This is a genomic window from Ruegeria sp. AF5, from assembly GCF_056541905.1.
Genome location: NZ_JBQFYZ010000003.1, coordinates 113,371 through 226,290 on the forward strand (window position 1 = coordinate 113,371; position 112,920 = coordinate 226,290).

108 protein-coding genes, 4 tRNA genes and 1 pseudogene (2 of these 113 cut by a window edge) are annotated in these 112,920 nt (G+C 56.3%); 59 read left to right on the plus strand and 54 right to left on the minus strand.

The genetic code is table 11. The features are described 5' to 3' along the window. The 5 genes from ACR0DS_RS06755 to miaA form a co-directional block, all read right to left on the minus strand. Positions 1-827, minus strand: partial view of an ABC transporter ATP-binding protein gene (locus tag ACR0DS_RS06755; protein WP_267363907.1) — the start only. The gene continues 1,261 nt to the left of window position 1, outside the view; 827 of the gene's 2,088 nt are visible here — the first part of the coding sequence; the start codon lies at positions 825-827; the stop codon falls past the left edge of the window. A gap of 93 nt (positions 828-920) precedes the next feature. Then, positions 921-2,384 carry an ABC transporter permease gene (locus ACR0DS_RS06760; RefSeq protein WP_209504114.1) on the minus strand — a complete coding sequence of 488 codons (1,464 nt, stop codon included), beginning with the start codon at positions 2,382-2,384 and terminating at the stop codon, positions 921-923. A gap of 13 nt (positions 2,385-2,397) precedes the next feature. Then, a complete protein-coding gene (locus ACR0DS_RS06765; protein ID WP_209504113.1) occupies positions 2,398-3,444 on the minus strand; it encodes an ABC transporter permease in 1,047 nt (348 codons plus the stop codon). A gap of 123 nt (positions 3,445-3,567) precedes the next feature. Continuing rightward, entirely contained in the window at positions 3,568-5,238 is a 1,671-nt protein-coding gene (locus tag ACR0DS_RS06770) for an ABC transporter substrate-binding protein (RefSeq protein WP_480558556.1), read from the minus strand. Positions 5,239-5,590: 352 nt separating this feature from the next. After that, a complete protein-coding gene (miaA, locus tag ACR0DS_RS06775) occupies positions 5,591-6,484 on the minus strand; it encodes a tRNA (adenosine(37)-N6)-dimethylallyltransferase MiaA (RefSeq protein ID WP_480558554.1) in 894 nt (297 codons plus the stop codon). A gap of 97 nt (positions 6,485-6,581) precedes the next feature. Between miaA and pyrH the strand changes: the two genes are divergently transcribed. The 11 genes from pyrH to ACR0DS_RS06830 all read left to right on the plus strand — a co-directional run bounded on the left by pyrH (position 6,582) and on the right by ACR0DS_RS06830 (position 18,594). Further along, positions 6,582-7,334: a UMP kinase gene (gene pyrH / locus ACR0DS_RS06780; protein WP_209504110.1), complete on the plus strand. Its 753-nt coding sequence runs from the start codon at positions 6,582-6,584 to the stop codon at positions 7,332-7,334. Between the two features lie 262 nt (positions 7,335-7,596). Next, positions 7,597-8,823 (plus strand): aminotransferase class V-fold PLP-dependent enzyme, encoded by a 1,227-nt coding sequence (locus ACR0DS_RS06785; protein WP_480558552.1) that lies wholly within the window; start codon positions 7,597-7,599, stop codon positions 8,821-8,823. A gap of 48 nt (positions 8,824-8,871) precedes the next feature. Continuing rightward, a complete protein-coding gene (locus tag ACR0DS_RS06790) occupies positions 8,872-10,296 on the plus strand; it encodes a cryptochrome/photolyase family protein (protein ID WP_480558673.1) in 1,425 nt (474 codons plus the stop codon). 69 nt (positions 10,297-10,365) lie between these two features. After that, complete coding sequence (locus ACR0DS_RS06795) at positions 10,366-11,577, plus strand: class I SAM-dependent methyltransferase (protein ID WP_480558550.1); 1,212 nt, start codon at positions 10,366-10,368, stop codon at positions 11,575-11,577. Positions 11,578-11,588: 11 nt separating this feature from the next. Beyond that, a complete protein-coding gene (locus ACR0DS_RS06800; RefSeq protein ID WP_480558548.1) occupies positions 11,589-12,029 on the plus strand; it encodes a TrgA family protein in 441 nt (146 codons plus the stop codon). A gap of 36 nt (positions 12,030-12,065) precedes the next feature. Next, positions 12,066-13,172, plus strand: coding sequence for an NUDIX domain-containing protein (locus ACR0DS_RS06805; protein WP_480492810.1), 1,107 nt, complete (start codon positions 12,066-12,068; stop codon positions 13,170-13,172). Between the two features lie 68 nt (positions 13,173-13,240). Further along, positions 13,241-14,275: a cysteine synthase A gene (locus ACR0DS_RS06810; RefSeq protein ID WP_480537719.1), complete on the plus strand. Its 1,035-nt coding sequence runs from the start codon at positions 13,241-13,243 to the stop codon at positions 14,273-14,275. After that, entirely contained in the window at positions 14,275-16,701 is a 2,427-nt protein-coding gene (locus tag ACR0DS_RS06815; RefSeq protein ID WP_480481201.1) for a DUF3772 domain-containing protein, read from the plus strand. The genes ACR0DS_RS06810 and ACR0DS_RS06815 overlap by 1 nt, the downstream gene beginning before the upstream one ends. A gap of 143 nt (positions 16,702-16,844) precedes the next feature. Continuing rightward, a tRNA-Ser gene (locus ACR0DS_RS06820) sits at positions 16,845-16,934 on the plus strand. A 236-nt stretch (positions 16,935-17,170) separates the two neighbouring features. Further along, positions 17,171-17,539, plus strand: a complete 369-nt coding sequence (locus ACR0DS_RS06825; protein WP_209596705.1) for a group I truncated hemoglobin — start codon at positions 17,171-17,173, stop codon at positions 17,537-17,539. Next, positions 17,536-18,594 (plus strand): adenylate/guanylate cyclase domain-containing protein, encoded by a 1,059-nt coding sequence (locus ACR0DS_RS06830; RefSeq protein WP_209504102.1) that lies wholly within the window; start codon positions 17,536-17,538, stop codon positions 18,592-18,594. The genes ACR0DS_RS06825 and ACR0DS_RS06830 overlap by 4 nt, the downstream gene beginning before the upstream one ends. Positions 18,595-18,600: 6 nt before the next feature. Here the strand turns inward: ACR0DS_RS06830 and ACR0DS_RS06835 are convergent, their stop codons facing one another. From ACR0DS_RS06835 to guaA, 9 genes are all read right to left on the minus strand, one after another. Next, on the minus strand, positions 18,601-19,215 hold the full coding sequence (locus tag ACR0DS_RS06835; RefSeq protein WP_209504101.1) for a TetR/AcrR family transcriptional regulator: 615 nt from the start codon (positions 19,213-19,215) through the stop codon (positions 18,601-18,603). A 113-nt stretch (positions 19,216-19,328) separates the two neighbouring features. Continuing rightward, positions 19,329-20,198: a polyphosphate kinase 2 gene (ppk2, locus tag ACR0DS_RS06840; RefSeq protein ID WP_480485818.1), complete on the minus strand. Its 870-nt coding sequence runs from the start codon at positions 20,196-20,198 to the stop codon at positions 19,329-19,331. A gap of 49 nt (positions 20,199-20,247) precedes the next feature. Beyond that, positions 20,248-21,201 (minus strand): alpha/beta fold hydrolase, encoded by a 954-nt coding sequence (locus ACR0DS_RS06845; RefSeq protein WP_480558546.1) that lies wholly within the window; start codon positions 21,199-21,201, stop codon positions 20,248-20,250. Next, on the minus strand, positions 21,191-22,108 hold the full coding sequence (gene metA, locus ACR0DS_RS06850; protein ID WP_480481193.1) for a homoserine O-acetyltransferase MetA: 918 nt from the start codon (positions 22,106-22,108) through the stop codon (positions 21,191-21,193). The genes ACR0DS_RS06845 and metA overlap by 11 nt, the downstream gene beginning before the upstream one ends. Positions 22,109-22,144: 36 nt before the next feature. After that, the gene (locus tag ACR0DS_RS06855) at positions 22,145-23,017 is read right to left on the minus strand and encodes an ATPase (protein ID WP_480472449.1); all 873 of its coding nucleotides are present in this window, start codon (positions 23,015-23,017) and stop codon (positions 22,145-22,147) included. A 46-nt stretch (positions 23,018-23,063) separates the two neighbouring features. Continuing rightward, entirely contained in the window at positions 23,064-23,960 is an 897-nt protein-coding gene (locus ACR0DS_RS06860) for a DMT family transporter (protein ID WP_480472451.1), read from the minus strand. 99 nt (positions 23,961-24,059) lie between these two features. Continuing rightward, positions 24,060-25,223 carry an OmpP1/FadL family transporter gene (locus ACR0DS_RS06865; RefSeq protein ID WP_480481189.1) on the minus strand — a complete coding sequence of 388 codons (1,164 nt, stop codon included), beginning with the start codon at positions 25,221-25,223 and terminating at the stop codon, positions 24,060-24,062. Positions 25,224-25,346: 123 nt separating this feature from the next. Beyond that, entirely contained in the window at positions 25,347-26,252 is a 906-nt protein-coding gene (locus tag ACR0DS_RS06870; RefSeq protein WP_480558544.1) for a DMT family transporter, read from the minus strand. Between the two features lie 211 nt (positions 26,253-26,463). After that, positions 26,464-28,023, minus strand: a complete 1,560-nt coding sequence (guaA, locus tag ACR0DS_RS06875; RefSeq protein WP_480558542.1) for a glutamine-hydrolyzing GMP synthase — start codon at positions 28,021-28,023, stop codon at positions 26,464-26,466. Between the two features lie 306 nt (positions 28,024-28,329). Here guaA and ACR0DS_RS06880 point away from each other — a divergent pair, with 306 nt between their 5' ends. Continuing rightward, positions 28,330-29,874, plus strand: a complete 1,545-nt coding sequence (locus tag ACR0DS_RS06880) for a trimethylamine methyltransferase family protein (protein WP_480481183.1) — start codon at positions 28,330-28,332, stop codon at positions 29,872-29,874. Here the strand turns inward: ACR0DS_RS06880 and ACR0DS_RS06885 are convergent, their stop codons facing one another. After that, the gene (locus ACR0DS_RS06885; protein WP_480481181.1) at positions 29,875-30,174 is read right to left on the minus strand and encodes a DUF6477 family protein; all 300 of its coding nucleotides are present in this window, start codon (positions 30,172-30,174) and stop codon (positions 29,875-29,877) included. Positions 30,175-30,415: 241 nt separating this feature from the next. Between ACR0DS_RS06885 and ACR0DS_RS06890 the strand changes: the two genes are divergently transcribed. After that, positions 30,416-31,498: a DUF6456 domain-containing protein gene (locus ACR0DS_RS06890; RefSeq protein WP_480481179.1), complete on the plus strand. Its 1,083-nt coding sequence runs from the start codon at positions 30,416-30,418 to the stop codon at positions 31,496-31,498. 50 nt (positions 31,499-31,548) lie between these two features. On the opposite strand, the gene ACR0DS_RS06895 is transcribed toward ACR0DS_RS06890, so the two are convergent. Then, positions 31,549-32,097 (minus strand): redoxin family protein, encoded by a 549-nt coding sequence (locus ACR0DS_RS06895; protein ID WP_480558540.1) that lies wholly within the window; start codon positions 32,095-32,097, stop codon positions 31,549-31,551. 261 nt (positions 32,098-32,358) lie between these two features. On the opposite strand from ACR0DS_RS06895, the gene lipA reads away from it, so the two are divergent. Both lipA and ACR0DS_RS06905 read left to right on the plus strand, forming a co-directional pair. After that, positions 32,359-33,309 carry a lipoyl synthase gene (gene lipA, locus ACR0DS_RS06900; RefSeq protein WP_480481175.1) on the plus strand — a complete coding sequence of 317 codons (951 nt, stop codon included), beginning with the start codon at positions 32,359-32,361 and terminating at the stop codon, positions 33,307-33,309. Continuing rightward, the gene (locus ACR0DS_RS06905; RefSeq protein ID WP_480481173.1) at positions 33,306-34,457 is read left to right on the plus strand and encodes an amidohydrolase; all 1,152 of its coding nucleotides are present in this window, start codon (positions 33,306-33,308) and stop codon (positions 34,455-34,457) included. The genes lipA and ACR0DS_RS06905 overlap by 4 nt, the downstream gene beginning before the upstream one ends. 11 nt (positions 34,458-34,468) lie before the next feature. Here ACR0DS_RS06905 and ACR0DS_RS06910 read toward each other — a convergent pair whose 3' ends face one another. Beyond that, a complete protein-coding gene (locus tag ACR0DS_RS06910; protein ID WP_480616716.1) occupies positions 34,469-34,825 on the minus strand; it encodes a hypothetical protein in 357 nt (118 codons plus the stop codon). Between the two features lie 120 nt (positions 34,826-34,945). Continuing rightward, positions 34,946-35,488: a hypoxanthine phosphoribosyltransferase gene (gene hpt, locus ACR0DS_RS06915; protein ID WP_267365856.1), complete on the minus strand. Its 543-nt coding sequence runs from the start codon at positions 35,486-35,488 to the stop codon at positions 34,946-34,948. Between the two features lie 72 nt (positions 35,489-35,560). Here hpt and ACR0DS_RS06920 point away from each other — a divergent pair, with 72 nt between their 5' ends. Together ACR0DS_RS06920 and ACR0DS_RS06925 are read left to right on the plus strand one after the other, a co-directional pair. After that, positions 35,561-36,007 (plus strand): type II toxin-antitoxin system RatA family toxin, encoded by a 447-nt coding sequence (locus ACR0DS_RS06920; protein ID WP_480558536.1) that lies wholly within the window; start codon positions 35,561-35,563, stop codon positions 36,005-36,007. Positions 36,008-36,044: 37 nt separating this feature from the next. Then, entirely contained in the window at positions 36,045-37,337 is a 1,293-nt protein-coding gene (locus ACR0DS_RS06925; protein WP_480558534.1) for an MmgE/PrpD family protein, read from the plus strand. On the opposite strand, the gene pyrC is transcribed toward ACR0DS_RS06925, so the two are convergent. Continuing rightward, on the minus strand, positions 37,334-38,371 hold the full coding sequence (pyrC, locus tag ACR0DS_RS06930) for a dihydroorotase (RefSeq protein ID WP_480558532.1): 1,038 nt from the start codon (positions 38,369-38,371) through the stop codon (positions 37,334-37,336). The two genes, ACR0DS_RS06925 and pyrC, sit on opposite strands and share 4 nt — an antisense overlap. A 163-nt stretch (positions 38,372-38,534) precedes the next feature. Between pyrC and ACR0DS_RS06935 the strand changes: the two genes are divergently transcribed. Together ACR0DS_RS06935 and ACR0DS_RS06940 are read left to right on the plus strand one after the other, a co-directional pair. Next, positions 38,535-39,443 carry an AAA family ATPase gene (locus ACR0DS_RS06935; RefSeq protein WP_480558531.1) on the plus strand — a complete coding sequence of 303 codons (909 nt, stop codon included), beginning with the start codon at positions 38,535-38,537 and terminating at the stop codon, positions 39,441-39,443. Between the two features lie 58 nt (positions 39,444-39,501). Then, a complete protein-coding gene (locus tag ACR0DS_RS06940; RefSeq protein WP_480537740.1) occupies positions 39,502-40,761 on the plus strand; it encodes a vWA domain-containing protein in 1,260 nt (419 codons plus the stop codon). Positions 40,762-40,765: 4 nt separating this feature from the next. On the opposite strand, the gene ACR0DS_RS06945 is transcribed toward ACR0DS_RS06940, so the two are convergent. Beyond that, positions 40,766-41,272 (minus strand): hypothetical protein, encoded by a 507-nt coding sequence (locus ACR0DS_RS06945; protein WP_480481159.1) that lies wholly within the window; start codon positions 41,270-41,272, stop codon positions 40,766-40,768. A gap of 224 nt (positions 41,273-41,496) precedes the next feature. Between ACR0DS_RS06945 and ACR0DS_RS06950 the strand changes: the two genes are divergently transcribed. Both ACR0DS_RS06950 and ACR0DS_RS06955 read left to right on the plus strand, forming a co-directional pair. Next, entirely contained in the window at positions 41,497-42,465 is a 969-nt protein-coding gene (locus ACR0DS_RS06950; RefSeq protein ID WP_480558529.1) for an XdhC family protein, read from the plus strand. Then, entirely contained in the window at positions 42,462-43,463 is a 1,002-nt protein-coding gene (locus ACR0DS_RS06955; protein ID WP_480558527.1) for a molybdopterin-binding protein, read from the plus strand. The genes ACR0DS_RS06950 and ACR0DS_RS06955 overlap by 4 nt, the downstream gene beginning before the upstream one ends. A gap of 43 nt (positions 43,464-43,506) precedes the next feature. Here ACR0DS_RS06955 and ACR0DS_RS06960 read toward each other — a convergent pair whose 3' ends face one another. Continuing rightward, positions 43,507-44,406, minus strand: coding sequence for a MurR/RpiR family transcriptional regulator (locus ACR0DS_RS06960; RefSeq protein ID WP_480558525.1), 900 nt, complete (start codon positions 44,404-44,406; stop codon positions 43,507-43,509). An 86-nt stretch (positions 44,407-44,492) separates the two neighbouring features. On the opposite strand from ACR0DS_RS06960, the gene ACR0DS_RS06965 reads away from it, so the two are divergent. The 3 genes from ACR0DS_RS06965 (at position 44,493) to ACR0DS_RS06975 (ending at position 47,045) form a co-directional block, all read left to right on the plus strand. Then, positions 44,493-45,266: a beta-keto acid cleavage family enzyme gene (locus tag ACR0DS_RS06965; RefSeq protein ID WP_480537750.1), complete on the plus strand. Its 774-nt coding sequence runs from the start codon at positions 44,493-44,495 to the stop codon at positions 45,264-45,266. Next, on the plus strand, positions 45,263-46,579 hold the full coding sequence (locus ACR0DS_RS06970; RefSeq protein ID WP_480481149.1) for an aspartate aminotransferase family protein: 1,317 nt from the start codon (positions 45,263-45,265) through the stop codon (positions 46,577-46,579). Before ACR0DS_RS06965 ends, ACR0DS_RS06970 begins: the two co-directional genes overlap by 4 nt. Positions 46,580-46,655: 76 nt before the next feature. Further along, positions 46,656-47,045 (plus strand): hypothetical protein, encoded by a 390-nt coding sequence (locus ACR0DS_RS06975; RefSeq protein WP_480558523.1) that lies wholly within the window; start codon positions 46,656-46,658, stop codon positions 47,043-47,045. A 57-nt stretch (positions 47,046-47,102) separates the two neighbouring features. Here ACR0DS_RS06975 and infC read toward each other — a convergent pair whose 3' ends face one another. From infC to cobA, 7 genes and pseudogenes are all read right to left on the minus strand, one after another. Then, complete coding sequence (gene infC, locus ACR0DS_RS06980; RefSeq protein ID WP_480492811.1) at positions 47,103-47,693, minus strand: translation initiation factor IF-3; 591 nt, start codon at positions 47,691-47,693, stop codon at positions 47,103-47,105. A gap of 116 nt (positions 47,694-47,809) precedes the next feature. After that, the gene (locus ACR0DS_RS06985; RefSeq protein WP_209504075.1) at positions 47,810-48,643 is read right to left on the minus strand and encodes a ferredoxin--NADP reductase; all 834 of its coding nucleotides are present in this window, start codon (positions 48,641-48,643) and stop codon (positions 47,810-47,812) included. A 108-nt stretch (positions 48,644-48,751) separates the two neighbouring features. Further along, the gene (locus tag ACR0DS_RS06990) at positions 48,752-49,159 is read right to left on the minus strand and encodes a DUF934 domain-containing protein (RefSeq protein WP_480558521.1); all 408 of its coding nucleotides are present in this window, start codon (positions 49,157-49,159) and stop codon (positions 48,752-48,754) included. Next, on the minus strand, positions 49,156-49,917 hold the full coding sequence (locus ACR0DS_RS06995) for a phosphoadenylyl-sulfate reductase (RefSeq protein ID WP_480558519.1): 762 nt from the start codon (positions 49,915-49,917) through the stop codon (positions 49,156-49,158). The genes ACR0DS_RS06990 and ACR0DS_RS06995 overlap by 4 nt, the downstream gene beginning before the upstream one ends. Beyond that, on the minus strand, positions 49,907-51,571 hold the full coding sequence (locus ACR0DS_RS07000) for a nitrite/sulfite reductase (RefSeq protein WP_480558517.1): 1,665 nt from the start codon (positions 51,569-51,571) through the stop codon (positions 49,907-49,909). The genes ACR0DS_RS06995 and ACR0DS_RS07000 overlap by 11 nt, the downstream gene beginning before the upstream one ends. A 65-nt stretch (positions 51,572-51,636) precedes the next feature. Beyond that, complete coding sequence (locus tag ACR0DS_RS07005; RefSeq protein WP_480485783.1) at positions 51,637-51,951, minus strand: DUF2849 domain-containing protein; 315 nt, start codon at positions 51,949-51,951, stop codon at positions 51,637-51,639. Continuing rightward, positions 51,951-52,697 (minus strand): annotated as a pseudogene (gene cobA / locus ACR0DS_RS07010) (uroporphyrinogen-III C-methyltransferase); the annotation flags it as partial. The gene ACR0DS_RS07005 and the pseudogene cobA, both read right to left, overlap by 1 nt. A 174-nt stretch (positions 52,698-52,871) precedes the next feature. Here cobA and ACR0DS_RS07015 point away from each other — a divergent pair. Next, positions 52,872-53,354 (plus strand): Lrp/AsnC family transcriptional regulator, encoded by a 483-nt coding sequence (locus ACR0DS_RS07015; RefSeq protein ID WP_267365581.1) that lies wholly within the window; start codon positions 52,872-52,874, stop codon positions 53,352-53,354. Between the two features lie 45 nt (positions 53,355-53,399). Here the strand turns inward: ACR0DS_RS07015 and ACR0DS_RS07020 are convergent, their stop codons facing one another. Further along, positions 53,400-54,581 carry a cytochrome P450 gene (locus tag ACR0DS_RS07020; RefSeq protein WP_480558515.1) on the minus strand — a complete coding sequence of 394 codons (1,182 nt, stop codon included), beginning with the start codon at positions 54,579-54,581 and terminating at the stop codon, positions 53,400-53,402. A gap of 46 nt (positions 54,582-54,627) precedes the next feature. On the opposite strand from ACR0DS_RS07020, the gene ACR0DS_RS07025 reads away from it, so the two are divergent. The 7 genes from ACR0DS_RS07025 to ACR0DS_RS07055 all read left to right on the plus strand — a co-directional run bounded on the left by ACR0DS_RS07025 (position 54,628) and on the right by ACR0DS_RS07055 (position 62,022). Then, the gene (locus ACR0DS_RS07025; RefSeq protein ID WP_480558513.1) at positions 54,628-56,361 is read left to right on the plus strand and encodes a sensor histidine kinase; all 1,734 of its coding nucleotides are present in this window, start codon (positions 54,628-54,630) and stop codon (positions 56,359-56,361) included. Next, positions 56,358-57,587, plus strand: coding sequence for a sigma-54-dependent transcriptional regulator (locus ACR0DS_RS07030; protein ID WP_480558511.1), 1,230 nt, complete (start codon positions 56,358-56,360; stop codon positions 57,585-57,587). The genes ACR0DS_RS07025 and ACR0DS_RS07030 overlap by 4 nt, the downstream gene beginning before the upstream one ends. 286 nt (positions 57,588-57,873) lie before the next feature. After that, positions 57,874-58,875 carry a DctP family TRAP transporter solute-binding subunit gene (locus ACR0DS_RS07035; RefSeq protein ID WP_480558509.1) on the plus strand — a complete coding sequence of 334 codons (1,002 nt, stop codon included), beginning with the start codon at positions 57,874-57,876 and terminating at the stop codon, positions 58,873-58,875. Positions 58,876-58,991: 116 nt separating this feature from the next. Beyond that, the gene (locus ACR0DS_RS07040; protein WP_480558507.1) at positions 58,992-59,669 is read left to right on the plus strand and encodes a TRAP transporter small permease; all 678 of its coding nucleotides are present in this window, start codon (positions 58,992-58,994) and stop codon (positions 59,667-59,669) included. Beyond that, positions 59,669-61,045 carry a TRAP transporter large permease gene (locus ACR0DS_RS07045; protein WP_480505350.1) on the plus strand — a complete coding sequence of 459 codons (1,377 nt, stop codon included), beginning with the start codon at positions 59,669-59,671 and terminating at the stop codon, positions 61,043-61,045. The genes ACR0DS_RS07040 and ACR0DS_RS07045 overlap by 1 nt, the downstream gene beginning before the upstream one ends. A gap of 153 nt (positions 61,046-61,198) precedes the next feature. After that, positions 61,199-61,510, plus strand: coding sequence for a DMT family transporter (locus ACR0DS_RS07050; protein WP_480481130.1), 312 nt, complete (start codon positions 61,199-61,201; stop codon positions 61,508-61,510). After that, on the plus strand, positions 61,507-62,022 hold the full coding sequence (locus tag ACR0DS_RS07055; RefSeq protein WP_480481129.1) for a nucleoside deaminase: 516 nt from the start codon (positions 61,507-61,509) through the stop codon (positions 62,020-62,022). The genes ACR0DS_RS07050 and ACR0DS_RS07055 overlap by 4 nt, the downstream gene beginning before the upstream one ends. Before the next feature lie 9 nt (positions 62,023-62,031). Here the strand turns inward: ACR0DS_RS07055 and tpiA are convergent, their stop codons facing one another. Both tpiA and ACR0DS_RS07065 read right to left on the minus strand, forming a co-directional pair. Further along, a complete protein-coding gene (tpiA, locus tag ACR0DS_RS07060) occupies positions 62,032-62,781 on the minus strand; it encodes a triose-phosphate isomerase (RefSeq protein ID WP_480481128.1) in 750 nt (249 codons plus the stop codon). A 149-nt stretch (positions 62,782-62,930) separates the two neighbouring features. Beyond that, complete coding sequence (locus ACR0DS_RS07065) at positions 62,931-63,296, minus strand: HesB/IscA family protein (protein WP_480481127.1); 366 nt, start codon at positions 63,294-63,296, stop codon at positions 62,931-62,933. Between the two features lie 217 nt (positions 63,297-63,513). Here ACR0DS_RS07065 and ACR0DS_RS07070 point away from each other — a divergent pair, with 217 nt between their 5' ends. Further along, the gene (locus ACR0DS_RS07070) at positions 63,514-63,855 is read left to right on the plus strand and encodes a hypothetical protein (RefSeq protein WP_480537771.1); all 342 of its coding nucleotides are present in this window, start codon (positions 63,514-63,516) and stop codon (positions 63,853-63,855) included. Positions 63,856-64,088: 233 nt separating this feature from the next. Here ACR0DS_RS07070 and ACR0DS_RS07075 read toward each other — a convergent pair whose 3' ends face one another. From ACR0DS_RS07075 to ACR0DS_RS07085, 3 genes are all read right to left on the minus strand, one after another. After that, on the minus strand, positions 64,089-64,451 hold the full coding sequence (locus ACR0DS_RS07075; protein ID WP_209504059.1) for an SUF system Fe-S cluster assembly protein: 363 nt from the start codon (positions 64,449-64,451) through the stop codon (positions 64,089-64,091). Positions 64,452-64,545: 94 nt separating this feature from the next. Continuing rightward, on the minus strand, positions 64,546-64,824 hold the full coding sequence (locus ACR0DS_RS07080) for an NfeD family protein (RefSeq protein ID WP_267364499.1): 279 nt from the start codon (positions 64,822-64,824) through the stop codon (positions 64,546-64,548). After that, the gene (locus ACR0DS_RS07085) at positions 64,824-65,714 is read right to left on the minus strand and encodes an SPFH domain-containing protein (protein ID WP_480472533.1); all 891 of its coding nucleotides are present in this window, start codon (positions 65,712-65,714) and stop codon (positions 64,824-64,826) included. The genes ACR0DS_RS07080 and ACR0DS_RS07085 overlap by 1 nt, the downstream gene beginning before the upstream one ends. Positions 65,715-65,889: 175 nt before the next feature. On the opposite strand from ACR0DS_RS07085, the gene ACR0DS_RS07090 reads away from it, so the two are divergent. The 3 genes from ACR0DS_RS07090 to lon all read left to right on the plus strand — a co-directional run bounded on the left by ACR0DS_RS07090 (position 65,890) and on the right by lon (position 70,683). Further along, entirely contained in the window at positions 65,890-66,801 is a 912-nt protein-coding gene (locus ACR0DS_RS07090) for a nucleoside hydrolase (RefSeq protein ID WP_480537774.1), read from the plus strand. Positions 66,802-66,864: 63 nt separating this feature from the next. Further along, complete coding sequence (tgt, locus tag ACR0DS_RS07095; RefSeq protein WP_480558505.1) at positions 66,865-67,995, plus strand: tRNA guanosine(34) transglycosylase Tgt; 1,131 nt, start codon at positions 66,865-66,867, stop codon at positions 67,993-67,995. A gap of 279 nt (positions 67,996-68,274) precedes the next feature. Then, complete coding sequence (lon, locus tag ACR0DS_RS07100) at positions 68,275-70,683, plus strand: endopeptidase La (RefSeq protein WP_480537778.1); 2,409 nt, start codon at positions 68,275-68,277, stop codon at positions 70,681-70,683. Between the two features lie 138 nt (positions 70,684-70,821). Here lon and ACR0DS_RS07105 read toward each other — a convergent pair. After that, positions 70,822-70,896, minus strand: a tRNA-Val gene (locus ACR0DS_RS07105). A gap of 181 nt (positions 70,897-71,077) precedes the next feature. Here ACR0DS_RS07105 and ACR0DS_RS07110 point away from each other — a divergent pair. The 3 genes from ACR0DS_RS07110 to uvrA all read left to right on the plus strand — a co-directional run bounded on the left by ACR0DS_RS07110 (position 71,078) and on the right by uvrA (position 74,312). Beyond that, positions 71,078-71,154, plus strand: a tRNA-Asp gene (locus ACR0DS_RS07110). A 45-nt stretch (positions 71,155-71,199) separates the two neighbouring features. Beyond that, positions 71,200-71,276: transfer RNA gene (locus tag ACR0DS_RS07115), tRNA-Asp, on the plus strand. Between the two features lie 177 nt (positions 71,277-71,453). Continuing rightward, a complete protein-coding gene (uvrA, locus tag ACR0DS_RS07120) occupies positions 71,454-74,312 on the plus strand; it encodes an excinuclease ABC subunit UvrA (RefSeq protein WP_480558503.1) in 2,859 nt (952 codons plus the stop codon). A gap of 16 nt (positions 74,313-74,328) precedes the next feature. Here the strand turns inward: uvrA and ACR0DS_RS07125 are convergent, their stop codons facing one another. From ACR0DS_RS07125 to ACR0DS_RS07145, 5 genes are all read right to left on the minus strand, one after another. After that, positions 74,329-74,652, minus strand: a complete 324-nt coding sequence (locus tag ACR0DS_RS07125) for a hypothetical protein (protein WP_209504052.1) — start codon at positions 74,650-74,652, stop codon at positions 74,329-74,331. A 108-nt stretch (positions 74,653-74,760) separates the two neighbouring features. Continuing rightward, positions 74,761-75,633, minus strand: coding sequence for a 3-hydroxyisobutyrate dehydrogenase (mmsB, locus tag ACR0DS_RS07130; protein WP_480558501.1), 873 nt, complete (start codon positions 75,631-75,633; stop codon positions 74,761-74,763). A 3-nt stretch (positions 75,634-75,636) separates the two neighbouring features. Next, positions 75,637-76,677 carry a 3-hydroxyisobutyryl-CoA hydrolase gene (locus ACR0DS_RS07135; protein ID WP_480558499.1) on the minus strand — a complete coding sequence of 347 codons (1,041 nt, stop codon included), beginning with the start codon at positions 76,675-76,677 and terminating at the stop codon, positions 75,637-75,639. Between the two features lie 7 nt (positions 76,678-76,684). Next, entirely contained in the window at positions 76,685-77,827 is a 1,143-nt protein-coding gene (locus ACR0DS_RS07140) for an acyl-CoA dehydrogenase family protein (protein WP_480558497.1), read from the minus strand. Between the two features lie 110 nt (positions 77,828-77,937). Then, positions 77,938-79,053 (minus strand): carboxylate-amine ligase, encoded by a 1,116-nt coding sequence (locus ACR0DS_RS07145; RefSeq protein ID WP_480558495.1) that lies wholly within the window; start codon positions 79,051-79,053, stop codon positions 77,938-77,940. A gap of 137 nt (positions 79,054-79,190) precedes the next feature. On the opposite strand from ACR0DS_RS07145, the gene ACR0DS_RS07150 reads away from it, so the two are divergent. Beyond that, a complete protein-coding gene (locus tag ACR0DS_RS07150) occupies positions 79,191-80,042 on the plus strand; it encodes a class I SAM-dependent methyltransferase (RefSeq protein WP_480545613.1) in 852 nt (283 codons plus the stop codon). Between the two features lie 71 nt (positions 80,043-80,113). After that, a complete protein-coding gene (locus ACR0DS_RS07155) occupies positions 80,114-80,590 on the plus strand; it encodes a fasciclin domain-containing protein (RefSeq protein WP_480485754.1) in 477 nt (158 codons plus the stop codon). A 68-nt stretch (positions 80,591-80,658) separates the two neighbouring features. Here the strand turns inward: ACR0DS_RS07155 and ACR0DS_RS07160 are convergent, their stop codons facing one another. Beyond that, positions 80,659-81,204 carry a L,D-transpeptidase gene (locus tag ACR0DS_RS07160; RefSeq protein ID WP_480486475.1) on the minus strand — a complete coding sequence of 182 codons (546 nt, stop codon included), beginning with the start codon at positions 81,202-81,204 and terminating at the stop codon, positions 80,659-80,661. A gap of 239 nt (positions 81,205-81,443) precedes the next feature. After that, positions 81,444-82,943: a CoA-acylating methylmalonate-semialdehyde dehydrogenase gene (locus tag ACR0DS_RS07165; RefSeq protein ID WP_209596112.1), complete on the minus strand. Its 1,500-nt coding sequence runs from the start codon at positions 82,941-82,943 to the stop codon at positions 81,444-81,446. A 125-nt stretch (positions 82,944-83,068) separates the two neighbouring features. On the opposite strand from ACR0DS_RS07165, the gene ACR0DS_RS07170 reads away from it, so the two are divergent. The 3 genes from ACR0DS_RS07170 to coaD all read left to right on the plus strand — a co-directional run bounded on the left by ACR0DS_RS07170 (position 83,069) and on the right by coaD (position 85,025). Further along, positions 83,069-83,950 carry a LysR family transcriptional regulator gene (locus ACR0DS_RS07170; protein ID WP_480476727.1) on the plus strand — a complete coding sequence of 294 codons (882 nt, stop codon included), beginning with the start codon at positions 83,069-83,071 and terminating at the stop codon, positions 83,948-83,950. A gap of 60 nt (positions 83,951-84,010) precedes the next feature. After that, on the plus strand, positions 84,011-84,448 hold the full coding sequence (locus ACR0DS_RS07175) for a CBS domain-containing protein (protein ID WP_267363439.1): 438 nt from the start codon (positions 84,011-84,013) through the stop codon (positions 84,446-84,448). A gap of 85 nt (positions 84,449-84,533) precedes the next feature. Continuing rightward, a complete protein-coding gene (gene coaD, locus ACR0DS_RS07180) occupies positions 84,534-85,025 on the plus strand; it encodes a pantetheine-phosphate adenylyltransferase (RefSeq protein ID WP_480505324.1) in 492 nt (163 codons plus the stop codon). On the opposite strand, the gene gap (ACR0DS_RS07185) is transcribed toward coaD, so the two are convergent. The 3 genes from gap (ACR0DS_RS07185) to gap (ACR0DS_RS07195) form a co-directional block, all read right to left on the minus strand. Next, complete coding sequence (gene gap, locus ACR0DS_RS07185) at positions 85,017-86,021, minus strand: type I glyceraldehyde-3-phosphate dehydrogenase (protein ID WP_480558493.1); 1,005 nt, start codon at positions 86,019-86,021, stop codon at positions 85,017-85,019. The two genes, coaD and gap (ACR0DS_RS07185), sit on opposite strands and share 9 nt — an antisense overlap. Before the next feature lie 82 nt (positions 86,022-86,103). Further along, complete coding sequence (locus ACR0DS_RS07190) at positions 86,104-86,247, minus strand: hypothetical protein (protein ID WP_209596120.1); 144 nt, start codon at positions 86,245-86,247, stop codon at positions 86,104-86,106. 71 nt (positions 86,248-86,318) lie between these two features. Beyond that, positions 86,319-87,320, minus strand: a complete 1,002-nt coding sequence (gap, locus tag ACR0DS_RS07195) for a type I glyceraldehyde-3-phosphate dehydrogenase (RefSeq protein ID WP_267363431.1) — start codon at positions 87,318-87,320, stop codon at positions 86,319-86,321. Positions 87,321-87,501: 181 nt separating this feature from the next. Here gap (ACR0DS_RS07195) and ACR0DS_RS07200 point away from each other — a divergent pair, with 181 nt between their 5' ends. After that, on the plus strand, positions 87,502-88,461 hold the full coding sequence (locus ACR0DS_RS07200; protein WP_480537784.1) for a DUF808 domain-containing protein: 960 nt from the start codon (positions 87,502-87,504) through the stop codon (positions 88,459-88,461). A 57-nt stretch (positions 88,462-88,518) separates the two neighbouring features. On the opposite strand, the gene tkt is transcribed toward ACR0DS_RS07200, so the two are convergent. Continuing rightward, on the minus strand, positions 88,519-90,543 hold the full coding sequence (gene tkt / locus ACR0DS_RS07205) for a transketolase (RefSeq protein ID WP_480485748.1): 2,025 nt from the start codon (positions 90,541-90,543) through the stop codon (positions 88,519-88,521). Positions 90,544-90,779: 236 nt separating this feature from the next. On the opposite strand from tkt, the gene ACR0DS_RS07210 reads away from it, so the two are divergent. From ACR0DS_RS07210 to ACR0DS_RS07220, 3 genes are read left to right on the plus strand one after another with little or no spacing between them, the layout of a single operon-like run. Continuing rightward, positions 90,780-91,523, plus strand: coding sequence for a hypothetical protein (locus tag ACR0DS_RS07210; protein WP_480505317.1), 744 nt, complete (start codon positions 90,780-90,782; stop codon positions 91,521-91,523). Further along, positions 91,523-91,918, plus strand: coding sequence for a cell division protein ZapA (locus ACR0DS_RS07215; RefSeq protein ID WP_209504034.1), 396 nt, complete (start codon positions 91,523-91,525; stop codon positions 91,916-91,918). The genes ACR0DS_RS07210 and ACR0DS_RS07215 overlap by 1 nt, the downstream gene beginning before the upstream one ends. Beyond that, complete coding sequence (locus ACR0DS_RS07220; protein WP_480558491.1) at positions 91,915-92,262, plus strand: MliC family protein; 348 nt, start codon at positions 91,915-91,917, stop codon at positions 92,260-92,262. The genes ACR0DS_RS07215 and ACR0DS_RS07220 overlap by 4 nt, the downstream gene beginning before the upstream one ends. Positions 92,263-92,268: 6 nt before the next feature. On the opposite strand, the gene grxD is transcribed toward ACR0DS_RS07220, so the two are convergent. From grxD to ACR0DS_RS07250, 6 genes are all read right to left on the minus strand, one after another. Continuing rightward, positions 92,269-92,631: a Grx4 family monothiol glutaredoxin gene (gene grxD / locus ACR0DS_RS07225; protein ID WP_480558489.1), complete on the minus strand. Its 363-nt coding sequence runs from the start codon at positions 92,629-92,631 to the stop codon at positions 92,269-92,271. After that, positions 92,618-92,908: a hypothetical protein gene (locus ACR0DS_RS07230; RefSeq protein ID WP_480558487.1), complete on the minus strand. Its 291-nt coding sequence runs from the start codon at positions 92,906-92,908 to the stop codon at positions 92,618-92,620. The genes grxD and ACR0DS_RS07230 overlap by 14 nt, the downstream gene beginning before the upstream one ends. Positions 92,909-93,143: 235 nt before the next feature. Continuing rightward, the gene (locus ACR0DS_RS07235) at positions 93,144-93,380 is read right to left on the minus strand and encodes a BolA/IbaG family iron-sulfur metabolism protein (RefSeq protein ID WP_209504030.1); all 237 of its coding nucleotides are present in this window, start codon (positions 93,378-93,380) and stop codon (positions 93,144-93,146) included. A 135-nt stretch (positions 93,381-93,515) separates the two neighbouring features. Next, positions 93,516-95,675, minus strand: a complete 2,160-nt coding sequence (purL, locus tag ACR0DS_RS07240) for a phosphoribosylformylglycinamidine synthase subunit PurL (RefSeq protein WP_480558485.1) — start codon at positions 95,673-95,675, stop codon at positions 93,516-93,518. Positions 95,676-95,855: 180 nt separating this feature from the next. Beyond that, positions 95,856-98,102 carry a mechanosensitive ion channel family protein gene (locus ACR0DS_RS07245; protein ID WP_480558483.1) on the minus strand — a complete coding sequence of 749 codons (2,247 nt, stop codon included), beginning with the start codon at positions 98,100-98,102 and terminating at the stop codon, positions 95,856-95,858. Between the two features lie 269 nt (positions 98,103-98,371). Beyond that, positions 98,372-99,280, minus strand: coding sequence for a LysR family transcriptional regulator (locus ACR0DS_RS07250; RefSeq protein ID WP_480481095.1), 909 nt, complete (start codon positions 99,278-99,280; stop codon positions 98,372-98,374). Positions 99,281-99,449: 169 nt separating this feature from the next. On the opposite strand from ACR0DS_RS07250, the gene ACR0DS_RS07255 reads away from it, so the two are divergent. From ACR0DS_RS07255 to ACR0DS_RS07300, 10 genes are all read left to right on the plus strand, one after another. Then, on the plus strand, positions 99,450-102,869 hold the full coding sequence (locus ACR0DS_RS07255) for an indolepyruvate ferredoxin oxidoreductase family protein (protein WP_480558481.1): 3,420 nt from the start codon (positions 99,450-99,452) through the stop codon (positions 102,867-102,869). 78 nt (positions 102,870-102,947) lie between these two features. Continuing rightward, positions 102,948-103,826 carry a lysophospholipid acyltransferase family protein gene (locus tag ACR0DS_RS07260; RefSeq protein WP_480558479.1) on the plus strand — a complete coding sequence of 293 codons (879 nt, stop codon included), beginning with the start codon at positions 102,948-102,950 and terminating at the stop codon, positions 103,824-103,826. Positions 103,827-103,834: 8 nt separating this feature from the next. Next, entirely contained in the window at positions 103,835-104,644 is an 810-nt protein-coding gene (gene murI, locus ACR0DS_RS07265) for a glutamate racemase (RefSeq protein ID WP_209596136.1), read from the plus strand. Positions 104,645-104,738: 94 nt separating this feature from the next. Beyond that, a complete protein-coding gene (gene argC, locus ACR0DS_RS07270; protein ID WP_480558477.1) occupies positions 104,739-105,767 on the plus strand; it encodes an N-acetyl-gamma-glutamyl-phosphate reductase in 1,029 nt (342 codons plus the stop codon). Positions 105,768-105,774: 7 nt separating this feature from the next. Beyond that, on the plus strand, positions 105,775-106,221 hold the full coding sequence (gene ccmE, locus ACR0DS_RS07275; RefSeq protein WP_209504023.1) for a cytochrome c maturation protein CcmE: 447 nt from the start codon (positions 105,775-105,777) through the stop codon (positions 106,219-106,221). 116 nt (positions 106,222-106,337) lie between these two features. Then, complete coding sequence (locus ACR0DS_RS07280; protein ID WP_480558475.1) at positions 106,338-106,949, plus strand: holin-associated N-acetylmuramidase; 612 nt, start codon at positions 106,338-106,340, stop codon at positions 106,947-106,949. Further along, the gene (locus tag ACR0DS_RS07285) at positions 106,940-107,518 is read left to right on the plus strand and encodes a holin family protein (RefSeq protein ID WP_480537800.1); all 579 of its coding nucleotides are present in this window, start codon (positions 106,940-106,942) and stop codon (positions 107,516-107,518) included. Before ACR0DS_RS07280 ends, ACR0DS_RS07285 begins: the two co-directional genes overlap by 10 nt. Positions 107,519-107,593: 75 nt before the next feature. Further along, on the plus strand, positions 107,594-109,558 hold the full coding sequence (locus ACR0DS_RS07290; protein ID WP_480537802.1) for a heme lyase CcmF/NrfE family subunit: 1,965 nt from the start codon (positions 107,594-107,596) through the stop codon (positions 109,556-109,558). Then, complete coding sequence (locus ACR0DS_RS07295) at positions 109,555-110,010, plus strand: cytochrome c-type biogenesis protein (protein WP_480481083.1); 456 nt, start codon at positions 109,555-109,557, stop codon at positions 110,008-110,010. The genes ACR0DS_RS07290 and ACR0DS_RS07295 overlap by 4 nt, the downstream gene beginning before the upstream one ends. Before the next feature lie 76 nt (positions 110,011-110,086). Then, a complete protein-coding gene (locus tag ACR0DS_RS07300; protein ID WP_480485732.1) occupies positions 110,087-110,863 on the plus strand; it encodes an enoyl-CoA hydratase-related protein in 777 nt (258 codons plus the stop codon). A gap of 6 nt (positions 110,864-110,869) precedes the next feature. On the opposite strand, the gene bmt is transcribed toward ACR0DS_RS07300, so the two are convergent. After that, positions 110,870-111,883, minus strand: coding sequence for a betaine--homocysteine S-methyltransferase (bmt, locus tag ACR0DS_RS07305; RefSeq protein ID WP_267364607.1), 1,014 nt, complete (start codon positions 111,881-111,883; stop codon positions 110,870-110,872). Positions 111,884-112,007: 124 nt separating this feature from the next. Next, the gene (locus tag ACR0DS_RS07310) at positions 112,008-112,328 is read right to left on the minus strand and encodes a DUF1476 domain-containing protein (RefSeq protein ID WP_267364605.1); all 321 of its coding nucleotides are present in this window, start codon (positions 112,326-112,328) and stop codon (positions 112,008-112,010) included. Between the two features lie 186 nt (positions 112,329-112,514). Here ACR0DS_RS07310 and purC point away from each other — a divergent pair, with 186 nt between their 5' ends. Continuing rightward, on the plus strand, positions 112,515-112,920 hold the 5' portion of the coding sequence (purC, locus tag ACR0DS_RS07315; protein WP_209504015.1) for a phosphoribosylaminoimidazolesuccinocarboxamide synthase. The gene runs 350 nt beyond the window's last position; only the first 406 of its 756 coding nucleotides appear in the window; its start codon is at positions 112,515-112,517; its stop codon lies beyond the right edge, outside the window.

Below are 112,920 nucleotides of genomic sequence, written 5' to 3' on the forward strand. Positions count from 1 at the left end.
GGACGCGAATTCTTGTCGGCCCCCGGCAGCGGGATCGACCGGAACAGGGCCTGCGTGTAAGGATGCTGCATCTCGTCAAACACATCCTTGATCGAGCCGCGCTCGACCGCCTCACCCGAATACATCACGCAAAGCCGGTCACAGGTTTCCAGAACCAGCCCGAGGTTGTGCGAAATGAACAGCATCGAGGTGCCGTATTTCTTGCCCAGATCCTTCACCAGCTCGACCACGGCAGCCTCAACCGTCACGTCAAGTGCCGTTGTTGGTTCGTCAAGGATCAGCAGCGCCGGTTTCGACATCAAGGCCATCGCGATCACGATGCGCTGCTGTTGACCGCCTGACAGCTGGTGCGGGAACGAGTTGAGCATTCGCTCGGGGTCCGGCAAGCGCACATCGGTGACAACTTCCAGCGCGCGCGAATACGCTTCTTCCGCGCTGACGCCCTCGTGAATCATGGGCACTTCCATCAGCTGCTTACCGATCTTCATTGCCGGGTTCAGTGAGGCCATCGGCTCCTGATAGATCATCGCGATCTCATTGCCGCGTATGTCGCGCAATTCGTCTGAACTCATTTCCGCCAGATCACGACCCTTGAACTTGATCGTACCACCAACGATGCGACCGTTTTTGCCAAGGTCCTGCATGACACCCAGCGCCACCGTGGATTTGCCGCAACCGGATTCACCGACCAGACCAACAGCTTCACCGGGTTGCACACTGACAGAGAAATCCATCACGGCCGGAATTTCCCGCAGGCGGGTAAAGAAGGAAATCGACAGCTTGTCGATCTCAAGGATCGGGCCGTCATAATCCGCCATCTTGCTCATCTTGTATCTCCTCGCCAGATCGAGGGGATCCTCTTCATCTGGCTAAAAATATCTCGGGGGGTCCGGGGGGCTGGCCCCCCGGTCGCTTTCACATCAGTCTTTCAGACTTTCTTCGCGCAACCCGTCGGCCAGCAGGTTCAGACCCAGAACCAGCGTCAACAAGGCCAGCGCGGGTGGCAGAGCAGGGTGCAGGTAGATCGACAAAAGCTTGCGCCCCTCGTTGATCGTCGAACCCCAGTCAGGGCTTTCAGGTGGCAGGCCCAGACCAAAGAAACCTAAGGTTCCCAGTAGGATGGTGGTATAGCCAATACGCAGACAGAAATCGACGATCAGCGGGCCGCGCGCGTTGGGTAGGATTTCCCACAACATGATGTACCACGGACCTTCGCCACGGGTTTGTGCTGCCGCCACGTAGTCCCGTGTTTTGATGTCCAGCGCCAGTCCGCGTACGATGCGGAACACGGTCGGCGAATTCACAAAGACCACCGAGACAAAGACCACCAGAATACCGCCTGGAATATCGAACAGATCCAGATAGGTCGGCAGCCCCCAGATACGATAGGCGTCGGTATTGATGATGTAGCCACCGGTCGAAATCAGAGACAGGTAGAACCAACCCGCTACCCCCAAAACTCCGATCAGCAGCGGTGTTCGGAAGTTCGGTCTGGTATAGTAGCGTGAGTTCAGCAGCACACCTAGGAAGATGATCGGGAATACGAACAAGACGGCCGCCATATAGTTCGGTACACCGGTCGCAACGATCTCGGGCGTGACCAGCAGATAGAACAGCAGGATCACCGGGAAGGCCAGGATCAGGTTCGCAAGGAACGACAGCAAAGTATCCAGCCGACCACCATAATAGCCTGCCGGAAGACCCAGCGTGATGCCAACCATGAAGGCAAACATCGTGGCAAGCGGGGCGATCTGAACAACAATCCATGCCCCTTTGACCATGCGGCTGAACACATCGCGCGCCAGATTGTCGCCACCCAGCAGATACCAGGCGTATTGACCGTCCTCCAGATTTGAAAGTGGCGTACCTGGCACTTTGTTCTTCATGCCCGAAACCTGCGACAGCGGGTCATGCGTGACGATCAAATCCATCGCGCCGAATACTCCGGTGAAAACCCAGAACATTACAAGGCCAAAGCCGATCATGCCGATGGGACTGTCAAACAGTTTGCCGTAGAGGCCAAGCTTGCGTTTGAAAGCGATCGACATGGCATAAAGGATGATCAACGACACCCATACGGGCAAAAACTGCTGGGACATGGCGCCAATAATCCCGGCGCTTGTGCCCATTAGTACGCCCAGTACGATATAGGCGAGCGCGATTCCGACACTGGCCAAGAAACTGTAGCGCAGTGCAAGTTGTATCAGTGTCCGCAGGCCCGAGCTTGAGCTCAACGTACCGTCCGGGTTCACCGTCATCTGGTCTTCGGGCAGCACGATGCTGGCCAGCATCCAGACGGCAATTGACAAGACCATTAGCGCAAGGCCAAGGGCAAAAAGCGGGTTCAGGAAGGCGATAGAGCCGGTCCAGGTAAGTGGTTCCATGATCTAACCCTCCTTAAGAAATGCGGATGCGCGGGTTGAGGTAGACATAGCCGATATCCGAAATCAGCTGGGTCACCAGCACCACAAAGACCGACACGACCGAAATCGCCAGCAACAGCTGAATGTCGTTATTGCCTGCGGCCTGAACCAGCGCCCAGCCGAAGCCCTTGTAGTTGAACAGGGTCTCGACGATCACTACACCATTCAGCAGCCAGGGGAACTGCAGCATGATGACGGTGAACGGTGCGATCAGCGCGTTACGCAACGCGTGCTTCATGACGATATTCGGGAACGAGACACCCTTAAGGCGCGCGGTGCGGATATATTGCGCCGTCATCACTTCGGTCATCGAGGCGCGGGTCATCCGTGCAATATAGCCCATCCCATAAAGCGCAATGGTCAGGACCGGCAGGAAGAAGTTCTCAAAGGTCGGGTTCTCCATCGCTTGCGTGGCCGTGCCTTTGAACCACTTCAAACCAACTGCGGATGAGGTGAAGATCGCGATAAAGATCACGCCCGAGACATATTCCGGCGTCGCCGTCGTTGTGATGGCGAAGGTCGATAACGTCCTGTCAGTGGCAGATCCTTCTTTCATTCCTGCCAAAACACCAAGGATCAACGCGGACGGAACCATCAGCAACATGACCCAGAGCATCAGACGACCAGTCAGAGCCAACCGGTTCCCAACAACGGTGGAAACCTCTTCCTTGAAGACAGTCGAATAGCCCCAATACCCTTGCAGGATTCCGCAGAAATTCGGAGATTCTTCGGCGGTTTTGCCCGGCAGAATGCATCTTCCCTGAACGGTTCCGTCTTCATTCGTGTACCGATAAGAGGGCAGGACACCCAGCCATTCGCCGTATTTTATCGGAGTGGATTGGAGGTAACCATTTTTGCTCAGGTAGCTCTCAACCTGTTCATCCGACATCCGAAAGTTGCCCTGCGTTTTCGCCAGTTTCTCGAGGTTCGGATAGAGGTTGGTTAAGAAGAAAACCAGGAAAGTCAGACACAATGCCGTCAACAGCATGATGCCAACGCGCCTTAGAATGAAAAGTCCCATATTTGCCCCTGTGGGTCGGCTAGCGCGGGTTTCATGGAACGCCACGCTTAGCTGTTATTATTTGTTCGTCGCATTCAGGACGAAGAGGCCGCGCCGGGGTGGCGCGGCCTTTTGCTTTTTCGCTCAGGACGTGAAGCCGAACTTATAAAGCTGCGGCAGGTCAGCGATATGCTTTTCAACACCTACCAAATTGTCGCGGTGATGGCGCATCGCTGTCCGCCAATAAGGCTGGATCGTGACACCTTCGTCGATCATGATCCCCTGCAGTTTGGCCATCACTTCACGACGTTTGTCGACATCTGCGATCGAGTTCGCCTCGGCCAGCAACGCATCAAACTCTGCATTTGCAAAACCGGATTCGTTCCACGCGACTCCCGATTTATAGGCTAGTGCCAGAACCTGAGTGCCCAATGGGCGGTGGTTCCAGTTCGTCGACGAGAAGGCGTATTTCGTCCAGTCGTTCCAGAAGGTCGACCCCGGCAGAACTGTATGCTTGGCCTTGATGCCCGCGTCGTTCAGCTGCGCTACAACCGCGGCCGTGGTGTTACGGCGCCAGTCATCGTCGATTGATTGCACTTCGTGCTCAAAATCACCCATACCCGCTTCGTCCATCAGGGCTTTCGCCCCGGCAGGATCATACGGGATACGAGTCACGGCCGAGTCATGTTCAGGGTGCATCGGCCCGACGTGGCAGTTGTCTGCTGGAATGCCGTAGCCCGACATGCCCAGCTCCAGACACACCTCGTTGTCGACCGCCATGGCCAAAGCCTGACGAACGCGCTTGTCGCCGTAGATCTTGTTGCCGTTTTCGTCTTCGGCCAACTGGTTCGGGCGGATAACGATGGTGAAGCCTGACGGGATTTCCGAGCGCACAAGCCCAATGCCATCAAAGATGTCGACGAATTCGCCAACAGATTCCCAGTTCATGTCGATCTCTTCGGCCTCATAAGCCGCAAGGAATGCAGCCGGGTCAGTGCCGTAGTCAATGAACTCGATGCGGTCGATATAGCCGCCTTTGCCAGCCTCATATCCCCACCAGTCGAAGCCTTCGTTGCGCACCAGCACGCCTTTAACGCCAACTTCATGGCTGTCAGGCAGCATGAAGCCCGTGCCGACGGGGTTTGAAAGCATGTCGTTCGCATCGAAGCTGCTATGAACGATTGCGGCGGGATAGTCCGCCATACCCGGGATGATCGTGATGTCAGGCGCGTTGCACTTCAGTTTGACAGTATGGGAGTCAACCACAGTGATTGCACCGTCCGCAGCTTGCTGAGTGCTTTCGTCGATAAGCGACGCCATACGCGATGCCATCGAGTTGCCTTCCAGACCAGCGTCACACCATCCTGCAATGTTACGGGCCACGTCTTCGGCTGTGAAATCGTCGCCGTTGTTCCACTTTACGCCCTTACGAACGTTCAATGTGTATTCGGTGGCGTCGGCGTTGGCTTCCCAGCTTTCCAGCAGCATTGGCTTGAACGAGCCGTCGTTGTTGTATTCAACCAGGTACTCCAGCCAGCCTGCTGTGAAAGTGGCAATTTGCGTCCAGTCATAGGTTCGCGGATCTTTGAGCGCGCGCACTTCCATCTGGTAGCGGATGGTACCACCGCGCTGCGGCTCTTGTGCCGCCGCAGGCGATTGCAGACCGATCAAACCATAGGCCGTCGGTACCGCGACACCCAGCGCCGTCGCGCGGACCAGAAATTCCCGGCGGCTAAGCTTGCCGTCACGGTATTCCTGCGCGTGCATCTCGGCCGCCCAGTGCACCTTGTCGTTGGTGATTGCCGTATTGGTCATAAATGTCTCCCTGTGACATTGATTTTGTTGATTTGTTCTTGTTCTAAGCGACGCGGGCTTGTCCGGTCGAAAGAAAGAAGGATTCCGGTTTTTGGACTCTGTGCATCCCCATGCCGCCATTCGGCACCAGAAATCACTCAACGTCAACGTTCGGAATCGACATAAAATGCACAAAAGCGACGTTCCCGCAGTGTTGATATTTCAGTACGGATTTTGTCATGTGGCGCCCCGCAAGAAGAAACCCTTGCGGAGATTCTGCGTCAAATCACTGATAACAGACGAAAAACCAGTTAGTTTCCGTTGATCTGTTTGCTTTCGGTGTCATATCCTGTGGAATGAACAACTCCAGATATCACTTTGAGAAATCAACGTGATTCCATGTTTTCATTCTTGCCCGAAACCACGTGCGTTGACGTTTGGCAAATTGCCGGGTCGAGATTGTGGCCCGTTCACGGGCCTGATCCAAAGTCAGTGTTCCATCCAGATAGGCCATAAGCTCTGGCACACCAATGGCTTTGCAGGCGGGAAGAGCGGGGTCGAAACGATCCCGCATGGCGCGTACTTCGTCGATTGCGCCCAGCTCCAGCATCTGATCAAAACGGCGTTCAATCCGATCCAGAAGCCACGTTTTGTCGACGTCAAAAACGATAGGAACCGCATCATCCAGCCGTAAAATTGGCGGTGGCGTATCGGCCTGCCAAGATAACAGGCTGCGACCAGTGGCGCGCTGCACTTCCCAAGCGCGCTGCACGCGCGCGCGGTTCTGCATATCCAGGCCAGACAGTGTCTGTTCGTCGACCCCGGCGACCAGCTCGGCAACGGTCAGCAAGTCTGCTTCGGCCCGCACCTGCGCTGGGGTCGCAGGAATTTCGGCCATGCCTTCGGTCAGGGCCGTGAAATACAATCCTGTCCCGCCGACGATGATTGGCCGCTGGCCCCCGGTCAGCTGTGGCACCACTTCGCGCAGCCAGTGACCGGCTGAATATTCCTGATCATAGGCGATGTGACCATAGAGCAGATGCGGCGCGCGTGTTTCTTCTTCGACAGATGGTCGGGCCGAGATCACTCGCCAGCAGTCATAGACCTGACTTGCGTCTGCATTGACGATGACGCCGCCATGCCGCTCGGCGATCTCCAGCGCCAGTGCCGATTTCCCGGATGCCGTCGGCCCTGCAATCAGGACAGGTTTGTCGTCGGGAATAGGGGGCAATTGCTGAAATATCGCGTCTGTTGATCGCTGGGTCATATGCGGCTGCCTCAATCCTCACCAACCGCATTGAACCTGCGGAGCTTTTGCTTCATTTTGCGCCGGAAATTAACCCCGTGCCAGCCCGGAGCGCAACATGAGCCTTTCCCCGTCTTCTGAAACTGCCGAAACCCCGAAAACCACATACAAACGTGTCATGTTGAAAATTTCAGGAGAGGCATTGATGGGGGATCAGGGCTTTGGCCTGCACCCGCCAACCGTTCAGCGCATCGCGCAAGAGGTGAAATCGGTTCACGATCTGGGCGTTGAGATCTGCATGGTTATTGGTGGCGGAAACATTTTCCGGGGCCTGAGTGGATCTGCTCAGGGTATGGAGCGGACCACAGCAGACTATATGGGGATGTTGGCCACGGTGATGAACGCACTGGGTATGCAATCTGCCCTGGAAGAAATTGGGGTGTTCACCCGGGTCATTTCGGCCATTCGCATGGATGAAGTGTGCGAGCCTTATATCCGCCGCCGCGCCGTACGGCACCTTGAAAAGAAAAGGGTTTGCATCTTTGCGGCCGGTACCGGCAACCCGTATTTCACCACCGACACCGCGGCGACCTTGCGCGCCAATGAAATGGCGTGTGAGGCGATTTTCATGGGCAAGAACGGTGTCGACGGCGTTTACGACAAGGATCCCAAACAACATGCCGACGCGGTGCGTTATGACACGGTCACCTATGACGACGTTCTAGCCAAGCGGTTGCGGGTCATGGATGCGTCAGCCATCGCGCTGGCGCGTGACAACAACCTGCCTCTGATCGTCTTTGGTCTGGATGAGCCCGGTGGTTTCCGTGGAATTCTTGCAGGCGAGGGGACATATACCAAAGTTCAGGGTTGAGGCCCGAACGAGACCTGCCCCAGAGTGTTAGAAATTCAGCCCCGGCAACCCCGCCGGGCTTTTTCTTTTGCTTCAGCTTGACGGTCGCGGATGGTGCTGTCTAAGTAGCGTTGTCCTTCCGAAGTGAAGGGCTGCCCGGTGTTTCGTCAGCCCATGGCGCAAGCACAGGCTGGGCTGGAAGACCTGCCATGATTTCTGAGATGTCCGGAAACATGAGCGGGCATCTTGTTGATATGACAGCACAACTAAGGAGCAATGAGGCATGAGCTCTCTGGATATCGATTTCGTTCGGGCACAGTTTCCGGCTTTTTCCGAACCCAGCCTGAAAGGACAGGCGTTTTTTGAGAATGCGGGCGGGTCATATACCTGCAAGCCGGTGATCGACCGGTTGACGCGGTTCTATACGCAGCGAAAGGTTCAGCCCTACGCCCCTTATGAGGCCAGCCGTCTTGCAGGTGCCGAGATGGATGAGGCACGCGTGCGCATGGCCGCCATCCTGGGTGTTGAAACCGATGAGCTGAGCTTTGGCCCTTCGACGACACAGAATACCTATGTTTTGGCACAGGCGTTCAGGCAATGGATGAAACCTGGCGAGGCGATTGTCGTGACCAATCAGGATCACGAGGCAAATTCGGGCCCATGGCGTCGTCTGGCCGAGGCAGGGATTGAAGTGCGGGAGTGGCAGATCGATCCTGAAACCGGATCACTGAACCCGCAGGATCTGGAAAATATGCTGGACGAAAAAGTGCGTCTGGTCTGTTTCCCGCATTGTTCCAATGTCGTTGGAGAGATTAACCCGGTCACCGAGATCACTGCGATTGCCCACGCGGCTGGTGCATTTGTCTGCGTGGACGGCGTATCTTACGCCCCGCATGGGTTTCCGAATGTTGGCGATTTGGGGCCGGATATCTATCTGTTTTCAGCCTATAAAACTTTTGGCCCGCATCAAGGCTGCATGGTCATTCGCCGAACACTGGGAGAGTTGCTGCCCAACCAAGCGCACTACTTCAACGCCGACGTTCTTTACAAGCGCTTTACCCCGGCAGGCCCGGATCATGCTCAGATTGCGGCAAGTGCAGGTATGGCCGATTACGTCGAGCTCCTGTGCACGCATCACGGTGGGCCTGACGCCGGCGCAGCAGAGCAGGGTGCCTTTGCCCATGACCTGATGCGCGCGCATGAGGTGTCCTTACTTCAACCGGTTCTGGATGCGGTTAAGGACCGCAACGCGGTACGTCTGATCGGCACTTCAGATGCCACCCGGCGTGCGCCGACGGTAGCGCTGTCGCTGAACCGTCCCGCTGAGTCAGTTGCAGCAGAACTGGCGCAATACGATGTTATGGCGGGGGGAGGCGACTTTTATGCTGTGCGCCCATTGCAAGCGATGGGCGTGGATCCGGCACAGGGCGTTTTGCGGGTCAGCTTTACGCATTATACCTCGCAGCAGGAGATTGATCAGCTTTTGGAGGCGCTTGAACGCGTTTTGTGATCCACTCTGCTTGGGGCTTCGTAGAACGAAGAAAACCTCAGGGTGGATATGGAAAACGAGCGGTCTCCTATCATCTTATGGTTCCGACGGGATCTGCGCCTGTCGGACCATCCGGCATTGACTGCTGCTGTTGCAAGCGGCCGTCCGATCATACCAGTCTTTGTTCATGACCCTCTTGTGCAACACCTTGGCGCGGCCCCGAAATGGCGGTTGGGGCTGGGTCTGGAGGTCTTTTGCGACGCTCTGACGAGGCTTGGTAGCCGTCTGATCCTGCGGCGTGGCGATGCGCTTGAGCAATTGCGGACACTTGTCAAAGAGACGGGCGCAAAGGCTGTCTATTGGTCGCGGGCCTATGATCCAGCGTCGATCAGACGCGATACACAGATCAAAACGGCGCTGACCGAACTGGGTGTAAGCGCAAAGTCCTTTCCTGGTCATTTGCTTTTTGAGCCCTGGACGGTCGCAACAAAGCAGGGCCAGCCGTTTCGTGTCTACACTCCTATGTGGCGCGCGGTTCAGCGGCGGGACGTGCCAGCGCCGGATGCGTTGGTGTCACGCTTGGCGGGGCCTGCAACCTGGCCTTCCAGTGATAAACTGAGTACCTGGCAAATGGGTGCGGACATGTACCGAGGCGCTGCAATCGTGCGCCCCTATGTCCAACCCGGAGAGAAGGCCGCCCGCGATCGACTTGAGCACTTTCTCGACCAGGTCCCCCGTTATTCCAATGACCGTGACCGGTTGGATCTGGACGGAACATCAAACCTGTCAGAATACCTTTCATTGGGCGAGATCGGGCCACGTACTGTCTGGCACAGGGTTCAACAGGCTGCGATGACGGGAACCCCCGGCGCCGAGGCATTTCTGCGGCAGTTGGTCTGGCGTGAGTTTGCCTATCACCTGATGTATCACTCACCGCATCTGCTGACTGATAACTGGAAAGCGGAATGGGATGATTTCCCGTGGAATATCGATCCGCACCACCCTGAAGTTGCCGCCTGGAGGCAGGCCCGAACCGGAATTCCTGTCGTCGATGCTGGCCTGCGGCAGATGTATGTGACAGGCCGTATGCATAACCGGGCCCGGATGATTGTTGCCAGTTACCTGACCAAACATCTGATGACACACTGGAAAATCGGGATGAACTGGTTCGAGGATTGCCTGATTGACTGGGACCCAGCCTGTAACGCCATGGGCTGGCAGTGGGTTGCGGGATCAGGCCCCGATGCGTCGCCCTTCTTTCGTATATTCAACCCCGAAACGCAGGCCGAAAAGTTTGATCCGCAAGGGTCTTACCTGCGGCGCTGGATCGCCGAAGGCCAGACGAAACCCAGTGACGTTGCACTTTCCTATTTCGCTGCGGTTCCCGGGTCATGGAACCTGTGTCCGCAGGCGGATTATCCCGAACCTGTCGTGAAACTGGCGGATGGACGAAACCGCGCCTTACGTGCGTATGAAAGCCGAATATCTCACTAAGGAACTGAAAACTTGCCAGAAACAGAATCGCGGCCTAGCCTGAGACCTGTGCCGCAGAGGGGAGAGCGGATGGTGCTGACGACGACAGAGGGGCAGTCGGATCTGCCCAGGTATTTCGCCCAGGTCTTCAAGATGCTGACCAGAATGGAGTCGGGGCGACTAGACATAACATTGCCAGATGGTCGCATCTTTCGCGCAGAGGGACCCAAGGCAGGGCCTGTTGCTCAGATCGATATCCACGACGGAGATGTTTTTGCCCGTCTGATCCGCGAAGGCGAGCTGGGGTTTTCTGATGCGTATCTTGAGGGGGGCTGGAGCACGCCTGATCTGCGCTCATTTATGGATCTTGTCCATCTGGGGTCCGAGACCGTCTATGACGGGTTTACTGGGAAGTTCCTTGTTCAGGCCTATGAACGGCTGCGGTTCTGGCTTCATCGCAATAACCGGACGCAGGCGAAAAAGAATATCTCGTACCACTATGATCTGGGCAATGACTTCTACGGTTTGTGGCTGGATGACACGATGACTTATTCCAGCGCCATTTTTGAGACCGGGCAAGAAAGTCTTGAGAAGGCACAAACTGCGAAATACGCCAGCCTTGTCGATGAAATGGGGGCCAAACCCGGCGACCACATACTGGAAATCGGATGCGGTTGGGGCGGTTTTGCCGAATATGCCGCGAAAGAGCGGGGCCTGCATGTAACCGGCCTCACGATCAGTGAGGAACAGTTTAAATATGCGAAAGAACGCATAGAAAAAGCAGGACTTTCCGATCAAGTGACCTTCAAGTTGAAGGACTATCGCGACGAGCGTGGACAATATGATGGCATAGCCTCAATCGAGATGTTCGAGGCGGTGGGCGAAAAATACTGGCCGGTTTATTTTGAAACCGTTCGGGAGAGGCTGAAGCCAGGGGCGCAAGCGACCTTGCAAATCATAACCGTAGGTGACCACCGCTGGGATTATTACAAGAACGGTGTTGATTTCATTCAGAAATACATCTTTCCGGGTGGAATGCTTCCGTCGCCTGCGATCTTGCGGCAGCAGATCAATCAGGCGGGTTTGAATGTGGTGAAGTCGAAAGAATTCGGCAAAAGCTACGATCTGACACTGCGGAGATGGTATGAAACGTTCAACGCAAAATGGGAACAGATCGCAGATCTGGGGTTTGATGAGCGTTTTCGCCGCATGTGGAATTATTATTTAACTGCCTGTGGCGCAGCCTTTGACACGCGCAATTGCGATGTGACACAGATCACCGTAGCAAAGCAAGTTAACTGACGGACCGTAACATGCCCACTGCCTCGCGTCTTGTAGCCGCCGTTTGTCTCATCGTGCTGGCATTCATTGTCTCAGGAATGATTATCGAAAACGGTGAAGAAGGTAAGGATTACGGGTACTTTACCCTGGTTAACATGGGCCTTGGTGCAGCTTGCGGGTGGGGCATCATGGGTAAGCGGGCTGGGCGCGGCTGGATCTCTGGGATCAACAATGGGCTGACTGGTGTCGCCTCGCTGATTTTCTGGGCGCTGTTCGTGCAGGGCTGTTATGAAATGTTCCGGCTTGCCATGCGCAATCGTTACGGTGGCCCGTTCGAGGCCATACTGGCCATTTTCAAAATCGGGATTGAGTACGGTAAGCTGCTGATTTATCCGGAAATCCTGATTGCATTCCTGATTGGTGCCGTTGTCTCGGGGCTGGCAACAGAACAGGCCAACCGTTCGTGGCGCTGATCCGTTTCCTTACAAGAGAGATCGAATTTGTCTGATTTGTTTTTTTATGGAACGCTGCGGCACTTGCCGTTGTTGGAACGCGTTCTTGGTCATCCTCTGAGCGAAAGCAAAGCACGGCCCGCCCGACTTCGAGGTCATGCTGTCCATTCTGTCCAGGGGCAGGATTTCCCGATGATCCTGGAAACGGAAGGCGCCAGTGCCGAAGGGTTGCTCGTGCAGGACTTGTCGCCTGAGGATCTGGCCAGGCTGGATTATTACGAAGGGTCTTTCGACTATGATCTGAAGCCTTTGAAAGTCGAATTAGAAGACGGGACCGAGGCCGAAGCGCAGGTCTTTTTTCCGGCACCCGATGCATGGAGACCGGGTGATTTGTGGTCGCTTCAGAACTGGGCGGACAGATTGGGCGAACTCACAACGCTCGCGGCTGAGGAAGAGATGGCCTATTTCGGGAAGGTCGCCCCCCGGGTCATGGCCCGCAGTATTCGCGCCACTCAAACGCGTGCCTGGTCGAAGATTATGGCCGGGCAGCGGCGAACCGGTGATCCGCGGGACATTGCAAATGACGTGATCGTGCATCGCCATGACCGGGTGTATCTCGATTATTTCGGGATGGAGGAAATCGATCTGCAACACCGGCGGCATGACGGCAGCATGGGTCCGGTGCTGCGCCGTGGAAGCTTGTTGCAGGGCAGTGCGGTCGGCGTTCTGCCCTATGATCCGGTCCGTGATACCGTTTTGATCGTGGAACAGTTCAGACCGCCGGTTTTCCTGAACAACGATCCGGAACCCTGGCTTTGGGAAGCGGTGGCCGGGATGATTGATCCGGGCGAGACACCCGAACAGGCCGCGCATCGCGAGGCGATGGAGGAGGCGGGTATTCGTTTTGACAGGCTGGAATATGCCGGCGGGGCCTATACCTCGAGCGGATCTTCCACCGGGTTCATGTATCTTTATGTTGGTCTGGGTGAGTTGACACACACCACAATCACTGGCGGCCTGGACACAGAAGGTGAAGACATCCGCAGTCAAATCTTACCGTTCGACGAATTCATAGACATGACGGATCGCCATGTTTTTAAGGATCTACAATTGGTGTCTCTGGCTTATTGGCTGGCCCGCCATCGGGACAGATTGCGCGGGTGACTATCCCGCTTGTGGTCGCGGCGGTGCGGCTGTAAATCTTCGATGGTACAAAACGACAAGGGGCCATCATGCGCATTGCACGAGATCTTGCTGACGCAGTAGGAAAAACACCGCTGATCCGGCTGCGCCGCATCAGTGAAGAAACTGGTTGCGAAATTCTCGGCAAAGCCGAATTCATGAACCCCGGTCAATCGGTCAAGGACCGTGCTGCACTCTATATTATCCGTGATGCCATTGCGCGGGGCGATTTGAAGCCCGGCGGCACCATTGTGGAAGGCACCGCAGGCAATACCGGTATTGGCCTGGCGCTGGTGGGTGCGTCAATGGGGTTCAAGACCGTGATTGTGATCCCGGAAACCCAGTCGGAAGAAAAGAAAGACATGCTGCGGCTGGCAGGTGCACAACTGGTTCAAGTTCCGGCCGCACCTTATCGCAACCCCAACAATTTCGTGCATTATTCCCGCCGTCTGGCCGAGGAATTGGCGCTGACGGAACCTAATGGGGCGATCTGGGCCAACCAGTTTGACAACGTGGCGAACCGTCAGGCCCATGTTGAAACCACAGGGCCCGAAATCTGGGAACAAACAGAAGGTAAGGTCGACGGGTTTATCTGTGCTGTCGGGTCGGGCGGTACGTTGGCCGGGGTTGCCGAAGCGTTGCAGCCCAAGGGTGTGAAAATCGGTCTGGTCGATCCTATGGGTGCGGGTCTCTACTCTTACTACACCACCGGTGAAATCGCGATGGAGGGAGGATCGATTGCCGAAGGTATCGGACAGGTTCGGATAACAAAGAACCTGGAAGGGTTCACGCCGGATCATTCCTATCAGATCACTGACACCGAGGCGTTGCCCTATATCTTTGACCTGCTCCGTGACGAGGGGCTGGTCATGGGCGGGTCAACCGCGATCAACATGGCGGGCGCCGTGCGTCTGGCCAAAGAAATGGGGCCGGGCCACACGATTGTGACTGTCCTTTGCGACTATGGCACGCGGTATCAGTCCAAGCTGTTCAACCCGGATTTCCTGCGCGAGAAAGAATTGCCGGTGCCGGATTGGATGACTGAAGCACCGCGCAGCATTCCCGGCGTTTTCGAGGACGTGTGATGCCGAGGCAGGTTCGCCTGTTTCTGACACTGGTATTCCTGTGTCTTGTCGGGCTCGCAGGCGGTGCTGTCGCGCAGCTGACCGACAGGCAAAGTGAGTATTACCGGGGCTGGATAAAAACGGCTGACCGTGCCGAGTCCGTGATTGAAGCGAACCGTGCGTCAAACGCTGCGTTTGAGAATTTACGTTCTGAAATAAACGGTTACCGAGAGGACTTTAACAAGGCACGCAGCGCCAACACAGACCGTATCGCAACGCTGGAAAGCCAGATCAAGGCGCTTGGTCCAAAACCCGAAGGGGACGCGGCCGAACCTGAAGACATCGCTAAATTGCGAACTCATCTTAATGAGCAGCTCAACAGTTTGCGGGTGCCGCGCATCATTTCCGAAGAAGCTTATACCCGCGCAAATGGATTGATCAGTGAAATCGATCGGATCATCCGGACGCGGCAGACAAAACAATTCTTTGAGCGCGGGCCGTCACCGATCAACCCCGTATATTGGGGACCTGCTTGGCAAGACGTAAAAGAGGCGCTTCAGAGCCTGACAAATGAAACAATTACCAACCTGCGTTCGGACGTAGTGAAAGAACGTATCCGTGATCGTGGCTTGGGAATCTTGTTTCTGGTGATCCTGGCCGCGGTTTTACTGATCTTCGGCAAACGTTGGTCCGAACGGGGCGGCGACTATCTGAGGTTGCTGGGCGGAGCGGGCACTGGTGTTTGGTCCTTCATCATTTCTCTGTTGCGGATTCTGTTGCCATGGATCGGTGTCGTTGCCGCCATCGCCGCAATCAGTCTTTCGGGTATTCCGGGTCTGCGAGGCAGTTTGTTGCTGGAAAAAATCCCCTACTGGGCGGCAATTGCCTTCTTCTACGACTGGATTGGCCGACAGATTTACGTGATTGGCGCTTCACAAGGATTCAAGCGCCTGTCTGCTGCTCGGATTACCGAATTGCGGATATACATTGATCTGTTGGCTTTGATGTTGATCCTGCACGAACTGGCGCTTCTGTTTCAGCAGATCGAAAACGTCTCGGATGCGACTCGTGCGGTGATCAGCTTTCCCGTGATTGTTGGAACGGCATTGCTTTTGCTCCGCGTGCGGCAGATCAGAACGAACGACCGCCTGCTGGACCAGACGGCGTCTACCCGGGCCGCCGGATTCAGCCAGTTGTTGGAATTCCTGCGCAAGGCCATGTTCCTGCTGGGGATCGCAACACCCGTACTGGCACTGGCCGGCTATACCAATGCGGCCGAAGCGATCGTGTTTCCGGCGGTAAAAACGCTGGTTCTGATTGCCGCTCTGGCGATTTTCCAACGGTTCGTCAGTCAGATATACGGATGGATCACAGGGCAGGGCGACGCTGCGCGCGACTCTCTTTTTTCGGTCCTGGTGGGCTTTGCACTCGCCATCGTCGCGCTGCCTGTTCTGGCGATATACTGGGGCGCGCGCGAAACGGACCTGCTTGAGGTGTGGTCACGTCTGCTGCTTGGCTTTGACATCGGCGGTGTCATGATCTCGCCCAGCAATTTCCTGACATTTATCGCTGTTTTCGCAATCGGATATACGCTGACACGGTTGTTGCAAAGCGGGTTGCGCAACTCGCTGTTGCCCAAAACCAGCATCGATCCGGGCGGGCAGAATGCGATTGTCGCTGGCTCTGGGTATATCGGGATCTTTCTGGCTGCGTTGGCAGCGATCATGGTCGCGGGGTTTGATCTGTCGTCGCTGGCAATTGTCGCTGGTGCACTGTCTGTCGGTATTGGCTTTGGCCTGCAAACGATTGTGTCTAATTTCGTGTCCGGCATCATCCTTCTGGTCGAACGGCCGATCTCCAAGGGTGACTGGATAGATGTGAACGGGATGATGGGCTACGTGCGTGACATCTCCGTCCGATCGACCCGGATCGAGACGTTCGACAGAACGGATGTGATCATTCCAAACTCGGACCTGATCAGCGGCGTCGTCACCAACTACACACGTGGCAATACCATCGGTAGGGTGATTGTACCGGTCGGTGTCGCCTACGGAACAGATACACGGCTGGTCGAGACCATTCTGGGCGAGGTCGCAAACAACCACCCGATGGTTCTGGCCAACCCGGCGCCCAGTGTAGTGTTTCAGGGATTTGGAGCGGATGCGTTGGATTTCGAGATCAGAGCGATCCTACGGGATGTGAACTGGGTTTTATCCGTCAAATCCGACATGAACCACGAGATCAATCGGCGCTTTCTGGAAGCGGGTATCGAGGTGCCGTTTGCACAGCGTGATATCTGGTTGCGCAATCCCGAAGCTTTGCAGACCTCGAACAAGGTTAAAGAGGCAGGCCTTGCGCCCAAACAGAACACAACCGATTCAACGGCAGGAAAGCCAGTTGAACTGACAGAATCTGATCTGGACCCTGACGCGGGCGATGAAATCTGACGACCAGTCCGACAGCTGAAAGGTCGCGTTTCTGGTCGCTTGACGCTCTGGGTAGACTACCGGATTTAATTGATCCTTTCCGGTGATTTCACCGATTTGGGGCCTTGCAAATCTCATGACATTGGTCCAAACATCGCCGGCACGGAGAGGTGGCCGAGTGGTCGAAGGCGCACGCCTGGAAAGTGTGTAGGCGGGGAACCGTCTCCAGGGTTCGAATCCCTGTCTCTCCGCCATTACCCCCTTAGACAGAAACCCAAACCAGCCCCGGCGTCTTGGCTGTGTACAATTTGGTTTCGTGTACCACGCCGGGTCTTCGAAAGCGCAGGATTTTAAATCCCGGACACTTTTGCTTTTCCTAAAATGAACGCGCGTTAAGCCGGAAAACGAAAAAAATACCATAAACATTAACAAAAATGTCCATTTGATATAGAATTACAGTGTTTTTGTTCGGTAACTCTTGGGTTTTCGTGTGGCGCAAACGCTTTATGATAAATACGGTGGCTTCAAAACAATCAGCCGTGTCGTGATGACCTTCTATGAAATGGCGTTGGATTCGGATGACATCGGCCATTATTTTGAAGATATTGATATGCCGCGGTTGATTGATCATCAGACGAAGTTTGTATCGTCCCTGATTGGCGGACCGGCGTCATTCAGTGATGACAGGATCGAAGCCGTACACAGGCATCTGAGTATTTCACACGACGAATTTGATGTGATGGCTGAGCTGTTTGGCGAAGCGCTGAGCGTGCATGGTATGTCCGATCAGGATATCAAAACCGCGCTGGCTGCAATTGAAGGGAAGCGTTCAATTATCGTCGCCCGAAACGCGGCATGAGCATTCATGCAATAAACGAACAGCTGTTACGCGCCATCGGTGTCGGCATTGCCGTGGTGCGCGCCTCGGATCTTCAGTTCGTTTTTCATAACGGGCCGTTTTCGGAGTGGTTTGGAACCCCCGAGAACGGCAGTACTCTTACGGACATTCTTCCCGCCCTTGATCCCAAAGAATTGGAAGACGTCAAGCAATCGGGCTTGAGATATTCGGTTGAATTGCAAATCAAGCCGAAGCGGCGGACCTTGATCTTTGCAGTCGCAGTTTCGTTGGCCAAAGGGCTGTCCGAGCAGGTTCTGATTGTCGAATGCCAGAACATCACGCGCATTCGCGAGCTGGAAAGCATGATCGACAGCTATTCCACCATGGTCGAACGCAACACGCGAGAGCTGGAGCGCGAGAAAGAGCGGGTTGAACGGCTGCTTCTGAACTTGATGCCACGGGCCGTTTATGAAGAGTTCAAAACCTTCGGTGTTGTCACTCCGCAGCTCTACAAGCAGGTGTCTGTTGTTATGCTGGACTTTGTGGGATTCACTGATTTCGCGGCCAAGACCGACCCGACAGTGACCCTGAGCGAGTTGAACGACATTTTCACAGCGTTTGACAGGATCGTTGAGCAATTCGGGTGTGAAAGGATCAAAACAATAGGTGACGCATATCTTGCGGTCTCAGGCATGCCTGACCCGACACCCGATCACGCGACGGCAGTGGCCCATTGCGCGGTACGTTTCCTGCGTTATCTCGAACGCCGGAACGAAAGCCACCCGCACAAATGGCAGGCCCGGATCGGTTTGGGCATGGGGGCCGCGGTCGGGTCTGTGGTGGGTATTCAGAAATACGTCTACGACGTTTTCGGTCCGGCGGTAAATATCGCGTCCCGACTGCAAATTTTCGCCAATCCTATGAAAATCGTTGCGCCGGAAGAGATGAAATACGCCCTGATTGACGAATTTCAGGTCTCGGACCTGGGACGTGTTGACATAAAGGGAATGGGCGAGATGAATCTGATCAACGTAACGTCCGGGCTGAGCTTACCGCAAAGCAGCCGAACTTTTTGACAGGTGTCAGTCGTCCTGCGGGATCAGACCCAGCCCTCGCAGGTAGATTCCAATGCCGCTTTCCAGCAGGTCTTCCGGGGGGAAGGGAGACGTCGCGCCGGTATTGCGCGCGTATAATTCAACCACACCATGGCTCATCGCCCAGATATGTGCGCTGAACATCGACGCGGGCGGGCGCTTTTCAGGTGGAATATGTTGTGACAGGTCGTCGGCGGCTTTTTCAAGAACCGATTTGGCCCGATTGGCGGCCATTGATAGTTCGGGGGTGCGATTCAACGAAATTCCACTTTCGAACATGGCGATGTAATGGCCGGGGTTCTTCCGCGCAAAAGCCAGATAGGCCCGCCCGGTTGCCTCGAAGGCGGCAAGGGCAGAGGGTTGGCCCTTGTCATAAGCGTATTGCATCAGGTCCGCGAACATCTCGAACCCTTGCCGTGCAGCTTCGGCGATAAGGTCTTCGCGCCCTTCAAAATGGCGATAGACAGCGGCGGGTGTTACGCCAGCGGTTTTGGCGGCTTCAGATAACGTAAAACCTGTCGGCCCCTTTTCTTCGATCAGGGACAAGGCTGCCTCGATCAGGGCTTGCTTTAGGTTTCCGTGATGATAACCGCGTTTCGACATCCCGGCCTCAGGTTCTTTGATTAGGTATTGGAAGACAAGGGGATAGACCAAATACACACGGTCGTCCAACGCTTGCCCTTGAAATCCTTGGCCGGGCAGGGTGAAAACGCAACCTAGGCGTCCCAGACATCCGGACCACCGCAGATCAGGGGATCAATGTCGCCAATGCTTTTTGCGTCCTTCTCATCATAGTCCAGCGTGTGCAGAACCGTTTGAATTGCTGCAAGACGGGCGCGTTTCTTGTCGTCCGACCGGACAATTGTCCAAGGAGATATGTCTGAATGTGACCGGGTCAGAGTTTCTGAAATCGATTGTGTGTATTCGTCCCACTTGTCCAACCCAGCCACGTCAATAGGGCTGAGTTTCCATTGCTTTAAGGGGTCGGTTTCACGGGCCAGAAAGCGGTTCAGCTGCTCAGCCCGCCCGACATTGAGCCAGAACTTGAAGAGTTTGATGCCATCATTGACCAGACCCGTTTCAAGCGGCAGAACCTGACGAAAGAACCGCTCGCGCACTTCCTGGGTGCAGAAACCAAAGACGTTCTCGACCACGCCGCGATTGTACCAGCTGCGGTCAAAGAACACGATCTCGCCAGCGGCAGGCAGGTGAGGGATGTAGCGCTGGAAGTACCATTGACTGCGTTCAGTTTCTGAGGGTTTGCTGAGCGCCACATTGCGCGCGCCGCGTGGGTTCAGGTTTTCGCGAAACCGTTTGATCGTTCCGCCCTTGCCGGCGGCATCGCGGCCTTCGAAGATGATGGCGATCCGTTGCGCCGTGTCCTTGACCCAAGACTGCATTTTGACCAGCTCGATCTGGAGCAGTTCCATCTGCTCATCATAGTCCTTGGTCTTCATCTTCTCGCTATACGGGTAGGTCGGGTTCAGGATTTCGCCTTTCTTCGAATTCTCGATCTCATCCCGCACAGCTTTGGGCGCGCTTTCCTGAAAATACTTCTCTATAGAACCTTTTTCGGTCCGGGCCATATGTCACCTCACGATAAAACCCATATCCGACTATGGATTAGAGCTTGGATTAACGCAAACCTGCACGCCGCGCTGCACGATCAATTGCGGAGGCAACCTCGGGCGCTGCGACAACCTGCGGCATGTGACCGATCCCTGGTAACGCGACCAGTTCGGCCTGCGGGATTTGCTGGATCAGACGTCGGGAATGCCACTCGAGGCCGACAGTGTCGTCGGCGGTGCCGTGAACGATTTCGGTTGGCACTGAAATCTCACCGTATTTCGGCTGCAATTGGGTTATCTCATCCAATAGATTGGCCCGTTGCTTGGCATTTGCATGCATGGAACTGCGCCGGATGGTCAGGCCGGGTCCGAAATGTTCGGCGTATCCAGCGGGGGTCGATTGAGGCGCAAATACAGTGTCCAATGCCCGTGCCACGTACCAATCGGGCACGAAGGAAGAGATCAGGGGCAGGGCGAGCGCGTTGCCGACCGTGGTAGATGCCAATTGGTTAAACCCATCCAGCGGCGTTTCCCACGGAATGGCAGCAGGTGCGATCAAAACAAGCGCCGAGAGATCCTCGGGCCTTGTGACCGCCCATGCAAGTGCCACTGAACCACCATAGCTTTGGCCCGCAACGACAGGCTTTTCCGCCCCAAGTTGGGCAGCAGCTTTTTGCAGGATATCCGCTTGCTCCGTGATCGTTTCACCGTCTGGGTTGAAACTTTCTGAAAACCCCAGGCCGGGCCGGTCAAAAACGATGACGCGGTAGTTTTCCGCCAGAATGGGTGCCAGCGCAAAGGTCATGTCGCGGGTGTTGCCGCTTGAGCCGTGAAGAAGGACAACATCCGGCCCATTCCCCATGATAACCGCATGAACGGCGATCCCGTCGACATCAAGAATCTGGCCTTCGGGTGGGAAAGCCGCTTCTGCCTGTGCTTCGTTCCGGGCGCTGCGCCACGCAGTCACAACGGCAAGGCCCAGAATGATGAGGCCAAAGGATATCAATGTTTTAGCGGCCAATTTCGCTCATATCAAAAGGCGTCGTCTGATAGATTTCGTTTATCCAGTTTCCGTAAAGAAGATGCGCGTGGCTGCGCCAACGGTTTTGAGGTGTCTTGGATGGGTCATCATCCGGATAGTAGTTGATCGGCACGTTGATGGGCGTGTCATTGGCGACGTCACGGTCATACTCCTGTTTCAGCGTGTCGCTGTCATATTCAAAATGGTTGAAGATATACAGCGCGCGATGGCTGGGATCCTCGACCAGACAAGGGCCTACATCGTCGCTGCCCAGCAGGGTCGTCAAACCCTGCGCGGCGTCGATCTCATCTTGTTTCATTTCCGTCCAGCGGCTGACTGGGATAACGCAATCGTCTGAGAACCCACGCAAAAAAGGTGATGCAGGGTTCAGGTTGCGGTGACGGAAACAGCCAAAGGCCTTGGCATCCAGCATGTGTTTTCGGACACCATGAAAATGGTTGATCATCGCCATCCCGCCCCAACAAACTCCAAAGGTTGAATGTACGTTTGTCTGAGTCCAGTCAAAGATTTCGCTGATTTCATCCCAATAGGTGACGTCACCAAATTCCAGATGCTCGATTGGCGCGCCAGTAATGATCAGGCCATCAAATTTATGGTCCTTGACCTCCTGAAAAGGCTGATAGAACTCGGACATATGCTCGGCGGCGGTGGTTTTTGTCTGGTGTTCCGTCATACGGATCAAAGACAGTTCGATCTGCAACGGGGTTGCGCCGATCAGGCGCGCAAACTGGTTTTCCGTCTGAATCTTCTTCGGCATCAGATTCAGCAACCCGATGCGCAGGGGGCGAATATCCTGACGCATTGCCTGATCCTCGGACATGACCATAACGCCCTCTTTGTTCAGGACGTCGAAAGCGGGCAGATCTGAGGGGATTTTGATGGGCATGTGTCTGACTTCGAAGAGATTAGGGAAAACTGGTAGTTAGGCGTTATTGCGTCTGGCCTCAAGGGTACGTTCGATCAACTCATCGAAATCGGCCGCATCGCGGATCTTGCCGATGTCATTGGCATCAATCGTCACGCCCCAGTTCTTTGCCATCGCCTCGTACCGGGGCTGACGATGGGCCAGGGCTTGTGCATAGGTCCAGCGGACAAAATCATCGGGGTTGACCTCGGTCTCTGCACAGCCGTGTTGATCCAGATACTCTGTCCAGGAACGGGTCAGGAAATCGGCCTGATAGGACATGGGTTTTGGGGCCTTGTCGAAACGGCGCACAAGATCGGCCGTATGACCCTCGTCACCCTTCAGCCAGATCATGAGGGTGTGCCGCGCGAGTTCGGACAAAACCTGATCCCTTGGGTCTTTGGGATCCACCCACTCGCAGATGGATCCGCCCGTATCGCAGATAAAGTGAGGATATTTGTACAGACGCTCGGCGCGGTCGATGAAGTATTCGGTGTCCAGCAGCGCATGAATTTCGGCCAAGCGAAACTGTTCCTGCCTGCGGCGGTATTCCGGCATGTCCAAGCCGCCCAGATCGGGGTTTCCCGGCTTGCCCAGATAAGCAGCAACAGGTGTCAGATTGGCGAATGAAATATTCGAACCGATATAGATCGAATCCGACAACAGCAGTTCACGCAAGAACGGAACTTTCATGGCCTCGGCCTTGGCATTGTCGGTGATGTACTCGCCCATATAGCGCGTTCCGATCCGGTAATCGATCGAGTAGTGGAACCAGTTCCCGGAATCTCTGAGGATGTTGGATACGTAGGTCTTGCCTAATCCTGACATGCCAAAGAACAGCACTTTCTTGCGGCTTGCGGTGCGCCAGTCATTGGCTGAGGTGTAGATCATTTTGCGCTGTCCTTTTTGCCCTAGCTAAATCGGGCAGCGCACGGCGTCAATTGGGCCGGGACGAACGATTCAGAACCAAAAGGCCAATCGCCAGAACGGCAAAGCCCAGAAAGGCGTTTGGGGACAGGGACTCTTCGCGCAGCAATGCGCCCAGAACAATAGCGACCGGGGGTATGACAAGCGTCACCAGCATCAGATTGCCACTGCCGGCCATTGCCAAAACCCGATAGTAAAGCAGATATGCGCCGGCCGTTGCGACTATCGCATAATACCCGATGGCCGCCCAGGTTATCGCGGGTAACGCCAAGCTGGGTATTCCATCAACTGCTAGTGTTATTGGTAATACCAGCACTGTCGAAGCCGTCAGCATACCGGCGGCGGCAATCACTGGGGAAAGGTGCGATAACGTTTGCCTCGCCCAAGCCGCGGCACATGCGTAGGAAACTGTTCCGGTCAACACTGCAATCTGAGCGGTGCTTTGCAGGCTGAAATTCAAGAAATTCTGCACTCCGATCGCGATTGAGACACCAAGAAAGCCCAAGCAGACACCCAGTAGCCGGGTCTTTGTCAATCGTTCGTCGCGAAAAAACAGTGCTGCAATCAGAACGCCGAAGATCGCAGTCGCCGCGTTCAGGATCGCCGTCAGACCCGTGTCAATGTACAGCTGCCCCCAAGCCATCAGGCTAAAGGGGATGACGTTGTTCAATAGCCCCATGACCAAAAAAGCGCCCCAGATACCGGGCGAGCGCGGCACCTTGATCCCCTTGATCCAAGTCACCAGCCACAAGACAAGCATGGCCCAGAATGTGCGATGCAAAACCGACGTCATCACGGGAAGCGTGTCCAGAGCGACCCGGATGGAAACAAAGGAGGCGCCCCAGATCAGTCCAAGCAACAAAAGCTCGGCCCAGGCGCGAAGAGAGAGGTGTTTTTGTGCATCCATACGGGCACTGTTTCATTGAAGTTAACCAACGGCGACCCGGTTCATGCGAAAAAGCCCCGCAGAAACTGCGAGGCTTTGTAGGAACATATGATACTCAGATCAGTTCAGAGCGTATGTGATCTGGAAACCAACGCTCCAGGCGCTGTTGCCTGTGAATGTACCACGTGCCGCCGGACCGGCGCCATTCGCGGTGGCATCTCCGATATCCGTGTAACGTACACCACCGGAAATTTTGGCATTCTCAAGAGAATAGGTGCCACCCAGACCGATGCTCCAGAACCCATCTGTCGGGCCGAGGTTCGACACCGGCGTACCTTGGGAAGATTCGTAGCCCAGTGTCACAGCACCAGAAAACTCTTCCGAGAACTGATAGCCCAAACCCAGAGAGTAGGTGAAGGTGGCTTCGTCATAGTCAACCAGGTTCGTGGTCGGCGGATAGTTTGGCGGGTTATACACAAGCTGTGGCCAGTCGACCCAACGGATCGAGCCAAACAACAATGTCTTGGGCGCCACACCGGTCTGGAAATCCAAGTTGATTGACTGCGGTGTTTCAATCTCACTTGTGGTGTTGAACGTTGCCACAGTCCCCGGCGGAATTGGTGGGATAGGAGGCGGATTGAGCGATTCTGTCTGCGAAAGGTCGTGGCTGATCTTGGAGTTATAAGTCAGCGATACACGTGCTGCGATTTCGGGTTTTTCCCAGGCGACACCAACAACATACCCAAAAGCGGTATCAGCGCTGGTATCCACCTGATAGCCTGCGGTAATGGGAACAGTTATCGAGGCCTTGACGCGCTGCGCGCGAATACCACCGATCGCACTGAACCCGCCATCGAATTTGTAGCGCAGCAGCGCTGTGATGGCATCTGTATCCGCTGTCGCCCTCAGGCTGTCGGTTCGACCGCCGGGAATTGGGTTGATAGACAAGGGATACGTGCTCGCGTACTGAATATCGGCACCGAAGGGCTGATCATACATGATGGCGAAATCAAGCTTTTCTGTAAGCGCCGTTTTGTACCCCAAGTGCGGTGTAAAAAAGTCGTTCGCAACTTCACCTGAATCAACGGGTTGGCCACCATTTGTGCCAAAAACGTCTGGCATCGTACCGGTCACGCTTGGGTCGGTATACCCCAACCGAAACTGAACTGCAGAGCCTTCTTCAAAGATCAGGTTGATACCCTGACCGCTGCGGTCCAGGCCGCCTGCAAAACCAGCCGTTGCTCCAACGCACAAAGCGCACGTTGCGAGTAGTGTTGTTTTCATTCTGTCCTCCCGAACTTTTTCGAGTATTTGCCTGGCGAAGAATTGAGTGAGTCCAGCGCCTACTCGTGTGTAATGCGCGATACTTTCTTTTCAGTTAGTTTAAGGTCAACTGGTGACGGTGCGTTACTTGTTGCCACTACAGTTCTGAACTGTTGCTAAACTGTTACGATTTTCGGACCAGATGTTCAGGAAAATGCCTGCAAAGATGATAGCGGCGCCGATCAGCACCCAATGGTCGATGGGCTCGTGATAGAGGATCATTCCGATCACCGCGATTGTCGGAAGGCGTGCAAAATCAAAGGGAATTACGACGGTTGCCGGGGCGATAGACAGGGCATTGGTAATGCAAAAATGCGCCAGCAAACCCGCCAACCCAACCAGAATCAAGTAGGGCGCGGTTTGCATTGTCGGAAGCACAATCTGACCGTCGATGCCAGCGGCTGTGGCCCCAAGGACCGCTTGCATTGCGGTCAGCCAGAAAACGATACACCCAATACTGGCAAATCGCGTAAGCTTCTTGGTGGTAATCGTTGTAAACGCAAAGAAAACCGCTGATGCCGCTGCTGTTATTAAGCCGGGGCTCAGGGGGGCAGCGCCTGGGCGTGTGACGATCAGAACCCCTGAAAACCCAATTAGCGCCGCAATCAACTTGAGCGGGGTCAACCGTTCGTTCAGAAACAGCGGCGAAAGCAGGATCACCCAAAGCGGTTGAGTGAACTCCAGCGCGAAAACCTGTGCCAAAGGAGCCACTGCCACGGCGTAGAACCAGAGATTTTGCCCTGTAAAGTGTAAGGTGTTTCGTAAAGCATGCAATCCCAGCCGTTCGGCTGAAACCTGCTGCCAGTTGCGCGTTAAAGTCAGGACTGTTGCAACAACAACGAACCCCACGATGCTGCGATACATCATGATTTCAAAGGTATCATGCGCAGAACTCAGCTCACGCCCTGCAACCGCCATGGATGAGAATGAGGCGATCGCACCTGTCATCCATAGACCGGCCTTCAACACGTCTTTCTGCGCATGGCTCATTTCGGGCGTCCCTCAGGTTCGTCGCGTAGCCGCGCGGCCAAAAGACCGCAAGGCCAAGAGCTTATGATAAGCAGGCTAGGTTTGCCCGGCCATTCAAACGTCGAAGGTGCACCAGATTCAAGGTCGTATAGATGACTGCCCCGAACAAAGGCTTGAACGAGAAGGACGTTTTGCAGCTCAATCAGTTAAGTTTTACGCAGACACCCACCGGTTATTCCCACTCGATGGTGCCGGGTGGTTTCGATGTGATGTCATAGGTGCACCGGTTGATGCCCTTAACCTCATTGATGATCCGCGTTGCCGTTTCGCCCAGGAACTCATGGCTGAACGGGTAGTAGTCTGCGGTCATGCCATCGACAGATGTGACGGCCCGCAGCGCACAGGCGTAGTCATAGGTGCGTCCATCACCCATGACGCCTACCGTGCGCACTGGCAAGATGGCGACAAAAGCCTGCCAGATGTCGTCATAGAGGCCGTGTTTACGGATCTGGTCGATATAGATCGCATCGGCTTCCTGCAAAATACCCAGTTTTTCACGTGTGATCTCGCCGGGGCAGCGGATTGCCAGACCGGGCCCGGGGAAGGGGTGACGCCCGATGAAACTCTGCGGAAGGCCAAGTTCACGGCCAAGCGCGCGAACCTCATCCTTGAACAGCTCTCGCAGGGGTTCGACCAGTTTCAGGCCCATCTTTTCCGGCAAGCCACCGACATTGTGGTGCGATTTGATGGTTACAGAAGGACCGCCCGAAAATGACACCGATTCGATTACATCCGGATAAAGCGTTCCCTGGGCCAGGAACTCGGCCCCTTCAATGGTATCGGCGTGTTTCTGGAACACGTCGATGAACAGTTTGCCGATGATCTTGCGTTTGGTCTCCGGGTCGCTTTGCCCTTCAAGCTCGCCAAGGAACAGTTCGGATTCGTCCGCGTGGATCAGTTGGATATTGTAGTTGTCGCGGAACATGCCGACGACTTCTGTCGCCTCGTTCTTGCGCAACAGCCCGTGGTCAACGAAGACGCAGGTCAACTGGTCTCCAATCGCCTCGTGGATCAGGATCGCCGCGACCGAGCTGTCAACGCCGCCCGACAAACCGCAGATGACCTTCTTGTCACCAACCTGCTCGCGGATCTTGCGGATCATCTCCTCGCGATAGGCCCCCATGGTCCAGTCGCCCTTGAAACCGGCCAGCTTGACGAAGTTCTCGTACAGCTTCGCGCCCTTGGGCGTGTGGTGCACCTCGGGGTGGAACTGCACGGCATAGAAATGGCGCGCTGGATCGGCTGTGATCGCAAAGGGCGCGTTAGGCGATGTGCCAAAGACCTGAAATCCCGGCGCGATTTCACTGACGTGGTCACCGTGGCTCATCCAGACCTGTTCATCCCCGTCGTCAAACCAGCCCTTCAGAATTTCCAGTTCGTCTTTTGGCGTGACAAAAGCCCGACCGAACTCGGCGGTGCCATGGCCACTTTCGACCTTGCCGCCAAGCTGGTGCATCATCACTTGCTGGCCATAACAGATGCCCAGAATCGGCACGCCGTAGTCAAAAATCTCTTGCGGAGCACGGGGCGACCCTTCGCGCGTCACACTGTCCGGCCCGCCCGAGAAGATCACGGCGCGCGGGGCCATTTCCCGCACGAAATCCATCGTGACATTCTGGTAAGGGTGAATTTCGCAATAGACATTCAGTTCGCGCAGGCGGCGGGCAATAAGCTGCGTAACCTGGCTGCCGAAGTCGATGATCAGAAGGCGGTCGTGGGATGTCTGGGTCATGTCAGCGCCTTAGGGCAAGCCTGCACATTTCGCAAGAGCGAGGTCCGATTCCGGCGCGGGATTCGATGAAGATCGCCACACAGGCCTTCGGCACTCGTGTTTCCCGCCGTTCGTGATCCGAAATAGACAGGTGCGGTAACAATTGGGCCGCACTTTCCAAAATCCGATTATCCCCAATGGCAGCCCGTTGGCGGGATTGCAGAACGGCAATGTCGCTTTTTCCCCCAACGTGCCGCAATCCCTATGCTTGCGTTCCGGCAAACCTGTATCAAACGCTCAATCTAACCAACAACACGGGATCTTCTCATGACCGAGGCAAACACCCGGCGCAGGGCGAGAGGTGGCGGTGGCGCTGCCCGCCGTGCCGAGCGGACTGCAGTTCGTATCGAGACCGCGAAATACATCGAACGCAACATTCCGAACTTCGAAATCCTCAATGAAGAGGCACTGGAGATCATCGAAAACAATGCGGAAACCGTGTTGGAAGAGATCGGTGTTAACTTTGTTGATAACCCTGCCGCTCTGGAACGCTGGCGCGACGCTGGCGCGGATATCGACGGTGAACGCGTGCGCATTCCGCGTGGCCTGGCTCGTGAGCTGATCAAAACTGCGCCCAGCGAGTTTACCCAACATGCCCGCAACCCCGAGAAATCGGTCGTAATCGGTGGTCGAAACATGGTTCTGGCCCCGGTTTACGGCCCTCCTTTCGTGCGCGATGCACAGGGCGGCCGTCGATACGCGACGATGGACGACTTCAACAAGTTCGTGAAACTCGCCTATATGTCCAAGTGGTTGCACCATTCGGGCGGTACTGTGTGTGAGCCGACCGACATTCCGGTGAACAAGCGCCATCTGGACATGTTGAAGGCGCACATGACCCTGTCGGACAAGCCTTTCATGGGTTCTGTGACCGATCCCAGCCGGGCGCAGGATTCGGTCGAAATGTGCGAAATCCTGTTCGGCAAGGAGTTCGTTCAGCAAAACACGGTGATGACGTCGCTGACCAACATCAACTCGCCGATGACATTCGACGATGTGATGATGGGCTCGCTGGAAGTCTATGCACGTAACAATCAGGCCTGCATCATCTCGCCCTTTATTGTGGGCGGCGCGATGGCGCCGGTCTCGGTAGCCGGTACTTTGACACAGGTTCTGGCCGAGGTTCTTGCCGGTGTGGCGTACAGCCAGATCGTCCGTCCCGGTGCACCCGCGATCTTTGGTGCATTCGTGACTTCGATCGACATGAATTCAGGTGCCCCGACCTTCGGAACACCAGAAGCTGCGCATATCACCTATGGCGCGGGTCAGCTGGCGCGGCGTCTGAACTTGCCCTATCGGTCCGCAGGATCGTTCTGTGGCTCGAAACTTCCGGATGCGCAGGCGGCTTATGAAACAGCGAACTCGCTGAATATGGGACTGTTGGCTGGCGTGAACTTCATGTTGCATGCCTGCGGCTGGCTGGAAGGCGGCCTGGTGGCCGACTTCGAGAAATTCGTTATGGATGCCGACCAGTTGGGTGTTTTGCATTCGCTGGCCAAGGGCGTGGCCTATGACGAAAACGCGCAGGCCATGGATGCGATCCGGGAAGTTGGCCCGGGCGGGCATTACCTAGGATGTGCCCACACGCAGGCGAACTTCAAGGAATCGTTCTGGAAGTCCGATCTGCTGGACTACAAGCCATATGAAACCTGGCAGGAAGAAGGCGCGCGTGATACGCGGGCTCTGGCCTCTGCGCGGGTTGAACACCTGCTGGCTAATTACCAGCAACCGCATATGGAACCGGATACAGCCGCAGCGCTGGAAGCCTATATCGCCGAGAAAAAGGCCTCCTTGCCGGATGCGTTCTCCTGATTACTGAAGGACCGGGGCGCGGCTGGCCTGATACAGCCGCGCCTCACCCAACAGCGCGATAAGAATGTCGAGATGCCGGACCAGAGAGTATGCGGCATCATCTTCTTTGCGCAGTTCATTTACCTCTTTTTCCATCTCCATCAGTCGCAGCAGGGCCTGACCTGAACCCGGCAATGATCCGTATCCCAGAATACGTTGCAGATGCCTGTCCCGGTTGTACTCTCTCGCTCCGAAATTGGCGGCTCTTGCCAACATGCGTGGGCGGTGAAGCGTTGAGATCATTGTCATCAGGTCCTGCATCTTATGTGTCCTGTGTCTGAGGGTTTACGGGACCATTAAATGCACAACCTAAGCGGGTGTTGCCTGCGTGACAGCCTCTCCGAACGATGGTTTCACGACTGTTTATCTTTTTGAATCAAATCTGGTTCGCGCCTTGTGAGGTTAACGAACGAGTAACGAATGGACCTCTAGTTAGATTTGGTTAACCCGCAATCCGAGGGCGAAAAGTGACATTTTGTTTTGTCGACGAGGGCAAATAATCATGGAAAACAACATGGCTTTCACCATTCCGGCATGGGTTCCAGAGGGGGCGCAAAGATACCTTGCTCATACCGAAACCGGACGCTCGATCCGCGATATCGCGAGATCGGCAGGCTGCCATGCGTCAACCATCCTCCGGCAAATCCGGCGTATCGAGATGCGCCGTGACGATCCATTGGTGGATGCTGCTTTGCAATCGCTGGCAGAAACACATTTTTCCATGTCCGATGACGCAGGCGACGCGGTCGTGATCGCGGATGAAGCTGCCCAGGAAGAAGCGTTCGAAAGAGAAGCATTGCGCATTTTGCGCCGCCTGAGTGAAACCGGTTCGGTTCTTGCCGTGGCTGAAGAAATGGACAAAGCGGTAGTCGTTCGCGACACCGGCAACGCCGGAGCGACCAGAACCGCGGTCGTCGATTGCGAGATCGCTCAGGCTCTGGCCTTAAAGGACTGGATTTCCTGCGATAACCCCGGTCGTATTTCACGGTATCGGATTTCTGCAGCTGGCCGAACGGCCCTGAGCCACCTGATTGCGAAAGCGGAAAACAAGGCGCGGGTGGGGACTGAATTTGGATTTGCCGAAGCCCAGTCGTTGTTTCAGTCTAAGACGTCGGCCGGGGCGGCTGACCGGATCAAGCGCATTCGCTATAGCGCCACGGAAAGCCCGTTGGTTGCCCTTGCACGCAGGCGTGACCGCGATGGCAAGCCTTTTCTGGATGAATCGCTTGTCAGCGCCGGAGAGCGTTTGCGCGAAGATTTCGAATTGGCGCAGATTGGCCCACAGGTTTCACAGAACTGGGACCGGTTTCTTACGGCTGGTGGCCGTGGCTGTTATGACAGTGAAAGCCACGGAGGAAAGGGGTCATCCGATGCGCGGGATCGCGTGGCGCGGGCCTTGTCTGATCTTGGCCCCGGACTAAGTGACGTTGCCCTGCGGTGTTGTTGCTATCTCGAAGGGTTGGAACTGGCGGAAAAGCGTATGGGCTGGTCTGCACGATCCGGCAAGATTGTTCTGCGGATCGCATTACAGCGGCTGAAACGCCACTATCAGGATCAGGCTGAACGCGACCGCATGATTGGCTGAAGGCACAAAAAAGGCCCGTCATAACGGGCCTTTATTCGTCTTGTTAATACTCAGGCCAGTTCGGGCTCTGCCGTCGCCTGAAGATGTTTCATCAGGTTTTCGGGCGAAGACACGCCATAGGGATCTTCGGGGCAGTTATCCATCAGGCCAGGTTCTTCGAACCAGGATTCGACAACGCCGTCGTTTACGATGGCCGCATAGCGCCATGACCGCATGCCAAAGCCCAGATTATCCTTGTCAACCAGCATACCCATTTTGCGGGTGAACTCGCCCGATCCATCCGGAATGACCTTTACGTTGGTCAGGCCCTGATCTTGCGCCCATTTGTTCATCACAAAGCTGTCGTTGACAGACATGCAGTAGATTTCATCGACGCCCCGGGCAATGAAATCGCTATACCCGTTTTCAAAGCCGGGCAGTTGATATGTCGAGCAGGTGGGCGTGAACGCACCGGGCAACGAGAACAGGATCACGCGTTTTCCTGCAAAATAGTCAGCGGTGGACTTGTCTTCCCAACGGAATGGGTTTGGTCCTTCGATTGAGTCATCACGGACACGGGTGTGAAAGGTCACGTTGGGCAGAATTGCGCCGGATTTCATGGTCAAGCTCCTGTGATTCACTTGTGATTTTGTTGTGACTTAAAACAGTTCCAAACTACCTTCAATCGACGAAACGCCGCATTTTGAACTAATAATCTCTTCTCATTAGGCATTGAAAACATGCGGTAAAACGGGAATTTGCAATCGTGCTCTTGCTTATGCACGGCGGCGTTGCATAGCGGCTATGCGCCGCTGGTGTAACACTGCGCATCTGTCTATGTTATGAGCGACAGGATTGACCCAAAGTCAGGAAAATTGCCCGTGCGAGATCTGAAGATCCCCGAACAGCGCCATCCGGAAAAAGCGCACCGCCCGGATAATGCGCAGCCCAAGAAACCGAACTGGATCAGGGTCAAGGCACCCGGCGGCAAAGGTTATGCAGATACGCGCCGGATCATGCGCGACAACAATCTGGTCACCGTCTGCGAAGAGGCAGGATGCCCCAATGTCGGCGAATGCTGGAGCCAGGGTCACGCCACCATGATGATCATGGGCGAGATTTGTACCCGTGGCTGCACATTCTGCAATATCGCTACCGGTCGCCCAGACGACCTTGACGCCTTTGAACCCGGCCGGGTGGCACATGCAGTCGAAAAACTTGGCCTGAACCATGTGGTTATCACCTCTGTCGACCGGGATGATCTGAGCGATGGAGGAGCCGAGCATTTTGCGCAGACCATCCGCGCGGTGCGGCACCGCTCTCCCAAAACCACGATCGAGATTCTGACACCCGATTTTCTGAAATGCGATGCGGATGTTCTGGAAATTGTGGTTCAGGCGAAGCCGGATGTCTTCAATCACAATCTGGAAACCGTACCGGGTTTGTACCCCGAGGTTCGCCCCGGTGCGCGGTACTTCCATTCCCTGCGTCTTTTGCAGCGGGTGAAAGAACTTGATCCGTCGATCTTTACCAAGTCTGGCATCATGGTTGGGCTTGGCGAAAACGAACAGCAGGTGCGCCAGGTCATGGATGATATGCGCGCGGCGGATATCGATTTTTTGACGATTGGCCAGTATCTGCAACCAACGCCGAAACACCACGGCGTTGATCGTTTCGTTACACCCGACGAGTTCGCGTCATACGAAAAGGCGGCATACGGCAAAGGCTTTCTGATGGTATCTGCGACACCTTTGACCCGGTCTTCTTATCACGCTGGTGACGATTTCACCCGACTGCGCGCGGCGCGTCTAGAAAAGCTACAAAAAGCGTGACACCGGATAAGATCGCGCGACTGACTCGTCTGCGCCACGAGCTGCATCAACACCCCGAACTTTCGGGACAAGAAAAGAAAACCGCGGCGCGGGTGGCTGAATTTCTGCGCGACGCTGGTGCTGACCATGTTATGACCGGAATAGGTCGGCACGGGATCGCTGCTGTTTTCGAAAGTGGCCAACCCGGTCCCACGCTGGGCATTCGCTGCGAACTGGATGGGCTGCCGATCCAGGAGTTGGCGAACCATTCCCATGTATCTCAGGTCGCGGGCAAAGGGCATTTGTGCGGCCACGACGGTCATATGACAATGGTTCTGGGCGTGGCAGACGTGTTGAATCATCAACGCCCCAAGAAGGGCCGCGTCGTATTGATTTTCCAGCCAGCCGAAGAGACCGGCCATGGTGCAATCGCTTTCCGAGCTGATCCCCAATACGCCGAGGTTGCGCCCGACCTGGTGTTGTCTTTGCACAACTTACCGGGATTGGAGTTGGGGGCGGTCGAAATTTGCAGCGGTTCTGCCAATTGCGCCTCACGCGGGATGCAGATCGTTCTGACCGGAAAGACGTCACATGCTGCCGCTCCGCAAGATGGGGTGTCACCTGCCGGTGCGCTGGCACGCCTGATGCCGGCTTTGACCGCGTTAGGCGGCGGCGGGGATCTGAATGACGATTACGCGTTGACGACCGTCACACATGCCACGTTGGGTGAGCGCACGGTCGGAGTAGCACCGGGGCGGGCCGAGCTGTGGGTGACGCTTCGCACCGTCACGGACGCGAGAATGGCGCAACTGATCACCGACGCTGAGTCGCTGGTCCGCGAAGCGGCCAAAGCCGAAGGGCTGGCGGTCGAAATCAGTTATGACGAAGTGTTTGAGGCTTGTGCCAATCACCCGGAAGCAGTTTCGATCCTGTCCAAGGCCTGCACGGAGCAGGGCGTTTCTTGCAGGTTGACCGATCAGCCACAGCGGTTTTCAGAAGATTTCGGCCAGTTTGGAAAAAGCGCGAAAACCGCCATGTTCTGGTTGGGGTCGGGGAGCGACCATCCCCAGTTGCACAACCCGGACTACGACTTCCCGGATGCGCTTATTCCGATTGGGACCGGGGTATTTTTGAAGGCCATCGAAGCTGTGTTAGGCCGCGACTGCTAGGACCGAGGCTTTCAGTTCATCAGATCGCCAACGATTCCAACAGCTTCTATTACAGTCTTCGTATCATCCGATATCGAGATTATTTCGTCGTCGACCCGAATATACCGTTGCCCCGGCTTCAGTGGCTTGAGCTTCCAGTTGTCGAGGTCGTTAATATAATCAAAACGCAGGTCGTCCGGCAATTTCTGACCTCGGGTGTATCGTTTGATTTGACCGGGCGGAACAGCTTTGCCGTTTGACTTAATGGATTTCTCTACTTTGGTTTTGTTGGCACCTTGCCCTTTGCCCTTGTTGTCTTTTGCATAAGACGCACCTGCAAGGGACACGATCGCCAAAAAGACGCCCGCTATCGCGAAAAACCGCTTCATCATCAATACTCCTGCTATTTCCTGAAAGGTAAAGCGACGAGGCGATGATAGTCCAATGATATTCTGGAAATTGAATTGTTAAACGGGTCTGAGCACGAGATCTGTAAATTGCCCGCTCAGCTATTCGTCTGTAAAGCGGACTTTGCCAATATAGGGCAGGTTGCGATTGCGTTGGGCGTAGTCAATTCCATATCCCACGACAAATTCGTCTGGAATCTCAAACCCGATCCAGTCTGATCGGAAATCCACTTCGCGGCGGCTCGGCTTGTCCAGCAGGGCAATGGATTTCAGGCGCGCGGGGTTACGGCTTTGCAGCAACTTGGTGACATGGTTCAACGTATGGCCGGTGTCAACGATATCCTCGACAACCAGCACGTCGCGCCCTTCAATTGCGCCGCGTAAGTCTTTGAGAATACGAACTTCCCGGCTGCTCTCCATCGCGTCTCCGTAAGAAGAAGCTTCAAGGAAATCCACTTCGATCGGAAGGTCAAGTTCGCGCACAAGGTCGGCGATGAATACAAAGCTGCCGCGCAGCAGACCCACGACCACCAGCTTGTCGGTGTCTTTGAACTCTGCCGAAATGTCGCGACACAGCTCCTCGATTCGAGCAGCGATGGCCTTTGCCGAGATCATCTCATCTATCACATATGCGCGGTCAGTCATCGCAGCCCCCTTGATCTTTGGCGCGCAACATACGACATGACGCGCCATTGTCACCTGCAAATACCGGACATCATGCCTATCCATTCGGAAACCCGCCACCTGCCTTATACAGCCCAGCAGATGTACGACCTGGTTGCCGACGTGGCCAAGTACCCGCAATTTCTGCCGTGGTGCGCTGCTGCCCGCATTCGCAAGACCTATGCGCTGGAAGAGGCTGAGGTGATGGAGGCGGATCTGGTCATCTCGTTCAAGGTTTTCCGGGAACGTTTTGGCAGCAAAGTAACTCTGTTTGCGGATCAAAGGAAAATCGACACCGAATACCTGGACGGCCCCTTCAAATACATGAAATCCGACTGGCAGTTCGAGGACGCGCCTGATGGGGGGTGCAACGTCTCGTTCCATGTGGACTTCGAATTCAAGAATGCCATCCTGCAAGGGATTATCGGCGTGGTATTCAACGAAGCCATGCATCGGATCGTGCGCGCGTTCGAGACGCGCGCGCAACAACTCCACAGCTAGGTCTTTACCCTTGTCAGGCGCACGCTAGACTACGCGCATGACGGAATTTACAGCATCATTGGCCGCTTTTGCGGCAGGCCCGGTTTCGACGTCGTCTCAGGCAAGAATCGTCACGTCGCTTTCTGTTCTTGACTGGGTCGCTGTGGGCCGGGCAGGCGCGCGCGAACCCGTCTCAGCCACGGTTCGCGACATGATACTGTCCGAGGGCGGAAACCCTCAGGCGCATCTCTTTGGCGGCGACTCGGCACCGCTGCGCGGTGCGGCGTTGGTCAATGGCACGGTGTCCCACGCGCTGGATTACGATGACACGCATTTCGCCCATATCGGGCATCCTTCCGTCGCCATTTTGCCCGCAGCCCTTGCTGTGGCCGAATGGGATGACCGTATTCTAGTCGACATGCTCGAAGCCGTTTTGGTGGGTATGGAAACCTCAATCCGAATTGGCTTGTGGCTGGGACGCGGCCACTATCAGGCAGGGTTTCATCAGACGGCAACATCCGGTGCCTTCGGGGCGGCAGTTGCTGTTGGCCGTTTGCTGGGGTTTAACGCAAACCAGATGCGAATGGTTCTGGGTCTGACGGCAACGCGTGCGGCGGGGCTGAAGGCGCAGTTCGGAACCATGGGCAAGCCGTATAACGCCGGACTTGCCGCCTCGGCAGGGGTCGAGACCGCCTTGCTGGTGCAGCGCGGTTTTCAGGCCAACGCCGACGCGCTGGAAGGTCCTTTTGGGTTTGGCGCAACGCATCAAGGCGCAGCAGACCAAACTGCTCTGGATGGGTTGGGCGATGAATGGCTGTTTGAAACGGTCAGCCACAAGTTTCACGCCTGTTGCCACGGTCTTCACGCCGCGCTGGAAGCTGCGCGGGAGTTGGACATAGCAGAACCCGAGGTCGCCGAGATCCAGATAAAAACGCATCCGCGCTGGATGAGTGTGTGCAATCAGCTGTCGCCGACAACCGGACTGGGAGCCAAGTTTTCCTATCGGACAGTGATCGCGATGCAGGCGCTGGGATATGATACGGCTTTGCCAGGCAGTTTCACTGACAAGGTCTGCCTCGACCCGCGTATAACGTCTTTGCGCGACCGCATCACGGTCAAGGCAGATGACAGCCTGTCAGAAACGCAGGCGCATCTGTCCCTGCTGCGTCGCGATGGTATTCGCCGCGAAGCAACGCATGATCTGCTGAACCCAATGCCGCTGTCTGACCGCGAGGATCGCGTGCGCGACAAAGCGACCAAGCTGATCGGCGCGGATGAGGCGGACACGATCTGGTCGATGCTGCGCACCGGGGGACGTGCTCGCGATTTGGCCGAACAAGTGGCGGGTTAAGCCACGCGCCAGTGCAACGGAAAGCCCGGGTCAAACACAGTGACCGGTCCATCGCCTGTGTCAATCTTTGAGGGATACGAAACGGGCTCACCCTTGGTCAGGGTGATCATCTCCTGGTTCACGGGCAAGCGATAGAAACCTGGCCCGTTGAGCGACACAAATCCTTCCAGCTTGTCCAAAGCACCTTCCCGGTCAAACATCTCGGCGACCAAAGACATAGTGTTGGTCGCTGTGAAACAACCGGCACAGCCACAAGCCATTTCCTTGTTTGCATCCGTGTGCGGGGCGCTGTCTGTACCCAGAAAAAACCGCGCATCGCCCGATGTTGCAGCGGATAGCAGGGTCAGACGGTGTTCTTCGCGCTTGGCAACGGGAAGGCAGTAGTAATGCGGTTTGATGCCACCAACCAGGATGTGGTTGCGGTTGATAATCAGGTGATGCGCCGTGATCGTTGCACCCAGATCAATCGCGTTGGCTTTGACATAATCCACACCATTGGACGTGGTGATATGTTCCATCACCACACGCAAGCCTGGTGTCGATCTGCGGATCGGATCAAGAACCCGGTCGATGAACACGGCTTCGCGGTCAAATATATCGATCTCGGGATCCGTCACCTCGCCATGTACGCACATGGGCAAGCCGATTTCGGCCATCTTCTCAAGCACCGGGCGCACTTTGTCGAAATCGCGCACACCCGAGGCAGAGTTGGTCGTAGCCCCGGCAGGGTACAGCTTGACGGCTTTGATCACACCGCTGGCATGGGCCGCTGCGACATCTGCGGCATCTGTATTTTCGGTCAGATACAGGGTCATCAGCGGCTCGAACGTCATACCGTCGGGAAGGGCCGCCAGAATGCGGTCTCGATAGGCGACAGCTTGGTCGCCACGCACAACCGGCGGCACTAGGTTCGGCATAATGATCGCACGGGCGAAATGGCGCGCGGTTTCGGGCAGAACGGCTTGTAGCATCGCGCCATCGCGCAGATGCAGGTGCCAGTCGTCGGGGCGGTGGAGCGTAAGGGTGTCGGTCATGGCCTTCCGCTAACATAGCTGTTGCGAAAGACCAACTGCGTCCGCGCAAGCCACAAAGAAAATCTTGTCAACCGACCTGAACGTCGTAGCTCTGAGAAAGGTTGAGGCCTTGACGGCCAGACGGTTGCATGACCTGTTTATCCCTAAAGCAGAAAGGGGTTCCATGACACAGCCAGTTTCCATCGATGCCGTGCAGCAGATGCTGGGTCGTCAGGGCTATGTCTGTGGTCGCGCCCTTGCGACGGTTGTGTTCCTGTCGCTGAAGCTTGGACGCCCGTTGTTTCTGGAAGGCGAGGCAGGGGTGGGAAAGACCGAGATCGCCAAGGCTCTGGCATCCGGGTTGAACCGGCGCCTGATCCGTCTGCAATGCTACGAAGGTCTGGATGCGTCTTCTGCCGTTTACGAATGGAACTTTCCGGCGCAGATGGTCGCGATCCGAACGGCCGAGGCCGCAGGTGGGGCCGACCGGGGCGCGTTGCAGGCGGAACTGTTTTCGGATGAATACCTGATCGAACGCCCCTTGTTGCAGGCAATGCGCCCGGACGAAAATGGAGCGCCGGTTCTTCTGATCGACGAACTGGACCGGACCGATGAACCGTTCGAAGCCTTTCTACTGGAAGCTCTGAGTGATTTTCAGATCACGATTCCTGAACTGGGCACTGTTGTAGCACCCGAACCACCGATTGTAATTGTCACGTCGAACCGGACCCGCGAAGTGCACGATGCCCTCAAGCGTCGCTGCCTGTATCACTGGGTTGATTATCCTGATTTCGAACGTGAGATCGAAATTCTGCATGCGCGCGCGCCTGAAGCTGCGGAAGGGCTTAGTCGCGAGGTTGTAGCCTTCGTTCAACGTTTGCGCACCGAGGATTTGTTCAAGAAACCCGGTGTGGCCGAGACCATCGACTGGGCGAAATGCCTGTTGGCGCTGGATGTGTTGAACCTCAGCCCCGAGGTGATCGGCGACACGCTGGGTGCGATCCTGAAATATCAGGACGACATTCAAAAACTTCAGGGGTCCGAGGCCAAACGCATCCTCGACGAGGCCAAGGCCACGCTCGAACCGGTCTGATGTTTCATCTTTTTCCAAATACTCCGGGGGTATGGGGGCAGAGCCCCCATAACGTCTGATGGCCGAACAACTTCCGCTGGATATCCCAGACAACCCAAAGCTGGCGCACAACATCACCCATTTTGCCCGCGCACTCAGAAAGGCTGGGCTGCCAATCGGACCCGGTCGTGTGATCGACGCAATTCGTGCGGTGCAGGCGGCAGGTTTTTCCGAGAAACAGGATTTCTATTGGACCTTACACGCCTGTTTCGTGAACCGCCCGGAACACCGCGTGGTTTTTGCGCAAGTCTTCCGAATGTACTGGCGAGATCCGCGTTACATGGAACACATGATGGCTATGATGCTTCCTGCAATTCGCGGCGTTCAGGAAGAACGCAAGGCCGATGCCGGTGAAAAGCGCGCAGCTGAGGCGCTGCTGGACGGGGTTGAGCGTGATTTGCCGGACGCTGCAGGACAAGGGGAAGACGAAACCGAGATCGAAATCGACGCAACCCAGACTGCATCGTCCGAGGAGCGGCTGCGCAATCTGGACTTCGAGCAGATGAGCACGGCCGAAATCGCGCAGGCCAAGCGCGTATTGGCGCGGATGACACTGCCAGTAAAGCCAATTGAATCACGCCGCGGGCAGACCAGCCATCTGGGGCACCGCATCGACCGTGCCCGCACCTTGCGCGCGGCCATGCGGCAAGGGGGTGAGTTGCGCGATATTGCCAGACTACAACCCAAACCGCGCTGGCCAAATCTTGTCGCACTTTGCGATATTTCCGGCTCGATGAGCCAGTACAGTCGGATCATCCTGCATTTCCTGCACACGGTATCGAACACCAAGGGAGCGGGTTGGGCCAAGGTCCATGCCTTCACATTCGGCACACGCCTGACCAACATAACGCGCCACCTGCACCAACGAGATGTAGACGCGGCACTTGCCGCCGCAGGTGCCGAGGCACAGGATTGGGAGGGCGGCACTCGTATCGGCGAGTGCCTGCATCAATTCAATCGGGACTGGTCACGCCGGGTGATGGGGCAAGGGGTGGTTGTTCTGCTGATCACCGACGGGCTCGAGCGAGGTGATCCCGAGCTCCTTAGGAAAGAGATTGAGCGTCTGCACCTGTCCTCAAAACGCCTGATCTGGCTGAATCCCTTGTTGCGTTGGGACGGGTTCGCGCCCAGGGCGCAAGGGGTTGCCGCGATGCTGCCGCATGTTGACAGTTTTCGCGCAGGGCATTCGATTGCCTCACTCGAAGACTTGGCCACAGCGATTTCACAACCCGACGATCATGGGCAGAAAGCGCGGCTGATGGCCGCGCTTTCCGACTAGCAGCTTACGACAGCTGTTCTTCATTGCACTTGCGGGCCATCTCCATGGCTTTGTAAGTGCCTGTCAGATCGACTGTGAAGGCATATGTTGTCTCAGGGAAAACGATCATGACCTTTTTCTTGGCCAGATCATCCGCGAACTGAGGGCTGTCCGACAGGACATATCCACCGGAATAGCCTTTGGTGATGTTACCTTTCATGCCGGTTGCTTCACCCAGATAGATGTTGTCGCCCAGCAGGATAGCAACTTCTTGCGTCTCGCCACGTTTGATATCGGTTTCAGCCTTGGTGAACACGCCGACATATCCCACACCGCGATCTTCGGTCAGTCCCATCTGAACGACGTTTTCCGCATCATCAACGGCCTCGATCAGGCAGGATTTCTTTTCATTGTCGATGAAGACTTTCCAGCCTTCAACCTCTCCATAGCGTTGGAATGTGTCAGCCCACGCTGCGGTTGAAGTCAAAAGACCAACTGCCGCGCCCAGTGCAAGAATACGTTTCAACTGCATGTCTCCGATCTATGAATTGTTTGGTATGCAAGCCAGACCCGATGCCGGTTGCCTGTACAGGCTAGAACTCGGGTCACAAACAATCAATGCTATGATTTGTTGAATATCTTTCAGGCCGTGGCGTTGCCTAATGGGGTCCAATATAGACCTTTTGGTAAGCTTGGTGCGCTTTTCATCCCGCAAATCCCGCTTATGTTGGTGTAATAGGTCATCCAGAGGTTCCGATGAAGCGATTCGACAACAGTCCTGAAACGGCGCTTGACTGGCACCGCAGCGGGCGCGGCGCGGCGCTCGCTACAGTTGTCGAAACCTGGGGCAGTGCGCCGCGGCGGGTGGGATCCCAATTGGTGATTGGTGGCGATGGTCGGATCGAAGGTTCCGTTTCTGGTGGATGTGTCGAAGGTGCTGTTATCGTCGAGGCGCTTGAAGCCATTGACGAAGGCGAAGCGCGTTTGCTTGAATTCGGGGTCAGTGACGACGATGCCTTTGCGGTTGGTTTGGCTTGTGGGGGGACCATACGCATTCTTGTCGAACCCATAGGACAAGTCCTGCCCGAACCTATGTTGGCGGAACTGGTTGCCGCTCGGACCGCTCGTGCACCCATTGCCTACGAAGTCAATGTCGAGACCGGGCGCAGGGCGTTGCGCCGCAACGCTTATGCCGACAGGCTGCGCATGGATCGGTCAGGGTTCGAAGAAGATGGCCAGACCTTTGTCGCAGTGCACAACCCGCCGCTAAGGTTGCTGGTCGTTGGGGCGGTTCACATTGCGCAGGCTCTGGTGCCGATGGCGCGGATTGCGGGCTACGATCCAACCATCATCGACCCACGTGACGCCTTCGCGTCCAGTGCGCGTTTTCCCGGCGAAACGATCCTGACGGATTGGCCGGATGAAGCCGTTGCGAAGCTGGGATTGGACGCGCGGACCGCGATTGTCTTGCTGACACATGACCCAAAACTTGATGATCCGGCGCTACAAGCCGCATTGGACGCCGATGTGTTCTATATTGGTGCATTAGGGTCAACACGCACCCATGCCAAGCGCATTGAGCGTATGAAAGCGGCCGGTTTCACCGATGCGCAAATCTCTGGCATTCATGGGCCCATTGGCTTGGATATCGGGGCCGCCGGTCCCTCGGAAATCGCGGTTGCGATACTGGCGCAAATCACTGCAGTTCTTCGAGGGAAATCATGAAATTTGGACCTGTGCCGGTGTCCCGGGCAGAGGGGGCCATTCTGGCGCATTCGGTTACAGCGGATGGGCGAAAGCTTCGCAAAGGGCTTGAATTGCGCTCGGAACATGTGGAGCAACTGGAAAAGGCTGGTCTAAACGAGGTCATTGTTGCCCGGTTGGATACCGGTGATTGCCATGAAGATCAGGCTGCGCGCAAGCTGGCGTCTGCGCTGGCACCTGATCCAGCTTCAGCCAACTTGCGGGTAACCGAGGCATTTACCGGGCGGGTAAACCTTTTGGCCGACGGGCCTGGGGTTGCCGTGCTTGATGTTCGTGCACTTGAATTGTTCAATCTGGTCAATCCGATGATTACCGTTGCGACCGTTCCGCAGTATCAGCAAATGGGGGCGAACGGCATGGTGGCGACCATCAAGGTCATCTCATACGCTGTGCCAGAGGCTGATGTTCGGCGCGCCGCCGGGCTGGCACAAGGGGCTGTGCGTTTGGCGCGGCCTGTTCATCGGACAGCCGGGCTTGTTGTCACGGAAATTCCCGGTGGCCCACCGAACGATAAGGGGATTGCGGCCATTCGGGGACGGGTCGACGCATTGGGAATGGAGCTTGCGCAGGTGCAGATTGTTCCGCATCGAACAGATTCCTTGACCAGCGCGATTTCTAAGGGGAAGGGCGATCTTCTGATGATATTGACGGGATCGGCCACCTCGGATCCGAACGATGTCGCACCGTCGGCCGTTCGGCAGGCCGGTGGGACGATTGATCGCTTTGGTATGCCGGTTGATCCGGGAAACCTGCTGTTTCTGGGGGACTTGCAGGGCCGACCTGTGATCGGCTTGCCAGGATGCGCCCGCTCTCCGGCGTTGAATGGGGCGGATTGGGTGCTGTCGCGTGTTGCATGCGGGATTGAAACAACAGGTGCAGATATTGCCGGAATGGGTGTTGGCGGGTTGCTGAAGGAAATCCCGACCAGACCTCAGCCGCGAGCGAAACGAAACGACTGACCGCCGCCAAGGTCCGCTATATTGCGTATGTACTATTCATATTCTAGGGTTTTCTCATCCTTGGCAACACGCCGGGCCGCCAATACGCGCCGGTGTCCTCCCGCGCCTTTTGAAACTGTTCGACCCTGTCCCGTGCAGCGTCTCCTCCTGCATCAAAGAGATGACCGAGCAGGCATTCCAGAACCGCCATCGCGCCGGAAAAGCTTGAAAACGGATGTAATGTGCGGGTGCTGACGGGCAGAACCACATCCGGGTTGACGCCGGGGGCAATCACCTCGCTATCCGAAAGCAGTACAATCTTCATAGACCGATCGCGGGCAAAGCGCATCGACTGGATCGTATCTGCGGAGTAGGGATGGACCGTGATCGCAAACAAACAATCCGCAGACGTGGCCTCGACAAGGTCATCGATGGCCGAGCCCATGTGCCGAGGTATCAGCTGTAACCCGGGATGGGCCATGCGGCCGGCGTAGTGAAAATAATAGGCCAGCGCATGGCTGGCCCTTGTGGCGGTCACATAACAGTGACGTGCAGACACCATGTATTCAACGGCACGCTTGGCCAAATTCGGCTCCATCAGACGCAGAGAGCGGGACACAACATTCATCTCATTGCGCGCGAATCTGGCCTGTGCGCCGTGGAAAGGGTCTTGTCCGGGTGATGTGGTTAGCCACCCATGACCTATCCTGTCTTCGCTGTCTGTTGTGAGGGCAAGGCGAAATGGGTGGCGGAAGGCGTCAAAACTGTCGAAACCCATACGCTGTGCCAGTCGAACAAGAACACTGGTGCTGATGCCGATCCGGTCAGCGGTCACCCGGACCGGGTTCAGGCCGAAATCACCGGGATGGTCGATGATATATTTCGCCGCGACTTGCATCTGCGCAGGCATCTCGTCGATCTCGCGCCGAATTTGGCTGGTCAAGGCTGCAAGGGTGGGTGCCATACCAAAAAGAAACATATGTTTTCTTTAGTGTAAATTGAAAACGTCATCCAGCGAATCTAACTGAAGGCAAAGACTTGGGTGGTGCTATGACATCAAAAACAACTGACAGCTTGGACAGGCCCTACATTCTGGTTGCGCCAAACGGCGCCCGGCGGAGCGCGTTGGATCATCCCGCCTTACCGCTCAGGATTGATCAGATCGTCACGTCAGCACGGGATTGTCTTGCTGCGGGTGCGGACGGGTTGCATCTGCATATTCGAGATGCAGACGGACGGCATTCACTGGACGCCGGATTGTACCGGGAAACGCTCGCGGAATTGCAGCGCGAGGTTCCAGAAATGAAGCTACAGATCACGACTGAAGCCGCCGGGCAGTTCGACGTAGCATCGCAACTGGACTGTCTGCGAAAGGTGCGACCTGAATGGGCCTCAATCTCGGTGCGTGAAATCGCCCGCGACCTTAACCTTGCACCCAGGGTCTATGCACAATGCGCGGATCAGGGCACACGGGTTCAGCACATTTTGTATGATGCAGAGGACGCACGATTACTGGACCATTGGCGCGCTCAGGGCATCGTACAGGCGAACCAGACAGACCGTTTGCTTGTTCTGGGGCGATACAGCGATGGACAGCAATCTATGCCAGCCGATCTCGAGGCTTTTCCAAAAAGCCCGGCTCGTTGGATGGTGTGCGCCTTTGGTGCGCAAGAACATGCCTGTCTGGCCGAGGCTGCACGACGCGGTGGTGACGTGCGGGTTGGGTTTGAAAACAGTCTGACGGGGCCGGATGGCAGACCTTGGGCAGATAACGCGGCTTCGGTCGCAGCATTAGTTGAATTGCTTGGAAGGGCAAAGAAATGAGTCATGTTTTCCCACGTCACACGAAATCGGACCTCCCCGTCGCAGTTGGCGGCGATGGCTGTTATCTGATTGATGCAGAGGGCAAGCGATACCTGGATTGCGGTGATGCCGCGGTATCATGTCTGGGTCATTCGAATCAGGCCGTGATCCAAGCGGTACAGCAACAGGTGGAACAGATCGCTTTTGCACATACCGGGTTCATGACATCGGAACCGGCCGAGGCTTTGGCCGAATTGTTGATCCGGCATGCACCGGGGGATCTGGACCGTGTGTATTTTGTTTCGGGCGGGTCGGAGGCGACCGAAGCGGCGATCAAACTGGCGCGCCAATATTTTCTAGAGATCGGACAACCTGAACGCCGTCACGTTATCGCGCGAAAGCAAAGCTATCACGGCAACACTTTGGGGGCTTTGTCCGCAGGGGGTAACGCATGGAGACGGGCACAATTCGCTCCGATGCTGATCGAGATGACCCATATCTCTGCCTGCTACGAATATGCTGAAAAACCGGAAGACGAGAGCAGTTTTGACTACGGCCAGCGTGTGGCGAATGAATTGGAAACTGAAATCCTGCGGCTGGGTCCCGATACGGTCATGGCATTTATGGCCGAACCAGTGGTCGGGGCCACCCTTGGCGCAGTTCCTGCGGTTGAAGGATATTTCAAGCGTATTCGCGAGATTTGCGACCACTATGGTGTGTTGCTGATCTTGGATGAGGTGATGTGCGGTATGGGCCGAACCGGTCACATGTTTGCCTGCGATCATGACGGTATCGAACCGGATATTCTTTGTATTGCCAAGGGGTTGGGGGCTGGATATCAACCAATCGGAGCCATGCTGTGCACCGGTAAAATCTATGACGCGATCCGCGATGGATCAGGGTTTTTCCAGCATGGGCACACCTATGTCGGTCATCCGGTCGCCACAGCCGCCGCATTGGCGGTGGTCCGTGAGTTGACCGAACGGGATTTACCTGCGCGTGCCGGGGTCATGGGCAACAAGCTGCAATCTGCCCTTGAGGCAGCATTCGGACAGCACCCGAACGTGGGAGATATCCGTGGTCGTGGGTTGTTCCGAGGTGTTGAACTGGTCGTTGACCGTGACACCAAGGAACCTTTTGATCCATCACGCGGCATCGCAGGTAAGGTGAAAAAGGCAGCACTGGCTGAAGGGTTGATTTGCTATCCCATGGCAGGCACGCGGGATGGCCGGAACGGCGATCACGTCCTGCTGGCGCCGCCTTTTATCATCGAAGAGGAACAGATAGGCGAACTCGTCAGCAAACTGGAACGCGCCATTTCCGCCGTGCTTTGACATTACCGTGAGCGCACTGTTCGCCCGCAGCTTATTTGTTAGTGTCGCGGGAGAAGTATCTGAAAAGGCGAAATCAATGGCGCTGGATATTTGGCGCAGTTTCCGCGCGCTTCCCCTTTGGGTGCAGATCTGGGTGGCCGTAATATTGGTGCCGGTTAATTTGGTTCCGCTTGCTTTCCTGGATCAGCCGCAGGGGATGCTCATCGCTGTTCTGGCGATTACCGGTATGGCGCTGAACATACCCATCATGGCGGTTGCGCGCGGGATGAGCGGTGCGATGGCTTTGCCGCACATTCTGTGCTGGGTTCCACTGGTTGTCATCGTAACGCTTTTGTTGTTTTCCGATGCGACCCTGAGCATTGCCTTTATCAAGTTTCTTTGGGTGCTTCTGATCGTTGACATAATTTCCTTGCTTTTCGACTTCAGAGATGCGGTCAACTGGTTACGAAACAGACGCGCGACCTGAACAAAAAAGCCCCTTCGGCAGCGAAGGGGCTTTGATCGTTTCTGTCTTTTAAGCAGATTACTTATGCGGAAGCGGGCCGATCATCATGACCATCTGACGGCCTTCCATCTTCGGCATGTTTTCGATCTTGCCGACCTCTTTGATGTCTTCGGCCACACGTTCCAGCAATTCGCGACCCAGGTTCTGGTGTGCCATTTCACGGCCACGAAAGCGCAGGGTGACTTTGACCTTGTCGCCCTTTTCCAGAAACTTAAAGACGTTCTTCATTTTGACGTCATAGTCATGCGTATCGGTGTTCGGTCGGAACTTGACCTCTTTCACTTCGATGACTTTTTGTTTTTTGCGCGCTTCGTTTTCGCGTTTTTGCGTTTCGTACTTGTACTTGCCGAAATCCATGATCTTGCAGACCGGTGGGTTCGCATTGGGCGAGATTTCGACCAGATCAAGACCTGCATCTGCGGCCATCTGCATGGCTTTGGCGGGATGAACCACCCCGACGTTTTCACCTTCGGCGCCAATCAGGCGAATTTCGGGGGCACGGATCTTATCATTGACGCGCGGGCCGGTGTCTCTCTGTGGCGGCGCGTTGTGAGGTCTGCGAGCTATGGGTTCATTCCTTTGATGATTGCAGAATTTCGAGCCCGGAATTTAAACCGGGCAGAGCCGCACTTCAAGCGGCATAAATACAGGGTAATGCGAAAAAACTTGTTTTCTGCCGGTGTTTTTCGCGTTCAGAGTGGCAAAGCCCTGAACGCAGGGTTGCTTTAGCCGACAAAGGCTTTTTCGATCACGAACTCCTTGGGTTCTGAGTTTGCACCTTCACGCAATCCAAACCCTTCGAGGATTTCCTTGATATCCAGGTTGAAAGCCAACGAACCGCAAACCATTGCACGGTCGGTTTCGGGCTTGATGCCACCGTCAATACCCAAGTCGGAAAACACGGTGCCGTCCTGAAGCAAAGTGGTGATGCGACCCATCTTTGGGCTCTCTTCCCGTGTGGTGGTCGGGTAATAGCGGATCTTGTCGGCAAATCCTTCACCGATCAGTTCGGCCAACAGTTCGTCCTGACGGATGCTGTCGATCAGCTGACGGCCATATTCCAGCTCTGCCACTTCGCGGCAGGTGTGGGTGATGATGACCTCGTCATAGTCCTCATAGGTCTGCGGTTCACGCAGCAGCGAGGCAAAAGGCGCAAAGCCGGTGCCGGTCGCAAAAAACCACAGGCGCTTGCCGGGCAGCAGGGCGTCATGCACCAATGTGCCAACCGGTTTGGGACGCAGGATAATCTGGTCACCCGGTTTGATATGTTGCAACTTCGAGGTCAGCGGGCCGTTCTGAACCTTGATCGAATAAAACTCCAGCTCTTCATCCCACGAGGGCGAGGCGATGGAATAGGCGCGCAGCAACGGCTTGCCGTTGTCACCCAGCAGACCAATCATCACAAACTCGCCCGAACGGAAACGCAGCGAGGCCGGGCGAGACACCTTGAATGAAAACAGGCTGTCGGTCCAGTGTTTGACATCGGTTACAGTTTGCGCGTCCGGCAGGACGGGGACTTTTACGGCGGTTGCTTCGCTCACGGGCTTCATCTCTGTCATCGTTTACCTGCCGGTCTGCTAAACCGACATCTCCGTTTAATCTTTGATCCAAGTCAGGAAAAGGGGACAGATTGCCCCCTTTGCGTCACAAGCTGGCGAGTGCGGGGTTCAGCCGCGCAGGCGAGCCTGATAGTTATTCTCTTTCCAGTTCGCGCGGGCTAGCCATTGATCTTCGGGTTGGCGGTCTGCCAGTTCTCCGTCGATCTCGACCTCGTCAAAGCCGCTGCGGCGCGCCATGGCGTATTGATCGGCAAGCACATGCCCTTTGGCGCGTAACCGGCCTTTGTAGCCCTTCAAGCGCAATGTGCGGGCGATGGTAAAGCCGCGACCATCTGCGAAAGAGGGGAAGTCTATCCGAACCAGCCTGGTGCCGCCCAACCGGTCATACAGTTCGTCTGGGTCAGTCTCGGAACTGACGTCCAGCGCGACCACGTCATTGGCGGCGTCATCCAGAGTGACAAAGCCGTCGGTCCAGTCATCGGGCGAAAAGCCCTCATCCGTTACGATTACGTTCATGTTTTCTCTCCGACGCGCATCATCTTGCCATCGACAAAATGGATGCCGCATTCTTCCTTGTTCTGGTCGCGCCACCGTCCGGCGCGGGGGTCTTCGCCCTCTTTGACCGGCGAGGTGCAGGGCGCACAGCCGATCGAAGGGTATCCTTTGGCCACCAGCGGGTGCCGGGGCAGGTTGTTTTCTTCCATATAGGCCCGCACATCCTCGGGTGCCCAATGCGCCAGCGGGTTGACCTTGATCCGGCCTGTTCCGTCCTCGACCTCGAAGAATTCCAGCGCGGCGCGCGTGCCTGCCTGAAACCGCTTGCGTCCGGTTATCCAGCCATCGAACCCCACCAGTGCTTTTTGCAGTGGGAACGTCTTGCGCAGGTTGCAGCACGCGTCCGTGTCGCGCAGGCGCAATGCACCGTATGGGTCTTCGCGCTCAACTTCTGCATCCTCGGCCCGGATGATGCGAATGTTGGTAAGCCCCAGACGCTCGCTCACCTCCTGCTGGTACTCCAGCGTTTCGGTGAACAGCATCTGCGTGTCCACGAAAAGAACGGGCGTTGCCTTGTTCACCACCGCCGCCATATGCAACAGCACGACGGATTCCGCGCCAAAGCTCGAGACCAAGGCAAGCTCGTCGATCTCGTCAATCGCTCCATGCATGACATCATGAGCGCTGTGGTGCCGGAACTGGGCATTCAAGCCTTCGACACGTTCAGTCAGTTCGCGTCTGTCCCGGCCCAGTTCCGTCTGGATCAGGTCAAGCGGCATTTGCGCGGGCCTCGGGGTAGAGGGCGTTTTTGAACGGCGCCATGCCCACCCGGCGATATGTTTCCAGGAATGTCTCCTCTGCGCTTGCACGCTGGTTCAGATAGGTGTCGACAATGCGCTCTACGGCAGGAACGATTTCGTCATAGGCAAAGCCCGGACCGGTGCGATCACCAATTGCCGCATTTTCGGTCGCATCGCCACCCAGAGTGATCTGGTAATTTTCCACGCCTGCGCGGTCCAGACCCAGAATGCCGATATGGCCGACATGGTGATGACCACAGGCGTTGATGCAGCCTGAGATCTTGATCTTCAGGTGGCCGATGTCATGCTCGAGCTTCAGGTCCTCGAACCGCGTTGCAATTTCCTGAGCAACCGGGATCGAACGCGCCGTCGCCAGCGCACAATAATCCATGCCGGGGCAGGCAATGATATCGCTGATCAGACCGATATTGGCGGTTGCCAGCTCGTATTCCTTCAGCTTGGCGTGAATTGCAGGCAAGTCCGATTTGTGGACATGCGGCAGGATTACGTTCTGCTCATGGCTAATGCGCAGCTCATCATAGGCGAATTCTTCGGCCAGATCGGCCATCACGCGCATTTGCTCGGCAGTTGCATCGCCCGGCGTTGCCCCATGCTTCTTGATCGAGATCGTGACGATCGCATGGTCCGCGTCTTTGTGCGGCGCAATGTTGGTATCGACCCACGAGCGGAAAACCGGATCGTTGGTATAGGCGCTTTCAAACGACGCAACCGAAGCCTGGCGGAAGGCAGGCGGTGCAAAGTGGCCCTTGATCTCTTCCAGCAGGTTCATATCCGCGCCTTTGAACTGCGGGCGGACCTTCAGGAAGCGTTCGTTGACCTTGGCGCGGATAGCGTCGATGCCATGCTCGTGCACGGTGATCTTGATACGTGCCTTGTACTTGTTGTCACGGCGACCAATCTGGTTCCAAACTGAAACGGTGGCTTCCAGATAAGCCAGCAGGTCGTCAAAGGCGACAAACTCGGACAATTCCTTGCCGATCATGGGCGTACGGCCCAGGCCACCGCCAACAATGACGCGCGCGCCAAGAACGCCGTCACGCTCAACCAGTTGCAGGCCGATGTCATGCGCCTTGATCACGGCGCGGTCGTTTTCACTGCCAGTGATGGCGATCTTGAACTTTCGTGGCATGAACTGGAATTCCGGGTGGTCGGTCGACCACTGGCGCAGCAATTCGGCGTAAGGGCGGGGATCAGCGACCTCATCTGCAGCGGCACCGGCAAAGTGGTCGGCGGTCACGTTGCGAATGGTGTTGCCCGAAGTCTGGATGGCGTGCATGCCAACCTCGGCCAGCGCGTCCAGCATATCCGGCACGTCGCTCAGCTTTGGCCAGTTGTACTGGATGTTCTGACGCGTGGTGAAATGGCCATAGCCTTTGTCCCACTTCTCGGCCAGCAGCGCCAGTTGACGCATCTGCGCACTGTTCAGCGTGCCATAGGGAATGGCGACACGCAGCATGTAGGCGTGCAGTTGCAGGTACAGCCCATTCATCAGGCGCAGCGGCTTGAATTCGTCTTCGGTCAACGAGCCGTCAATGCGACGCTCGACCTGGGCGCGGAACTGCGCGTTACGTTCTGCCAAAAATGCTGTGTCGAACTCGGAGTAGCGATACATGTCTAGCTGTCCTTGTTTGCAGCCCCGAACCTAGGGGCCTTGAAGGGGAGAGAGATGGCCAGAGGTCAGGCCCGGGGCTGCGGGGAAGTTTCCTGTTTGCCGTGGGCATAGTTGGACGGACCAGTCCGGCGGAAATCTTCCCGAAAATGGGTGGGCTCGGGGCCGTTCTTGCCCGCAACGGCATCGGCCAGATAAGCGCCCACGACTTTATTTGCCTGACGCGCCGCATCCAGCAGACGCACCTGTGCATGTGCTTCGTCAGTGATCAGTTCCGCTTGCGACAGATCACGCGTCCAACTGTCATCTTCGGTCTGGTAAATGACGTCACCTATCAGCAAATCATTTGCGGTGACGACTTTGGGGGTAAAAGCGCGGGCCATCAGGCAAGCTCCTTGTTGAATTCGGTTACGGCCTGCGTCGCTTCGCGCGGGGCAAGGCCATAGAATGTCAGGGCTGGTCCGTCCATTTCGGCGGTGGCCAGGTCGGCGGGCAGTTGATCCAGTGTGGTGGCCAGAATCCGCTGGTTCGGGCGCGAGGCGTTTTCGACCAGTGTGACTGGAGTAGCGCGATCGGCGCCGTGCATGATCAGGCGACCCTGGATAAAGCGGGCAGATTTCTTGCCCATATAGATCGCAGCAACCGAACCGGCCCGTGCCAGGGCATTCCAGTCATGATCGGCAAAACCTTTCATGTCATGCCCGGTCAGGAACCGCACCGAGGAATTCCGGCCGCGTTGAGTCAGGCTTTGGCCGATACCAGCCACTGCGGCAGAGGCCGCCGTGATACCGGGAACGATCTGCCACGTGATTCCAGCCGCCTCGACGGCCTCAATCTCTTCATCCAGACGACCAAAGACAGTCGGATCGCCGGACTTCAGGCGGACCACGCGGTTACCTTTCAGGGCATATTCGACCAAAAGAGCGTCGATATCACTTTGCTTCCAGGATGGGCCGAATCCGGCTTTGCCGACATCAACCAAAGCGGCGCTTTGACCGGCTATGTCCAGAACGGGTTCACTGATAAGGCGGTCATGCAGCACAACATCAGCCTGCTCAAACGCAGTCAGCGCCTTGAGTGTCAGCAACTCGGGGTCGCCCGGACCTGCGCCGACAAAGTCGACATGCCCTTTGGTGCCTGTTGTGCGAACGTCCTGCATCGGATCATCTCGGGTGTGGTTTGACTTGACCCTCAATATAGGAAATATTCCCACCAAAGCGCCATATGGGCGCTCAAATAAGGACAAACGTTCCATCGAAACAAAATTTTGGAACGAAAGCTTCGATGTGGAAGGAATATTGGAATGTCGGTGCGGATAGATGATACGGATCGGAAAATTCTGGCCGAGCTGCAACGTGATGCAGGGCAGTCACTGGACGAAATAGCGGCTCGGGTCGGCAGTTCAAAGACGCCTGTCTGGAATCGTATTCGTAAGCTCAAGAGTGCGGGAATCATTGGTCAGCAAACGGTTTTGCTGGATGCCGAAGCGCTAGGGTTTGAGGCGACTTTCTTTGTTTTGATCCGCACGTCGGAACACGAGGCTGAGTGGCAGCGCAAGTTCCTTAAGGCATTGCGCGAACATCCCGAAGTGCAGGAGGCGCATCGGCTGGCAGGCGACATTGATTATATTCTCAAGGTTCGGGTCAAGAACGCGCGCGCCTATGATCAATTCTACCAGTCGCTGATTTCGGAGGTACGGGTGCACAATGTGACCGCGCTATTGTCGATGGAAGAAATCAAGTCCACAACGATGCTTCCCCTCAACGCATTGGTTGAAGGGGCATAGAAGGCAGGTACTGCCAGCGCCGGATCGATCCGCGCCTTATACAGGTCAGACCTGAACCATTAACCGTTCCAGACCATGGAAGTGATAGCTGTCTGAATAGGTCGGCGGATCGGCAAGCCGCAGGTTCGGGCAGCTGTTGAACAGAATGGGCAGAGCTATGCGCATTTCCAACCTTGCCAAAGGTGCGCCGACGCAAAAATGGATGCCTCCACCAAAACTTGTGTTGACCTCAATCGAGCGCGTCGGATCAAACCTGTCGGGTTCATCCCAGACCGCAGGGTCGCGGTTTGCAGCGCCAAGCAAAAGTGCGATCTGATCACCGCGCCTGAACGAATGACCAAACATATCAACGTCTTCATACGCATACCGTGTGAACATGTGTAGGGGCGGGTCATAGCGCAGGATTTCTTCAATCGTTGCGTCGATCTGGTCCGGGCCTAGAACGTCGGGGCTGGTATGTGTTTGCAACAGGGTTTTCACACCGTTCGCCAGCGAATGCACCGTTGCTTCGTGACCTGCATTCAACAGCAAGATGCATGTTGCGACCAGTTCGTCGATGGACAGCTTTTCGCCTTCCTTCTCGGCGCTGATAAGCCGGGTGATCAAATCGTCACGCGGATCGTTGCGTCGTTGTTTAATGTATCCCAACAGGAAATCCGTGAACTCCTGAGAGGACTTGGCGGCCTTATCCTCGGTCGCCTGTGTCCGGTTGGCCTGATACATCGCGACCATGTCATGCGACCACTGCAACAGGTTGGGCGCCATGTCTTCGGGAACGCCCAACAGTCGGCAGATAGTTACCACCGGGACCTGAGTGCAATAAGCGCTCAGCAGATCGAAAGGTGTATTCGGAAACGCCTCGACAAGACTGTGGCATAGCGATTCTATGGAAGGCTGCAACGCAGATATTTCCCGCGACGTGAAAGCGCGCATAACAAGCGCCCTCAGGCGGGTATGTCGCGGGGGTTCAGCTTCAAGCAGCGAATGGGCTTCGATAGCCAGCCAGGGGGCCAAATGGGCAGGGCCCTGTGTCGCGCATTCAGGCGGAACTTCCCGCCCAAACCGGCGGTCGCGAAGAAGTGCCCGCACGGCACGGCGGGACACCGCAGCAACCATGTCGTAGTCGCGCCAATAGAACAGATCACCAGTAGTGCGGGCCTGATCATAGAAAGGGTAGGGGTTCTGAACGAAACCCGGGTCTGTCGGGGATTGCGAGAATGACTTCATGCGACGCACACTTGCCACGAGCCGCGTTGAATGCAAGACCCTGTCTATGCAGAGAGTTTGGATCATTGTCGGTTTTTTGTCCGCTGTCGGGCTGCTGTCAGGTTTTGTTTGGTCTTATGGCTATCGTCAGGCGCTGTCTCAGCTAAGTGACAAGGCCGAAGCAGACCTTGAACTGGCGGCGGATCGGCTCAGCACCCAGATGCAGGTCTACCAGGAACTGGCGGTTCTGATGGCGACACATCCCGCCTTGCACGCGTTGGATACACCGACACAAATACATGACGCGCAAGCGATGTTGCTGGACGTTGCCGACAAGACAGCGGCCGTCAACATGATGTACTTGGATCGCAGCGGTCGGGTTATGGTCGCCGCACAGCCAGTGGCACAGCGAGACATGTCCGCACATCCAGCGTTCAGGCGCGCCATGCAGGGTGCGGTGGGCACCGCGCATGAAGTGGTTCCAGACAGTGGCGACCGGATATATTCCTATGCCGCTCCGACTTTTGCCGCCTCCGGGCAAGTCGAAGGTGCAGTGATGGTGGTTGCCGATGTCCAGGACATTGAACAAACTTGGCGGGGCAGTACCGAAGCCGTTTTCTTTGTTGATTCTGACGGTGTCGTCTTCATCTCGAACCGGTCGGACTTGCTGTTCTGGAGCCGCGAGGTTGGCCAGTCCGGGCTGACACCGCCAGAGGGTGCCTCGGTGGATTTTGCCGCGACGCGGGTCGGCCAGCATGAATTGTGGCGGCTGAACTGGGGGCGGTATTTGCCACGCGATGCGTTGCACCTAACGCTTGAATTGCCTGTGATCGATATGACCGCCGAGGTTTTGGTGGACGTGGCCCCGGCCCGGCGACTTGCCGGGTTGCAGGCGGCGGCGGTCGCAGCGATCTGCCTGGCGTTTGGCGCGATGCTGTATCTTGCGATGGAACGGCGACGGACGCTGGCGAATGCCAACACGGTTCTGGAAAGCCGGGTGGCGCAGCGTACCCGTGCTTTGACCCAAGCAAACACCGCATTGCGCCGCGAAGTTGCAGAGCGTCAGGAGGCCGAAGCAGCACTGAAAAAAGCGCAGGCAGAGCTGGTGCAGGCAGGTAAGCTCAGCGCGTTGGGGCAGATGTCGGCGGGGATCAGCCACGAACTCAACCAACCGTTGATGGCAATCCAGCAGTTCGCCGACAATGGTACGGCCTTTCTTGAACGCGGCAAAGGCGACAGGGCCAGCGAAAACCTTGGGCGTATTTCGGAAATGGCCGCCCGCATGGCCCGGATCATCAAGAACCTGCGCGCGTTTGCCCGCAACGAAAGCGAACCGATGGGCCGGGTCGATCTGGTGCAGGTTCTGAAAACTGCCGTCGAATTGACCGAAACCCGATTGCGTGACGATGATGTGACGCTGGAATGGGAACCGGGACAGGCTGCGGTTTATGTTTGGGGGGGTGAAGTCCGCTTGGTGCAGGTCTTTGTTAATCTGATCAATAACGCGGCGGATGCGATGCTGGGGAGACCCAAGCGGTACATTTCGATTGTGATGCACGAAGAAGACCGGTTGCGCGTTTCTGTGCAGGATACCGGACCGGGGATCGAAGACCCCGACCGGGTGTTCGAGCCGTTTTACTCGACCAAAAGCGTAGGTTCCTCTGAAGGTCTGGGGCTTGGTCTTTCTATATCATATGGTCTTGTTCAAAGCTTTGGGGGTGAAATCCGCGGGGCAAACACGGCTGATGGCGCAGTGTTTACCGTCGAGCTGGAGCCCTACGGGAAAGAAGAGGCAGCATGATGCGCAGGGTTCTGTTGGTCGATGATGACGCAGCTGTTCGCGAGGCATTGGCGCAAACCATTGAACTTGCAGATTACGCACCGACAACAGCCGGTTCTTTTGTGGCGGCCAAGGATCATATTCGGCGGGATTTCCCCGGTGTGATTATTTCGGACATTCGAATGCCCGGGCGGGATGGCTTCCACTTGTTGGCGTATGCTCGGGACATCGACCCCGAGCTTCCGGTGATCCTTTTGACCGGAGAAGGTGATATCCCAATGGCCGTAGAAGCCATCGGAAAAGGAGCGTTTGATTTTCTCGAAAAACCCTGCGCTGCGTCTGACCTGATGGACGTTCTTGAACGCGCATTCGCAGCCCGCACCCAAGTGTTGGAACAGCGCGCCCTGAAATCCGAACTTGAAAGGGGGGACCCGGCCGCACGTTTGCTGTTTGGTCTGTCTCCGCAAGCCGAGGCGCTGCGAGATCGTGTGCGGACCGTCGCACCGACGGGGGCCGAAGTCCTTGTTACCGGCCCGCCGGGCAGCGGCATATCCAAAGTAGCCGAAGTGGTTCACCTGATGTCGCCCGCTGGTCAGGGGCCTTTTGTCAAACGTCCGGCTTCAAGCCTAAGCCCCGATGACCTTGCCCAAAGCTGCGGCGATGCCGCGGGTGGATCCCTGTTTCTGGACGAAGTGTCCGCCATGCCCCAAGCCACGCAGTTTGCGGCGTTGGAGATCATCGAGCGCGGTCCTGGGGGGCGCATTATTGCAGGAACAACCGCTGATCTGTCTGCTTTATGCTCAGAAGGGCGGTTTAACGCTGATCTGTTCTATCGTTTGGATGTGATGCGGGTACGTGTTCCTTCACTGGCGGAACGCCCCGACGACATTCCGGTGATTTTTCGCCACTATGTGGCGCAAGCGGCCGAGCAGGCAGGCATCGCAATTCCCGAGATTTCGTCTGAACATCTGGCGGCCTTGATGGCCAGCGACTGGCCGGGCAACGCCCGTTCGCTGATGTCAGCAGCAATGCGGTTTGTTCTTGGAATGCCCGAGGAGGTTACGCAGGCAACGGATCTGGGGTTGAGCGAACAGATGGCGCGGGTTGAACGATCTTTGTTGATTGCAGCTTTGGGACGCCACAATGGAAAAGCATCAGATGCAGCCAAGGCGCTGAAGCTGCCGCGCAAGACCTTTTACGACAAGCTGGCGCGCTACCAGATTCGTCCCGAGGATTACCGCAGATAAGCAGGAACCGGATTGGCACATCTGATTCGAAGAAGTGATTCGGAAATTGTGCGGAAATCCGCACAAGCCGCTCTGAGGATGTGCGAGTTTTCGCACGGCTCGGACCTGGGAAGCGCAGAACCTGAACCAGCAACGGCGTAACACTTTGGTATTAAACAGGTAATCAGACACTTTCCGCAATCGCAGTCAAAAGTTGTGTGCTTTACCCTGAGTCGCTTCACTGCACGCCATACGGCGCTTACCCAGCGTCGACTGCAAGTTTCAAGGAACTCTGGGAGGATATCAGATGAAGCTTCTGACAACGGCAGCAACTGCGCTTGCTCTGACGGTAACCGCAACGGCTGGTATGGCTGCATGCGATGAAGGCGAAATCGTCGTTAAGTTCGCGCATGTGACGAACACCGACAAACACCCCAAAGGTATCGCGGCATCGCTGTTAGAGCAGCGGGTCAACGATGAAATGAACGGCACGATGTGTGTTGAGGTCTACCCGAACTCGACTCTCTACAACGATGACAAAGTTCTCGAAGCGATGTTGCAGGGCGACGTGCAACTGGCCGCGCCCTCTCTGTCGAAATTCGAGAAGTTCACCAAACAGTTCCGCCTGTTTGACCTGCCGTTCATGTTCAAGAATGTCGACGCTGTAGACGCGTTCCAGGCCTCGGCCGAAGGGCAGGCGATGAAAGACAGCATGCAGCGCCGCGGCCTGCAAGGGCTGGCGTTCTGGCACAACGGCATGAAGCAGATGTCGGCCAATAAGGCTTTGGTTGATCCGTCGGATGCAAACGGTCTGAAGTTCCGCGTGCAGTCGTCAGATGTGCTGGTGGCACAGATGGAAGCCATCGGGGGCAGCCCGCAGAAAATGGCCTTCTCGGAAGTGTATGGCGCGCTGCAACAGGGCGTTGTGGACGGGCAGGAGAACACCTGGTCGAACATCTACGGCAAGAAGTTCTTTGAGGTGCAGGACGGTATCACCGAAACCAACCACGGCATCATCGACTATCTGGTCGTGACATCGGTGGATTGGCTGGACAGTCTTGATCCGGCGGTGCGGGATCAGTTCCTGACCATTCTGGCCGAAGTTACCGAGACCCGGAACAAAGAAGCCTTTGCTGTGAACGAAGCGGCCAAAGCCTCGATCATCGATGCGGGCGGTGTCATTCGTGAACTGAACCCTGAACAGCGTCAGGCCTGGGTCGACGCAATGAAACCGGTCTGGGACAAATTCGCTGGTGACGTGGGTCAGGACAAGATCGACGCGGCGCAGGCCATCAACGCCGGGTTCTGATCCGGTCAAAGGCCGCGCGTCAGGGGACTGGGGAGTATTCGACGCGCAGGCCGGGCGGGCTGAAATGGCCCGCCCCATTCTCAACTCTCTCTTCAATAAAATGCGGGGACTGAAAGATGTCTGGTGCGAACTCCGGCCAGGACGGGCTGATCAATCACATCGAAGAAACCCTGATCGCGTTACTTATTGGCCTTATGACGGTCGTGACATTTGCCAACGTGATCGCGCGGTTTGTCTTTAATTCAAATATCCTGTGGGCGCTTGAGTTGACTGTGTTCACGTTTGGCTGGCTGGTGCTGCTGGGCGCGTCTTACGCGGTCAAGAAACATGCTCATCTGGGTGTGGATGCAATCCTGAACATGCTGGCGCCAGCACCGAGGCGCATTATGGCGCTGGTCTCGGTCGGGTTCTGTCTGATGTTCTCGCTGCTGATGCTCAAAGGGGCATATGACTATTGGGCCGTCTTTGCAGATCTGCCGCCAACATCGGGCCGCTGGTTCCCGACCGGGTTTGATTTCGGCGCACGCAGCCAGAGTTTCTACGAGGTAGACGACATCCCCATGGTCGCTCCGCTGCGCTTTCTGGAAGACCTGATCAACTATGGCGAGGGGTATGAAAAACTGCCCAAGGTCGTACCTTATCTGGTTCTGCCGGTGTCCATGCTGCTGCTGGTGATCCGGTTTTCGCAGGTCGCCGTTCAAATTTGGCGTGGTGAGACCGATCGCCTTGTCGCCAGCCACGAAGTCGAGGACGAGATTGAGGAAGTCCGCGCACAACAAGGGGTGCATGACTGATGGACGTTATCCTTCTTTTCTCGATGGTCATCGGCCTGCTGCTGATCGGGGTTCCGATTGCGGTTGCACTTGGCCTCAGCTCGACCCTGTTCCTGCTGATCTATTCCGACAGTTCGCTGGCTTCTGTCGCAGGCACGCTGTTTGAGGCGTTCGAGGGGCATTTCACCCTGTTGGCGATCCCGTTCTTCATTCTGGCCTCGTCCTTTATGACGACAGGTGGTGTAGCGCGTCGGATCATCCGTTTCTCGATTGCATGCGTGGGGCATCTGCCCGGCGGTCTGGCGATTGCGGGCGTGTTTGCCTGTATGCTGTTTGCCGCGCTGTCAGGATCGTCCCCGGCCACGGTTGTGGCGATCGGATCGATTGTCATCGCAGGTATGCGCCAGGTTGGGTATTCCAAAGAGTTTGCCGCTGGTGTGATCTGTAACGCGGGTACGCTGGGTATCCTGATCCCTCCGTCCATCGTGATGGTTGTGTATGCTGCCGCCGTCGAAGTTTCAGTTGGGCGTATGTTCCTGGCTGGCGTTATTCCCGGTCTGATGGCTGGCTTCATGCTGATGATCACCATCTATGTCATGGCAAAGGTCAAGAACCTGCCCAAGGGTGAATGGAAGGGGTGGGGTGAGGTCTTTACCTCGGCCCGCGAGGCCGGTTGGGGCCTGTTCCTGATCGTTATCATTCTGGGTGGTATTTATGGGGGTATCTTTACCCCGACCGAGGCTGCCGCGGTTGCTGCCGTCTATGCTTTTTTCATCGCCAGTTTCGTCTACAAGGACATGGGTCCGCTGAGTACGGAAGGGGACGCACAGAACCTGCCGCTGCTGAAAAAGCCTTACGCGTTGGTCACGGCGTTCTTTCACCCCGATACCAAGCATACACTGTTCGAGGCGGGCAAGCTGACGGTGACGCTGTTGTTCGTGATCGCCAACGCGCTGATCCTTAAGCATGTTCTGACGGACGAACAGGTGCCGCAGCATATCGCCGAGGCGATGCTGACCGCAGGGCTAGGGCCGGTGGCGTTCCTGATCGTTGTGAACGTGATCCTGCTGATCGGTGGTCAGTTTATGGAGCCGTCGGGCCTGTTGGTGATCGTCGCACCGCTGGTGTTCCCGATTGCCATCGAGTTGGGCATCGATCCGATCCATCTGGGCATCATCATGGTTGTGAATATGGAGATTGGGATGATCACACCTCCGGTTGGTTTAAACCTGTTCGTAACCTCGGGCGTTGCAGGTATGCCGATGATGAGCGTTGTTAGGGCAGCGCTGCCGTTCCTCGCTGTTCTCTTCGTCTTCCTGATTATGGTGACGTATATTCCGTGGATCTCGACATTCCTGCCCAACACCTTCATGGGCCCGGAAATCATAACCAATTAGGTGGTTTGACGATGTACGTAGCCGGGCGGTTTCGACTGCCCGGTTTTTTCGTATCTTGAACCCCGGCATCAAGTGCTTAACTGGGGTTCAGAGGACGACCTCCCCATAATGGGACATCTTTCGGGACGACCCGAACGAATACGAGGTTGTCATATGCCCTGGATCTTTCTTCTTTTTGCTGGCCTGTTGGAAATCGTCTGGGCTGTAGCGATGAAGCAATCGGCTGGTTTCACCCGATTGTGGCCTACGGCCTTGATGGCTCTTTCGATGATCGGGTCTTTCGGCCTGTTGGCGCTGGCGATGCGCGACCTGCCATTAGGCACGGCTTACACCATCTGGACGGGTATCGGGGCAGTGGGGGCGTTCTGTGTCGGCATCCTGTTTCTGGGCGAAGCCCTAAGCCCTGCGCGGATTCTCGCGGCCCTTCTTATCGTGTCAGGTCTTATCTTGATGAAGCTGGCATGAGCCCTTTATTGACCAAGCTATTGCGCTTGGGCAGGGTTCAGGAAACACGGGAAATGGAGACCGGAATGCTGACCGAGACCGACAAGCGCCTGCTACGCGTTGCTTATGACGAGGCCAAAGCCGGGTTTGACGAAGGTGGATGCCCGATCGGGTCAGTTCTGGCGCGGGGTGGCGATATTGTTTCACAAGGGCGTAATCAACGTGTGCAGGGCGGGGATCCGATCGCACATGGCGAAATGGATGCCTTGCGTAAAGCGGGACGTCAGAAAACCTATCGGGATACGGTTCTTTACACGTCGTTGTCACCTTGCATGATGTGCTCGGGCACTATCGTTCAGTTTGGTATCCCGCGTGTGGTGATCGGCGATACCCAGAACTTTGGTGGCAACGAAGACTTCCTGCGCGAACGCGGTGTCGAGGTGGTGATAGTCAACGATCCTGACTGCATCGCACTGATGCAGCGGTTCATCGAAGAAAAGCCAGAGCTTTGGGCCGAAGATATTGCCGAGTAAAGGCGAATCCTAGACGCTCTCCAGCGCCTGAATAATGCCCGTGAAATCCCCGGCCTTCAGGCTGGCGCCACCTACAAGCGCACCATCGACATTTGAAACCGCAAAGATCTCCGCCGCGTTGGAGGGTTTGACCGACCCACCATACAGAAGACGGACAGAGCGGCCCACACCTTCGCCAAAGCGGCGCTCTAGCCGGGCGCGGATGAAGTCGTGAACTTCCCCAATCTCATCAAGCGTCGGAACCTTGCCGGTGCCGATGGCCCAGATCGGCTCATATGCAATGATCAGGTTCTCGCCGGTTGCCTGATCCGGGATCGACCCCGACATCTGACCGCCGATTATGTCGAGCGTATTGGCCGCCTCGCGTTGCTCCAGACTTTCGCCTACGCAAATGATCGCTTTTAACCCCGCGTCCATCGCTGCACGGGCCTTGGCGCGTATATCCTCGTCATGCTCTTCATGGTCTACGCGACGTTCGGAATGACCCAGGATGACTGACGTCGCGCCCGCGTCCAGCAGCATCCCGGCGCTGATATCGCCTGTATGCGCGCCCGCGCTTGCCGCGTGGCAATCCTGCCCGCCGACGGTAACCGCTGACCCGCGTACGGTGTCCGCTGCGCGGCTGAGCAATGTTGCCGGAGGGCAGATCAGGATATCGACCGAAGCGTCTGGGTAGGACTTGCACAGTGCTTCAAGCTCGCTCAGCGCAGCACCGGTTCCGTTCATTTTCCAGTTTCCTGCCGCAAGCCTGCGCCGCATACCCGTATCTCCCTGATCATTCGATGATTTAGGATGCGGATAGCATTGTCGACGCGATCTTACAATTCCACGGATCGGGTGAGTTCAAGCGCTATGATCGACAATACTGCGTTCTGTCTGGCCCGTGTCACGGGATTATCCGGCGCAAACTAGGATTGCTGCGTGATGCTTTCATCGAATTTGATGGATTCACCGCAACCGCAGGCGTCGACGACATTCGGATTCCTGAACTTGAATCCTGATTCCAGCAACGACACCTCGTAATCGATTTCAGTGCCGAACAGGAACATCTGCGCCATTGGCGCGATCATGACGCGTGCTCCATCCTGTTCGACAACTTCATCATGCGGATCAGCCTGATCGACATATTCCATGGTGTATTCCATGCCCGCACAGCCGCCTTTCTTGACGCCAATGCGCAAGCCAGCGTGGCCACCCGAGTTCATCAGGCGGGTGATTTGTTCTGCGGCTTTAGGCGTCATGGTCACAGCCTGCTTGCCGGGAATGCCGAACATGTAAGTCTCCGTTGTCGCGCGTTGCGTTTAATTTAGGGCTCAGGAGGTCAAGGCTCAAGACGGTGTGTTATAAAGAGTTTTGTCCGGATGAAACAACTCGGCATTCAGAATGGGTTCGCTGAAGATATCCAACTGTGAGACCGTGGAACTGAATGGGTTCAAGTTGGTCAGCCGTTAACTCGGTTTGCTTTGAGATACTATCGGAAAGGATAATATTGTGAATGATTTACAGGCGATTGTTAATTCGATCTTGATGCGCGCGGTGCTTACCATTGCAGTTCTTCTGTTTGTTCCGGATGATGCGGCGGCCACCAATGATGGAGAGAGGCATCCGGTAAACTGCGCGACTGCCGAAGGCGATCTGCGCGCCATCGCGGCCGAGAAAAAGCACGCGCAGGACCAACAGTTGGAAAGTGTTGCCGCCATTACTCCTGCCGGGGCACTTTTGGGGCTGGTCACAGGAACGGAACACAAACGGCTGCAAATGCTATCGGGGGACTACATCAATCAACTTGACGCCAGATCTGCGGAGATCAAAAAGACTTGCAATTTGAACTGATTACCCGACGTTTGGTGGTTTGGATAAGAAAAAGGACCGTTCTCGGGCAAGAACGGTCCGTGTTTCGGGGCCGGAACTCGGGGGGGGCGGTCAAATCATGTCTGGCCCGAGGCGCGACACTGATTGGTGCCGTCCGCAGGTCTTTTCCCGCATCATTGTGACAGGGACAGCACGAGCAGGTAACAAAAACGCCATTGTTTTGTGACAAATACCCGGGAAACTGTGGCAGGTGCCTACATAAATCCTAGTTCCAGACGCGCTTCGTCTGACATCATTTCCATACCCCAGGGCGGCTCCCAGGTCAGTTCCACGTCAACCTCTTTGACGCCTGCAACAGGCTCGATCGCTTCCATGATCCATCCGGGCATGTCGCCGGCAACAGGGCAACCGGGTGCTGTCAGTGTCATGATCACCTTCACGGCGTTGTCCGTGGAAATGTCGATCGTGTAGATCAGGCCGAGGTCATAGATGTTCACCGGGATTTCCGGATCGTAGACCGTGCGACACGCTTCGACCACGGGCTCGTACAGGGGGTGCTCAATGGTTGACGGCGCAATCAGCGGTGTGCCTTCAAACTGTTCGCTCGGATGAGTCATCTTTGCCTCGGGTCAGTTGCCTGAGCGATTATATAGGGAATAGGAGCAACAGGGTCCAGTAGGGCAGCGGCGCCGATTGGGGCGCCGCGGCAATTTAGTCGTTGATGTCGTGGTTGAAAGTTTTGACCTGACCGTTCGGCAACGCAAACAGTTTCCGCAAAACAAGCCATGCAATCAGTGACATCACTGCAAAGATCAGCGCCAATACATTCAAAGACAGAGCCATTCCGGGTACGGCAAGGATAAGCCCCGTGACTGCGGCTCCGATTGCAAAGCCCAGAAAGATGAAACCGGGCAGGAAAATCTCAAGGATACCCAGCGCCAATGCGGCGGCCAGCCAGATCCACCAGGTCAACCAGAAGGGGTCAGCCATCACTTTCCTCCTTTTAACATTTTGAACGCGTCACCAAAGGCTTCCAGTGCGTTGGCAGGCACAACAATGGTTTGCTTGCCAGTACCGTTTCCAAGCGCGTTCAGGGCTTCAACCTGTTTCAAGGCAACCTGATACTGAGCAGCTTCGATGCCGTTATCCTGAATGGCCTTGGCGACCACACCTGTGGCATAAGCTTCGGCTTCGGCCTGAATGCGCCGCGCCTTGGCGGTTTGTTCCGCCGCATAAAGCTCGGCGTCGGCATGCAGCTCGACTGCGCGCTTCTTGCCCTCGGCTTCTGTCACCTGTGCGCGGCGGGCTCGTTCGGCGTTCAGCTGTTGCAGCATGGCGTCACGGGTGGCCTGATCCAGATTTACGTCCAGAATCTCGGCGCGGGTGACTTCGATACCCCAGTCATCGACAGCTGTTTCAACGCTTTCCTGAATACGCGTGATCAGTTGGGACCGGTTCGACTGAACCTCATCCAGATCCATCTTACCAATCTCGGCGCGAACGATCCCGGCGACAGTGGTGGCAATCGCGCCATCTACGTCGCGAATTCGGTAGACCGTCTTTTCAGGTTCGAGAATACGGTAGAAGACCGATGTATCGATCTGCACCAGAACGTTGTCCTTGGTGATTGCGTCCTGCGTCGCGTTTGGCAGCTGGCGTTCCAGGATCGAGATCTTGTGACGCGCAATGTCCAGTAGCGGAACAATAAAGTTGATGCCGGGGCCAAGCACGGAATGCAGGCGCCCAAACCGTTCAACTACGTATTTTTCGGACTGAGGCACAATCTTGATGCCTTTGAAAATGATAACAATTACCAGCACCGCAGCCAGCAGGTAAATGATGTTTGACGAAAGCAATCCGATGATTTGGTCTTCGGTCATACTGTCCTCTTGTTTTTGTGTACTATAGTATACATGTGGCGATTGAGTCGCCCGATTTCAACTCTGGTATGAGTGGAAAGCAGCCCCATGCAAATGCTCCAATAGTAAAACGCTGTATCGAAAAATAGTGCTGTGACCGCTTTGCATCCCTAATTGTTTGCGGTATCGGGCTTGGATGAAACTGATAATCGATACAGATCCTGGCATCGATGATGCCATGGCAATCGCCTATGCCGCCGCAGCGCCCGAGATCGAGCTGATCGGCCTGACCACCGTGTTCGGAAACACGCATGTTCACCAATCCAGCCGCAATGCCCGGTTCCTGCTTGATAAGCTGGGTCTGGATCTGCCTGTCGCGGAAGGGGCTGCGGTTGCCTTGGGTGCCGATACGCATTCGCCCTCCGAACATGTGCATGGTCCCGAAGGATTCGGTGACCTGACTGAAATTCCCGAAATTGGAAGCAACCACGCCCTGCCGGCTGCTGAATTTCTGGTTGATATGGCGCGAACCCACAAGAAAGAGCTGGTGGTGTGCGCCGTGGGCCCCCTGACCAACATCGCCAACGCCATTCGTCTGGATCCGGAATTCGCCGACAATCTGGGGCGTTTGGTGATTATGGGCGGGGCGGTGTACTGCCCTGGTAATATTACAGTACATGCCGAGGCCAACATCTATCATGATGCGATTGCCGCTGAAGAGGTCTTTGCCACACCGCCGGAAACCGTACTGGTCGGCTTGGATGTCACGCTGAAAACGCTCTACGAGACTGCAGATTTCGAAAGCCTGGCAATGCGATCACCTGACATGGGGTCCTTTCTGCGAGATATCTCTCGCTTTTACCTGAAGTTCTACAAGGACGTCGGTGGTCTGGAGGGCTGCGGCCTGCACGATTCGACGGCTGTGATTGCTTGTTCTCATGGTGCTATGTTTGACATGGTCGAAACGGGTCTGCGGGTTGTCACCGAAGGCGACCAGAAGGGTGCGACGCGACCTGATCCGGAACGTCCCGCAGTTCGGGTCTGCCGCGACGTGGATGGGGCAGGGGTTGTTCAACTGTTTACAGACCGTGTTGCCTCGCTACCCTGACGGGTTGCAAAGACCGACCGGATCGGGCAAAGCCTGCCCGGTTCGGCGACCCGAGGCGATGACATGACCCAACAGTTTTCTTTTGATCTGAAAGCCACAGACGGCAAAGCCCGGACCGGTGTGATCAGCACACCACGCGGCGACGTGAGAACGCCTGCCTTTATGCCGGTTGGCACTGCGGCAACGGTCAAGGCGATGATGCCGGAAAGCGTTCGCGCGACGGGGGCAGACATCCTGCTGGGGAACACCTATCACCTGATGCTGCGTCCGACCGCTGAGCGTATTGATCGACTGGGTGGACTGCACAAGTTCATGAACTGGGATCGGCCCATTCTGACAGATTCCGGCGGATTTCAGGTCATGTCGCTGGCCGGATTGCGCAAGCTGACTGAAAAGGGCGTGACCTTCAAATCCCATATTGACGGGTCAAAGCACGAATTGACGCCGGAACGGTCGATGGAGATCCAGCGCCTGCTGGGCTCGGACATTGTCATGTGTTTCGATGAATGCCCTGCGCTGCCAGCGGATCGTGACCGCATTGCCGAGTCGATGCGCCTGTCGATGCGTTGGGCCGAACGGTCGCGCGATGCGTTTGGCGATCGTCCGGGGCATGCGCTGTTTGGCATCATGCAAGGTGGGCTGGAAAAAGACCTGCGAGAAGAAAGCGCCATGGCTTTGAAATCTATTGGTTTCGAAGGCTATGCGGTTGGTGGCCTGGCCGTCGGCGAAGGGCAGGAGGCCATGTTCTCTTGCCTCGACTATGCCCCCGATTTCCTGCCATCGGACAAGCCGCGCTATCTGATGGGCGTCGGCAAGCCCGACGATATCGTCGGTGCTGTTGCCCGCGGGATCGACATGATGGACTGTGTGTTGCCCTCGCGGTCCGGGCGTACAGGGCAGGTTTTCACCCGCTACGGCGTGGTGAACATCAAGAATGCCCGTCACGTAGACGATCCGCGGCCGCTGGACGAGCAGTGCACTTGCCCAGCCTGTTCTAATTATTCCCGCGCTTACCTGCACCACGTGTTCCGTGCGAATGAGATGATTTCCGGCATGTTGCTGACATGGCATAACCTGCATTATTTTCAGGAGATCATGGCCGGCATGCGCGACGCGATTGCCGCGGGTGCGTTCGAAGTCTGGCAAGCCGATTTCCACGCGCAGCGCGCGCAGGGGGATATCGAACCGCTGTGATGTTTTGCCCCCTCCAAGGCGAAAACGGGCAATTCTGCACAGCCGGGCTGTTTTCTGGCGACTGATCGCGCAAGACCGGGGCGTATTCTACTATTTTGGTGGATATGTTCCCGGCACGCCTTGCAGTCCGCCAAACCTCGGTTCATTCTGATTGGTGATACATGGCGGTAAGGTTGAAAATGGGCGATGAGGCCCCACCTTTATCGTCCAAGACAGGAGACGGACAAATGTTGCCTCGATGAGGGACAAGCGCCGTCTTGCCAATGATAAGGATAGAGCATGCAAGAGCCTCTGAATTCCTCCTACCCCGTCCTGCCGCTGCGCGATATTGTGGTGTTCCCACATATGATCGTGCCGCTTTTCGTAGGCCGTGACAAATCGGTCCGCGCGCTGGAAGAGGTGATGCAGGATGACAAGCAAATTCTATTGTCCAGCCAGATCGATCCCGGCGTTGACGATCCGGATGAAGAAGGCATCTACCGCACCGGCGTTCTGGCAAATGTGCTGCAACTGCTGAAGCTGCCCGATGGCACGGTAAAAGTGCTGGTCGAAGGGCAGGCGCGCGTTCAGATCACCGAGTTTCTGGAGAACGAAGAGTTTTTCGAAGCCCGCGCGGAATACCTGACCGAAATTCCCGGCGACGTCACCACGACCGAAGCGCTGTTGCGCACTGTCGCGGACGAGTTCGAGCGTTACGCCAAAGTGCGCAAGAACATCCCCGAAGAGGCACTGACCGCAGTAGGCGATACCACCGAGCCTGCGAAGCTGGCCGACCTTGTGTCCGGGCATCTGGGCATAGAAGTCGAACAAAAGCAGGAGCTTCTGGAAACCCTCAGCGTCAGCGAGCGGCTTGAGAAGGTCTATGGCCTGATGCAGGGCGAGATGTCTGTTCTGCAGGTCGAGAAGAAGATCAAGACCCGTGTCAAATCCCAGATGGAGAAGACGCAGCGTGAGTATTATCTGAATGAGCAGATGAAGGCCATTCAGAAGGAACTTGGCGATGGCGAGGACGGCAGCAACGAAGTTGCTGAACTGGAAGCCAAAATCGCCGAAACCAAGCTGTCGAAAGAAGCGCGGGAAAAGGCCGAGGGTGAGCTTAAGAAGCTCAAGAACATGTCGCCCATGTCGGCCGAAGCCACAGTTGTGCGCAACTATCTGGATTGGATTCTTGCTCTGCCTTGGGGCACCAAATCCCGTGTCAAAAAGGATCTTGGCCGCGCGCAGGAGATTCTGGACGCGGACCATTATGGGCTTGAGAAGGTCAAGGAACGGATCGTTGAATACCTTGCGGTTCAGCAGCGCTCGAAAAAGCTGAAAGGGCCGATTCTGTGCCTTGTCGGCCCTCCGGGCGTGGGTAAGACCTCGCTGGGTAAGTCGGTTGCGAAGGCAACCGGGCGCGAGTTCATTCGTATCTCATTGGGTGGTGTACGCGACGAATCCGAAATCCGGGGCCATCGTCGGACTTACATTGGCTCGATGCCCGGCAAGATCATTCAGGCGCTGAAGAAGGCGAAAACCACGAACCCGCTGATTTTGTTGGATGAAATCGACAAGATGGGGCAAGATTTCCGGGGTGACCCGGCATCAGCGATGCTTGAGGTGCTGGACCCCGAACAGAACAACACGTTCATGGACCATTATCTTGAGGTTGAATATGACCTGTCCAACGTGATGTTCCTGACCACGTCGAACAGCTACAATATGCCCGGGCCTCTGCTTGACCGGATGGAGATCATACCGTTGGCCGGTTACACCGAGGACGAAAAGCGTGAGATCGCCAAGCAGCACCTGATCAGCAAACAGGTCAAGAACCATGGTTTGAAAGCCAAGGAGTTCGAGCTGACCGATGAGGCGCTGCAAAAGATCATCCGCACCTATACCCGTGAGGCGGGCGTACGGAACCTTGAACGTGAAATCGCCAAGGTTGCGCGCAAGTCGCTGACCAAGATCATCAAGAAGGACGCGGAAACCGTTAAGGTCACACCCGAAAACCTGCAAGATTTCCTGGGTGTGCCGAAATTCCGTTATGGCCTGGCCGAGCAGGACGATCAGGTTGGTGTTGTCACCGGTCTTGCCTGGACATCAGTGGGTGGCGACCTGTTGCATATCGAAGCGTTGAAACTGCCCGGCAAAGGGCGGATGAAGACGACCGGTAAGCTGGGCGATGTGATGAAGGAATCCATCGACGCCGCTTCGTCCTATGTGCGTTCGATTTCACCTCAGATCGGGGTAAAGCCGCCGCAGTTTGACAAGATCGACATTCACGTTCACGTACCGGATGGCGCGACACCCAAGGATGGCCCATCGGCTGGTCTGGCCATGGTCACGTCGATTGTCTCGGTTCTGACTGGTATTCCCGTTCGGAAAGACATTGCTATGACCGGCGAAGTCTCACTGCGCGGGAATGCGATGCCAATTGGTGGTTTGAAAGAAAAACTGCTGGCCGCGCTGCGTGGTGGGATAAAGACCGTTTTGATCCCGGAAGAGAATGAAAAGGATCTGGCGGATATCCCGGACAACGTCAAAGAAGGGCTGAAGATCATCCCGGTCAAACATGTCTCGGAAGTTCTGGAACATGCTTTGGTGCGTAAACCGGAACCGATCGAATGGGACGAAGCCGCGGAAGAGGCCGCAGCAGCGGCGGCCGCGTCGCCCGGTAATACCGGACCTTCCGCGACCGCGCATTAAGGCTTTGGTGAGTCAACAAAAGGCGAAGCAATAGCTTCGCCTTTTTTGTTGGGGGATGTAGTGAAGACCGCACCATGCAGCGCCAAGACGCTGCATGAAACCAGCGTTTCATTTTGGGCATCGGTGTGCTCTGGAAAATGGTGGGTGATAACGGATTTGAACCGCTGACATCTTCGATGTGAACGAAGCGCTCTACCACTGAGCTAATCACCCATGGGACGGGGTGATATCTTTCCCGAAGGTTGGCTGCAAGGGAAATAGAACCCGCGGCATCCGCAAAAAATCGCGCCGTATACAAAAATCTGGAATCTGGCAAAAAACTTGAAAACGCCGCTTGACGCTGCCCGAGCGTAGCCATAATACACCCAAACGTTCAGCAATGAACATGCAGCGGGCGGTTGTAGCTCAGTTGGTTAGAGTACCGGCCTGTCACGCCGGGGGTCGCGGGTTCGAGCCCCGTCAACCGCGCCATCGCTGCCATCCTTGGTCCAGGCAAAAGGCCACGAAAATAGATGCGCGGTTGTAGCTCAGTTGGTTAGAGTACCGGCCTGTCACGCCGGGGGTCGCGGGTTCGAGCCCCGTCAACCGCGCCATTTTCCTCCTCAATCAGATCAACGGTTGCGCCTTTACGGGCACCTTTTTCCAATCCATTGATCATTGCAGGTTCTAATCGGCGAAATTTCGACTGTTCACTAAATGTTCTAACTTTTCTGTTGGAGTCTTGGTCTGGCTCGCCTATCTCTTAAGCACTTGTTTGTTGGGGGCCGCATATGGCTGAGCTGAAGAATATCGAGGTGCGCGGCGCGCGCGAACATAACCTCAAAGGTATAGACGTTGATATCCCTCGGGATCAGTTGGTGGTCATCACCGGACTGTCGGGTTCGGGGAAGTCCTCATTGGCGTTTGACACCATCTATGCAGAAGGCCAGCGTCGGTATGTCGAAAGCCTTTCGGCCTATGCCCGGCAGTTCCTGGATATGATGGAAAAACCGGATGTCGATCACATCAGCGGCCTGTCTCCGGCAATTTCGATTGAACAAAAGACGACGTCAAAGAACCCGCGTTCAACTGTGGGCACGGTAACCGAGATCTATGACTATCTGCGTCTGCTGTTTGCCCGCGCCGGAACGCCCTACAGCCCAGCCACCGGGCAACCGATTGAGGCGCAGCAAGTGCAGGACATGGTTGACCGGATCATGGCAATGGAAGACGGCACACGCGGCTATCTTCTGGCCCCCATCGTGCGCGACCGGAAGGGTGAGTACAAAAAAGAATTCCTGGAGCTGCGTAAACAGGGTTTCCAACGCGTCAAGGTGGACGGAGAGTTCTACGAACTGGATCAACCGCCTGTATTGGATAAGAAATTCCGTCACGATATCGATGTGGTTGTTGATCGACTGATTGTGCGGGAAGGTATGGAAACGCGCCTGGCCGACAGTCTGCGCACCGCTCTGGATCTGGCCGACGGGATTGCCATATTGGAAACTGCCCCGCGTGAGGGTGATCCGGAACGCATCACATTCAGCGAGAATTTTGCCTGCCCGGTCAGCGGTTTCACCATTCCCGAAATCGAACCACGCCTGTTTTCATTCAACGCGCCATTCGGTGCCTGCCCGGATTGTGACGGTCTTGGGGTCGAGTTGTTTTTCGATGAACGCTTGGTGGTGCCGGACCAGACGCTGAAACTCTACGATGGTGCTTTGGCCCCATGGCGCAAGGGCAAATCTCCGTATTTCCTGCAAACCATCGAGGCCATCGCGCGCCATTACGAGTTTGACAAGAACACGCCCTGGAAGGACCTGCCTAAAAATGTGCAGGAGGTCTTTCTGCGTGGGTCCGGGGATGATGAAATTCAGTTCCGGTACGACGAAGGCGGGCGCGTCTATCAAGTGACCCGCAGTTTTGAAGGCGTGATCCCGAATATGGAACGGCGGTACCGCGAAACTGACAGCGCGTGGATTCGTGAGGAATTTGAACGATATCAAAACAATCGCCCCTGCGGCGCCTGCGAAGGCTACAGGCTGCGGGCCGAAGCGCTGGCGGTAAAGATCGCCGGGCTGCATGTGGGGCAGGTGGTGCAGATGTCGATCCGTGAGGCTTTGGCGTGGATAGAAGATGCGCCCAACCACCTGAGCGCCCAGAAAAACGAAATTGCCCGCGCCATCCTCAAGGAAATTCGCGAGCGACTTGGTTTCCTGAATAACGTTGGTTTGGAATACCTTACGCTGTCCCGTTCAAGCGGAACACTGTCGGGTGGCGAAAGCCAGCGTATTCGTCTGGCCAGTCAGATCGGCTCGGGGCTGACCGGGGTCCTCTATGTGCTGGATGAGCCTTCGATCGGACTGCATCAGCGTGACAATGACCGACTTTTAGGCACGCTCAAGAACCTAAGGGATCAGGGCAATACGGTGATCGTTGTAGAACATGACGAGGAAGCCATCCGCGAAGCTGACTATGTTTTCGACATCGGTCCGGGGGCAGGCGTACATGGCGGGCAGGTGGTCAGTCACGGAACGCCTGCGGAAATTGCGGCAGATGCGGCCTCTATTACTGGGCAGTACCTCGCGGGAACGCGTGAAATCGCGGTTCCGGTGCAGCGCCGTAAAGGCAAAAAGCAGAAAGTCACAGTGGTCAAGGCCACGGGCAACAACCTGAAGAATGTCACAGCCGACTTCCCCTTGGGCAAATTCGTTTGCGTCACAGGTGTGTCGGGAGGTGGTAAATCCACCCTCACGATTGAGACATTGTTCAAAACCGCGTCAATGCGGCTGAACGGGGCGCGTCAGACACCAGCACCCTGTGAAACCATCAAGGGGCTGGAACACCTCGATAAGGTCATCGACATCGACCAGCGCCCCATTGGGCGAACGCCGCGATCAAACCCGGCGACTTATACCGGGGCCTTCACCCCGATCCGAGATTGGTTTGCCGGGTTACCTGAGGCTAAGGCACGCGGGTACAAACCCGGTCGCTTCAGCTTTAACGTCAAAGGCGGGCGGTGTGAGGCTTGTCAAGGTGACGGTGTCATCAAGATCGAGATGCACTTTCTGCCTGACGTCTACGTGACTTGCGAAACCTGCAAAGGAGCGCGGTACAATCGCGAGACGCTTGAGATCAAGTTCAAGGGCAAATCCATCGCGGATGTGCTTGATATGACAGTGGAAGATGCGCAGGAGTTCTTCAAGGCCGTGCCCTCAATCCGGGACAAGATGGACGCCCTTGCGCGTGTGGGTCTTGGCTATATCAAGGTGGGTCAACAAGCCACGACGTTGTCAGGTGGCGAGGCGCAGCGGGTAAAGCTGTCAAAGGAACTGTCAAAGCGTTCAACCGGACGAACGCTCTATATTCTCGACGAACCGACAACAGGTCTGCATTTCGAAGATGTTCGCAAGCTGTTGGAAGTGCTGCACGAACTTGTCGATCAAGGCAATACGGTCGTGGTGATTGAACATAATCTGGACGTGGTTAAAACCGCGGATCATATCATCGACATTGGACCTGAAGGTGGTGATGGCGGTGGCGAAATTGTCGCCACCGGAACACCGGAAGACATAGCCGACGTTGAACGCAGCCACACCGGGCGATACCTGAAACCGATGCTGAAAGGGGCGCGCGTCGCGGCAGAATAAGTGCCCAGACGCGGCCTCAGTTCAGGATATCTGCGATCGCACCAATCAGGTTCAATACTTTGCGTGTCTCGGGGTCGACCCGGTACACGTAGTCACCTGCACGGACATATGAGTAGTTTCGGTTCAACCCATAGCGATAGGGGTCATTGATCCAGCGGTAATCGTTGGTAATGAAGTCACCATCGCGATAGATTTTCTTTGCCTGACCCGGCGGCACACAGGGAACGGATTTCTTGGCCAGACCCGGAGGGCAATGCCCGGCCTTGTTCTTTGCAACCGCGGCAACCGGGGAAAGGGCCAAAGCCGCCAGAGTTGCCGTCGTCACCAAAAATCTCGTCATGTCGCCTTCCTTTGCGATTTGGCCAGCCGGGGCCTTTTGTTCATGACTGCCTAGATGGTCGCTTGCCCAGCATCTGTCAAATCGTTGGGCAAGATGCCGCCAGTTGTCTTAGTCACGCCCGCGCTTTTCGAACCGTGGCAGCATGGCACTGAAATCGCGTCCCTTGCCATCTTCGTTCTCGACAAATTGCTCATAAAGCGCGGTGGCAACCTGACCCATTGGCGTATCTGCATCTGCACTCTCTGCCGCCTGCTGGCTGAGGCGCAGGTCCTTCAGCATCAGTTCGGCCGCGAAACCGGGGGCGTACCCATTGTCCGCAGGGCTTTGCGGGCCGACACCGGGGGCAGGGCAATAGGCGTTCATCGTCCAGCTGTATCCGGACGACGTACTTACCACGTCAAACATCTTCTGCCGGTCCAGACCCAGTTTGTCGGCCAAAGCGAAGGCTTCACAGGTTGCAATCATGGTGACACCAAGGATCATGTTATTGCAGATTTTGGCAGCTTGACCGGAACCGGCCTCACCACAGTGAACAGCTTTCTGCCCCATGATGTCGAACAGAGGGGATGCCTTGGCAAACGCGGCTTCTGATCCGCCAGCCATGAAGGTCAGCGTGCCAGCCGCAGCACCACCGATGCCTCCAGAAACTGGCGCGTCTACGGACAACAGTCCGGCGTTGATGGCCTGATCCGCAACTGCCCGCGCGCTTTCCACATCAACTGTCGAGCAATCGATCAGCACAGCACCTTGTGCCATTGCGGGAATGATCTGATCGGCAACGGCCCTCAGAATCGCACCGTTTGGCAGCATCGTGATGACAGCATCGGCCGTTGCAACAGCTTCCGAAGCGGTTGCGGCCTGAGTTACCCCTTCAACCGCCACGCCTGCTGTGTCAAAGCCAATAACCTGATGACCGGCTTTTGCAAGATTGGCCGCCATTGGCGCGCCCATGTTTCCCAGTCCGATGAAACCGATTTGCATCTCTTAATCCTCTTCGAAAGTCAGGGCGTCCGCACCCAGTGGCTGCAGCATTTTCGACACGGCCACCAGAGGGACGTTCATGTCAGGAAACTGCCAGTTCGGATTGCGATCCTTGTCGATGATCTGCGCGCGGATGCCTTCCAGAAAATCGCCATGCTCCATCGCGCGGTGGGTGAAACGATACTCCATCTCCAGAGCTCGGCGTATGGTCAGAGAAGGGGAGCGCAGGCGATGAAGAACCTCGATTGTGCAAGCCACGGAAAGCGGTGCGTTTTTCCTCAGCATGCCCAGAGATTTCGCTGAAAACTCACTGTCGTCGCTGCGCAGACTGTTCAGAACGTCGCCAAGGGTTTCACCGGAAAAATGCTGATCGATTTGGGCCTGCAAGTTCACCAATTCACCATCAGTCGGTGTATCGGCGTGGTCAGCCAACAGCTCAGCGTTACCAGAGGCTTCGAGCAACTCGATCAGATCGGACCATTGTGATTGCGGGATGAAAAGATCGGCAAACCCTGCATAGATCGCATCCGCAGGCCCCATCCGATAGCCCGTTGTTCCCAGAAACTCACCCGCGCGTCCAGGTGCAAGGGCCAGCATCAACGAGCCGCCGACATCCGGCACCAGTCCGATGGAGCATTCTGGCATGGCAATCTTTGCGCTTTCTCCCACAACGCGATGGCTGCCATGGCATCCGATGCCAACACCGCCGCCCATCGCGAACCCCTGAAGAAAGCTGATGACCGGTTTAGGATATTCGAAGATCAGGGCATTCAGACGGTATTCGTCACGCCAGAATTTCTGACCGTAAGAAAAATCACCCTTGGTGCCGGTTTCATAAAGTTCAGCAATATCACCGCCCGCGCAGAAGGCCTTTTCCCCTTCGGCGTCCAGGATGATCAAGTCAATCTCATCGTCCTCGCGCCAGTTGCGCAGCGCTGTGTCGATAGCCATGCACATGTCATATGTCATCGCGTTCAGCGAATGAGGACGGGTCAGGGTGATACGCCCGGCACGGCCTGTGGTGCGGATATCGATATCTGACATGGGTGCCTCAGCGATTGGCAAGCAATTGGCGTGATACAATCACACGCATGATCTCGTTCGTGCCTTCCAATATCTGGTGCACACGAAGATCACGCACAAGCTTTTCGATGCCGTAATCCGCAAGATAGCCATAACCGCCATGCAATTGCAGGCACTGGTCCACAACTTTCGATCCTGTCTCGGTAACGAACTTCTTGGCCATGGCGCAGAACTTCGTGGCATCCGGCGCGCCCTGATCCAGTTTCCAGGCTGCCTGCCGAAGGAACGTCCGCGCGGCCTGCAATTCGATCTCCATATCCGCCAGACGGAATTGAAGGGCCTGAAACTGGTCGATGGATTGGCCAAAAGCCTTGCGTTCGGACATATATTGCAGAGTCATATCCAGCCCGGCCTGAGCGGCCCCAAGCGAGCAGGCAGAAATGTTAAGCCGTCCGCCATCCAACCCCATCATCGCATATTTGAATCCGTCACCTTCCGTGCCCACAAGGTTTCCGGCCGGTATCTTGCAATCGTCGAACTGAACTTGCGCGGTGGGTTGGCTTTTCCAGCCCATCTTCTGCTCGAGCGCGCCAAAGCTGAGGCCGGGCGTGCCGTCTTCAACGTAAACTGTCGAAATCCCTTTAGGCCCGTCCTGGCCAGTACGCACCATGCAGACGTAAGCGTCCGAATATCCGCCGCCTGAAATGAAGGCCTTTGTTCCGTTCAGCGTATAGCCTTCGTTGGTCCGTTCGGCGCGTGTTTTCAGCGCTGCCGCATCCGATCCAGAACCGGGCTCGGTCAGGCAATAACTCAACACAGTTTTCAAGCTCAGAACATCGGGCATGATGCGCGCCTTGAGGTCATCGTCTGCAAAGTTGTCGAGCATCTTGGCGCACATATTATGGATCGACAGGAACGCCGCGACCGACGGGCAGGCCATCGATAGAGCCTCAAAAACCAGGGTTGCATCCAGACGGGTCAGGTTTGACCCACCGCTGGCCTCGGACACGTAAAGGGCACCGAAGCCAAGCTCTCCGATTTGGGGCCATAAGGTTTTGGGGATCGTTCCATCAGCCTCCCATTTCCGGGCAAAAGGGGCGATATGTTCCTGCCCAAAGGCATGTGCCATGTCGAAAATGGCTGTTTGTTCCTCGCTGAGTGCGAAATCCATGGCGCTCCCTCCCATCGGCAATGAATTGAACGGTTGTTTATTTCTGAATTCTTACAGAAATTTTGCAGGCTCAACAATGGCTCTGGGCAGGGGACTGTTGTCGCCAGTGTCTAAAGATCCGCGTGGAACTCTTCGATCAGGTGGCGCACGACGGCCTTGCCGGGATCTTCCCCGCGCGCGGAAGCCTCGGCATGAACGCGGCGCTGGCGTGTGGCCGAGGTGCCGTTTTCGGCGATCTGCCGCAGGCGGGCCAGTTCCGACATTGTGCCCAGTGCCTCGGCATCTTCGGCCAGCAATCCCATCAGATCACCGATCAGGTCGGACATGGGTTTTATCGAGCGATCGCCGAAATCGATCAATCCTTCGCCCACACCATATCGCTGCGCGCGCCAGCGGTTTTCACCTATCAGAAAGCGATCATATTGCCGCCAGCGCAAGTTGCGATCTTTTAAGCGGCACAACATTCGCGTCAACGCCTGCACAAGGGCGGCCAGTGAAAGCGTGTGCTCCAACCTTGGTTGGACATCCATAATCCGCGTTTCAAGTGTTGGAAAGCGATGCGAGGGGCGAAGATCCCACCAGATCTTTGTGGTATCTTCAATGACCCCCAGTTCAATCAAAATTCCCGTGGTGCGTTCATATTCGCCCCAGCTTGCAAAGACCGGCGGCAGACCGGTGCGCGGCAGATTGTCAAAGACGGTCAGACGGTACGACGACAGGCCCGTATCTTCGCCGTTCCAGAAAGGCGAGGACGTCGACAACGCCAAAAGATGCGGCAAAAAGTACGACAATTGCGGCATCAGATCAGAACGCAAGGCTTGGCTTTCAACCCCGACATGAACATGCATTCCGCAGATCAGCATCCGGCGGGCCACACCCCCCAGCGCGTGTTGCAGCGCATCATAGCGTTCCTTTCGGGTGTGATGCTGATCCTTCCAGTTCGCAAAAGGGTGGCACGACACGGCTATTGGTGACAGGTTATATTCCGCAGCCCGTTCCGACACACAGGAGCGCAGGCGTTTCAGGTCCTCGCGCGCCGAAGCAACGGTTGCATGCGGGCGGGTGCCGACTTCTATCTGACATTGCAGGAATTCGGGGCTGACCTGTCCTTCGAAATCATTCTGACAGGCTTCCATCAGCGCTTCGGGAGCTTCGGACAATTGGAGGCTGTCGCGGTCTACAAGAAGGTATTCTTCTTCGATCCCGATCGTGAATTCCTGCTGCATGGCGGCCCTCGCGGTAGTTATTTTGATTAGTGAATACGGAAATTTTCTTTTTGCCAAGGGTTTGCCCGGCTTGTCCTTGCAGAGGAACGACCAGCAAAGGTATGGAATAACGCAGCAAAGACCACGGAGCCAGCGACTTGAAACCCAGAAAATTCCCGCAGATCAACGCCGCCCTGGATGAGCTGGGTGTGAAACTGGTCGACAAGGTCGCTGAACAGGATGAGCGCACACGCCTGGAAGCTTTTGAGGCTGCCGGAGGTCTGACGCGCCCCGTCTATGCTTTGTCGCCGGGAATGGATGGGTTTGATATTTCGCAACTGGTCAGTGAATACGCCGCGCATAAGCATGCGCTGGACGCGCTGAAGGATCCTGAGCGCAATCAGACCGGCTATCGTGCTGGAAACGGCTATTACGACAGCCCCGACGCGGATGCCTTGTATCTGATGATCCGACGCTTTCAACCCCGGCGGGTGATTGAGGTTGGATGCGGAAACTCGACCAGAGTAACCCGGCAGGCGGTCATCGATGGCGGGTTTGACACCAACATTACGGCAATTGATCCGTACCCCCGCGCTGACATCGCCCAAGTTGTTGATCGGTTCGAACAAAAACGGCTGGAGGATGCCGATCCGGCTCTGTTTTCAGAGCTTGAAGCCGGCGACATCCTGTTCATCGACTCCAGCCATGTTGTTCGGATGAGCAACGACGTTGCGCACTTGTTCTGCCGCATCATTCCGACACTGAAGCCCGGAGTGGTGATCCATGTGCACGATGTTTTTCTGCCCTACGAATACCCCAAGCGGTTCTTTTATGACTGTCCGGGTTGGGGCGAGCAGTACATGTTGCACGCTTTGCTGCAATCTGGCGCATATTCAATGCTTTGGCCGGGATATTACCTGCAACAGGATCGACCCGATGCCGTCGCCAATTTCCCCTTTTTGGCTGAAGGGCGCGCTCAAAGCATCTGGGTACAGCTAAAAGAAAAATGAATTCAGACTGATCCGGCGTGACGATAGCCCCGTACCCCTTTCCATAACAAGCTGGAGAGGAGAAGACAGCCATGTTTCGTCGTACTTTTATGGGTGCCGCCGCCGCATTTGCATTTGCCATGCCGGTCAAGGCGCAGGCTGCGGATATCGTTGATACCGCTGTAGCGGCCGGATCGTTCAACACGTTGGTTGCCGCAGTTCAAGCTGCAGGTTTGGTAGATACCCTGAAAGGAAAAGGTCCATTCACCGTCTTTGCCCCAACAGACGAAGCGTTTGCCGCTTTACCCGAAGGCACGGTGGAAACGTTGTTGTTGCCGGAGAACAAAGATCAACTCGTGTCAATCCTTACGTACCATGTTGTACCAGCCAAGGTGATGTCCGGCGACATAGCTGGCAAGCGCGCGAAGGTTCTGACTGTACAGGGTGATCGGCTGAGCGTGAATGCCAAAAACGGCGTCAAAGTGAATGACGCCAAGGTCATACAGGCGGATATCGAAGCCAGCAATGGCGTGATCCACGTGGTTGACGCTGTTATCCTGCCGGAATGATGCTCTGCTCCTCAAGAAATCAAAGCCCCGGCGTATGACCGGGGCTTTTGCTTTTCTAAGCTGGTAAATTAGACCAAACGAACCTGTGTGCCGACCTTAACCAGTGGATACAATTCTTCAACGTGTTGGTTATACAGGCCAATGCATCCTGACGAGCTCTGCCGACCGATCTTGCGCGTGTCGTGCGTGCCGTGGACGAGATAAGCAGGCCAGTCCAGATACATGGCGCGCGTTCCCAGCGGGTTGCCTGGATCGCCACCTTCCATCCGAATAGGCAGGTTGGGGTCACGCTCGCGCATCGAGGCGGTCGGTGTCCAGCTTGGAAATTCGGTCTTGCGTACAACTTTTGTGTAGCCGCGTTTTGTAAGCTCTTCGCTCATGGGCACAGAGCTGGGGTACAGCTTATAGGTGCCATCCGGCGCCCAATAGTGAACCGCGCGGCTGGTAATGTCGGCCAACAGGCAGCCAACGCCCAGCTCATCAAAGTGATCCTGCCAGTTTTGTTGCGCGAAGGATGATACATTGCGCCGTACCGGTAACTGTGTGCTGATCGCGTCTTCTGTCTCCGGAAACGCGTCCGTGCTTTGGGCCCGAACAAGGGCGGGGGTCGCCATCAGGGATGCAACGCCCAGCAGGGCGGAACGACGGGTTATTCGGGAGTGGGACAAGGGTGCCTCCGGTAAATTCACTGCTCAATGTGTATTTGGCGGCAAGATATTTCCATTGGTCGCAATTTTCCAGAGTGACGCACCTGAATTTCTTGTGAACGTGGGGAATTTGAACGCTGCTCGGCGGAAAAATGCAAAAACCCGGCCCTGAATAGGGCCGGGTTCCATAGTCATGCAGGCTGAAATCAGTCCATGGCTTTGAAGTTGAACTCGCCACCTTCCTTGATGCCCGACGGCCAGCGTGCGGTTACTGTTTTGGTGCGGGTGTAGAACTTGAAGCTGTCCGGGCCATGCTGGTTCAGATCGCCAAACATGGATTTTTTCCAACCACCAAAAGTGTGATAAGCCAGCGGAACGGGGATCGGAACGTTGATACCCACCATGCCGATATTGATCCGGCTGGCAAAATCGCGCGCTGTGTCACCGTCGCGGGTAAAGATCGCTGTGCCGTTTCCGTATTCGTGGTCCATCGCCAGACCGATCGCCTCTTCGTAGGAACCTGCACGGACAGTCGACAGAACCGGGCCAAAGATCTCCTGTTTGTAGATGTCCATGTCCGGAGTGACGTGGTCAAACAGGTGCGGGCCGACAAAGAAACCGTCCTCATAACCTTGCAGGCTGAAATCACGGTTATCGACGACCAGCTTTGCGCCTTGCTCGACACCCGAATTGATCAGACCAAGGATACGCTCTTTCGCGGCCGCTGTTACAACGGGGCCCATGTCGACATCGTCACCAGCGGTGTAGGGGCCCACTTTCAGCTTTTCGACGCGCGGGATCAGCTTTTCGATCAGCTTGTCCGCGGTTTCTTCACCAACCGGAACCGCAACAGAGATTGCCATGCAGCGTTCGCCAGCTGCACCGAATCCGGCACCGACCAGCGCGTCGGCAGCCTGATCCAGGTCTGCGTCGGGCATGACGATCATGTGGTTCTTGGCACCACCAAAACACTGGGCGCGTTTGCCGTTTGCGGTGGCACGGCTGTAGATATACTGAGCGATCGGGGTAGACCCCACAAAGCTGACGCCCTGAATGATCTCGCTGTCGAGAATGGTGTCTACCGCTTCCTTGTCGCCGTTCACGACCTGGAACACACCCTTGGGCAGACCGGCTTCGACGAACAGCTCAGCCAGCATCAGCGGAACCGAGGGGTCACGCTCGGACGGTTTCAGAACAACGGCGTTTCCGCAGGCCAGTGCAGGACCGACATGCCACAGGGGCATCATCGCAGGGAAGTTGAAGGGCATGATCGAACCCACGACGCCCAGCGGCTGGCGCATGGAATACATGTCGATGCCGGGGCCTGCGCTGTCGGTGAACTCACCCTTCAGCATCTGCGGTGCACCGATGCAGTATTCGATCACCTCCAGACCTCGCTGCAAGTCGCCTTTGGCATCAGGGATGGTCTTGCCGTGCTCGCGGCTAAGTGCTTCGGCCAGCTTGTCCATGTCGCGGTTCATCAGGCCGACCATTGCCATCATGACACGTGCACGTTTCTGAGGGTTGGTTGCGCCCCATTCGGGCTGGGCAGCGGCTGCGGCCTCAATCGCCGCCGTGGTTTCCGCAGCACTGGCCATCGGGCACTTGTATTGAACCTCGCCCGTTGCCGGGTTGTAGACGTTGTCGAAACGACCGGATGTACCGGCGACCATTTCGCCGTTCAGGAAATGGGTCAGATCTTGCATCAATAACTCCTCCGATAGATTTGTGCGCACAATAGGCTTGCAGAAATCCCGCGAACAGAGGCAATGTCTCAAAAGAGTTTTGCAAAAATGCAAAAGGAAATGGTGTGACTCCAAACTGGGACGATATGCGGATCTTTCTGGCCGTGGCGCGCGAGGAAAGTCTTTCCTCCGCTGGTCGTATCCTGAAAATCGATCCCGCCACCGTGGGGCGACGTGTTGCGCGATTGGAAACGACGCTGGATTCTGCGTTGTTCACCAAGTCGCAGCAGGGCTATGTCCTGACACCGGCAGGGCAGCGCCTGTTGGAGCATGGGTTGCATGCAGAAGAGGCGATGCGCGCAGCGGCCGGAGCCGTGGCGGGATCCACGAAATCACTCAGCGGGCAAATCCGGATCGGCGCGCCAGATGGCAGCGCAAATTACCTGTTGCCCCAGGTCTGCGCCAGGATCAGTGATTCAAACCCGGAACTGGATATTCAGATTCTGGCTCTGCCGAGGGTGATCAACCTGTCCCGTCGCGAGGCCGATATGGCCGTGACCGTCAGCGCGCCAACCGCAGGGCAGCTTTTGGTCAAGAAAGTCAGTGATTACAAACTGCATATGGTCGCGACCGATGAATATTTGAAACGTCACGAACCAATCCACTCGGTCGCTGACCTCAAGGGGCACCGGTTGATCGGTTACATTCCCGACATGATCTTTGACCGCGAACTGGATTACCTGAACGATATTGGGGTTGACCGTGTCGCGCTTGCATCGAACTCGGTCTCGGTGCAATTGCGGCAGGTCAGTTTGGGAACTGGCGTTTGCGTGGCGCATGACTTTACGTTGCCGTTCCATCCGGGGCTTCGGAAAATCCTGACGGATCAAGTGAGTCTGACGCGCAGTTTCTATCTGGTTCGGCATGAAGGAGATCAGCGCAACGAACGGTTGAACCGCTTTGCCGATGCCCTGACGCGCGGCATTCGCGAGGAAGTGCTTCGATTGGAAGCAGATGCCGGTGCTTGACAGGTCGCCACAATCGCGCAACGCTTTGGAATAAGTGTTATTATTCCGGAGGAATTCTTCATGTTGGTACAGGCTATCCTGACGTCCAAAGCGACAGACGGCGTTGTAACGGTGGCGCCAATGGCGACAGTTTCAGAAGCCTCGAAGATTCTTGCGGAAAAGCGGATCGGGACGGTTGTTGTTTCTGACGATGGCGGAGAAACCGCGATTGGAATTCTGTCTGAACGCGACATCGTCCGCGAGCTTGCCGCCAGCGGTAGTGGCTGTCTCGACCAGCCTGTAAAATCCTACATGACGCAGGACCTGATCACGACGACGCGTCAGGCCTCTGTTCAGGATATCATGGCCCGCATGACAGAAGGGCGCTTTCGACATATGCCGGTTGTCGAAGACGGTAAACTGATCGGCATCGTCACACTTGGTGACGTGGTAAAGGCCCAATTGGCCGAACTGGCGATGGAAAAGGACGCCCTGGAAGGCATGATAATGGGGCACTGACAGCAAGGGGTGCCAAAGCAATCACTTGCACCTGCAGCAAAGTTGTGTTTGCTTGCGCAGAAATTTTATTGCGCAGGAGGGCGTGATGCGGGTTGGTTTGTATCCGGGAACCTTTGACCCTATCACCATAGGGCACATCGATATCATTCGCCGGGCGGCTGCATTGGTGGATAAACTTGTCATTGGCGTCGCTATCAACCGGGACAAAGGCCCCTTGTTCTCGCTGGAAGAGCGCGTCGCGATGATCGAGGCCGAATGCGTCGAACTGACCGAACAAACCGGCACAGAAATCATCGCTCATCCCTTCGAAAACCTATTGATCGATTGCGCAAGGGATGTCGGTGCACAGATCATCGTGCGCGGTTTGCGCGCTGTCGCGGATTTCGAGTATGAATTCCAGATGGTTGGTATGAACCGCGCACTGGACGACTCGATCGAAACTGTCTTTTTGATGGCCGAGGCACGCCATCAGGCGATTGCTTCAAAACTGGTGAAAGAAATTGCCCGTTTGAACGGAGACGTGTCGAAATTCGTCACGCCCCGTGTCAATGCGGCACTGCGTGAGCGGTTAGGCTAGGGCACCCATAGCGGCGGCCGTATCCAGCATCCGGTTCGAAAATCCCCATTCGTTGTCATACCAGGCCAACACGCGAACCAGCGTACCGTCGGTGACTTTGGTTTCTGCCAGTGACACCGTCGAGCTGTGCGAGTCGTGGTTGAAATCGACAGAGACCAGAGGACGGCTTTCCGCGGCCAGAACACCGGGGATCTTTGCCGCGGCATCAATGAACAGTTGATTGACCTCATCTTCGGTCGTTGGGCGCGAAACCTCGGCAACCAGATCAACGACCGAAACGTTCGGGGTTGGTACCCGGATGGCCTGACCCGTCAGTTTGCCCTTGAGTTGCGGCAGTACCAGCCCCACAGCGGCGGCTGCGCCGGTTGTGGTAGGGATCATCGACAGGGCTGCGGCGCGCGACAGGTAGGGGTCTTTTCCAACTGTGTCATGCACAGGCTGGCTGGCGGTATAGGCGTGAACGGTGGTCATGTTGCCATGTTTGATGCCAAGACCTGCGTCCAGAGCTGCGGCAACCGGAGAAAGGCAATTCGTGGTGCAGGATGCGTTCGAAACGATCAGATCGTCGGCGGTTAGTTCGCTATCGTTGACACCAAAGACGATGGTTTTCACACCGCCGTCACCCCGTGCAGGGGCTGAGATCAGGACTTTCCGTGATCCGTTCTTGAAGTGACGTTCAGCCGCTTCTCGTGTGCGGAAAACCCCGGTGCATTCCAGAACAACGTCGATATCAGACCAGGGCAGGTCTTCGGGATTACGCTCACTGCTCAGGCGGATCGGGCCGCGGCCCACATCCAGACCGGCGTCTGTAAGCGTGACAGGGTTGGGATAACGGCCATGAACGCTGTCAAATTCGAACAGATGCGCGTTCATGTCGGGCTTGCCCAAGTCGTTGATCGCGACGATTTCAACGTCTTTACGTCCGCTTTCCATCACCGCGCGCAGAACCCCGCGCCCGATCCGTCCAAATCCGTTGATCGCTAGTTTCAGGGTCATGGTTCGCTCCGTACAAATATCTCAGCCATATGAGTTAGCGCTAACAATTACAGATCAAGCGAAATGTCAAGAAAAACCTCTGTCATCGCCAAAAAGCGAGCCAGTCCAGAAAGTCGTATAGCTTCTTACCGAGGAACAACATGTGCTCGGTTCCATACAAGGCTACGTCCAGCATCATGCCCCCAAGCAACAGGACGCCAAGCCAGATAGCGATTTGATTGTTCATGTCGGTTCCGAACGAAAATGCCCGCCCAGATAACCTGAGCGGGCACCAACGTACAAGCGAAGTCCGAAGGGTCAGTTAAGGCGGCCCATGGCGACGGCTACGTCTGCCATGCGAACCGAGAAACCCCACTCGTTGTCATACCAGGCCAGCACGCGCACCATGCGATCATCGACGACACGGGTCTGGTCGGGTGCGAAGATCGAGCTTTCTTCGGTGTGGTTGAAATCGGTTGATACCAGCGGTGCGGGCTCATATCCCAGAACGCGCTGCATCGGGCCCTTGGCTGCTTCTTCGACGATTGCGTTGATCTCGGCCACCGAGGTGTCACGCGACGCGCGGAAGGTCAGGTCAACCGCAGAAACGTTCGGGGTAGGGACCCGGATGGCAGAACCGTCCAGACGGCCTTTCAGGTTTGGAAGAACTTCACCCAAAGCTTTGGCAGCACCGGTTGAGGTCGGAATCATCGACATTGCGGCAGCGCGGGCGCGATAGAGGTCGCTGTGGCGACGGTCCAGCGTGGGCTGGTCGCCGGTATAGGCGTGAATGGTGGTCATGATACCGTGTTCAATGCCGACGCCCTCGTCCAGCACCTTGGCTAGCGGGGCCAGGCAGTTTGTGGTGCAGGAGCCGTTCGACACCATGTTGTCGTTCGCGGTCAGGGTGTTGTGGTTCACACCAAAAACGATGGTTTTGTTCACGTTCTTGCCGGGGGCGGACAGCAGCACCTTACCTGCACCGCGATCCAGATGTGTTTTGGCCTTGTTGCCGTCATTGAATTTACCGGTGCACTCCAGAACGACGTCACAGCCTTCCCAGTCCAGTTCATTCATATCGTAGGTCGAAAACATCTGCATCGGGCCACGACCCAGATCCATCGTGTTGCCTTCGATCGAAACTTCGCGCGGGAACCGCCCGTGAACGCTGTCATATTTCAGCAGATGCGCAGAGGTTTCCAATGGGCCGGTTGCGTTGACTTTGATCACTTCGATGTCGTTACGCCCCGACGCGGCGATGTGCGACAGGGTGCAGCGGCCAATACGGCCAAAACCATTGATACCGACCTTGATGGTCATGTGACGTCTCCTGATGCGCTTGCGTTGAGGGCCATATAGCGGCGAAATGGGAATCTCAAAAGGGCAAAAACGGCATATTTTTAAGGTGTTAGCGCAAACCTGCGACGGTTGCGCTAACGCTTGCGCTAGCCGTTGGATCAGGTAGGGTCCAGATGCGGCAGTGATTGGGAAAGGAAACGCAATGAGTGGTCTTTTGGCCTTGTTGGACGATGTGGCCGGGATCGCCAAGGTTGCGGCGACATCGGTGGACGATGTCGTGGCCGCGGCGGGCAAGGCAGGGGCCAAGACGGCCGGTGTGATCATCGACGACGCTGCGGTAACACCAAAATACGTTCAAGGCTTTGCCCCGGCGCGCGAATTGCCGATCATCTGGCGTATCGCGCGCGGTTCGGTTTTCAACAAAATCATACTCCTGTTGCCGGTAGCCTTGCTGCTGGCCAATTTCGCCCCGTGGCTGATCACCCCACTGTTGATGCTGGGTGGATCATATTTGTGTTTTGAAGGTGCCGAGAAGATTTTTCACGTTCTGTTTCCTCATGGAAGTCACGTCATAGAGGAAGACATGAAAAACCGGGATCCGGGCCATCTGGAAGAGCAGAAGGTCAAGGGCGCGATCAAAACTGATTTTATCCTCTCAGCCGAGATTATGACCATTGCACTGGCGGCGATCGAAGCGCCAAACCTTTGGATGCAGGCCGCAACTTTGGCCGTTGTGGGGATTGGCGTGACTGTGGCGGTTTATGGCTCGGTGGCGTTGATCGTGAAGATGGATGATGTTGGGCTTTATCTGGCGAGTAACGCTCCAACGCCTGTTGGTCGTGGCTTGGGTCGCGGTCTGGTCAAGGCAATGCCGGCTGTGATGAAAACCTTGTCGGTCGTCGGAACTGCGGCGATGCTTTGGGTCGGTGGCTCGATTGTCATCCACGGTCTGGAAGTGCTTGGTTTTGGTTGGCTGCAGCATCAGATCTATGACTGGGCCAAAGCGATTGCGTATTCAGCGCCCGAGGACTGGGCCGCTGCGGTGAAATGGCTGGCCAAAGCGACAATGGACGGAGTTCTGGGCCTAGCCTGGGGACTGGTTTTGATCCCAATGGCCACCAAGGTGATCATGCCTTTGTTCGGCAAGTCCAAAGCGCACTGAAAAGAAACGGAAAAGGGCGGCTGAAGCCGCCCTTTGGTTGATTGTTCTGGTATAAGCTTACAGCCCCAACAATTCCTTGACCTTGGCCACGGTTGCTTCGGCGGAGATGCTGAAATGCTTGTATAGCTCACCGGCAGGGGCCGAGGCACCAAAGCTCGACATGCCGATGAACCCGGCTTTGGCTTCGCGGCCACGTTCACCCAGCAACCAACGATCCCAGCCGCCAGCACGAACCGCGGCTTCGATACCAACGCGGACCGGACCTGCCGGAAGGACGCGCTTGCGGTAGGCTTCGTCCTGCTCTGCGAACAGCTCCATGCAGGGCATCGAAACAACACGCGTGCCGATACCTTCGGCCTCGAGCGTCGCTTTGGCTTCCATGGCCAGCGACACTTCGGAACCTGTTGCAATCAGGATCGCCTGACGCTTACCTTCTGCCTCGGCCAGAACGTAAGCACCCTGAGCGGTCAGGTTCTTGGTCTTGTGCTCGGTACGAACCGTTGGAACACCCTGACGGGTCAGCGACAGGACCGAGGGGCTTTCCTTGAAGGTCAGCGCCAGTTCCCATGCCTCGGCCGTTTCAATGGTGTCAGCGGGGCGGAACACAAAAGTGTTGGGGGTTGCACGCGAGATCGCCAGATGTTCAACCGGCTGGTGGGTCGGGCCATCTTCGCCCAGACCGATCGAGTCATGGGTCATCACAAAGACGCTGGGGATCTTCATCAGCGCGGCCAGACGCATGGACGGGCGGGCATAATCTGTGAAGGCCATGAACGTGCCGCCATAGGGACGGATACCACCATGCAGCGCCATACCGTTCATCGCGGCCGCCATGCCGTGTTCACGGATACCGTAATGGATGTAGCGACCCTTGCGGTTTTCCGGTAGGAATACCCCCATATCGGCCGATTTGGTGTTGTTCGATCCGGTCAGGTCCGCCGAACCACCAACGGTTTCGGTCATGATCGGGTTCACAACGTTCAGGACCTTCTCCGACGACGAACGGGTGGCCAGTTTTGGCTGGTCTTCGGACATCTGCTTTTTGAAGGCACGAATGGCGCCAGCCAGTCGCTTGGGGGTCTCGAACGCATAGGCGCGGGTGAACTCAGCCTGCTTACGCTCGGACAGTTGTGCGAAACGCGCTTCCCATTCCGCACGCTCGGCAGCGCCACGCGCACCGATGGCTTCCCATGCGGATTTGACATTGGCAGGCACGTCAAACGCGTCATGCGTCCAGCCATAGGCCTTCTTGGCAGCCTTCAGCTGATCCGGATCGGTCAGCGCACCGTGCCCCTTTGACGTGTCCTGAGCCGCGTGGCCCAAAGCGATGTGGGTTTCGCACGCGATCATGGTCGGCTTGTTCGACTTCTTCGCCTGAACGATGGCCGCGTCGATGGCCTTGGGGTCATGACCGTCGATTTCGATCACATGCCAGCCCGACGCCGCAAAGCGGCGAACCTGATCGGTGCGGTCCGCGATGTCGACGGTGCCGTCGATGGTGATGTTGTTGTTGTCCCAGAAGACGATCAGCTTGCTCAGCTCGTGACGGCCGGCCAGCGTGATTGCCTCCTGGCTTACGCCTTCCATAAGGCAACCGTCGCCCGCGATGACATAGGTATAGTGGTCAACAACCTTCTTGCCATAATGTGCACGCTGGATTTCTTCGGCCATCGCAAAGCCCACGGCGTTCGAGATACCCTGACCCAGCGGGCCGGTCGTGGTCTCAACACCAGCGACCAGAAAGTTTTCGGGGTGGCCTGCGGTTTTTGCGCCCAGCTGACGGAAATTCTTGATCTCCTCCAGTGTCACATCTGCATATCCCGTAAGGTACAGCAACGAATAGACCAGCATCGAACCATGGCCTGCGGAAAGGATGAAGCGGTCGCGATCCGGCCAGTTCGGGGCCGAGGCGTCAAACTTCAGGTGCTTTTCGAACAGGACGGTGGCGACATCAGCCATGCCCATGGGCATACCGGAATGTCCGGAGTTTGCAGCGGCGACGGCATCAAGGGTCAATGTGCGGATGGCCGCAGCTTTGTCCCAGTGTTCGGGGTTGGCATTGCGCAGCGCAGTCAGGTCCACGGGCGTTGTTCCTTTGGATAAAAAGCAGATTGCGGGCTCAATACCACTCAGCACTCAAAGTGCAAGCAGAACCGGGGTTTATCCGCCTGGATTGCTTGAAGTGCGTGGCCCAAGTGGTTGAAAGCAAACAGTGGGTATTTTCTGTCGCATTCCGTTAGACTGGCGGCAGGCGGGATTCGATTTTGATTCGGATCGCTTCGCAACAGAATGAACCTTGATAAAGAGGTGACAGGGGCATGAGCCAACTTGAGGAATTACAGCACCGCATAATTGCGGCGATGGACCGTATCGGAGCGGGCGTCGACGCATTGGGCGGTGCGACCGCAGACGCCCAGCCGGATGACGGCGTCAAGGCGGCACTTGAAGATGAAAGAGTTGCGAACGCGCAGCTTCAGGAACGGCTGAAATCCCTGAAGGAGCAGCACGAACAGGAAGTGGACGGGTTGCGTGCCGATCTTGAGGAGTTGCGTACTGCGTCTACCGATACAGCCGAAACAGACGCTCTGCGATCCGAGCTGGAAGAAGCCCGTGCGAAAATCGCGTCGGTCGAAGCCGCGCGCGCTGAATTGGCCGAAGCCAAGGCCGCATTGGACAATAGCACCGAGCTGGAGGCGCTGAAGGCGGAAAACAGCCGGCTAAAGGAAGAACTGTCAGACACTGTCCGCGTCGACGACCTGAGCGCCGAGCTTGAGATGCTGCGCGCTGAACGGACCAGCCACGGCGCTGCAATGTCGCGGCTGGACGACGATCTGCAACGGATGCGCAAGGCAAACGAGCAGTTGCGCACTGCGATAGACGAATTGCGCGCCGCCGCCGCCGAAGGTGTCGCAGATGCCGAGCTGCTGAACCGGGCCACCGTCGCGGAACTGGAAGCAACGCGCGCGGCGCAGGCGTCAGACGCCGCCGAAGCGCAGGCCGTTCTTGCAAGGTTGGAACCTCTGCTGTCGCAGGCGAAACTTGTTGAAGGTGAGGTAGAGTAATGCCCGAAGTGACCATTCATATCGGCGGGCGCGGTTTTGACGTATCCTGCCGGGACGGGGAAGAGCCCTTTCTGCACGCTGCCGCCAAAGTGTTGGACGACGAGGCACAGGTGTTGTCCGATCAGATCGGTCGTATGCCGGAATCCCGCATGTTGCTGATGGCCGGTTTGATGCTGGCCGACAAGACTGCGGCAACAGAGGACAAGGTCAAGTCGCTCGAAGGGAAACTGGCCGAAGCCGAAGCCGAGCTTCAGGCGCTGCGAAGCGCCCCGGCGCCCGAACCTGAGCGCATTGAAGTGGCTGTGGTTCCACCATCCGTTACAGATACGCTGGCCGAACTGGCCGCACGGGCCGAAGCGCTGGCCGCAGTAGTTGAGGAGAAAAAGGCACGATGAAGTTCCTGCGCAAATTCATCTGTGCGGTGGCGCTGATTGCGCCCGCGACAACAGCATTGGCTGAGATCGATATTCTGTCTGTCACCTTCACCTGTGAAAACGGAATACCGCTGCCTGTCACCTATTTCAACGCGCCGGACAGTACGGGTGCAGCGGCAACCTTGGTGGACAATTCTCTGGTTGTGATGCGTCAAGTCCAAAGCGGGTCTGGTATCCGCTACGAATCCATTGGTGATGGTGGAACCTACATCCTGCGCTCGAAAGGGTGGGACGCGTCCGTAAGCTATTTGGCGGCAGGCGCCGCCGTTGAGCAGGATATCTACCGGGGTTGTTCCAGCCGTTAGGCTGGATTACGCGTTTGCTTCGCGAATTTTGTCGGCTGCTTCCTTGTTGTAGTCGACGTTGTTTTCGTCGAACAACGCGTCCAGTTCGCCCGACAGAGTCATCTCGGTGATGATATCGCAGCCGCCAACAAACTCACCTTTGACGTAAAGCTGGGGCACAGTGGGCCAGTCGGAATAATCCTTGATCCCCTGACGCACCTCTTCATCGGCCAGAACGTTCACATCCGTGTATTCAACGCCCATGTAGTTCAACACGCCAGCCACGCGCGAGGAGAACCCGCATTGCGGCATTTCCTTGGTGCCTTTCATATACAGCACCACATCGTTGGCTTTGACGGTTTGGTCGATCTGGGTCTTAACGTCGGTCATCTTGTTTTTCCTTTTCATCCGCACCTGCGGGGATTGTTCCATCACTGGGCAAACTGGGTGCCCATCCTTCCGTTTCAAGCCGCCGGTGTTCGGCCTGCGCCATTTCCACCGGATCAAGCCCGTACCTCTCAAGGCCGCCCACTTTGCTGAGTTCACCCGGATCTGGACGCATGTCGGCGAGGTTGCGTTTTCTGTTCCGCTTCACATAGGCTTCGATCAGCGCGGCGGCAACTATCAAAGCTGCGATTGCTGATATCCAAACCTGCCATGAACTCATTTTTTGGGAACCATCGCTTTGGCGTAGGCCTGTGGGTCTCTGGTGACCCGAGACACGGTTACATGACCACCGCCGCCTCCCAACACGGTTCCGTGGTCTATCAATTGGTCTCCGTGACCAGGTTTCACACCCCGAATTTTGTCGGAGCGCCTATTTTTCATTGCCGATCTGATAATAAAGGCGCTGCCGGCAAAGGCAATCAGTCCACAAATGCCGTATATCCAGACGGTTGCACTCACTCAGGTACTTTCGTCGTCAGCGCCAGCGCGTGCAGCTCACCATCTGGGCCATCCATCTTGCCCTTTAGGGCTGCGTAAACCGCGCGTTGTTGCTGCACCCGGTTTTTGCCGCGAAAGCTTTCGTCCACCACCAGGGCGGACATATGAACACCGTCGTTGCCGCCGACCTGAATATCCGCATCAGGAAAAGATTCTCGCAGCAGGTGTTCGATTTGATGGGCGCTCATCGGCATGTAGGTAACTCCTGAAGGTCTTTCCAAAGATGTAGAGCGCCTGAACCGGGCGCGCAAGGGCACATGAATATGCCAAAACGACGAAACCTGCGCTTATTCAGAACGCAGGTTTCGAGCGAGATTTATTCAGCCTGATCAGGCGACGGCGTCGGCAAAGCTGTTGCGGAAAACGGTCGTCAGGTCTTCTAGCGAGGCCTCCGAACCGCCGATCCTGACGGTATCTCCAGTAAAACGACCTACAGAGACCAGCGGCACACCTGCCTGACCTGCCGCGATCATCAACGCCTCGGCCTGATCAAAGTTGCACGCGACCAGATACCGTGCCTGATCTTCCCCGAACAGGAATTCCGTCGGTGCATCATCGAGACAAACGCCAACCCCGGCCGCCTCGGCCAGTTCGAAGGCCGCAAGCGCAAGACCGCCATCACTCAGGTCTGTGCAAGCCTTGATCATTCCTCGATTGGCGCGAATGAAATCACCATTGCGTTTCTCGGCGTCCAGATTCACATGTGGCGCGTCGCCATCTTCTCGGTTGAAGACCTCGGCCAGAAGGGCGGACTGACCCAGATGGCCTTTGGTTTCGCCGATCACCAAAGCCACGTGGCCTTCGCGCACCTCATTGCCGATGATTTCATCACTGTGTTTCAGCAGCCCGACAGCGCCAATTGTGGGGGTGGGCAGGATCGCCTGACCGTCGGTTTCATTATACAGTGACACGTTGCCTGACACGATCGGCATATCCAGCGCGCCGACTGCGGCGCCGATGCCCTGAATGGCGCCGACAAACTGACCCATGATTTCGGGCTTTTCCGGGTTGCCGAAATTCAGGTTGTCCGTTGTGGCCAGCGGTTTGGCGCCAACAGCCGTCAGGTTGCGGTAGGCTTCGGCCACCGCCTGTTTGCCGCCCTCAACCGGGTTGGCACGGACGTAGCGTGGGGTCACATCAGAGGTAAACGCCAGCACCTTGTCGGTGCCGTGGACGCGCACCATACCCGCACCCAGACCCGGTGTTCGGTTTGTATCCGCCATCACCATCGTGTCGTACTGCTCATAAACCCACTGCTTGCCCGCGTAGTTGGGCGATGACAACAGGGCGCGCAGGCCGTCAATCGGGTCGATCTGAGGCACTTCGGCCAGGTCCTCGGCTTCGGGCGTCGGCACCCAAGGGCGATCATATTCGGGCGCGGTCGAAGACAGTTTGGACAGGACGAGATCGGCCTTGACCTCACCGTTATGCATGATCAGGAAACGGTCCTCGGCAATCGTTTCGCCGACGATGGCAAAGTCCAGGTCCCATTTCTCGAATACGGCGCGGGCCTCGGCTTCAAGCTCGGGTTTGAGAACCATCAGCATGCGTTCCTGAGATTCGGACAGCATCATTTCATAGGCTGTCATATTCTCTTCGCGCTGGGGGACGTTTTCCAGATCCAGGCGCACGCCCAGACCACCCTTGTCGCCCATCTCAACCGCGGAACAGGTCAGGCCCGCAGCACCCATGTCTTGAATTGAGATCACGGCACCGGTCTGCATCAACTCCAGCGTCGCTTCCATCAGGCGTTTTTCGGTGAAGGGATCACCCACCTGAACAGTGGGGCGTTTTTCCTCGATGGTATCGTCAAACTCGGCCGAGGCCATCGTTGCGCCACCAACACCGTCGCGTCCGGTCTTGGCGCCAAGATAGACAACCGGCATGCCCACGCCCGACGCGGCAGAGTAGAAAATCTTGTCACTGTCGGCCAAACCGGCGGCAAAGGCGTTCACAAGGCAGTTGCCGTTGTAAGCCGGGTGAAAGCGCACCTCGCCCCCAACGCAGGGAACACCGAAACAGTTGCCATAGCCGCCAACACCTTCGACCACGCCGTTGACCAGCTGGCGGGTTTTGTGGTGGCCGGGTTCTCCGAAGGACAGCGCGTTCATCGAAGCGATCGGGCGCGCACCCATGGTGAACACGTCCCGAAGGATGCCGCCGACACCCGTTGCCGCACCCTGGTAGGGTTCGATGTAAGACGGGTGATTGTGACTTTCCATCTTGAAAACCACGGCCTGTCCATCGCCGATATCCACGACACCGGCATTCTCGCCCGGTCCGCAAATGACCTGAGGCCCCGAGGTCGGAAGAGTGCGCAGCCATTTCTTCGACGACTTGTAGGAACAATGTTCGTTCCACATAGCCGAGAAAATACCAAGCTCGGTAAAGGTCGGTTCACGCCCGATGATCTCGAGGATCATATCGTATTCCTCGGGCTTGAGCCCATGTGCTGCAATCAGATCGGGTGTGATGGCGGGCTCTTGCATCTTCTGTCCTGTGTCCAAGTGGGCCGAGATTGCGCGCCTTGTAGGGCAAGCGCGCGCGTGTGGAAAGGGTCAAGACGGCGCAGGTCGCGTCTTTCAAAGAAAAACGGAACCGGCATCACGGCCGGTTCCGTTAAACCGCACAGCAGTCCTGCTGCAAATCGCCGACGTAAACCCCGAAGGTTACGCCGATCCCTGGTCTTTGTTGACCTCGGCAGCAGCTGCGGCGCCAACAGCAGTCTTCTGTTCGGGCGTCAGATGCTCGACCTCTTCCAGCCCGGGAATTGCAACGCGCACCTCGCGGCGGGCAAAGTCGATGCCGTTGGCCTTGAACTCGGCCTTGACCTTGTTGAAGATTTCTTTGCGCAAGGTGAACTGCTTGCCCGGTTTGGCCATGAATTTACCGCGAATGATCATGCCCACATCGTCGAAGTCGAACACACCCTGAGACTTGAAGGGTTGCAGGAAGCCTTCTTTGTGGGTTTCGTCCTCCATCATCTCGGCCCCGATCTTCTTGAAGATTTTCTTGACCTTGTTGGGATCGGTATCGAAGGGCACGGTGAACTTCAGCTTCATAATCACCCAGTCACGGCTGTAATTCGTCAGCTTCTGGATTTCACCATAAGGGATTGTGTGCACAGGCCCCCTGTGATGACGCAGTTGCATTGAACGGATCGAGATTTTTTCGACCGTTCCGGTGGTTCCGCCCACATCGACATATTCGCCGACGCGGAAGGCATCATCGACCAGAAAGAAAACACCACCGACGATATCCGCCACCAGTTTCTGAGCACCAAAGCCGATGGCCAGACCCAGAACACCGGCACCGGCCAGAAGCGGTGTGATGTTGATACCCAGCGCACCCAAGGCCAGCAGGCCAAAGATTACCGAAATTGTGACTTGGGCCGTAATCCGCATCAGCGGCAGAACCGTCGCCAGACGAGAGCCCCCGGCACCGCCGCCTTCACCGCTTGCTTCCTCGTCGACTGCTTCAGCTGCGGTCTGTTCCTTGGCCAGCCTGCGGTTGATCCATAGTGAAACAACCTCGTTCAGGATGTAGCCGACCGCAATGATCAGAAGGAATTCAATGACAGCGCCGCCAACTTCGGCACTGACACCGGCCGAGGCGACATTGCGCAGGTCAAGATGCCACGTGCGGGCGATCATGAAAACCACGACCAAACCCGCAATAACCCGCCCAATCCGGATGTAGCTGCGCTTGGCCGCGCGATGAGCGCGTTCGGCCAGCGGGCCTTCGCCAGACATCGGCGGCTGCAAATGGCGTACCAGCCCGCGGATCAACGTGTCGAGAGCAGGGGCAATCAGCAACCAGAACATGGTTGTGAAATGCGCACCACGACCCAACAATCTCAGCGTCGATGGATCGCGTTGCGCGACCAGGAATTCGACCAGCAGCCAGATTGTCACCGAAACGCCAATGGCGAAGTAGGGATAATAATGCGCAACTTCTTTATCGAATTTCGTGTGATCCGGATCTGTTCCCAGCATCATCTGAGACAGCCCTTCGCGCGCGGTCCATGCGATGATAGCGATGTAGACATGGGTTGCCGCGTTCAGCCAGAAGCCGATGCGTGTATCGTCGCCTGTCACGCCATTAAGAGCGTTGAAGCGCACAACAAACAGCGTGAACCCGATCAGGATCAACAACCCGATCAGATTGCGATGCAGATACTTTGCCCAATGGTCGTCAATACTCACCAACCGATATTTGGGCTTCTCCGGTGCCAGAACAAAACGTGAGGCCGCAGCCCCCAGGCGCGGGATCCAGATCAGATAGAACACAAACGGACCGGCATAGGTGATCTGTTCGGGTGTCAGAATCCCGCGACCAATCGCGCGAATGACGACATAGAACACGATCAGCCCGGCAATTTCGCGACAGAACCTGCGGAACAGATAACTGACAGCTCCCTTGAGATCAGCCTCCTCCCCAACTTCGGTCGCTTCATGCCAGCGACGGGTCAGGAAAATGAACAGCTTCTCGGCTATTAAACCAGCAATCAACACAGAAAGAATAAGCCCAAACAGGGTAAAGACACCGTTCGTTCCAAACGTGTCGCTGAAATTGCCAAACGCAGTTATCTGTGCTGTGACGATATTTGGAAGCGTGGTCAGAACGTGTGTCCAGGACGACACCATCTCGGCCCATATTTCGCTTATTTCGGTTAGCGGGTCTTCCACGTTCGCCTTCTCGGCAGCCTGTTTTTCGGCAACCGCATCTAGGCGTTCCAAAAGAATTGCGCGCACCTGATCATCTGACATGCGGGCAACCAGACCATCGACCTGCTCAGGTGTTAGATCGTCCGGAATGGTCACTGAAGAAGTTGAGCCGGTATCTTGCGCATAAAGCGGAACCGCCAAAAATAGAGTGCAGACAATCGCCAACATAAGGCGGAATGGGTGGAACATGATTCTCCCTCGAACACGAAATTATCTCGTTTTTTTGGGATCATATGCCTATGCGTGTATTTTTCCCAGAGCTTTCGCTGACTTGATGCAACGCCTAGAGCAAAAAAAAGGCCGAGCAATAAGCTCGGCCGTAGTCCAACAGGGAGGTATGAAGATGATGAGCGTTTCAGCATCACCGCCTTCGAGTGCTCATTTAGGGGTCAGATTGTAAACGTTCAAGGAATTTAACCCTGAAATGTCCTCATGCCCGCTATGCCATTTATGCATAGCTAAAGTTTTCCCATCTTTTTCAGTTGTTTGCGCTGTGCGATGATCTCGTCCTGCACAAAGTCGCGGAACGCCCCGACACGTTTGGAGTGTCGGAGTTCTTCGGGATAAGCCAGATAGACCGGCACGTCAGCGGTTTCGACATCCGACAGAACTGGCACAAGATGCGGGAAATCCTGTGTGACGTAATCTGGCAGAACCCCAATGCCGAGATTGTGCAACACTCCCTGAAGGACGCCGAAGTAGTTGTTTACCGTCAACAGGGATGCGGGATTGTAGGTCATAAGGTGGCGAACCATGGCCGCGCTGGCGCCCACCTGGGGTGCCGCGGGTGTTTGACAGATCAGCCGGTGATTTTGGATATCCTCCAGAGATTTCAGCATTCCACCATGGGCTTCGATGTAGTTGTGCGTCGCGTAAAGCGCCATCTGAACCGTCATCAGGCGTTTTCGCACAAGATCTGCCTGGCTGGGTTCCTTCATGCGAATGGCGACATCCGCTTCTCGCATGGGAAGGTCCAGAACTCGTTCTTCCAGCATCAGGTCGATGTTCAGATCAGGATATTGTTCATAAAGCTTGGGCAGGCGAGGGGCGAGCCACAGTGTGCCGAACCCAAAGGTCGTCGTGACCCGAAGAACGCCAAAGACCTCTTCTTCACTGTCGCGAATGCGTGCGGCAGCTGCGTCCAGCCGTTTTGACATGGCGGATGTGGCGTCGAACAACAATTCACCCTGTTCGGTGAGAATCAGCCCCCGGGCGTGACGGTGAAAAAGGGTGGCATCCAACGACTCTTCCAGCGCACGGATCTGTCTGCTCACGGCGGATTGAGACAAATTGAGCTTGTCCCCGGCATGTGTGAGGCTGCCCGCATCGGCCACCGCGTGAAATATTCTAAGCTTGTCCCAATCCATCGCCGCAACTTTCGTTATCTTTTCGAACGCCTATATGAAACAGGTAACAAGTTCTACAATCAAAGGCCGAAATCGTTACAGTTCAGTGCATAAAACCTATACAGGTCAGAAATTATGACCTAAAATGCGCTGAGTACATGCACACTGATCTGGCGAGGGGAGACGTCTGATGAGTCAGCCACAGATTACGTTAAACGACCGGTTCGATCTTGAGAAAAGCCCCGTTCTTCTGAACGGAACACAGGCACTTGTCCGGTTGATGCTGATGCAAAAGGCCAGAGACCGGCAGGCGGGACTGAACACTGCGGGGCTGGTGACTGGATATCGTGGCTCGCCACTTGGCGCTGTTGATCAGCAGATGATGCGGGCGCAAAGGCAGTTGTCCCAAAGCGATGTTACGTTTCAATTCGGATTGAACGAAGATCTGGCGGCAACGGCGCTGTGGGGCAGCCAACAGGCCGGCTTGCGCGGCGACGGCAAGTTCGATGGGGTTTTTGGGCTTTGGTACGGCAAGGGGCCGGGCGTAGACCGGTCCGGTGATGTCATGCGCCACGCGAATATGGCCGGAACCGCCAAGCATGGCGGTGTGCTTATGGCGATGGGTGATGACCATACCGGCGAAAGCTCGACCGTGTTGCATCAGTCCGAATGGTCACTGGTAGATATGTATATGCCTGTCGTCAGCCCGGCGGGTGTGCAGGAAATCCTCGACTACGGAATTTACGGCTTTGCGCTCAGCCGTTTTGCTGGGGTTTGGGTTGGGCTAAAGACCATGAAGGACACAATCGAGGTTACCTCGGTTGTGGATGGTCGCCCCGACCGAATGCAGGTCGTCGTACCTGATTTCGATATGCCGGAAGGCGGTTTGAATATCCGCCTTGGGGACACGCCGCACCTGCAAGAAACGCGTGTCATCGACTACAAAAGGTTTGCAGCCGAGACGTTTTCGCATGCCAACAAGCTGGACAGGCGGATATGGGGCAAACCGGGTGCAAAGATCGGGTTTGTTGCGGCGGGCAAGAACTGGCTGGACCTGACCCATGCGCTGTCGCTTTTGAATATCAATGAATCCGAAGCCGAACGGCTGGGGATCACGACCTACAAGGTGGGGCAGACCTTCCCGCTGGACATGGTCGGGTTCCACGACTGGGCCGAAGGGCTGGACCTGATCGTGATTGTCGAGGAAAAGCGCAAGCTGATCGAGGTTCAAGTCAAAGAGGCTATCTTTGACGACCGTCGCGGCCGCCGGGTTTATGGGTGGTACAAGGGCGGTGCCGGTACGTTGCACCGCGACGAACTGTTTCCGACCCGTGGCGCGCTCGACCCGATCATGATTGCTGAAAAGCTGGGTGAAATCCTGATCGAAGAAGGGCGTGAAACCGATGGTATTCGGGCCGGGCTGGCCTCTTTGTCCGAGGCGCGCCGGGCCGACAACGCACAGGAAATCGCAACAAGGCTTCCGTATTTCTGCTCGGGCTGTCCGCACAACAGTTCGACCAAAGTCCCGGATGGCAGCCGTGCCTATGCAGGGATCGGTTGTCATTACATGGTTCAGTGGATGGACCGGAATACCACCGGCTTTACCCAGATGGGCGGTGAAGGCGCGAACTGGATCGGTGAGGCCCCGTTTTCGACCACCAAACACGTGTTCCAGAACCTTGGCGATGGCACCTATAACCACTCGGGCGTTCAGGCGATCCGCGCGGCGTTGTCTGCGGGTACGAACATCACCTTCAAGATCCTGTTCAACGATGCAGTCGCCATGACGGGCGGGCAGGAGAATGAAGGCGATCTGACCGCAGAACGGATCGTTGCCGAAGTCAAAGCCATGGGTGTCCGTGAGGTTGCTCTGGTCTATGACGAAAAGGAAGACGTGAACTTCAAGGCTCTGCCGTCGAGTGTTCAGACGTTCGAGCGTGCGGAACTGATGCAGGTGCAGGAGAAGTTCCGCGAGATCGAGGGTGTTTCGGTCATTGTCTACGTTCAGACCTGTGCGGCCGAGAAGCGCCGCCGCCGCAAACGCGGCACGTTCCCGGACCCGGACAAGCGCGTCTTCATCAATACCGATGTTTGCGAGGGCTGCGGCGATTGCGGGGTGCAATCGAACTGTGTGTCGATCGTTCCCAAAGAAACAGAACTCGGGCGCAAGCGCGCCATCGATCAGTCAAGCTGCAACAAGGATTATTCCTGCCTGAACGGCTTTTGCCCATCCTTCGTCACGCTTGAGGGGGCGAAGATCCGCAAAGAGGCAACAACCGAAATCGACTTGCCCGACCTGCCGATGCCGGTGCTGCCCAAAATCAGCGGTACGCATAACGTGGTGATCACGGGTGTCGGGGGAACCGGTGTTGTCACGCTGGGTGCGATCCTTGCGCAAGCTGCCCAGATTGACGGCAAAGGCGCGGGCATGATGGAAATGGCGGGCTTGGCGCAGAAGGGCGGCGCGGTACACATCCATTGCCGTCTGGCCAACACACCCGAAGACATCAGCGCCATCCGTGTCGCAACCGGCGAAGCCCATGCGCTGATCGGCGGTGATCTGGTGGTATCCGCCGGAGCCAAAACATTGGGCCTGACCCGCACTGGCCGTACAGGCGCCGTTGTGAACAGCCATGAGACGGTAACAGGCGACTTTACGCGCAATACCGAGTTCCGCATTCCCGCCGATCAATTGGAACTGGCACTTCAGGCACGACTGAAAGAAGATGTCTCGCTGTTTGACGCGACCGAGTTGGCACGCGCCGTGATGGGCGACTCGATCTATTCCAACATGATGATCTTTGGCGCGGCCTGGCAGCGCGGGTTGTTGCCCGTCAGCCATCAGGCGATCTTTGATGCCATCGAATTGAATGGAACAACGATCGAACGGAACAAGCGTGCGTTTGATATCGGGCGATGGGCGGTTCTTCATCCGGCAGAGGTACAGTCCATTCTGTCCCCGACCGTAACCGAGATGCCCAAATCGCTGGATCAGAAGATCGAATTCCGCGCAAGCCATCTGACCGACTACCAAGGTGCGCGGCTGGCCAAGCGGTATCGCAAGCTGGTCGACAGTGTTGAGGATGCGGATATCCGCGAAGCGGTGGCAAAAGGCTATCACAAGCTGTTGTCCTACAAGGATGAATACGAAGTCGCGCGCCTTCTTCTGACAAGCCGTGACAAAGCGGCTGCCGAGTTCGATGGCGATTTCAAGATGACATTCCATCTGGCCCCGCCCTTTTTGGGGGGATCGGGCAGCAACGGCAGACCGCGCAAACGTGCTTTCGGGGAGTCGGTCATTGGCCCATTGAAGCTTTTGACTCGGTTGAAGGCGCTGCGCGGTACGCCGCTGGATATATTTGGCTATTCGTCGGAACGCAGGATGGAGCGTGCGTTGATCCGTCAGTATGAAAAGGACATGCGCGAAGTTCTACCGCTTGTGTCGCAGACCACACGCGATGCGATTGCCGCCCTGGCCCGTTTGCCGCTGGATATCCGTGGGTTTGGCCCCGTATTGCGCGAGAACGAGGCCAAAGCAGCCAAGCGGCGCGAGGAATTGCTGGCCGTCATTCGCGGCGGAGGGGCAGGGTTGCAGGCCGCGGCAGAATAAAACGTCACAAGCGTGTCACGATAGCTAGGCAAAATTGTTACTTGCACTTATTTTGCAGGCAGCAAGCCGGAGACCCATATGCCTTCTCGTCGTCATGCCGTTCGCGACATTTCCTACGCGCATTCCGCCGAAACCAAAGGCGGGCGGATGGTCATCAAGCTGATGGAGAACACGACGGGCCGTATGCGCCTGATCAAACGCGCGGACGGGTACGAGAAAGACGTTGCCAATGGGCGCGACTTTTGGGCTGTGATGGTCGAACGCTATGGGCTTACACTGGACGTGGCGGGGGGATCGCTTTCGAATATCCCGAAAGACGGTCCTCTGATCCTGATTGCCAATCATCCCTACGGAATTCTGGATGGCCTGATGATGGGACATATCCTGTCCGAGACACGGGGTGATTTCCGCATTCTGGCCCATCGGGTGTTTCGCAAGGCCGAAGACCTGAATCGCATCATTCTGCCAATTTCGTTTGATGAAACGAAAGAGGCGATGCAGCTGAACCTTGAGACCCGCAAAACCGCGCTCAGCTATCTGGGCGAAGGCGGGGCGATCGGCATTTTTCCCGGCGGGACGGTCAGCACCGGGGTTAAGCCGTTTTCCCACCCCATGGATCCGGGTTGGCGCGGGTTTACCGCGCGGATGGTGGCCAAATCGAATGCCACAGTTGTTCCGGTTTTCTTTGATGGCCACACCTCTCGTCTGTTTCAGATCGCCAGCCATCTGCACAGTACTTTGCGGATGGGCCTGCTGATCAAAGAGTTCAAGAAACGCGTTGATACACCGGTGAAGGTCGTAGTCGGAGAGCCGATCAGGCGCGACATTCTGGACCCGCTCAGCAAGGATACGCGCAAGATGATGGATTTCCTGCGCAAAGCCACGTATGAGCTGTCTCCAACGCCGTTGAAGTCTTATGATTACGGCTATGAGTTTGAGGAACGGCATCGCGCCTGAGTGATCTAATGGCAGTAGGTATCTTTGATTCCGGTTTGGGCGGTCTGACCGTCCTGAGTGCCGCGCAGCAACGTCTGCCGGACGTTGATTTCCTGTATTTTGCAGATAGTGCACACGCGCCATACGGTGTGCGTGATGCCGAGGATATCTATCAACTGACCCGCAAGGCGGTTCAGGATCTGTGGTCGCGTGGCTGCAATCTGGTGATTCTGGCCTGCAACACGGCCAGCGCCGCAGCGTTGCGGCGCATGCAGGAAGAGGGCGTGCCCAGCGGCAAACGCGTTCTTGGCGTTTTTGTCCCGTTGATCGAAGCGCTGACCGAACGGCAATGGGGCGACAATTCTCCGCCGCGCGAAGTGGCCGTCAAACATGTGGCATTGTTTGCAACGCCTGCCACGGTATCCAGTCGGGCCTTTCAGCGTGAATTGGCCTTTCGGGCCATCGGTGTGGATGTCGAGGCACAGGCCTGTGGCGGCGTTGTGGATGCCATAGAAGACGGCGACATGATCCTGGCCGAAGCCCTGGTGCGCAGCCATGTGGATGCGCTCAAGCGCAAGATGCCGGAACCTCAGGCCGCTATTCTGGGCTGCACGCATTACCCGTTGATGGCCGAAGCATTCCAGGCTGCGTTGGGTGAAGATGTGCAGGTTTACAGCCAGGGTGCGCTTGTTGCTGACAGTCTGGCAGATTACCTGCAACGTCATCCCACCATGTTGGGCGAGGGCCCAAGTGGTTTTCTGACAACGGGCAAACCCAATGTTGTCAGCGACCGGGCGACGCAGTTCCTCCGACGACAAATCACGTTCCAGGCTGCCTGACTTAGGTCAAGGACGCAGCCGCTCTGCTTCCCTTATTTCAAGGCCGTCGCATCGGCGGTCGAAACATGTGACACTCAAGTGAAAGAGGTCTGACATGACCCATAAAATCGCAATTCTGGGCGCTTCGGGCTATACCGGCGCTGAACTGGTGCGGCTGATCGCCGAGCACCCGAACATGGATATCGTCGCGCTGGCCGCCGAACGTAAGGCTGGCATGACAATGGCGCAGGTTTTCCCGCATCTGCGCCACATGGATTTGCCTGATCTGTGCAAAATCTCCGAGATCGACTTTTCGCAGGTCGACCTGTGTTTCTGCGCCTTGCCGCACAAGACCAGTCAGGAAGTGATCCGGGATTTGCCGAAAGACCTGAAAATCATTGATCTGTCTGCCGACTTCCGGCTGGCCGACCCCGACGAGTACGAAAAATGGTATGGCAATCCGCATACCGCGCTAAGACAGCAGGAAGAGGCGATTTATGGTCTCACCGAGTTCTACCGCGAAGACATCAAGACGGCACGGCTTGTTGCGGGTACCGGGTGCAATGCGGCGACCGGGCAATATGTTCTGCGGCCACTGATATCTGCCGGGGTCATTGATCTGGACGATATCGTTCTTGATCTGAAATGCGCCGTATCAGGGGCAGGGCGGTCACTGAAGGAAAACCTGCTGCACGCTGAACTGAGTGAAGGCAGCAATGCCTATTCCGTCGGTGGGACACACAGGCATCTTGGCGAGTTCGATCAGGAGTTTTCGAAACTTGCCGGTCGGGCTGTGCATGTGCAGTTCACGCCCCACCTTATCCCTGCAAACAGGGGTATTCTGGCCACAACCTATGTGAAGGGTGACCCGCACAGCATCTACGAAACGCTTGCCAAAGCCTATGCGGATGAGCCGTTCATCCAGATGCTGCCGATGGGTGAGACCCCTTCGACCCACCATGTGCGGGGGTCGAATTTCTGTCACATCGGTGTTGTGGCCGATCGGATTGAGCGGCGCGCAATTGTGATTGCGGCGCTGGACAACCTGACAAAAGGTAGCAGTGGGCAAGCCTTGCAGAACGCGAACCTGATGTTAGGTGAAGATGAAACTCTGGGCCTGATGATGGCCCCGCTTTTCCCGTGAGGATGGTATGAAAACGCTCAAGAAACGTCGGCGTGTACAAGTCATTCTGGTGGCAGTTGTTGCCTTGGTGGCGGCAACTGCGTTGATTGGTTGGGCATTGCAGGACGGGATCAACTTTTTCCGCTCGCCCAGCGAGGTGATTGCAGAGCCGCCGAAACCGACCGAAGTGTTTCGGATTGGCGGCTTGGTCGAAGAAGGCTCGATCATCCGCGGACAGGGCGAAACCATCCGTTTTGTTGTAACGGATGGCGGCGAAAGCGTTCCGGTCTCGTTCACAGGTGTTCTACCTGACCTTTTCTCGGAAAATCAGGGAATGATCGGCACGGGAAGTTACGTGAACGGCGTCTTTGAAGCGACTGAAATTCTTGCCAAACATGATGAGACCTACATGCCGAAAGAGGTCATGGACGCTCTGAAAGAGCAAGGTGTCTACAAAGGCGCGGAAGAAAGCTGAAGCCGTTTGAATCTGTTACGGAGCGTTGCGTGCATGGTGCATGCAGCGCTCCGTTTCGTTTTAAATCATTAATATCTGTCGGAAACGGTGTGGCCACCTAACGTTACGAGGGTGGTATGCAAACGGTTCGGCAAATTGCCAAAGAGATTGTGGCCCGTGAAGGGGGCTTTGTTGATGACCCCGACGATCCGGGCGGGGCAACCAAGTACGGGGTCACGATACACACCCTGCGCAGGCTGGGCTTGGATCTGACTGGCGACGGTCGGGTTGACGAGGCGGATGTGCGCGCAGTGTCCGCTCGACAAGCGGTCGACATCTTTGTGCAGCACTATTTCGACAAGCCGCACATTGCGGAGCTTCCCGAAACCCTGCATGCTTCGGTTTTCGACATGTATGTGAATGCCGGTGCGCAGGCGGTGAAGATCCTTCAGCGGCTGCTACAGGAAATGGGGTTTAACGTCACCGCCGACGGCGTGATAGGCCCGCAAACCGTGGCGGCCTGCAAAAGCGCGGCGCAGCCAGAGCCCGATGTCCTGCGCGACGCCTACGGGATTGCGCGGCGAAACTACTATTTTCGCCTTGCTGATCAGCGGCCTGCATCCAGAAAATACGCGCGTAGCCGATCAGGCGGCAAAGGTGGCTGGATAAAACGGGCCGAAGAATTTCTTTCGCCGCGTTATCATCTTTCGGACAGCGAATTTACCAGAAGGATCGCGGCATGGGGCTGATTTCAGGTGTGCTGGCGCTTTTGTTTGGTAACGGGCGCAACGTCTTACAGGAAACCGCAGAACTCTATCGTGAAAACACCGAAGCAGGCGCAGTACGCGCCAATGAGATTCAAACTCAGGCCATGGTGCAGTTCGGTAGCGAATTTCAGGCACCTCAGAAGGGTCTTTTTGACCGTGTCATGGACGGCGTGAACAGGTTACCGCGCCCGGCGCTGGCATTGGGAACGCTTGGCTTGTTTGTTGCCGCCATGGTCGACCCAATATGGTTTGCCGCACGGATGCAGGGCATAGCCTTGGTCCCAGAGCCGCTGTGGTGGTTGCTGGGCGTGATCGTATCGTTTTACTTTGGCGCGCGTCACCAAAGTAAAATGCAGGATTTTCAGCGGGATATCCGCTCAACCATGACGCAACTGCCAACGGTCATGAGCAATATCGAGGCCTGGCGCACGATGCAGAGCGACAGCCCGGGAGTTGCTGATCCCGGTCCGGATGCTGTGCTGAACAGCGATGTCATACGTCCCGAGGAAAACCAGGCGCTGAACGATTGGCGAAAGCTTCGCGGTATCTGACCCGCGACACTTTGTGCGTGCAGAACAAGCTAAAGGTCATGGCCCCCGGTTCCGCACCGGCGTATATTCCGGGGCATGATTACAGAGCTTGGCCACTTCACCCTGATCCTCGCGTTCTTTGTCGCAATTGTGCAAAGCGTTGTTCCCCTGATCGGCGCCTCAAAACGCTGGGCCGGCTGGATGGGCTTTGCAGAGCCCGCCGCGATCGTCCAGTTCCTGCTGACAGCGTTTGCATTTGGTGCATTGATCTGGGCGTTTGTAACGTCTGACTTCTCCCTCAGGATTGTGGTCGAGAATAGCCACACAGCAAAGCCGATGCTGTACAAGATCAGTGGAACATGGGGCAACCACGAAGGATCTATGCTGCTGTGGGTGCTGATTGTCACCCTGTTTGGTGCGATGGCGGCCTTCTTTGGTGGCGGCTTGCCACCGACACTTAAAGCCCGTGTTCTGGCCGTTCAATCGGCTATTGCCGTGGCGTTTTTCGGTTTTATCCTGTTCACGTCGAACCCGTTTGACCGGCTTGCCATCGCTCCGTTTGACGGGCGCGACCTGAACCCGCTGCTGCAAGACCCCGGGCTGGCCTTCCACCCGCCGTTTCTGTACCTCGGCTACGTCGGCTTGAGCATGGCATTCAGCTTTGCGATTGCTGCCCTGATCGAAGGGCGCATTGATGCGGCCTGGGGCCGGTGGGTACGCCCCTGGACGCTGGCGGCCTGGGTTTTCCTGACCATCGGTATCGCGCTGGGATCCTGGTGGGCCTATTACGAGCTGGGCTGGGGCGGCTTCTGGTTCTGGGACCCGGTCGAAAACGCGTCCTTCATGCCCTGGCTGCTGGCGGCGGCGCTGTTGCACTCGGCAATTGTTGTGGAAAAGCGCGAAGCATTGAAAAGTTGGACCATTCTGCTGGCAATCATCGCGTTTGGATTTTCCCTCATCGGTACGTTTATCGTACGATCAGGGCTGCTGACCTCGGTTCACGCCTTTGCCAATGATCCGGAACGCGGTGTGTTCATCCTGATCATTCTGGTCTTCTTCATCGGCGGCGCGCTTACCTTGTTTGCCGCACGCGCGCAGGCGATGGAGGCCAAGGGCGTTTTTGGCATGGTCAGCCGCGAAAGCGCGCTGATCGTGAACAATGTCCTTCTGGCGGTCAGTTGCTTCGTCGTTTTTGTTGGGACGATGTGGCCGATGGTGGCGGAGATGATGTTTGACCGCAAACTTTCGGTTGGGGCACCGTTTTTCAACGCGGCGTTTTCTCCATTCATGGTTTTGCTGGGGCTGATCCTGCCAATCGGGGCGATGCTGCCGTGGAAACGCGGTCGGCTGGGCAAAACGGCCTGGTCCCTGCGCTATGCCCTTGGTCTGGCGCTGGCGATTGCGCTGTTGGTTTGGGCGATGCAGACCGGTCGCAGCGCGTTAGGACCCGTAGGCTTGTTCCTGGGGGCTTGGATTACATTCGGCGCCGCCATTGATTTGTGGAGCCGGACAGGCCGCAATGGCAGCTTCAAACGTCTGATCCGACTTCCGGGAGCCGATTGGGGTAAGGCAGTTGCCCATACCGGTCTTGGGGTCACGATCTTTGCGATTGCCGGTCTGACCGCGTGGGAGGCGGAAGATATCCGTGTGGCGCAACTGAACCAGCCGTTCGAAGTGGGTCAGTTTACACTGACATTGCAGGACGTGCGACGGGTTCAGGGGCCGAACTATTTTTCAACCACGGCTGATGTTCTGGTCGAAAAGGGCGGTCGCGTCATCGGAACGCTGCATCCCGAGAAACGGGATTATCCCGTTGCACGCATGCCGACGACCGAGGCCGCGATTGACTATCGTTTTCTTGGTGATCTTTACGTCGTCATCGGGGATCAGCAGGCAGATGGCGGCTGGGTCATGCGCACCTATATCAAGCCTTTGGCGAACTGGATCTGGGGTGGATGTATCCTGATGGCGCTCGGCGGTGTCCTTAGCCTGAGCGACAGGCGGTTCCGTGTCGCCGCAGGTGCGCGCAAATCCCCCGCTGGCGGAGTACCCGCAGAATGAAACGCCTTGTATTGATCCTGCTGCTGCTGGCAGCGCCGGTGTTTGCGGTACAACCTGACGAAGTTCTGGACGACCCTGTTCTGGAGCAGCGGGCGCGCGACCTGAGTGTCGGGTTGCGATGCCTGGTGTGTCGCAATGAAAGCATTGACGAAAGCAACGCTGAACTGGCACGCGATCTGCGCTTGCTTTTGCGTGAACGCCTGGTTGCGGGTGACAGCGACGAAGAGGCCGTCGCGTTTATCGTTGACCGCTACGGCGAATATGTCTTGCTCAAGCCCACCACCAGCGGTTCGAATCTGCTGTTGTGGCTTGCCGGGCCAATCATGTTGCTGATCGCTGCCGCAGTCGGGTTGAACTTTCTTCGCACACGCGCCAGGGCGCAGGTTTCAGGTGAAACCGAAGCTCTAAGCGCAGAAGAACAGGAACGCCTTCGCCAAATTCTTGAAGACTGACGTTTGGTTCTGCTTTTCCCAACCAGCCCGGACAAGTAAATGTGCTTAAACACGTGGCGCGAGGGAAAAAGTCTTCATGAATTACGAAACGGTTCTATTGGACATATCGGACGGTCTGGCGGTTCTGACCCTGAACAGACCGGACAAGATGAACGCGCTGACCACACGGATGCGGGCAGAGATTACCCACGCGATGAAAGACGCCGCGGTTAAAGCGCGTTGTATCGTTATCACCGGGGCAGGTCCGGCGTTTTGTTCCGGGCAGGATCTGGGCGATGCATCATCGACCGGTAAGATCGATCTGGAACGATCATTGCGCGACGAATACGAGCCGATGCTGGAAACCATCCACAGCTGTCCGGTTCCGACGATCGCTGCTGTAAACGGACCTGCTGCGGGGGCAGGGGCCAACCTTGCGCTGTGTGCGGATGTGGTTATTGCAACGGAAAGTGCGTATTTCCTACAGGCGTTTGCACGTATCGGCTTGCTGCCCGATGCCGGGGGCACCTGGTTCATGCCGCGCCAGATGGGCTTGGCCAAAGCGATGGGGGCGGCCTTGTTTGCTGACAAGATCAGCGCCCGGCAGGCCGAAGAATGGGGCATGATCTGGGAAGCTGTGCCCGATGATACGTTTGCCGCACATTGGCACAAAAGGGCAGAATATCTGGCCAAAGGTCCAACCGCCGCCTATGGCGCGATCAAGCGTGCCATCCGCGGGACCTACGAAAACACATTGCAGCAGCAGCTTGCAACCGAGGCGCATCTTCAAGGTGAATGTGGCCGGTCGCGGGATTTTGCAGAAGGTGTGGTGGCGTTCATGGAAAAACGCCCTCCGAAATTCGAAGGGCGTTGATAAGCGTTAGGCGCGGCGACGGCGACGCGTGCGGCGTTCGGGGCCTGCGTCGTCCTCGGTTCCGTCCGAAGCCGACGAAAACGGCCCCAGTGCCTCGGTGATCTGATCCAGTGTTGGGCGCTCGCCGCGCGAAGTGGTATCCAGCGCTTCGCGCATTTTGCGCAGATGATCAGGCATGGTCCCGCAGCACCCGCCAATGATTGTGGCGCCCGAATCCCGTGCCATGGCAGCATACCGACCCATCAGTTCGGGTGTCCCGTCATAATGGATATGGCCATCCACGTATTTCGGAATACCCGCATTGCCCTTTGAGATCAGCGGACGCTCGGTGCCTTGCGCTGCAAAACCCAGAACCGTGCGCAGGATATCCGACGCGCCGGTACCACAATTGGCCCCAAAAGCGATCGGTGGGTTTGGCAAGGTTTCGACCAAAAGCGCAAGATCGGCCGAGGTGACACCCATCATCGTGCGCCCGGCCGTGTCAAAGCTCATCGTGCCGCACCAGGGCATGTCGGCCAGTGCAAAGGCCTCGGCTGCCGCGCGGAACTCCTCGGGCGCGCTGATGGTTTCTACCCAAAGAACGTCAACCCCGCCCGCTTTCAAAGCCTCGGCCTGTTCATGAAACATTTCAACCGCTTCGGAATGCGACAGGCTGCCGACCGGCTCCATAATCTCGCCGGTGGGTCCAACCGATCCGGCCACGACAACAGGGCGCCCGGCTTTGTCTGCGACTTCACGTCCAAGTTCTGCGCCGATACGGTTCAGCTCGCCCACGCGGTTCTGCGCATCATGCAGTTTCAGACGCGCCGCAGTGCCTCCAAACGTATTGGTCAGAAACAGGTCGCTGCCCGCATCGACTGACCCCTGATACAGCGCCCTGATCTTGTCCGGAGCATCCACGTTCCACAGCTCAGGTGCATCACCTGATTGCAGACCCATGTTAAATAAGTTGGTCCCCGTTGCACCGTCCGCAAGGATGGCGTCTTTGGTGTCCAGAAGTTTGCTCAGCGCGTTTGTCATAGGGTTATTCCAGAAAAAGCGTATAAACGCTGCAAAAAAACAGAGACGCCCCATGTCTCATGACCAGGGCGTCAAATCAAATTCATAAAACTCATGAAGATCATGAGTTTTGCATTTCAGGCAATCAATGCTCGCCTTCCGCCATCACCTGTTCTTTGGCCTCAACCAGAAGCTCGGCCATTTTCGAACGGATCGTGGCTTCATCTGCAAGATCACCCAAGTAGGCTTTGACTGCCTCGACAACATCGTCCTCGCCGACATGCTGCAGGTCGGTATGAACCAGTTCCTGTCCGTATTTCCGTGCCTGTTCAACAGTTTCGCCCTTCAGCGCAGACGCCCAGACAGCCATAAAGCGGTTGCGGCGCATCCGTGCGATAAACTGCATCTTTTCGTCATGGGCGAATTTGCTTTCAAACGCGGCTTCACGTTCGTCGAATGTGGTCATTGGTTGGGGACCCCTTGGATTACCGTTTCTCACTGATGATATGACAATAGGACACTCTGGGTGCAAGGTATTTGCGCTGCGTCAAAGGCCCTCGGGGCAGCGAACTTGCGGGAACGCAGGGCTTGCACTATGAGGACGCCAACGTGAAGGGACTCATTCCCTTTCGCCAGTCTGGAAAGGTCGCTTATGGCGCGTCGCAAGAAAATCTACGAAGGCAAGGCCAAAATTCTGTATGAAGGCCCCGAGCCGGGCACCATCGTACAGTATTTCAAGGATGACGCCACCGCATTCAACGCCGAGAAGAAGGACGTGATTGACGGCAAAGGCGTGCTGAACAACCGTTTGTCCGAGTTCTTTATGACCGGGCTGACCCAGATTGGCATTCCGAACCACTTCATCCGGCGCCTGAATATGCGCGAACAGCTGGTGCGCAATTGCGAGATCATTCCGCTGGAAGTGATCGTGCGCAATTACGCGGCCGGTTCGATGTCGAAACGTCTTGGCATTGCCGAAGGGACGCAATTGCCTCGTCCGATCGTTGAATACTGCTTCAAGGATGATGCTTTGGGCGATCCGCTTGTCACCGAGGAAC

What these genes read in the sequence shown, in the direction of transcription:
- ACR0DS_RS06760 (WP_209504114.1), bottom strand. Translation starts at nt 2,384, where the DNA reads ATGGAACCACTTACCTGGACCGGCTCTATCGCCTTCCTGAACCCGCTT.
- ACR0DS_RS06765 (WP_209504113.1), bottom strand. Translation starts at nt 3,444, where the DNA reads ATGGGACTTTTCATTCTAAGGCGCGTTGGCATCATGCTGTTGACGGCA.
- ACR0DS_RS06770 (WP_480558556.1), bottom strand. Translation starts at nt 5,238, where the DNA reads ATGACCAATACGGCAATCACCAACGACAAGGTGCACTGGGCGGCCGAG.
- miaA (WP_480558554.1), bottom strand. Translation starts at nt 6,484, where the DNA reads ATGACCCAGCGATCAACAGACGCGATATTTCAGCAATTGCCCCCTATT.
- pyrH (WP_209504110.1), top strand. Translation starts at nt 6,582, where the DNA reads ATGAGCCTTTCCCCGTCTTCTGAAACTGCCGAAACCCCGAAAACCACA.
- ACR0DS_RS06785 (WP_480558552.1), top strand. Translation starts at nt 7,597, where the DNA reads ATGAGCTCTCTGGATATCGATTTCGTTCGGGCACAGTTTCCGGCTTTT.
- ACR0DS_RS06790 (WP_480558673.1), top strand. Translation starts at nt 8,872, where the DNA reads ATGGAAAACGAGCGGTCTCCTATCATCTTATGGTTCCGACGGGATCTG.
- ACR0DS_RS06795 (WP_480558550.1), top strand. Translation starts at nt 10,366, where the DNA reads ATGGTGCTGACGACGACAGAGGGGCAGTCGGATCTGCCCAGGTATTTC.
- ACR0DS_RS06800 (WP_480558548.1), top strand. Translation starts at nt 11,589, where the DNA reads ATGCCCACTGCCTCGCGTCTTGTAGCCGCCGTTTGTCTCATCGTGCTG.
- ACR0DS_RS06810 (WP_480537719.1), top strand. Translation starts at nt 13,241, where the DNA reads ATGCGCATTGCACGAGATCTTGCTGACGCAGTAGGAAAAACACCGCTG.
- ACR0DS_RS06815 (WP_480481201.1), top strand. Translation starts at nt 14,275, where the DNA reads ATGCCGAGGCAGGTTCGCCTGTTTCTGACACTGGTATTCCTGTGTCTT.
- ACR0DS_RS06830 (WP_209504102.1), top strand. Translation starts at nt 17,536, where the DNA reads ATGAGCATTCATGCAATAAACGAACAGCTGTTACGCGCCATCGGTGTC.
- ACR0DS_RS06835 (WP_209504101.1), bottom strand. Translation starts at nt 19,215, where the DNA reads ATGTCGAAACGCGGTTATCATCACGGAAACCTAAAGCAAGCCCTGATC.
- ppk2 (WP_480485818.1), bottom strand. Translation starts at nt 20,198, where the DNA reads ATGGCCCGGACCGAAAAAGGTTCTATAGAGAAGTATTTTCAGGAAAGC.
- metA (WP_480481193.1), bottom strand. Translation starts at nt 22,108, where the DNA reads ATGCCCATCAAAATCCCCTCAGATCTGCCCGCTTTCGACGTCCTGAAC.
- ACR0DS_RS06855 (WP_480472449.1), bottom strand. Translation starts at nt 23,017, where the DNA reads ATGATCTACACCTCAGCCAATGACTGGCGCACCGCAAGCCGCAAGAAA.
- ACR0DS_RS06860 (WP_480472451.1), bottom strand. Translation starts at nt 23,960, where the DNA reads ATGGATGCACAAAAACACCTCTCTCTTCGCGCCTGGGCCGAGCTTTTG.
- ACR0DS_RS06865 (WP_480481189.1), bottom strand. Translation starts at nt 25,223, where the DNA reads ATGAAAACAACACTACTCGCAACGTGCGCTTTGTGCGTTGGAGCAACG.
- ACR0DS_RS06870 (WP_480558544.1), bottom strand. Translation starts at nt 26,252, where the DNA reads ATGAGCCATGCGCAGAAAGACGTGTTGAAGGCCGGTCTATGGATGACA.
- guaA (WP_480558542.1), bottom strand. Translation starts at nt 28,023, where the DNA reads ATGACCCAGACATCCCACGACCGCCTTCTGATCATCGACTTCGGCAGC.
- ACR0DS_RS06880 (WP_480481183.1), top strand. Translation starts at nt 28,330, where the DNA reads ATGACCGAGGCAAACACCCGGCGCAGGGCGAGAGGTGGCGGTGGCGCT.
- ACR0DS_RS06885 (WP_480481181.1), bottom strand. Translation starts at nt 30,174, where the DNA reads ATGCAGGACCTGATGACAATGATCTCAACGCTTCACCGCCCACGCATG.
- ACR0DS_RS06890 (WP_480481179.1), top strand. Translation starts at nt 30,416, where the DNA reads ATGGAAAACAACATGGCTTTCACCATTCCGGCATGGGTTCCAGAGGGG.
- ACR0DS_RS06895 (WP_480558540.1), bottom strand. Translation starts at nt 32,097, where the DNA reads ATGAAATCCGGCGCAATTCTGCCCAACGTGACCTTTCACACCCGTGTC.
- ACR0DS_RS06910 (WP_480616716.1), bottom strand. Translation starts at nt 34,825, where the DNA reads ATGAAGCGGTTTTTCGCGATAGCGGGCGTCTTTTTGGCGATCGTGTCC.
- hpt (WP_267365856.1), bottom strand. Translation starts at nt 35,488, where the DNA reads ATGACTGACCGCGCATATGTGATAGATGAGATGATCTCGGCAAAGGCC.
- ACR0DS_RS06920 (WP_480558536.1), top strand. Translation starts at nt 35,561, where the DNA reads ATGCCTATCCATTCGGAAACCCGCCACCTGCCTTATACAGCCCAGCAG.
- ACR0DS_RS06925 (WP_480558534.1), top strand. Translation starts at nt 36,045, where the DNA reads ATGACGGAATTTACAGCATCATTGGCCGCTTTTGCGGCAGGCCCGGTT.
- pyrC (WP_480558532.1), bottom strand. Translation starts at nt 38,371, where the DNA reads ATGACCGACACCCTTACGCTCCACCGCCCCGACGACTGGCACCTGCAT.
- ACR0DS_RS06935 (WP_480558531.1), top strand. Translation starts at nt 38,535, where the DNA reads ATGACACAGCCAGTTTCCATCGATGCCGTGCAGCAGATGCTGGGTCGT.
- ACR0DS_RS06940 (WP_480537740.1), top strand. Translation starts at nt 39,502, where the DNA reads ATGGCCGAACAACTTCCGCTGGATATCCCAGACAACCCAAAGCTGGCG.
- ACR0DS_RS06945 (WP_480481159.1), bottom strand. Translation starts at nt 41,272, where the DNA reads ATGCAGTTGAAACGTATTCTTGCACTGGGCGCGGCAGTTGGTCTTTTG.
- ACR0DS_RS06950 (WP_480558529.1), top strand. Translation starts at nt 41,497, where the DNA reads ATGAAGCGATTCGACAACAGTCCTGAAACGGCGCTTGACTGGCACCGC.
- ACR0DS_RS06955 (WP_480558527.1), top strand. Translation starts at nt 42,462, where the DNA reads ATGAAATTTGGACCTGTGCCGGTGTCCCGGGCAGAGGGGGCCATTCTG.
- ACR0DS_RS06960 (WP_480558525.1), bottom strand. Translation starts at nt 44,406, where the DNA reads ATGGCACCCACCCTTGCAGCCTTGACCAGCCAAATTCGGCGCGAGATC.
- ACR0DS_RS06965 (WP_480537750.1), top strand. Translation starts at nt 44,493, where the DNA reads ATGACATCAAAAACAACTGACAGCTTGGACAGGCCCTACATTCTGGTT.
- ACR0DS_RS06970 (WP_480481149.1), top strand. Translation starts at nt 45,263, where the DNA reads ATGAGTCATGTTTTCCCACGTCACACGAAATCGGACCTCCCCGTCGCA.
- ACR0DS_RS06975 (WP_480558523.1), top strand. Translation starts at nt 46,656, where the DNA reads ATGGCGCTGGATATTTGGCGCAGTTTCCGCGCGCTTCCCCTTTGGGTG.
- ACR0DS_RS06985 (WP_209504075.1), bottom strand. Translation starts at nt 48,643, where the DNA reads ATGACAGAGATGAAGCCCGTGAGCGAAGCAACCGCCGTAAAAGTCCCC.
- ACR0DS_RS06990 (WP_480558521.1), bottom strand. Translation starts at nt 49,159, where the DNA reads ATGAACGTAATCGTAACGGATGAGGGCTTTTCGCCCGATGACTGGACC.
- ACR0DS_RS06995 (WP_480558519.1), bottom strand. Translation starts at nt 49,917, where the DNA reads ATGCCGCTTGACCTGATCCAGACGGAACTGGGCCGGGACAGACGCGAA.
- ACR0DS_RS07000 (WP_480558517.1), bottom strand. Translation starts at nt 51,571, where the DNA reads ATGTATCGCTACTCCGAGTTCGACACAGCATTTTTGGCAGAACGTAAC.
- ACR0DS_RS07005 (WP_480485783.1), bottom strand. Translation starts at nt 51,951, where the DNA reads ATGGCCCGCGCTTTTACCCCCAAAGTCGTCACCGCAAATGATTTGCTG.
- ACR0DS_RS07015 (WP_267365581.1), top strand. Translation starts at nt 52,872, where the DNA reads ATGTCGGTGCGGATAGATGATACGGATCGGAAAATTCTGGCCGAGCTG.
- ACR0DS_RS07020 (WP_480558515.1), bottom strand. Translation starts at nt 54,581, where the DNA reads ATGAAGTCATTCTCGCAATCCCCGACAGACCCGGGTTTCGTTCAGAAC.
- ACR0DS_RS07025 (WP_480558513.1), top strand. Translation starts at nt 54,628, where the DNA reads ATGCAGAGAGTTTGGATCATTGTCGGTTTTTTGTCCGCTGTCGGGCTG.
- ACR0DS_RS07030 (WP_480558511.1), top strand. Translation starts at nt 56,358, where the DNA reads ATGATGCGCAGGGTTCTGTTGGTCGATGATGACGCAGCTGTTCGCGAG.
- ACR0DS_RS07035 (WP_480558509.1), top strand. Translation starts at nt 57,874, where the DNA reads ATGAAGCTTCTGACAACGGCAGCAACTGCGCTTGCTCTGACGGTAACC.
- ACR0DS_RS07040 (WP_480558507.1), top strand. Translation starts at nt 58,992, where the DNA reads ATGTCTGGTGCGAACTCCGGCCAGGACGGGCTGATCAATCACATCGAA.
- ACR0DS_RS07045 (WP_480505350.1), top strand. Translation starts at nt 59,669, where the DNA reads ATGGACGTTATCCTTCTTTTCTCGATGGTCATCGGCCTGCTGCTGATC.
- ACR0DS_RS07050 (WP_480481130.1), top strand. Translation starts at nt 61,199, where the DNA reads ATGCCCTGGATCTTTCTTCTTTTTGCTGGCCTGTTGGAAATCGTCTGG.
- ACR0DS_RS07055 (WP_480481129.1), top strand. Translation starts at nt 61,507, where the DNA reads ATGAGCCCTTTATTGACCAAGCTATTGCGCTTGGGCAGGGTTCAGGAA.
- tpiA (WP_480481128.1), bottom strand. Translation starts at nt 62,781, where the DNA reads ATGCGGCGCAGGCTTGCGGCAGGAAACTGGAAAATGAACGGAACCGGT.
- ACR0DS_RS07065 (WP_480481127.1), bottom strand. Translation starts at nt 63,296, where the DNA reads ATGTTCGGCATTCCCGGCAAGCAGGCTGTGACCATGACGCCTAAAGCC.
- ACR0DS_RS07075 (WP_209504059.1), bottom strand. Translation starts at nt 64,451, where the DNA reads ATGACTCATCCGAGCGAACAGTTTGAAGGCACACCGCTGATTGCGCCG.
- ACR0DS_RS07080 (WP_267364499.1), bottom strand. Translation starts at nt 64,824, where the DNA reads ATGGCTGACCCCTTCTGGTTGACCTGGTGGATCTGGCTGGCCGCCGCA.
- ACR0DS_RS07085 (WP_480472533.1), bottom strand. Translation starts at nt 65,714, where the DNA reads ATGACCGAAGACCAAATCATCGGATTGCTTTCGTCAAACATCATTTAC.
- ACR0DS_RS07090 (WP_480537774.1), top strand. Translation starts at nt 65,890, where the DNA reads ATGAAACTGATAATCGATACAGATCCTGGCATCGATGATGCCATGGCA.
- tgt (WP_480558505.1), top strand. Translation starts at nt 66,865, where the DNA reads ATGACCCAACAGTTTTCTTTTGATCTGAAAGCCACAGACGGCAAAGCC.
- lon (WP_480537778.1), top strand. Translation starts at nt 68,275, where the DNA reads ATGCAAGAGCCTCTGAATTCCTCCTACCCCGTCCTGCCGCTGCGCGAT.
- uvrA (WP_480558503.1), top strand. Translation starts at nt 71,454, where the DNA reads ATGGCTGAGCTGAAGAATATCGAGGTGCGCGGCGCGCGCGAACATAAC.
- ACR0DS_RS07125 (WP_209504052.1), bottom strand. Translation starts at nt 74,652, where the DNA reads ATGACGAGATTTTTGGTGACGACGGCAACTCTGGCGGCTTTGGCCCTT.
- mmsB (WP_480558501.1), bottom strand. Translation starts at nt 75,633, where the DNA reads ATGCAAATCGGTTTCATCGGACTGGGAAACATGGGCGCGCCAATGGCG.
- ACR0DS_RS07135 (WP_480558499.1), bottom strand. Translation starts at nt 76,677, where the DNA reads ATGTCAGATATCGATATCCGCACCACAGGCCGTGCCGGGCGTATCACC.
- ACR0DS_RS07140 (WP_480558497.1), bottom strand. Translation starts at nt 77,827, where the DNA reads ATGGATTTCGCACTCAGCGAGGAACAAACAGCCATTTTCGACATGGCA.
- ACR0DS_RS07145 (WP_480558495.1), bottom strand. Translation starts at nt 79,053, where the DNA reads ATGCAGCAGGAATTCACGATCGGGATCGAAGAAGAATACCTTCTTGTA.
- ACR0DS_RS07155 (WP_480485754.1), top strand. Translation starts at nt 80,114, where the DNA reads ATGTTTCGTCGTACTTTTATGGGTGCCGCCGCCGCATTTGCATTTGCC.
- ACR0DS_RS07160 (WP_480486475.1), bottom strand. Translation starts at nt 81,204, where the DNA reads ATGGCGACCCCCGCCCTTGTTCGGGCCCAAAGCACGGACGCGTTTCCG.
- ACR0DS_RS07165 (WP_209596112.1), bottom strand. Translation starts at nt 82,943, where the DNA reads ATGCAAGATCTGACCCATTTCCTGAACGGCGAAATGGTCGCCGGTACA.
- ACR0DS_RS07170 (WP_480476727.1), top strand. Translation starts at nt 83,069, where the DNA reads ATGCGGATCTTTCTGGCCGTGGCGCGCGAGGAAAGTCTTTCCTCCGCT.
- ACR0DS_RS07175 (WP_267363439.1), top strand. Translation starts at nt 84,011, where the DNA reads ATGTTGGTACAGGCTATCCTGACGTCCAAAGCGACAGACGGCGTTGTA.
- coaD (WP_480505324.1), top strand. Translation starts at nt 84,534, where the DNA reads ATGCGGGTTGGTTTGTATCCGGGAACCTTTGACCCTATCACCATAGGG.
- gap (WP_480558493.1), bottom strand. Translation starts at nt 86,021, where the DNA reads ATGACCCTGAAACTAGCGATCAACGGATTTGGACGGATCGGGCGCGGG.
- ACR0DS_RS07190 (WP_209596120.1), bottom strand. Translation starts at nt 86,247, where the DNA reads ATGAACAATCAAATCGCTATCTGGCTTGGCGTCCTGTTGCTTGGGGGC.
- gap (WP_267363431.1), bottom strand. Translation starts at nt 87,320, where the DNA reads ATGACCATCAAGGTCGGTATCAATGGTTTTGGCCGTATTGGCCGCTGC.
- ACR0DS_RS07200 (WP_480537784.1), top strand. Translation starts at nt 87,502, where the DNA reads ATGAGTGGTCTTTTGGCCTTGTTGGACGATGTGGCCGGGATCGCCAAG.
- ACR0DS_RS07210 (WP_480505317.1), top strand. Translation starts at nt 90,780, where the DNA reads ATGAGCCAACTTGAGGAATTACAGCACCGCATAATTGCGGCGATGGAC.
- ACR0DS_RS07215 (WP_209504034.1), top strand. Translation starts at nt 91,523, where the DNA reads ATGCCCGAAGTGACCATTCATATCGGCGGGCGCGGTTTTGACGTATCC.
- ACR0DS_RS07220 (WP_480558491.1), top strand. Translation starts at nt 91,915, where the DNA reads ATGAAGTTCCTGCGCAAATTCATCTGTGCGGTGGCGCTGATTGCGCCC.
- grxD (WP_480558489.1), bottom strand. Translation starts at nt 92,631, where the DNA reads ATGACCGACGTTAAGACCCAGATCGACCAAACCGTCAAAGCCAACGAT.
- ACR0DS_RS07230 (WP_480558487.1), bottom strand. Translation starts at nt 92,908, where the DNA reads ATGAGTTCATGGCAGGTTTGGATATCAGCAATCGCAGCTTTGATAGTT.
- ACR0DS_RS07235 (WP_209504030.1), bottom strand. Translation starts at nt 93,380, where the DNA reads ATGCCGATGAGCGCCCATCAAATCGAACACCTGCTGCGAGAATCTTTT.
- purL (WP_480558485.1), bottom strand. Translation starts at nt 95,675, where the DNA reads ATGCAAGAGCCCGCCATCACACCCGATCTGATTGCAGCACATGGGCTC.
- ACR0DS_RS07245 (WP_480558483.1), bottom strand. Translation starts at nt 98,102, where the DNA reads ATGTTCCACCCATTCCGCCTTATGTTGGCGATTGTCTGCACTCTATTT.
- ACR0DS_RS07250 (WP_480481095.1), bottom strand. Translation starts at nt 99,280, where the DNA reads ATGGATTGGGACAAGCTTAGAATATTTCACGCGGTGGCCGATGCGGGC.
- ACR0DS_RS07255 (WP_480558481.1), top strand. Translation starts at nt 99,450, where the DNA reads ATGAGTCAGCCACAGATTACGTTAAACGACCGGTTCGATCTTGAGAAA.
- ACR0DS_RS07260 (WP_480558479.1), top strand. Translation starts at nt 102,948, where the DNA reads ATGCCTTCTCGTCGTCATGCCGTTCGCGACATTTCCTACGCGCATTCC.
- murI (WP_209596136.1), top strand. Translation starts at nt 103,835, where the DNA reads ATGGCAGTAGGTATCTTTGATTCCGGTTTGGGCGGTCTGACCGTCCTG.
- argC (WP_480558477.1), top strand. Translation starts at nt 104,739, where the DNA reads ATGACCCATAAAATCGCAATTCTGGGCGCTTCGGGCTATACCGGCGCT.
- ccmE (WP_209504023.1), top strand. Translation starts at nt 105,775, where the DNA reads ATGAAAACGCTCAAGAAACGTCGGCGTGTACAAGTCATTCTGGTGGCA.
- ACR0DS_RS07280 (WP_480558475.1), top strand. Translation starts at nt 106,338, where the DNA reads ATGCAAACGGTTCGGCAAATTGCCAAAGAGATTGTGGCCCGTGAAGGG.
- ACR0DS_RS07285 (WP_480537800.1), top strand. Translation starts at nt 106,940, where the DNA reads ATGGGGCTGATTTCAGGTGTGCTGGCGCTTTTGTTTGGTAACGGGCGC.
- ACR0DS_RS07290 (WP_480537802.1), top strand. Translation starts at nt 107,594, where the DNA reads ATGATTACAGAGCTTGGCCACTTCACCCTGATCCTCGCGTTCTTTGTC.
- ACR0DS_RS07295 (WP_480481083.1), top strand. Translation starts at nt 109,555, where the DNA reads ATGAAACGCCTTGTATTGATCCTGCTGCTGCTGGCAGCGCCGGTGTTT.
- ACR0DS_RS07300 (WP_480485732.1), top strand. Translation starts at nt 110,087, where the DNA reads ATGAATTACGAAACGGTTCTATTGGACATATCGGACGGTCTGGCGGTT.
- bmt (WP_267364607.1), bottom strand. Translation starts at nt 111,883, where the DNA reads ATGACAAACGCGCTGAGCAAACTTCTGGACACCAAAGACGCCATCCTT.
- ACR0DS_RS07310 (WP_267364605.1), bottom strand. Translation starts at nt 112,328, where the DNA reads ATGACCACATTCGACGAACGTGAAGCCGCGTTTGAAAGCAAATTCGCC.